This window comes from Bradyrhizobium sp. URHD0069, from assembly GCF_000701345.1.
Taxonomy (GTDB): Bacteria; Pseudomonadota; Alphaproteobacteria; order Rhizobiales; family Xanthobacteraceae; genus Bradyrhizobium.
This window is the reverse complement of the sequence record NZ_JNIJ01000033.1, coordinates 1-82,031: the sequence shown is the minus strand read 5'-3', so window position 1 is coordinate 82,031 and position 82,031 is coordinate 1. Positions and strand designations below refer to the sequence as shown.

The following is an 82,031-nucleotide window of genomic DNA, read 5'->3' as shown; positions in this document are numbered from 1 at the left end:
TTTGCAAAAATATTCCGCTTCCCGTTTTACCCAAATCAAATCTATAAGCCTCGCCGTCTCACCCCATGAGAGGGGCGTATCGCGATCGTCACGGACGCGGGGTGGGATGCGGTGGACGCAGCAGCGTCGGGCGCGCAATGGCAATCGCAGGGCGAGTTGAACCTCGTGAGCGAATTGCGGCGCGCAGACGAACGGCGCTGATGCGTACGGCAAAACCGTGTGGTCCTGGCACCCGTTGCTGGTGTCAAGTCGGCGGAGGTTTTGCGAGCCCAACCGGGTTCGGCAAAACCTTAATCCGCCGACGACGGTGACAAGACGAATTCGTCGCCGGGGAGAGCACGGTATAAGCCGTTAAAACCATTGCGTGCGGGAATGCCGGGTGTTCCGGTGACCTGCGGTGACTACCGTGTGCTTACTACCAATGCACACGGGCTGCGGGTGCACCGTGCACCCGGCATTCCCCACGCCCTCTGTTTTCCTGGGCGAAAGATTTTTGCATCACTCGGGCGCATCGCGCCGCGAGGATGCGAATGCACATCTGGAATTAGAATGACGCCATTGCGAGCGAAGCGAAGCAATCCATGGCGTCACGCAAGGAAAGAATGGAATTGCTTCGTCGCTCCGCTCCTCGCAATGACGGTGAAGTTACTCCGGCGCAGCGCCGACCGGCGGACCGCCGGGCGGCCGGTGCAGGTAGGTGATCGTTACAAAGGCGCCAATCCATGAACCGGCAGCCGCGAAGGCGACATAAACCCAGTTTTCCGTATAGCTGATCACGGCGTAAGACGAGAGCACATACCATATGCTGCTCCACGTCGCCGCGGGCACGCGCCGGCGAGTCACCACCGCCGAGGTGAACATCACATAGACCGCATCGGTCGCGGCAGTCGCAAGCAAAACGCCTCCGGCAGTCAATGCATCGATGGCAGCCATTGCAACTCCTTCCACGGTAAGGCAGAGCTTTGAAGGTTAGGGAAGAGTGAGGGTCATGCAAAGTCCCCGCAAAATTCTGGCCGATATCTGGACTTCCGCCGCAGGCGATCCGTCCGCGCTCGACACCGTCACGCTGACAGGCGAAGAGCCGCAACTGCCGTCGTCGTTTCGCCTCGCCGCCGCGGCGCAGGTCAGCGTTGCCGCGGCCGGACTTGCGGCCGCGCAGATCTGGAAATTGCGCAGCGGGCAATCGCAGGATGTCGCGGTCGACATGCCTCACGCGATCGTCGAATGCCGCAGCGAGCGTTACCTCCGCGTCGACGGCAAGCCGCCGCCGCCGGCCTGGGATGCCATCGCCGGAATCTACCAGACCCGAGATCAGCGCTTCGTGCGGCTGCACACCAATTTCCCGCATCACCGCGATGCCGTCTGCGAGCTCCTGAACTGCAAGCCGGAGCGCGACGATGTCCAGGCCGCGCTGATGCAATGGGACGGCGAAGCATTCGAGACCGCGGCCTATGCCGGCGGCTGCGTGGTGGCGCTGATGCGCTCGCATCACGAATGGTCTGATCTGCCTCACGCCAAGGCGCTGGCTGCGCTGCCGCCGATCTCGATCGAAAAAATCGGCGAGGCCGCCCCAAAACCCTGGCCCGTCGGCGACCGCCCGCTCGCGGGGGTGCGCGTGCTCGATCTGTCGCGCGTGATCGCGGGTCCCGTCGCCGGCCGTACGCTCGCCGTGCACGGCGCGGATGTGCTCTTGATCTCCGGCCCCGATCTGCCGGTCATTCCCTGGCTCACCATCGACAACGGGCGCGGCAAGCTGACAAGTTTTGTTGAGCTCAAGAGCGAGCAGGGACGGGGCGTGCTGCGCGATCTGCTGGCGCAGGCGGATGTTTTCTCGCAAGGCTATCGTCCGAGCGCGCTCGCGAGCCTCGGCTTCTCGCCGCAGGATGCAGCGCGGATCAGCCCCGGCATCGTCTACCTGTCGCTGTCGGCCTATGGCCATGCCGGGCCGTGGGCGGAGCGGCGCGGTTTCGACTCGCTGGTGCAGACCGCGACCGGTTTCAATCATGCCGAAGGCCAGGCCGCCGGTATCGAGGGCCCTAAAGAATTGCCGGCGCAAATGCTCGATCATGCCACCGGCTATTTAATGGCGTTCGGCGCAATGATGGCTAAGGCGCGCCAGTCGCGCGAAGGCGGCAGCTGGCATGTTCGCGTGTCGCTGGCACAGACCGGGCGATGGCTATGGAATCTTGGCCGCGTCGTCGATGGATTTAAGACCGACGATTTGAAGGCCGAATCCGTAAAGCCCTTTGTCGAAGAAGTTCCCTCGGGCTTCGGTCCGCTGCGGTCCGTGCGCCATTCGGCGGTGCTGTCGAGAACGCCTGCCTTCTGGGCGCGCCCGGCAATGCCGCTCGGCAGCCATCCGCCGCAATGGCCGGCGCTGGTTTGACCGATCGCGCTCAATGGAGTTGCAAATCAGCGGCGCGTCCAACTTTTTTTGCCTCCGTCCGGTCTCGGCCTCGCGGCCGCGAGCGAAAGCACGCAGCACCCGCTCGCAGCACGCAGCCGTTGCGCTACAGCGATGCAGGTGGCGGCTGTCCTTCGGCCAAAAACCTAAAGCTGTTCGCGTTTTTAGGTTGTTTGGAACGCCAATTGGGCAATATTAGCGCACGCCGATGAGGTATTCCTTGCCCGGAATCATCGCCGAGTGGCAGCGCCGCATGTTGTTGGAATTTACCAAGCAATTGCAGCTTCTTAGTCGTCGACGGCGGGCCTTTGCCGCGGTACTTGCGGTAGTTGCCGGCGCGGCGCTCTACGAACTTGGGCATATTGGCGGGGCAAAGCAGGGGCATTCCGAGGTGTCGAGCCAATCCCGGAAGGGATTGCCGCGCTATACGCCGACGCCGGCCGAATGGGCCAGCCTGACCATTCAGCCGGTGACCGAGCGCGCCTTCCGTGCCGAGCACGTCACCGAAGGCAAGATCGCGGTCGACGAGGATCGCGCGACGCCGGTGTTTTCGCCCTATGCGGGTCGGGTCACCAAACTGTTGGCCCGGCCGGGCGACAGCGTCGTGCAGGGCCAGCCGCTGTTCGTGATCGAGGCCGCCGATACCGTGCAGGCACAGAACGATTTCATTGCGACCACGACAGCATCGAACAAGGCCAGATCGGCGCTGGATCTGGCGCAGCTCCAGGAAAAGCGCGCCAGGGATCTGTTCGAGGGCAAGGCGGTTCCGCTGAAGGACTATCAGCAGGCCCAGGCAACTCTGATCCAGGCGCAGAACGACCTCCGCTCGTCGCAAACGGCGCTGGAGGCGGCGCGCAACAAACTGCGAATCCTCGGCCTGACCGACGAGGCCATATCGACTTTTCTGGAGAAAGGCCGCATCAATCCGGAAACCACCATCTACTCGCCGATCACCGGTACGGTCGTGCAGCGAAAGATCGGCCCCGGCCAATATGTGAACTCCGGCGCCAGCGATCCGGTATTTGTGATCGGCAATCTCTCCACGGTCTGGCTCACGGCCTTTGTCCGCGAGAGCGATGCCTCGAACGTAGCGGTGGGGCAGGAGATCGCTTTCAACATATTGGCGCTGCCGGGCCGCTCGCTGAGCGCGCGCATCAACTATGTTGCCGCGGCGATCGATCCGGCCACCCGCCGGCTTCTGGTCCGCGCCACGGTGGATAACAAGGACGGTCGCCTGAAGCCTGAAATGTTCGCGAATGTCACGATCTATTCGGCCGGCGATCACCCCGCGATCGGCGTGCCGAAGCAGGCTTTGATCTATGAGAGCGATCAGGTCCGGGTCTGGGTCGCGCATGAGGACAAGACGATCGAACTGCGCCAGATCAAGCCCGGTCTGACCAATGGCGATCTCGTCGAGGTCGAGGGCAATTTGAAGCTGGGCGAGCAGATTGTGACAAGGGGCAGCCTGTTCATCGACCGCGCGGCATCCGGCAGCTAGCGCGGTGGTGACGCAACGCATGGCAATCCATTGAAAGCTCCGATCTGAATGGATCGCCCTGTCGCCATTGCCGTCAGCCGCCGCTATTTGATGCTGGGCCTGTTCGCCATCGTGATGATCGGCGGCGTGATCGCATTCAAGCAGCTCAATATCGAAGCCTATCCCGATCCAACGCCGCCGATAGTCGACATCGTGACGCAAAGTCCGGGATTGTCGTCGGAAGAGATCGAACGCTATATCACCATTCCAATCGAAACCCAGCTCGCCGGCATCAAGAACCTGCGTACCATCCGCACCATTTCGCTGTACGGATTGTCCGACGTCAAATTGCAGTTTTCGTTCGACTACACCTATTACGAAGCAGAGCAGCAGGTGCTGAATCGGCTGTCGCAACTGGCGCCTTTGCCGGGCAACGTGCAGCCGGGGATTTCGCCGCTCAGCCCTATCGGCGAAATCTATCGCTATCGGCTGGCAGGGCCGCCGAATTACAGCGTGCGCGACCTCAAGACGCTGCAGGACTGGGTGTTGCAGCGCCGCTTTCGCGCCGTGCCCGGCGTGATCGACGTCACCGGCTGGGGCGGCAAAACCAAGACCTACGAGCTGCAGGTCGATTTCAACAAGCTGATCGCCTATGGGCTGACGCTGCCGCAGCTGCTGGAGGCCGTCAGAAATTCCAACATCAATGTCGGCGGCAACACGGTGGATATCGGCGCGCAATCAGCCGTGGTGCGCGGAGTCGGCCTGATCCGTTCGCTCGACGATCTTGCCAGCACCATGGTGTCGCAAAGCGGCGGCAATCCCGTGCTGGTCAAGGATGTCGCGACTGTCACGGTCGGCGAAAAACCGCGGCTTGGAATCGCCGGCCTCGATCAGGATGACGACATCGTGCAAGGCATCGTGCTGATGCGGCGCGGCGAGCAAAGCTCGCCAACCATTGCGCGCGTCGAAAAGCTTGTCGCCTCGATCAACAACTCCAGCATCCTGCCGCCGGGGGTGCGGATCGAGCGGATCTATGACCGCAAGGACCTGATCGACATCACCACCGCGACCGTGCTGCACAACATGGTGCTCGGCATATTGCTCATCGTACTGGTGCAATGGCTGTTCCTGGGCGATCTGCGCAGCGCGCTGATCGTCGGCGCCACCATCCCGTTCGCGCTGTTCTTCGCCGTGATCATCCTGGTGTTGCGCGGCGAATCCGCCAATCTGCTCTCGGTCGGCGCGATCGACTTCGGACTGGTCGTGAACGGTACCGTGATCATGGTGGAGGCGATCTTCCGCCGGTTGTCTCAAACCACTCAATTGTCGGAAGCGGAGCAAGGCCATATCTCCTACGACACCACGATGGGCATGAAGAGTCATGCCATCCTTGCAGCTGCCGCCGACGTGTCGCGGTCGATCTTCTTTGCAGCCGCCATCATCATCGCGGCGTTTCTGCCGCTGTTCACGTTAAGCGGTGTCGAAGGCAACATCTTCGGACCGATGGCGCGGACCTATGGCTATGCGCTGGCAGGCGGGTTAATCGCGACATTCACCATTACTCCTGCGTTGAGCGCGATCATCCTGCCTTCACATATGGAGGAAACCGAAACCCCGATCATGGCGTTGCTGCACCGGCTCTATCTTCCGGTGTTGAACTGGGCGGTTGAAAACCGGAAACTGGTGATGGCGGGCGCCGCGGGTCTTGTGGTCATGACCATCATCTTCGGTCGCCTGCTCGGACTGGAGTTCTTGCCGAAACTCGAAGAGGGCAATCTCTGGATCCGTGCGACCTTGCCCCCGACGATCTCGCTGCAGGAAGGCAATGCCTATGTCAACGAGATGCGCAAGACGATCCGCAGCTTTCCTGAAGTGGAATCGGTGGTGTCGCAGCATGGGCGGCCCGACGATGGCACCGACGCCGCCGGCCTGTTCAATGCGGAATTCTTTGCGCCGCTGAAGCCGATCGGCGAATGGCCCGGGCCGCACAACAAGGACGAACTGACGGCGCGAATGTTGGCAAAGCTTCATGATAGGTTTCCCGGCGTTGAATTCAATTTCTCGCAATATCTGCAGGACAATGTTTCGGAAGCCGTATCGGGTGTAAAGGGCGAAAACTCGATCAAGCTTTATGGCAACGATCTGCAGGTGCTCACCGACACCGCCAACAAGATCAAGTCGGTGCTTGCCACGGTACAGGGGGTCACTGATCTGGCGGTATTCACCTCGCTCGGCCAACCCACCATCCAGATCGATATCGACCGGGCGCGCGCGGCCCGTTATGGGCTGACCCCGGGCGATATCAATGCGACGATCAAAGTGGCGATCGGCGGTGACAGTGCCGGCGATCTCTATGAGAGCGGCAGCGACCGGCATTTTCCGATCATCGTGCGCCTTGCGCCCGAGTACCGGAAGAGCGCCGAAGCGATCCAGAACTTACGGATCGGCGCGGCGGGCCCGAATGGGACGGTCATGCAGATCCCATTAAGCGAAGTTGCGTCGATCAACCTGGTCTCGGGCGCCGCCTACATCTACCGGGAGCAGCAGGAGCGCTATCTTCCGATCAAATTCTCGGTGCGCGAGCGCGACCTCGGCAGCGCGATTCAGGAAGCGCAGGACAAGGTCGCGGCCCAGGTTCAGCTTCCGCCGGGATCGCGGGTCGAGTGGGTCGGCGAGTTCGGCAATCTGCAGGACGCCATCAAGCGGCTGTCGATCGTGGTGCCGATCAGCCTGGCGCTGATCGCGGTGCTGTTGTGGTTCAATTTCGGTTCGATGGTCGACACGCTGCTCGCGATGAGCGTGATCCCGATGGCGATCTTCGGCGGCGTGCTCGGGCTTTTGATATCGGGCATTCCATTCAGCGTGTCGGCTGCGATCGGCTTCGTCGCGCTGTTCGGCATCGCTGTCATGGACGGCATCATCATCCTGTCGCAATACAATCAGCTGATCGACGAAGGCTTTGACCGGACGAGGGCGGTGATCCGCACCGGCGAGCTGCAACTGCGCCCGGTGCTGATGACCTGTGTCGTCGCCGGCGTGGGGCTGTTGCCGGCAGCGATGTCGGCGGGGATCGGATCGCAGGTGCAAAAGCCGCTGGCCGTCGTCGTGGTCACCGGCATGATGCTGGCGCCGCTGGTCATTCTGGTAACGCTGCCGGTGCTGATCGCAGTCTTCTCGCGGCGGGCGCGCTGAATGCGGCGCTCAGAACCCGTAGAGCCGTGCCGGATTGTCGACCAGAATCTTTTTCCGGACCGCTGCATCCGGTGCCCATATTGGAAGCTGATTGAAAAGACGGCCGTCGTCGATCTGAAACAGCGGTGTCACCTCGGTCGGCTTTCGTCCCGGCGGCGTCACCGAGTCCGGATGTGGCCAATCGGTGCCCCAGACAATGCGATCGGAATTCGCTGCGATCAGCGCGCTGGCGAGCGGGGCCGCGTCGGGATAGTCGGGCGCAAGTTTCGAGGCCCGATAGGCGCCGGAGATTTTCACATAAGCCTTGCCTGATCGCACCAGCTCCACGAGGTCGGCAAAACCCGCCTGCTCGGTGCCGAGCTCGGCCTGCGCGCCGCCGAAATGGTCGAATACGACAGGCACCGGGGAGGCGCCGACGAGCTCCTTGATCGCGGAGATCATCGGTAGACTGGTGAACATCTGGATCTGCCAGCCGCGCGTTTTGACGCGCTCGACCGCGGCCTGAAAGCGCTGACGCCCGACAGTGGGATCGTTGGTACCGCCGGTTGCAAGATTAAGCCGGATGCCGCGGATGCCCGCCTGATTCAGGCCGTCGAGATCACTGTCCGGCGTCTTCTCATCGATGACGGCGACGCCGCGCGCGGTCGCGCCGCGCGCTTTCATGCCGAACAATGTCGACGAATTATCAGTACCGTAGACGCTGGGGGTGACGATCACCACGCGCTCGATGTGCAACGCCTTGTGCAGGGCCGCCATTTCTTCAGGGGATGCCAGCTCCGGCGTATAGACCCGGCCTGAGAAGAACGGAAATTTCTCGGGGTCGCCGTGGATATGGGTGTGGCAATCGCAGGCGCCGGCGGGAACGTCGAACTTCACCGGCGTCGATGGCTGGGCCGCTTTCGCGAAGGCGGCTCGGTTAGGCATGATCACCCCGGCGGCAATGGAGCAAGCAAAATACTGCGTCGCGTCAGCATTGGTGTTCTCCCTTGTTTCTCGCGCATTCAGTTGCGCGCTTGGGGAGAGAATAGCACGTTATGCGGTCGGCGCAGCGTCGCAGATATTAGGCCGTATCCTATTGCCCCGATGGCGTACGCAGGCCGTGCCAGGCGTCGCGCACCTGATGGTAGTGCACCTCCGGCAGATAGTCGGGCGTATTGAGCGAAAGCGTCTTGACGTCGAGTCTGCCGATGGCGCTGAGCATCGCATAGGAAGCGATCACGCGGTCGCGTTGCGCGCCGATCAGCCGCGCTTTCGCCGAGATCAGATCCTGCTGGGAGTTCAGCACGTCTAGTGTTGTGCGCTGGCCGCCCTGCGCTTCCTTCTGCACGCCCTGCAGCGCGACGGTCGCGGCGCGCACTTCGGATTCCGAGGCCGCCACCGCGATCTTGGCGCCTTCATTTGCCACCCACGCGCCGACCACCGCGGTGCGGGCCTGATTGCGAACCTGATCGAGCACCAGCCGGCTTTGCGCGGCCAGTTCCTTGGCCTGCCGCGTCTGCGACGCCGCGCTGCCGCCGTCATAGATCGGCGCGTTCATCTGCGCGATTACAGAAGCCTGGTCGGTCCTGAAGGTGCTGAGCGTGGGATCGGAATCCCTGCTGTGGCTGGCGCTACCTTGCAGCGTGACACTTGGCAGCAGGCTGCTTTCGGCGACGCGGATGGTGGTCGAGGCGACATCGACGTCGAAGCTTGCGGCAAGGACGGCCGGATGCTCCTTGAAGGCCTGCGCTGTCGCGTCGTCGCGGCTGCGCGGCAGATACCGGTCGACGGTTTCGGCGGGAGTCAACCGGGAGGGCGGGTTGCCGATCACCTGGGTATAGGTTGCCTGGCTGATGGCGAGATTGACCTCGGCGGCGTTCAGATCCGCAAGGCCCCGGTTAAGCCGCGCTTCGGCTTGCGCAGTGTCGGTCGGCGTTACGTCGCCTGCGTTGAGACGCTTTTGGGCGATGCCGAGGGTTTCCCGCAAGAATGCGACGTTGGCGCGTTGCGCCTCGACCAGCGACTGATTGGCCAGCACGTTGGTGTAGGCGGTGACGGCGTCGAGCAGCAGGCCCTGACCGATATTGCGTAGTGCCTCGCGCCCCGACTGCACCTGCAGTTCCGCCACCCGCACGCTGTTGGCGGTCTTGAAGCCGTTGAACAGCGTCTGCGTCACCGTCACCCCGATGGTCCAGGGCTTTAAAGTCGCCGATTGAACCGTGTTGTCCACCAGCAGGTCGCGCACTGCCTGCAATCCGGCGCCCAGACTGGCGACAATCTGCGGCCGGTAACCTGCGAGTGCCTGCGGCACGTTCTCGTCGATGGCGCGCTGCCGCGCCCGTGCGGCATTTAGCTGCGGATTGTTTTGGTAGGCCTTGGCCAAAGCCTCGGGGAGGGCTTCGCCCCGCGCCGCGCTAGCTGCAAAACCGACACAGGTCGCGACACCAAGGCAAATACCCGATCGCAGCACGCGTTTTCCCACGTCGCCTACTTTAGCGGCACTCTTAATCATAAAGATCCTGTTGCAACTCTGGTCGTCGGCCCCCGCCTTCGACACGTTTACCTGTTTAGACGGCGCTCCCGCCACAGGCAAACGGTCGCGCCTGGAAAGGACGCGGAATTGAATTTTTCACCGGAGGTGTTGCGCGAACGACCTACTGCCTGGCCGTTTCCGGCGCTTGCGGTAACATTTGCGTGTCCAAATGCAGTGAGGACGCCGACCGTTACCAACCCGGTTCAGGCAAGTTCCTCCGCAATAGTCTTGCGTACACGCAGTTCACGTAAATTAGCAAATACCGCAAATACCCGGGAGGGAAGTGTAATAACTTCGCCGGCGCAGCCGTTGCGCAGGGGACGACGAGATCACCTGTTCTTATTCACCGGCTTGCGCTTTTCGATGAAGGCTGCCATGCCTTCGGAGCGATCTTCGAGCGCGAAGGTCGAGTGAAACAGATCGCGTTCGACCTCAAGTCCTTCGGACAGCGGCGTCTCGAACGCGCGGTTGATGGCGCTCTTGGCCATCGCGGCGGCGGGGCGCGACATCGAGGCGATTTTTTCCGCCATCGATAGCGCTTCTTCCATCAGCTTGTCCGCCGGCACGACGCGGCTGACGAGGCCCGAGCGCTCCGCTTCGGCGGCATCCATCATCCGCCCCGTGAGACAGAGATCCATCGCCTTCGATTTGCCGACCGCGCGCGTCAGTCGCTGCGTTCCGCCAATGCCGGGAATGGTGCCGAGGGTGATTTCCGGCTGGCCGAACCTCGCGGTCTCCGCGGCGATGATGATGTCGCACATCATGGCGAGTTCACAGCCGCCACCGAGCGCATAGCCGCTGACGGCGGCAATGGTCGGCTTGCGGCACTTGGCGACGCGGTCGCCGCCGATGGTGGTGAAATCGCTGGAGAACATGTCGATGAAGGTTTTCGGCTGCATCTCCTTGATGTCGGCGCCCGCGGCGAAGGCTTTTTCACCGCCCGCCAGCAGGATGCATCCGATACCGTCGTCGGATTCGAGTTCGTCGACCGCGGCGGCGATTTCTCTGAACACGCCGAACGACAGCGCATTGAGCATCTTCGGGCGGTTGAGCGTGATGACGCCGACCGCGCCTTTGCTTTCGACGATGATGTGTTCGAACGTGCTCATGGTCCACCCCGTGCTGATTTCGCGGGCAATGTGCCCGCTGGCGGGATGAGCTTCAAGAGGGATTGCGGCCAGGCTTCATCCCGTCATAGGGATGAGCGTGAGCGACGAAGCAATCCAGTCTGGGCTTGCGGCCTCCGGGTTGCTTCGCTTCGCAATGACGCTACGCCATGAACATGCGCGCGGCGGAAGCCATCGTCAGCAGCGCACCGAAGCCGATGAAGATTTTCCCGATCAGGGAGGCCTGATCCCAGGTGGAACTTTCAGTATTGCTTGCGACCATCGCGAACGCGCTCGGCGCGACGGGCACTGCCGGCGGCTCGACCGAGGCCAGCGCCAGGGTGGGCGCTGGTGGTTGCGTGGCCTGTAGCGCGCGATCGATATCGTTGAGCTGATCGGCGGAGACCACCTCGGTATCAGTGGCCGGTTGCGCCTCAACCGGCTTGTCTGGCGCGTTCGCGTTGTGGAGAATTTCGTTGGCGCGGGCGGACATCGCCTTGGCTGCGTTGCTGGTTGGCGTAGCGGCGGTGGCCAGTTGCGCATGGGCATTGGCCACCCAAAGCGGAATCGCAGATGAATTGTCACCGCCGCTATCAGCGACGTTGGTTACATCGGTCTTCTTGCCGGTATCGGATTTCTCCGCGACCTTTTCGGATTTACGCTGCGCGGATTTTTTCCCGTGCCGCGAGCCGTGTTTGGTGTATTTGTTGAGCGCCATGGGTGCGTCTGTGGCACTCTGCGATGTCGCATACTTCGCCGTATCCTCGTCCGGTGCCGCTTGCGATGGCCCCGCGAAACACACAAAGAGCCCTGTTGCCAGTATCCATGTCGCTAGTATCGATGCCGAGCGCCCGCTGGCTGTGATTTTCATCTGGCGATCTCCCCATTTGCCAGCTCCCGAGACGAAAAGAGACCCTGCGGCGTGTCCGCAGCGGGGCAGAAAAAGGGAATCTTCGCGCTACACCGGGCGAAAGCAGGGCAGCAGCCGGTGCGTGGTTGCAGACATTTCGTTCGCGAATTCTTTTTTGGAATCAAGGCGGCGGGTGTCAGACAGGATCGATCGATGTTATCAGCCTGCCGGCAGCGGAGTCGGGTTTGCGATTCCCCGGCGGGCGGGGCGCGAGGCGAAGGCGCCGATCACGAGTTCGTGATCGAGGCTTGCTGACGTAACAAATTGAAAGATCGATCGAATTGCGGTGTAGGAGCGCGCGTGCGCCAGCATGAAGACGAATGGACCGGCCTGATGCGGTCGGCGATTTCAGGAGACAGTGCGGCGTATCATCGTCTGCTCAAAACCGTCACGCCGGTGTTGAGGGCCGCAGCGCGCCGGGGTCTCGCGCGAGCAGGGCAACCGGTCGATCAATCCGAGGACATCGTGCAGGACATTTTGTTGGCGGTGCATCTGAAGCGGCATACCTGGGACATAAACGCGCCGTTCGCGCCTTGGCTGTTTGCGATCGCCCGCAACAAACTGATCGATGCGTTGCGTCGCCGCGGCCGGCGGGTTTTCGTCAACATCGACGATTTCTCCGAGACGATGGCGAGCGAGCCGGCCGCGGAGACCGCGCCTGCGAGCGAAGTCGCGGCGCAGCTGCAGTCGCTACCGGCGCGGCAGCGCGAGGTGTTGCAGTCGATCGCGGTCGACAGCGCGTCGATCAAGGAGACCGCGGCGAAATTCGCGATGAGCGAGGGGGCGGTGCGCGTGGCGCTGCATCGCGGGCTTGCCGGCCTCATCGCCAAACTGCGGGAACACTGAGAATGGAAACCGATCAGCTCATTCGAACCCTGGCCGCCGATAACGCGCACCAAGCGCGGCCGGTCGGATTGGTGCTGGCACTGGCGTTGCTCGCCGCGGCGCCGGCTTCGGTGGCGATATTTTTCGTCGGGCTCGGCGTGCGGCCGGATGTCATGACCGCGATGCGCAATCCCTTCTTCGATCTGAAGTTTGCGGTGACGCTGGCGCTGGCGATCCCGGCCATCGCCATCAGCCTGCATTTGTCGCGGCCGGAAGCTTCGCTGAATGGCTGGAGATGGCTGTTGTTGATTCCGGCCGGACTTCTGGCCGCCGGGTTGTCAGGGGAGATGATGATGCCGCAGCGGCTACCGATGATGACGCGGCTGATCGGCAACAATTCATGGGTTTGCCTGGTCGCCATTCCGCTGATGTCGCTGCCGCTGTTGGCGGCGGCACTGATCGGCTTGCGTCACGGTGCCCCGACCCGACCCGCGGTCGCCGGCGCGATCGCCGGACTGTTGTCGGCGGGCTTGGCGGCGACGCTCTACGCCGCGCACTGCGCGGATGATTCACCGCTGTTCGTGGCGACCTGGTACACCATCGCCACCGCGCTGGTGGCCGCGATCGGCGCGCTGGCGGGATCGAAGGTGCTGCGGTTCTAACGGCGCAATTCAGTGTCGTCCCGCCGTTGGTGACATGAATGTGACGCCTGGCGTATTGCCTGCTCACGCCGCCGGCGCTGAGGCCTGCTGCATGCGGTGGAAGCGCAGCACCTGCTGCGCGGTCGAGGGGCGCAGCCGTTCGTAGGTGGTCTTGCAGGCCGCAAGATCCGTGGGCTTGATGCCCGAAAGATCGTCGCGCATGCTGATGATCGCCCTCACCGTCGACCACGAGAACCCCGCGACCTTCGCCAGGATCATGACACCCTCGCAACGGGTTTCCACCATCATTTGCTCGGCGATCGACACTGGAACGTTGGCGAGCGCTGCAATCGCGGCATTGGCTTCGTCGAATTTGCTCGCGTCGGCAAACGCCGCGACCTGGGATTCGTCGAGCCGGCCGTCATCGTAGAGTGATTTGACGAGCCCGTGGGCGATTACCGTCTCCTGGGTAATGGCCGAGGCTGAGGAACGCGCGAGCCGCGTCGCCTCTCGTAGTGCGATCGGAACGTCCGCTGCGTGCTGCGGGTTGGCGGCCTCGAGCCGCGCCCGCACCGTCACCGAGGCCTTCGCGAGCAGCCTCAGGTAGAGATGCCGCGGAATCGTCGGATGCAGTCCGATGCAGGTCGCAAGATTGTCGTTGCTTTCGGCACGATCGACCAGCCGGCTAAAGCCGCGTTCGGAGAATTCCGCACCGGGATTGTCGACAGTGCTCTGGATAACCTCGTCGTTGCCACGCAGCACCAGCACGTCGGTGACCGCGCCGCTCAGCACCCTCCGCGTCGAAATCGCCATCAAATGCGCCTGACTCTTGCTGCGTGCCGCTTCAATCAGCGCGTCGTCGTCGAGCCGCTCCGAGCGCGACAGCACCGGAGCGGCGACCTCGATGAGATCGTCGAATGCCAGCGCGCGGACGGTGAGCGGCGGCGCGTTATCGATCGGCGCCAGACGATTGGCGAGCAGCGCCTTGGCCGAGGCCTCGATGTGAAGCATCAGGCATTGGAACACGTCGTCAAACAGTTCGATCTGTTCGCCCGAATAATCCACCGCGCCATTGAGGAAAAGATCGGTCACGCGGCGCAGGGTTTCGACCCGGCGCGCCACTGTCCCGTGCGTAAGCGTGGCCTGCAACTCGTCGAGCAGGCTTTCGGAAGGGGAGGCGACTTTCGAACTCATGACTCTATCCTGGAGCATTCGGATATCTTGACCAGCGACGATTTCTTGGTCCCCGGTAAGTGAAGTGATCGGATCAGGTACTGGCGATGCGGTTACGGCCTCGTGCCTTGGCCGCATAGAGCGCGTTGTCGGCGCGGGCGAAAAATGCATCGTCGGTCTCATCCGGCCTCAGCGTCACCACGCCTGCGGAAATCGTCACCCGCATGTCCGGTGAGAACGCGCTCCAGTCGAGATCGGCGACGATTGCCCGCAGCCGGTCAAGGATGCGTGCGGCAGTATCATGGGGTGTGTCGGGAAGTACCAGCAAGAATTCTTCGCCGCCGTAACGGCCGAACTTGTCGATAGCGCGGATGTTCGCGAACACGGTGATGGCGAACGCCCTGAGCACTTCATCGCCGGTGGGGTGGCCGTAGGCGTCGTTGATGCGCTTGAACCAGTCGAGATCGATCAGCGCGATCGAGCAGGGCGTCTTGCTGCGGTGGGCGCGGGCGATCTCGTCAACCAGCATTCGCATGATGCAGCCACGGTTGAGCGAGCCGGTCAGCTCGTCGAGTTCGGCAAGCTCTTCGATGCGCTTATAGGCCGCCTTGAGTTCGAAGCTGCGGTCATAGAGCATTTTCCGCATTGAACTGCCGTACAGTCCGACAAACGCACATTGTCCAATCGTCAGCACGTAACACAGCGTCGCGGCAAAACGTTCGGCATGGGTGTCAACGGGCATGCCGATCGGCGTGCTGGTAAAGAAAAAAATCGGAGCCAAACCCACTACCGTGAGGGTCCACGCAATGGTTGCCTGCCGGGGAGTCATCCGCAGCGCGCCGAATCCGAAAATCAAGAACACGACGCTGAGAAAAACGTAGCCGATTTCCGGTGCCGCCAGCAGGAAGCCGAGCCGGAGCGCGACATGGCCGCCGACCTGAAAGACCGTGAGATAGTGATCCTCGAACCTGTCGTTGAAATGGGCTTCGGACAGTACGAGAAAAAATCCCGTCAGCCCTACGCCGGACACGAAATAGGCCGTGGGAATGACGATCGAAATCGTGCCGGCGTAACAATAGACCAACAGGATCAGCGTACTCAGCGAGCAACTGACGACCTGCACGGCGAGCATTTGACGGCGCTGGCCGACGCGGCGCTTCAGCACCTCCGACGTCAGCCCATCGGGGCGCGCGGGCGCATGGTCGGCGCTCCGGTCTTCAAGCAATGAAGCTGCGCTGCTCATGTCCCGCCGTCGGTGGAATACCTGAGGCGGAACTCTAGGGAGCAAAGCCTTTAGGTTTGGTATCTTTCACTGCCGAATCTGGTCGATCGAAAGTTTCCGTTGTCCTTGTTTGGCAATGGAAATCAGCTGGATCAGGGTAGGGTGGCGAATCTGCCGGGCGCCAGGCGAACGGACCAAGCGAATGCTGCCGCGATCAAGCCTTGGTAGCGCCCGAGATCTGCGGGGTGGGAAGGGCCGCTGTATTATGATACCCCTTCCGTTTATCCTTTGCCGTACACCCGAGGGTCGGTTGGAAATGACCATTTGTGCGGGACATCACAGATACGGGCGGGCTATTGCGATAATCTGAAGAATCTTGCCTTTGCAATCGAACCACCCGGCAACCCAACCCGACCAACCTTGCGAGACGGCCATTGAGTGCGACACAGGCGGCTTCGGACGACGTCCTGATCGCTCGGATCGCTCAAGGCGACCGCCTCGCCATGCAGGTGCTGTACGGAAGGCACCATGTCAGGGTGTTTCGCTTCGGGTTGCGGCTGGTGCGCAATGAACAGGTCGCGGAAGACCTCATCAGTGAGGTTTTTCTCGATGTGTGGCGCCAGGCCGGCAAGTTCGAAGGCCGATCCGCCGTTTCCACCTGGCTCTTGGCAATTACACGCTTCAAGGCCCTGTCGGCGCTGCGCCGCAGGAAGGACGTTGAACTGGACGACGAGGCCGCCAACGCGATCGAGGATACCTCCGACGATCCCGAAGTGGCGGTGCAGAAGAAGGATACCAGCGGTGCGTTGCGCAAGTGCCTGACCGCACTTTCGCCGGAACATCGGGAGATCGTCGATCTTGTCTACTACCACGAGAAGTCCGTGGCAGAGGTAGCTGAAATCGTCGGCATCCCGGAAAACACTGTGAAGACCCGCTTGTTTTATGCGCGCAAGAAATTGGCCGAACTGCTGAAGGCGGCCGGCTTGGAACGAGGCTGGCCCTGATGGCGATGAGCAAAAAAGTACTGGCGCAAGAGCCCAGCGAAATGGAAATGCTGTTGCCCTGGCATGCGGCCGGCACGCTGAATGCGCGCGATGCCCGCCGGGTCGACGAAGCGCTCGCCCGCGATCCCGAGCTTGCCAGGCAATACGCCGTGATCCGGGAAGAGTACGCCGAAACCATTCATCTCAACGAAAGCCTCGGTGCGCCGTCCTCGCGCGTTATGCAGAAGCTGTTTGCGGCGATCGACGGAGAGCCGGCGCGCAGCCCGTCGGCGTCGCTCAATCTCTCCGCGCGGATCTCGGAATTTTTCGCAAGGCTCTCGCCACGGACGCTGGCCTGGTCGGCGGGCCTGGGCGCGCTGGCGCTATTGTTACAAGCCGGCGTGATCGGTGCGGTGCTGGTGAAGAACCAGGCGTCGTCGTTCCAGACGGCGTCGTTGAGCATGAACGAGCCCGTCACCCGCTCCTTGGGGACGGAAGGTCCGCCACGTGCGCTGGTGCGGTTCGCGCCGGACGCACGCGTCGCCGACATTACGGCGCTGCTCGACAGCTATCAGGCCTCGATCGTCGGCGGCGCCAAGGGTGGCATGTTTCGGCTGCAATTCGGCAACAAGGCGATGACGAGGGATGAGATTGCCGGGCTGATGAGCAAGCTGCAACGCGAGAAGATCATCAGTCTTGCGGTGGCTGCGCAGTAGGAGCGTAGCGCTTCCTCGACCGCATAAGCCCGAGGTCTCATGGTCCACAATGATGCTAGCTGGCGGATGAAGACGCGGCGTGCGGCGCTGGCTTTTGCGGTAGCGGCTTTGTCGTTTGCGGACCTCGATGGCTCAGTAGTTCAGGCGCAAAGCGTCATGCGCTCGCCTAACCTCAACGTTCAGTCGCGAATTCCAGGCATCAATTCGACCGTGACGCCGCGGATCAATCCGAACATCGGCGGGGGGATTACAGCAGTCGGCAGAACGGCACCTAACCCGACGACCGACCTATCCCTCCTGCAGCTACGCCTATCGCGGCAGCGACGGCGAATGCTCGAACAAGCCGGTGTCCTCGGCCGATGGCAGCGGCAACGGCGGATCGTCGGGCAAGAGCAAGAACAAGGACAGCAACTCCCGCCGCAATGTTTCGCAGACAGTCCTCGATTCCCGGACGATCGCCAATGAAATCGTGGCCGAGATCGACGGCTCGCTATCCGGCGCGCAGACCGACGAATTGGCGCGACGCCATGGCCTCATGCGTTTGCAGTCGCAGAATTTTCCGCTTGTCGGCGCCACCATCGGCCTGTTCCGCATTGCCGATCGCCGGACGGTGCAGAAGGTGAGCAATGAGCTTGCCGCGCACCCCAGCGTTCGCTCGGTGCAGCCCAACTTCCGTTATGTGCTGCAGGATCAGAAGGCGGTGTTGAGCGAAGGCGATCCCGCGCAATATGCGCTTCTGAAGCTTCGATTGACCGAGGCGCACACCCTGGCGCACGGCGCCAATGTCACCATCGCCGTGATCGATTCCGGAATAGACGCCAAACATCCGGAACTCATGAACTCAATCGGAGATACTTTCGATGCGCTTGGCAGCAAGGAAGGTCCGCATGTCCACGGCACCGGCGTTGCCGGCGCGATCGTGTCGCACGCGCGGCTGATGGGCAGCGCGCCGGAGGCCAGGATTTTGGCGATCCGTGCGTTCGGCGCGGCGCGGAGTGGTGCGGAAAGCACGTCGTACGTGATCCTGAAGGCGCTCGATTATGCAGCGCTGCATGGCGCGCAGATCGTCAATATGAGCTTCGCCGGTCCCAAGGATGCGTTGATCGAGCGCGGTCTCAGCGCTACCGCCGCCAGGGGCATCGTGCTGGTCGCGGCCAGCGGCAATGCCGGAGCGAAATCGCCGCCGCTGTATCCCGCGGCCAGTCCGAACGTGATTGCGGTCAGCGCCACTGACGTCCAGGGCAGGTTGTTTACGGCGTCGAGCCGCGGCAGCCATATCGCGCTATCCGCTCCCGGCGTCGATATTTTTCTGCCCGCACCGGACGAAAAATATCAGATGGCGTCCGGCACCTCGTTTTCCGCGGCCTATGTCAGCGGCCTTGTGGCGCTGATGCTGGAGCGCAATCCGGCGTTGAAGCCGGGAGAGGTGCGTGCGATCCTGATGAAAACGGCCCGCGATCTCGGCGCACCCGGCCGCGACGATTTGTTCGGCGCGGGAGAGGCGGATGCCTACGCAGCGGTCACGGCGGTCTCCATCGCCCCGGCGTTGCCAGTCGCGGCGGCTCCGCTGCCGCCGGCGGCTGAAAATGTTTCGGGCCGGTAGGATGTTCCTGCCATCAGGGCCTTGGACCAGCCGGCTGCCGCCGCGGCCTCCGGTAAATCGGCCATTGGGGAAGCCAATCGCGCCGCCCCGCAACAGGTTCCCGCCCCAATACGCCTGCCAAAAAACGCAAAAAATCGACTGATGATTTGAACGCGCTGCTCCCTCCCGCGACCAATATCTGTGGGAGCGGTAATCCCTCCCCATCGAGGCTGTATTCGGCGCGAGCGCCCATCCACCCAAGCGCCCATATGGCATGACCCGTCCGGTTGTCCCCCCGGACGGGTCTTTCGTTTCCGGGGAAGCGCCCATCGGCCCATACGCTCCACGAATCGGACTGTCATCGCCCGGCTGATCGGGCGACCCAGTATTCCAGAGCTTCAGCCATTTAACCTCGACGCTGCGGCGTACTGGATCGTCCGCTTTCGATAACGGTTTCCTGTGAGGAGCCGATCGCAGATCCACCATGCTCGCATGCGGCTTGACTGTGGAGTAGATAGGAAAACCGCTAACTCCTGCGGCTGACTTTCGACCGCGGGCCCCTTATGCGGTCGCTCACTGGACAACGCAGAAAGTTTTCCACAGAATATAGCTGTCACGTCCAACTGATTCGTCCCCGTTGCGTCGCGTCCGTTCTTCCTCTTTGCGGGCTGGTTCATGACACATCGAGCAGACGTGGCACGAGGCCGCGGCACGGTCGCACGCTGGTGCGCCCTTGCCGAGCAACGGCTGGAGCATCTCACCGAACTTTTCGAGACCGGCCGCTGGCGCCGCTACCACACCGAAACTGTATTTCTGGAGAAAATCCGGGAGGCCAAGGCGGCGGTGGAAATCTGGCGCGATCTGTTGCTGCGCGCGGCCGCCCACGACAATTCAGCCGTCGATATCCGCGGGCTCGGTCGCACTGCAGCGACATTGCCGCGCGGCCACACCTTGGGCGATCGGGTTCATCGGCTTGAGGTGCAGGCGGCGGAGATCCCGGAGGAGCCGGCATCATCAGATGCCTTGATCGCCGCCGTGGAAAGTGATCACGTGAGCTCGGATGACGCACCTTCAGCGCCTGCGATGGACCACGCTTCGGAGCTGGAGATAACCGCAATAGCGGAACGCTATCCGCTGCTTCGAAATACATTGTAGGGGCAGTCTGCCCACGGCTGTCATCCTGCGAGGCTCGGCAAGAGCTCGGACCCCCAGCGATAACGGCGAAGCCGTTACGCCGGGATGACGGACATCAGCCACTGTCACTATCTACCTTCTCACCGCATTTGTCCCAACCACCACCTGAGTAAAGCGTTGCGCGCCTTCGGCTGCGAGATCCGGCGTCATCGGCCGCGCGTGGTCGAGGCCGACGACGGCGCCGCGCGGCGTTTCCGAGATCATGTTGTTGTTGACCAAGGCGGTGCCCGCGCCAGGCACCACCGACACACCGACGCCGACATAGGCGTTGCGGATCACGTTGCCTGTTATCACGACATCGCGCAGGTATTTTCCCCAGCCGGCGATGATGCCGAACGACGGCGCGTTCTCGATCACATTCCCTGACACCGAGGTGTCGGCCTCGACATAGATGCCGATGCCGGCGTCGTCATCCGGCGCGGTGCCGATCGGCCGCTTCGGCAGCAGGTTGCGAATGATGTTGCCCTGCACGGCCGCGATGCGTCCGCCCTCGTTGAAATTACAAACTGAAACACCCAAAGCCGCGCCGTCGACGGTGTTGTTGGCGATCACCGCGCCCTCGAACGAAAATTCCGAATACAGTGCGACCTCGCGAACGTCGCTGACGCTGTTGCCAGTGATCTGGATGTTGGACGCCGAATTACCGCGCACCGCCGAATAGTCGCAGTTGCGAATCCGATTTCCCCGCACGATCACGTTGCCGGCGCGAAACGCATTGATGGCGTTGCCATATTGTCCGGAGCCGCCGGGACCCGCCTTGATGTCCTCGATGCGATTGTCGAGCACCTGCGTGCCGTCGTCGCCGATCGAGGTGCGCAGGATTTCGATGCCGTTGTCGTTGGTGCCCAAAATGGTATTGCGCGAAACCAGCAAGCCCTGCGCGTCGAACGACACGATCGCCGTGGTGGCGGTGCTGGTGATGATGTTGCCGCTGACGTCGCCGGAGACGCTCTCGAGCCAGATCCCGTTGCCGCCGCTGCCGATGATCTCGCAATCGACGATGCGGACATCGCGTCCGCCGCTGCAATGGATGAGGCCGCGCCGCGTTGGCAGCGGGATGCCGCCGCCGTCGAGCGTGATGCTCGTGAGGCCAATGCTGCCAGCGCCTTCGCCCTGAAGCATCGACGCGCCGCCGTTGAAAACGAGTTTGGTTGCGCCGCGCACGCCAATCAGTTGGGTGCCGTTCTGCAGGCGAAGCATTCCGGTGCGGTAGACGCCGGGCGGCAGCGCCAGCGGGATTTGCGTGCGCGCCGCCTCGTCGATCGCGCGCTGCAGGGCTTTTGTCTGGTCGTCGGGGCTGCCGGGCCGGACGCCATACTGGCTGGCGTCGCGCCCGAGCGTCGATGTCAGCGGCGCAGCCCGCGCCGCGTCAGGCGACATTGCGAGCGCGCCGGCAACGCCGGCTGCGGATGCTCCGATGAGGTGGCGGCGATTGACATCCATGATCACGGCTCCGACGGACGCGCGTGAAAATTGCGTCCGCAACGTTGGAGTAGCGCAAAAATGCGGCCGCGTAGGCCGTGGCGGAAGAGGCGATCAGGTGATTGTTGAGGGTAGGGTTAATCTTACCCTCATCCCGCTTGCAGGGGGATTCCCGTAGAGAGGCACGCGTGCTCTCGGGCCGCCTGCCTGGTCAATCGCACCAACTCGAGCAACATCGCTTCGCCAGCATCGACCAAATCTTCCAGCGTGATGCGGGTTGCGCCCTTGCGTTGCGATGCCCCGCCGCGCGCGAGCGGCGGCACGTGTGCGAACGCGGCGAATGCGGGGCCATCGTCTTTGTCTGTCGCCTCGATTGCGCGCCAGCTCAGGTAATTGCACAGATAGTTGCCGGCATCGCGCGAGGCCCGCGCATCGATGCCGGTGCCGACGGCGGCGCGCAGCAATTTCGCGGTGTGCGGGCCGAACATCATGGCGTCGGCGCCGCCTGATATCGATCCCTTGCGCAGCCTAGTGTGATCGGCGTCGGGCCACAGCGTGGTGACGGCATTGCGGGCGCGGGCCTCGATCCGCAAATATGACGTGCGGGAAGCCAGCCCAAACATCAGCAACGCATCCGGCCTACGCCTCGCTAGCAGCTCCGGCAATTCGCGGTCGACGGCCTTGTAGGTCACCGGAAAGATGTGGCCGATCAGTTCGACATCGCCGAACGCCGGCCGGCGCAGCTGTGTCAGCCGCTTCACCAGCGGCACCGTTGGGTTGAACGGCGCGCCGGGAAACGGACCGAAGCCGGTGACGAGGATGCGGAGTTTGTTTGTCAATTCCTGCATATCTCCGTCGTCATACCCGCGGAAGCGGGTATCCAGTAAACGCCAGGGTGCAGTGATCCCCATTGGCCGCTCTGGAATACTGGATCGTCCGCTTTCGCGGACGATGACGCCGCCATAGGACGAGCGCACCGGACTTGCTCACCGCAACATCTCCGCGATCTGCTCCGCCGCGACCGCCGGCGTGATGCGGCCGTCGGCGACCTCGGCTTCGGTCTTCTTCACGTTGGCGCGGATCGCCGGATCGGCGCGCAGTCGCGCCATCATCCGCTGCTCCAGCATCGACCACATCCACTTCACCTGCTGCTGCCGCCGCCGCGCGGCGAATTCGCCCGAGGCGTTCATCGCGGCGCGATGATCCAGGATCTTCTGCCAGAGCTCGCCGATACCCGTTCCCGTCAATGCCGAATACGTCAGCACCGGCGGATGCCAGTGCTCCGAGCGCGGGGTTAGAATATGCAGCGCGCCGCGATATTCGGAGGCCGCGAGATTGGCGCGCTTGACGTTGTCGCCATCGGCCTTGTTGACCGCGATCATGTCGGCAAGCTCAACGAGGCCCTTCTTGATGCCCTGCAATTCGTCACCGGCGCCGGGCAGCATCAGCGCCAGGAAAAAATCCGTCATGTCGCAGACCGCGGTTTCGGATTGCCCGATGCCGACAGTCTCCACCAGCACGACGTCGAAGCCTGCGGCCTCGCACAGCAGCATCGCCTCGCGGGTTTTCGCCGCGACGCCGCCGAGCGTGCCGGCCGCCGGCGAAGGCCGGATATAGGCGCCATCGGAGGCGGCGAGCCGCGCCATCCGGGTCTTGTCGCCAAGGATCGAGCCGCCGGTGCGCGCGGAGGAGGGGTCGACCGCGAGCACCGCGACCTTGTGGCCGCGTTCGATCAGGAACATCCCGAGCGCGTCGATGGTGGTGGATTTGCCGACCCCGGGCGAGCCGGTGATACCGACGCGGATTGCCTTGCCGGTATCGGGCAATAGCGCCTGCACCAGATCGCGCGCCGCGGCCTGATGATCGCCGCGCCTGCTTTCGATCAGGGTGATCGCACGCGCCAGGGCGGCGCGGCTGCCGGCGCGGAGGTCTTTGGTCAATGATTTGATATCGAAGGAGGCGTTACTTGGCGGGCTCATGGCTTGGTTTACAACGCTGGAGCCTCGCAGGCGAGGGATTCGCGAGGCCTACTCAGCGGGCCGAGGTGGCGGGGGCGGGTGATCCGCGTCTCAACCGCCGCCACAACCAGAGCAGCACCGGCCAAATCAACGCGCCGATGGCCATGGTTGCGAGGATCGCGGAGATCGGCCGCTCGAAGAACGGCAGAATGCTGCCGTCGGATTTGATCAGCGATGTGACGAACGCCTGCTCCACCATGGTGCCCATCACGATCCCGAGCACCATCGCCGCAACCGGATAGCCGTTGGCCTCCATGACATAGCCGATGATCCCGAACGTCGCGACCGTAACGACGCCGAACATGTTGTTGCCGATCGCGAACGAGCCAACCGCGCAGCACAGCATGATCACCGGCATCACCGTCGAACGCGGCGCGCGCAGCACATGGCTCGCCAGGCGGATCATCACGATGCCCAGCGGAATCATCAGGATGTTGGCGATAATGAACATGAGGTAGATCGCGTACATGCTCGACGCTTTCTCGGTGAACAGCGTCGGTCCCGGGTTGAGACCTTTCATGTAGAGCACGCCGATCGCGATTGCCGCGATGGTGTCGCCCGGAATGCCGAACAACAGCGACGGCACCCAGCCCGACGCGACGCTGGCATTGTTGCTGGCGCCGGCCTCGATCAGGCCCTCGACGTGGCCGGTTCCGAACTTCTCAGGCTCCTTTGAGAAGCGCTTGGACATCGCGTAGCTGACCCAGGCCGCCATGTCAGCGCCCGCGCCCGGCAGCACCCCGATGATGATCCCGACGATGTTCCCGCGCGTCATCTGCCAGCGATACTTCCCGGTGAGCCTCCACTGGCCCGCCATGATGCTTCCGAACTTGCGTCGCGGGATCGGCGGCGGTTCCGGGGTGAGCATCGCACGCATCACCTGTGCCACGGCAAACACGCCAACCAGCGCCGGGATCGGCTCGATGCCGCCGAAGAGGTCGGTCAATCCAAATGTGAAACGCGGCACGCCGCCCGGGTTTTCGATGCCGACGCACGAAACAAGCAGGCCGATGAACATCCCGGCGATCGCCTTCACCGGGGAGGAGCGCGCGACCAGCGTGGCGCACATCAAGCCGAGGAACGCCAGCCAGAAATATTCGAAAGTCGAGAACGACAGCGCGATTTCGGCGAGCGGCGGCGCGAGTATCATGAGCGAGAGCGTGCCCGCGATGCCGCCGACGGCGGAGAACCATACGCCGGCGCCGAGCGCGAGTTCGGCCTCGCCCTTGCGTGTCATGGCGTAGGCTTCGTCTGCGTAGGCCGCCGAGGCGGGCGTTCCCGGGATACGCAGCAGCGCGCCGGGGATATCGCCGGAGAAGATCGCCATCGAGGACGCCGCCACGATGGTGGCGATCGCGGCGATTGGCGAGAGATAGAAGGTGACGGGGACGAGCAGGGCAGTCGCCATCGTGGCGGACAGGCCAGGCAGCGATCCGATGACGAGCCCGTAGATCGATGCCGCCAGCATCGCGATGATGACTTCCCACGTCGAAATCAGTGCGAACGCTTCAATCAGAGTGTTAAGCATGGATCACCACGGCATCGGCAGCAGCCCGGCCGGGAGCGGCACGCGCAGCAGCTTGCTGAAAATTAGATGGATGCCGATCGGCGCCAGCACGGCGAGGGGAAGCGAAAGCCTCCACCGCGCGCCAAGCGCGGTTGCCGTCGCGTACACGACTAGCGCGGCCGTGATGATAAAGCCCAATCGCTCGGCCGCCGCAACGTAGAACAGCAGCAGCGCCGGCGGAAGCAGCGCGCGCAATCCATAGAGCTTGCCGGTCGGCGCCTGGGCTCGGCCGGCCTCGATCGGAATGATCTCTTCTTCCTCTTCGAAGGTGTGGCCGATTCCGAACACGATCGCGAGCCCGCAAAGCGCGAGGCCTGTCCCGATCACCAACGGGAATACATTTGGGCCGATTGGCTGGCCGGGCACCGGCGGCAGCAGCCAGCCTCCGTAGGCGGCGGCTAGGCCAAGGCCGACGAGAAACGATCCCGTGACTTGATCGGGAAGACGCATGAACGAGCCCCACGGATCTCCGAGGAAGTGAGTTAGGAGGCAACACTCAGACGGTGCAGCGGACACGATCGCGCCCGCGGCCGAGACGGATCAGGCCTTCGAGAGACCGGCGGCCTTCATCGCCTCGCCCATCTGGGCGTCGCCCTTGTCCATGAAGGTCGCGAATTCGGCCGCATCACCCCACACCGTTCCGAAACCGCGATTACTCATGAAGTCCTTGAACTCCTTGGAGTCGTAAACCTTCTTCAGCGACGCAGTGAGCTTGGCCGCGACATCTGCGGGCAGGCCCTTCGGACCCGCAATGCCGCGCCATGCGCCGGTCGAATAGTCGATGCCCATCGCCTCTTTCAGCGTCGGCACATCCGGGAACGAGGGGTTGCGTGCCGGTGCCATGATGGCGAGGCTGCGCGCCTTGCCGGCCTCGATGATCGCGCGCGCCTCCGGTACGGAGCAGGTCGTCATGTCGAGACCGCCCGCCGCGAGATCCTGCATCGCGGGCGCGGCGCCGTTCGACGGCACCCAGCCGACCTGATTTGCGGGAAGTCCCATCGCTCGCATCCAGCCCACCAGCGCCAGATGCCAGATGCCTCCCTGGCCGGTGCCCGAGGCTTTCATCTTGCCGACCGGCGCGGCCTTGATGGCGTCGGCGAGTTCCTTGACGGTCTTGTAGGGCGATGCGGAGCTGACCTGGATGCCGGGCGGGTCTTCGTTCATCAGGCCGAGCGGCGTGTAGCTCTTTGGTCCCAATTCGGTGAGCCCCTGCCAGTGCATCATCGAGATTTCCACCGTCAGCATGCCGATGGTGTAGCCGTCGGGCTGTGCAGTCGCGATCGCGGAATGACCGACCACGCCAGAGCCGCCGGTACGGTTGACCACGTTGAACGGCTGGCCGAGGTCCTTCTCCAGTAGCGCGGCGACGATGCGCGCGGTCGCGTCGGTGCCGCCGCCAGCGCCCCACGGTACGATCACGGTCACCGGGCGCGCTGGATAGGCTTGCGCCAAAGCTGGCTTGAAACCGAAGCCCGCTACTGCCGCCGCAGCGGCGGATGAAGCCGCGAACGCGCGGCGTGTGATGATGGGCATGAGAGTCCTCCCGTGGCGCCGGTGAAACCCGACGCTCTTGTGCTGGGAGTATTATGCATCTTCACCGTATCGCCGCAAGCGAGAGCGATGGTTCGGCTACTCCGCCGCCTCGCTGTGCCCCAGCCGCGCATTGAGCTTGTGGATCAGCTCTTCGGCGGCGTCCGCAATCACGGTGCCGGGCGGGAAGATCGCTTCGGCGCCGGCCTTGTAGAGCGTGTCGTAGTCCTGCGGCGGTACTACGCCGCCGATGATGATCATGATGTCATCGCGGCCTTGTTTCTTCAGCGCGGCCTTCAGTTCCGGCACCGCGGTCAGATGCGCTGCCGCCAATGACGATACGCCGAGAATATGCACGTCGTTTTCGACCGCCTGCCGCGCCGCCTCGTCGGCGGTGGCGAACAGAGGCCCGATATCAACGTCGAAGCCGACATCGGCAAAGGCCGAGGCGATCACCTTCTGGCCGCGATCGTGGCCGTCCTGGCCGATCTTGGCGACCAGGATTCTCGGGCGGCGCCCTTCCGCATCCTCGAACGCATCGATCAGCGCCTGCACTTTTTCGACCCGGTTGGACATGGTGGACGCCTCCCGCTTGTAGACGCCGGTGATGGATTTGATTTCGGCGCGGTGCCGCCCGAACACTTTCTCCATCGCATCGGAGATCTCGCCGACGGTGGCTTTGGCGCGCGCGGCATCGATCGCCAGCGCCAAAAGGTTGCCGTTACCTTCGCCGGCGCTGCGGGTCAGCGCCGCCAGCGCGTCGTCGACGTCCTTCTGGTTGCGCTCTTTCTTCAATCGCGCCAGCTTGTCGATCTGCAACCGGCGCACGGTGGAATTTTCCACCTTCAGCACGTCAATCGGCGCTTCGTCTGTCGGTTTGTACTTGTTGACGCCGATCACCGCCTGCTTGCCGGCATCGATCCTGGCTTGGGTCTTGGCGGAGGCTTCCTCGATCCGTAGTTTTGGCACGCCCGCCTCGATCGCTTTCGCCATGCCGCCGAGCGCCTCGACCTCCTGGATGTGGCCCCAGGCTTTCGCCGCGAGATCGCGGGTGAGCCGCTCGACATAGTATGAGCCGCCCCAGGGATCGATGATGCGGGTGGTGCCGCTTTCCTGCTGCAGGAACAATTGCGTGTTGCGCGCGATTCTCGCCGAAAAATCGGTCGGAAGCGCCAAGGCCTCGTCGAGCGCATTGGTGTGCAAGGATTGGGTGTGGCCTTGCGTCGCCGCCATCGCCTCGATGGTGGTGCGCATCACGTTGTTATAGACGTCCTGCGCGGTCAGCGACCAGCCCGAGGTCTGGCAATGCGTGCGCAGCGACGGCGAGCGCGGATCCTTCGGGTTGAATTGGGTCAACAGCTTGGCCCACAACAGCCGCGCCGCGCGCATCTTCGCGACTTCCATGAAGAAGTTCATGCCGATCGCCCAGAAGAACGACAGCCGCGGCGCGAAGCGATCGACATCGAGACCGGCCGCGAGCCCGGCGCGGAGATATTCGACGCCGTCGGCCAGCGTATAGGCGAGCTCGAGGTCCTGCGTCGCGCCGGCTTCCTGCATGTGATAGCCGGAAATCGAAATCGAATTATATTTCGGCATCTTTTGCGACGTATAGGCAAAGATGTCCGAGATGATCCGCATCGATGGCGCCGGCGGATAGATGTAGGTGTTGCGAACCATAAACTCTTTCAGAATGTCGTTCTGAATGGTGCCTGAGAGTTTTTCCGGCGGTACGCCCTGTTCCTCGGCAGCCGCCACGAACAGTGCCAGGATCGGCAGCACCGCGCCGTTCATGGTCATCGACACGCTCATCTGGTCGAGCGGAATGCCCGCGAACAGCGTGCGCATGTCGTAGATCGAGTCGATCGCCACGCCGGCCATGCCGACGTCACCGGACACCCGAGGATGATCGGAATCGTAGCCGCGGTGGGTGGCGAGATCGAACGCGACCGAAAGGCCCTTTTGCCCGGCGGCGAGATTGCGGCGGTAGAACGCATTGGAATCTTCCGCCGTGGAGAAGCCGGCATATTGCCTGATGGTCCAGGGCTGATTGACATACATCGTCGGGTAGGGGCCGCGCAGGTAAGGCGCGATACCGGGCCAGGTATCAAGGAAATCGATGCCCTCGAGGTCGGCCTCGCCGTAGGCGGGCTTTACCAGGATGCCCTCGGGCGTGAGCCACGGCTCGGCGCTGCCAGCGGGCTCGGCGCGGGCGGTGTTTTCAAATGCGATATTCGCAAAGTTCGGTATGCGGCTCATTGTACCCATCATAGCACGCGCGACCTCCGATGGTCGCCATCTCAATCGTGGTCCGGATGCTGGTTACTGACGATGCTGTTAAGCTTTTCCGGACCGTAATTCTGCAGCGTCGTCTGGCTCGGCAGATTGGCGATGCCCACCACCCAGCCGAGCCGGGATTCGGTGCCGAACTGCTGCGTCGGCACCACCATGTCGGGGCGGTCAAAGGCGCCGGTCATGATCTCGATCCGCGGACCATCGATGCGGCGAAAGCTGAGCGGCGTTCCGCAATTCGCGCAAAAATCGCGCTCGGCGACAGAGGAGGAGCGGAACGCGGACGGCTTGCCGCGGGTCCAGGTGAAATCGCCGTGGGCGATATCCGCGAAGGACGCGAACGGCGCGCCGCTTGCCTTCTGGCACATCCGGCAGTGACAGATACTGATCCTCTTGGGCGGCGCCGACAGGGCAAAGCGGATGGCGCCGCATTGGCAGCCGCCGGTCAGAACGGGTTTGATCGTCATGATCCCTCCGTCAGCCGATAGACTTCTTGCAAGACCGCTAGCGCATCGCCGCCGGCGAAGATGAAATCGTTAACGCCCGCGGCACGGAACGCAGTTTCCTGTCCGCTCGCGCGTCCTGCCAGATAGATATGCTTTGCACCGGCGGCTTGAAGGGCCTTTGCGGCCGCAGCCGCCCGCTCGGCATAGACTTTGTCGGACGAGCACAGGCATGCCAGCGCCGCGGCCGAGGCCTTGAACGCTGCGGCCAGCGCCGCCGGATCGGTAAATCCCTCGGTATCCACCGCCTCGATCCCGCCGGTCTCGAAGAAACTCTTCGCAAACGTCGCGCGCGCCGTGAAGTCGGCTGCCGTGCCGAGATTGGCGAGAAAAACCTTCGGCCGGACGCCTCTGTCCTTCAGAATTTGATCCGACCGGTCGCGCAGCCGTTCGAACAGCGCCGCAAGCCGCACCGGCGGCAACGGATCAAAGTTGAATTTTGCTTCGCCATAGGGGGCAAGCACGACCGGCGTCGCATTCAGGACCGCTACGGGGGCCTCGTGCAAAGTTGGAAATTCGCTGGCGCCGGTCAGCACCTCCTTGCGCCGGGCGATATTGGTCTCCCGCAGCGCCCGTGTCGCAACGACCTTGCGCTGGATCAGGTTTTGCTCAAGCGAAGCGAACACGCCGCCGGCTTTTTCGATTTGCTGAAACAGCGACCACGTGGCCTCGCAAAGCTGTTGCGTCAACGTCTCGATGCCGCCGGAGCCGGCCGCGGGATCGGACACCTTGGCGAGATTGGATTCCTCCAGCAGCACCAGCTGCGTGTTGCGCGCCACGCGCCGCGCGAACGGGTCTGGCAATCCCAGCGCCAGCGTATGGGGCAACACGGTGATGGCGTTGGCGCCGCCGAGGCCGGCGGAGAAGGTCGCCATGGTCGCGCGCAGCATGTTCACGTAGGGATCGCGCTGGGTCAGCATTCGCCACGCGGTATCGGCCGCAATGAAGATTGGCTGGGGCGCCAGGCCGCAGCTTTGTTCGATACGCGCCCACAGCAATCGCAGCGCGCGGAACTTTGCCATGGTCAGAAATTGATCGGCGTCGGCGCTAAGCCGCGCATAGACCATGCTCCTCGCATCTTCGAGCGCGATACCGGCCTCCTCCAGCGCACGCAGATAGGCGACGCCGGCCGCCAGCACGAACGCCAGCTCCTGCACTTCCGATCCGCCGGCGTCATGGATCACCCGTCCATCGGCAGCCGCGAACGGACCTTTGAATCCGATTGCCGCGAGACCTTTGATCGCGCCGGTAACCGCGGGCACGATCTCTGCCCAGGTATAAGGACTGGATCCCCAAACCGCGCAGGCGCCGATCGGATCGAGGCCGAAACGGATATCGCAGGCCGCAGGCGAGAGCCCTTTGCGTTTCACATATTCGGCAATGTGAGTGGCGGCCGTCCGCGACTGCGGACCGATCTGAAGCTCAACGGCGATGCCGGCATCGATGAAAACGCCGTCGAGGACCTTTTCGATCGCTTCCACCGATGGCTCCAGTCCGAAGCCATAGGCGCCGTTGGCGCCCGCGAACACCAAGGTCAGCCCGCTGGCGCCGTTTTCAAGATCGTGCAGCGCCTGCGCGTTGGCCATCGCGGCATCCGGATGATCGATGCGCTGCATGATCTGCCAGGGCGCGGCAGGGGCGCGGCCCGCAATCGGCGCGGTGCCGCGTGCGCGCTGATAGATAGGGTCGATCTTCAGGTCGTCATTGGTCTTGCCAACCAGCTTTTCGAACGGCGCGCCCTTCAGCACGCCATCGACCAGCTTGCGCCAGTCCTCATAGGTCGCCGGCGCGAAATCGGCCGCCAGCCGCAGCTCGTCAGTTGCAGATGTCATTCGGCAGGTCGCTCCCGGGGCGCCGTTCTCGTATTGACCGGAAATTGCCATGTCCTGACAGCCAAGCCAAACGGTTGTTTTTGAGTTGAGGCAGCTATCTTTCGTCAGGCGGGCGCGGGCGGTAACCGCTCAATTCCGGCGGTTGATAGCTGTGCGAGCGCTGCCGTAACGCTGCGTCCCGCAATGAGACGATCAGGCACAATCTCGGCGAGCGCTACCAATACGAAAGCGCGCTCGAACAGCCGTGGGTGCGGCAGCGTCAGTTCCGGCTTTTCAATCGAAACGTCGTCATAGGCGATCAGATCCAGGTCAAGGGTACGCGGACCCCAGCGCCTTTCGTTGGCGCGATCGCGGCCGAGCTTCTTTTCGATCTTGTGCAGCGTAAACAGCAGCGCATGGGGATCGAGGCTGGTTTCGATTTCGATGCAGGCGTTGATGAAGCGAGCCTGCTGCTCATCGCCCCAGGGCGGCGTAGCGTAGTCGGACGACCGCGCCAGCAGCGCGCCTTGGGTCATGCCGCAGATATTGGCGATCGCTTTTTGAAATGTCGCACGGACGTCGCCGACATTGCCGCCGAGCGCGATCAGAACGTCAGCCACGGGACGGCTGCTGCCGCGCGCGCGTCAGGACCACGCCCACGTCCTCGAAAATCGCCGCGATCGGCGCGTGCGGCTTGTGAACGGTGACCTTGATGGCGCTGACGCGCGGAAACGCTCCCAGAATGGCATCGGCGACGGCGCCGGCCGCGCGTTCCAGCAGTTTATAGTTGGCATCTTTGAACGCCGCCGTCGCGGTCGCGACCACGTTGGAATAGGACACAGTGTCGGCGAGGCGATCGGTGCGCGAAGATTCCGACAGATCGACAAAGAGTTCGAGGTCGATCACGAAGCGCTGCCCGACCTCGGTCTCGTGCTCCATGACGCCGTGACGGGCATGGATGACAACGCCCGTGATGAAGATCGTATCGGTCATCGCCTGTCCCCAATTGCCGCCGCCACGCGCAGCGCCTGTACGGTCTCCGACACATCATGGGTTCGGATGATCCGTGCGCCGGCTTTCGCCGCTATGAGGTGCGCTGCAATCGAACCGCCCAGTCGCTGATGCGGCTCCGATGGCGAAACCGAGCTGATGAACCGCTTGCGCGATGCACCAACCAATAGCGGCAGGCCGAACACGGCAAGCTCATTCAGCCGGGCCAGCGCCCTCATGCTCTGCTCAGGGGTCTTGCCAAAGCCGATGCCGGGATCGAGCACAATATGGCCCTGTGGAATGCCCGCTTTCGCTGCGATCTCGAGTGAACGCGTGAAAAATTCGGCGATATCCTTGATGATGTCGATGGCTGGATCGGCGCGGTCGCGGTTGTGCACGACGATCACAGGCGAATTGCGCGCCGCCAACAGCCCGGCCATGTCGGGATCGCGCTGCAGGCCCCAGACGTCATTGGCCACGGTCGCGCCTGCATCCAGCGCCCAAGCGACGATGGACGATTTCATGCTGTCGATCGAAACGGGAACACCGAGGGAAACGACACCGGCCAATACCGGCTGCAGGCGTTTCAGTTCTTGCTCGGCCGAGACCGGCTGCGAGCCATAGGGCCGGGTGGATTCCGCGCCGATGTCGATGATGTCGGCGCCTTCGGCGATCATTCGGCGGGCCTGCGCCAGCGCGCGCTCCGGCGCGATAAACTGTCCGCCATCGGAAAATGAATCGGGCGTGAGGTTCAGGACGCCCATCACGGCCGGATATGGCTTGGACAAAAGTGCTCGCAGCACCGGATGATCTGCCGGGACGGCCGCAGCGGCGGATCTGGACGTGGTCGCGATCATGTGGTCGCTTTGCGCGGTCCGTGCATGGGAGTCAAGATGCAGGGCGCGCCGAGGCGGGCTGCGGCCGAGCCGCCTCCAACCGGTTTAATAGGTGATCTTGGGCTGAAGCTTGCGGGCCTGCGCGATCAGTTGCTCGACCGACTTTTCCGAAGGCAAAACGCGGACGAGTTTGCGCTTGGTATTCACTTCTTTCATGTTCTGCGCCAGGCGCGCCGGATTGCGCAGCGCGAGCTCGCGAACCGTGGTGACGCCGGCGGCGCGCACCAGTCCTACCTTAGCCTTTCCCATACCGGGAATCCGCATGTAGTCGCAAACATTGGCCCATTCGAGCAGTTGCTGCTCGCTGATGCCGGTTTTCGCCGCAAGCGCTTTGCGACCTTTTACGGTCCGGGCAGCTTCAAGCAGCTTGTCCGTAGTGCGAATGCCAACTGATTTCAGTTTGGAAGCGGAGAAGGCGGTCAGGCCCTCAATATCGGTGATTGGATATGTCATGGTGCTCAATATGAAAAGGTGCTTAAGCGAATTGGCTGAGGCCCGGCGTCCCTGCGATGATCTCGCCCATCTGATCCGCTCCGATTTTGTCGCGGCCAAATTTGAAAAGTTCGCGAGCGACGCTCTGAATCTCCCCCATGCCCAAACCAAGCCCCATCAGCTTGGTGCCGAGTGCCATCAGGCCGCCGCCCATCAATCTTCCGAGACCGCCGCCATTGCTTGAGGCCGCGATCGCAGCTTCCGCGCCGGGGATCTTGTCGATCAATGACTGAACTTTGTCTGGGGGACCCTCGTTGCGAAGAAATCCCAGAATAATGCCGATGGTTTTTTCAGCCACAGCATTATCGATGCCGGCTTTTGATGCCAGCTGCCCAATCAGCTCGTCCATGATTTAGCCCGCCCGCCCTCAGCCGGTTGATTGCCGGATACTTCCTTTGAGAATTTATCTTGATCTTCTGTGACACGAATTACAAGCGATGAGCGCATGGGAAAGGCTTTTTGGTCTTCGATCGCGGGACGAGTGTTGCAGCAATGCAAGAGTGATCGCGAAATTCGCAGCAAATCGTCGCGGCGTTTCGTACTTTCGACGGGGCGAGCGCCAACCTGGTCGATGGCGTATCGATGAACCGGCCCTTCAACGCCCCCCAAAAGCCGTTGACCGGGTTCAATCGGCTTGCAAGATGCAATATGATCCCGGCGGTTGGGTGATCGAAACCCTCGATGCGCGCGAAGAGGCGATGCCATGGCTACCTCCGAAAACAAGATAGCCGATACCGACGAGAAAATCCTCATCGGAAAGGGCGAACAGTCGGCTTGGCTGACGCTCGGGCTTGCAAATCGCCATGGTCTCGTCACTGGCGCTACCGGAACTGGAAAAACCGTTTCGCTGCAGGTGATGGCCGAGGGATTTGCGCGTGCAGGCGTTCCGGTGTTCGCGGCCGATATCAAGGGAGACCTCTCAGGCATCTCTGAAGTCGGTGAGTCCAAGGAATTCATCCTCAAACGGGCCGCCGACATGGGCCTTACCTTCCAGCCCGATCAATTTTCAACCGTGTTTTGGGACGTGTTCGGCGAGCAGGGCCATCCCGTGCGCGCAACCGTCTCGGAAATGGGTCCACTGCTGCTCTCGCGTATGATGGATCTGAACGACGTCCAGGAGGGCGTGCTGAATATCGCGTTCAAGGTGGCCGATGAGCAGGGCTTGCTGCTGTTGGATATGAAGGATCTGCGGTCGATCCTGTCCTTCATTGCGGAACACGCCGCCGAGCTGACCACGCACTACGGAAATGTTTCGAAGCAGACCGTGGGAACCATCCAGCGTCAGCTTCTGGTGTTGGAAAACCAGGGCGGGACGAGTTTTTTTGGCGAACCGGCGCTGGCGCTGAAGGACTTCATGCGCACCGACAGCGATGGCCGGGGCATGGTCAATATTCTGGTTGCCGACAAGCTGATGCAGAGCCCGCGGCTTTATGCAACTTTTCTGCTGTGGATGCTGTCCGAGCTGTTTGAGGAGCTGCCGGAGGTCGGCGATCCGCCGAAGCCGAAGCTCGTATTCTTCTTCGACGAAGCGCATCTGTTGTTCAACGATGCGCCGAAGCCGCTGATGGACAAGATCGAGCAGGTGGTGCGGCTGATCCGCTCGAAAGGCGTCGGAGTATATTTCGTGACGCAAAATCCGATCGACGTACCCGACAAAGTGCTCGCCCAATTGGGCAACCGCGTGCAGCACGCGCTGAGGGCTTTTACCCCGCGTGACCAGAAGGCGGTCGCGGCAGCGGCGCAGACGTTCCGGCCCAATCCGAAACTCAATACCGCCCAGGTCATCACCGAATTGGGCAAGGGCGAAGCGCTGGTGTCGTTTCTGGAAGGCAACGGAACGCCGGCGATGGTCGAGCGTGTGATGATCCGGCCGCCGTCGGCGCGGATCGGGCCGATCACGCCGGAGGAACGCAAAGCGATCATGGACAAGAGCCCGGTGAAGGGCCAATACGACACCACGATCGATTCCGAATCCGCCTATGAGGTGCTGCAGAAGCGGGTGGCCCGAACCGCGGCGCCAGCGGGCGGGTCTGCCAGCGGTGGCGGAATTCTCGGGCAGATCGGCGCGATCGTCGGGACGATTTTTGGCACCAACGTATCGCGGGGAAGGTTGTCGACCGGCCAGATTATCGCGCGAAGCGTCACGCGCACCGTCACCAACAAGGTGGTCGGCGGGGTGGTTGCCGATCTCGGCAAATCGGTGGGCGGCTCGATGGGTAGTTCGGTCGGCCGCGCGCTGGTGCGCGGCGCGCTCGGAGGACTGTTGCGGCGATAGTTTTTTGGGCGCAGTTGCTGCGATGTGATCTTTCTCTGACTTTGCGGAAGGAACGTGTGCTGAGGTATCCGTCGTTGCGAGCGCCGCTCGATATTCTTTTTGTGGTCTGCTGTATCGCGCTGACGGCTGATGTTCTGGTCCCGGAAATTTGGGGGAGTGGGAAGACAAAGGATTATCCGCTCTGGTTCTGGGCCGGACAACAGGTCCTGCAGGGCAGGGACCTCTACCCCAGCGATCCCAACGCCTATTTCGATTTCATCTATCCACCGCCGGCCGCCATCTTGCTCGCGATACCCAGCTATTTCGGCAAGATACCGCTTTATCTATTCCTGTCGCTTGTGAACGCGGTGGCGTGGTGGATGACGGGGCAATTCTCGAACGCTATGACGGGGTCGGGGAAGATACCCGGTCCGTGGCTGTTTGCGCTGCCGGGCTTCGTCACCATCTCCTTTGTCTTCGACATGTTCGATCTAGGGCAGCCCAACCTCGTTCTGCTGACGATGATGTTGTTCGGGTTCTGGCTGCTGCAGCACCAGCGCTCCTGGATGGCGGGAAGCATGTTTGCGCTGGCGACCGCCATCAAGGTTTTCCCGGTGGCCGTATTTCCTTATCTGATTTGGCGAAGGCAGTGGGCGTGTGCCGCAAGCATGGTCGTGTTCCTCGGAATCTTTCTATTCCTGGTTCCGGCGCCTGTGCGCGGCTTCCAGCACAACGTTTCCGAACTGAAAACCTGGTTTCAGGCAATGGTCGGATCGAGCTCGGAGCAGGGCTTTGGACAGCGTGCCGAGCAGAACTGGTCGTGGGTCAATCAATCCATCATCGCCGTGACGCATCGGCTGACGCGCCCGGTCAATTACAACCAGGATAATCCGGCCAAGCAGCCAGAGTACATGAACCTGCTCAATCTCGATTTTAAGTCGGCGAATTGGGTCGTGCTCGCGATCTCGCTGGCAATTGGACTTGGATACGTCGCGGTGATGCCGCCTCCTTCCCGGATAACACCACGGTCGAACGCCGAAGAACTTGGCATCCTGTTCTGTCTGATGACGGTGGCCTCGCCGCTGGCGCGGCAGTATTATTTCATGTGGCTGTTCTTTCCGATCACCGTTCTGATACACCGGGCAGCCTACGATCCGCGGCCGGCGGTGCAGGCCGGCACGTGGGCCACGCTTGCGATCGCGGGACTGCTGATGTGCCTGTCGATTCCTGTTTTTCCGATTGACCTGCAGGCCTACGGCAACAACCTCGCCGCGACCGCTGTGATAACCGGGGGATTGGTCTGGCACATTCTGCACCCGCCCGCGGCTGGTAAAGCGAGCTCTTTGTCGCCAACAGCTGGGGAGTTAAAACCCGATATGCAGAACAACGCCCGCAGTTAGGAAGATAGCGAATGTCCAACACTCCGCAATTGCAGCAGGTCCTCGACCGCATCGATGCCGATTTCGACAACAGCCTCGATCGGCTGTTTGCGCTCCTGCGGATCAAATCGATCTCCGCCGATCCGGCCTTTGCCGGAGATTGCAAAGCGGCCGCCGATCACTTGGCCACCGATATCGCGACGCTCGGTTTCACGACCAACGTCCGGCCGACCGCAGGTCATCCCGCCATCGTCGCCAAAACCAATGGCAAAGGAAACCGCGAGCCGCGACCGCATGTGCTGTTCTACGGTCACTACGACGTGCAGCCGGTCGATCCGCTCAATCTTTGGCATCGTCCGCCATTCGAGCCGGCCATTGCGACGCATGCCGACGGGCGAAAAATCATCGTCGCGCGGGGCGCAGAGGACGATAAAGGTCAATTGATGACCTTTGTCGAAGCCTGCCGGGCTTGGAAATTCGTGACGGGTTCGTTGCCGGTCGACATCACCATCGTCATTGAGGGCGAAGAAGAGATCGGATCGAAAAATTTCGTTCCGTTTCTTGAAAAGAACAAGGACGACCTCAAGGCCGACTTCGTGCTGGTCTGCGACACCGGCATGTGGGACCCCAATACTCCGGCGATTACGACGTCGCTGCGCGGACTGATGTATGATGAGGTGCGGATCAAGGCCGCCAATCGCGATCTGCATTCCGGCATCTTCGGCGGTGGCGCGCAAAATCCGATCCGGGTACTGACCCGGATCCTCGGCAGCCTGCATGATGAGAACGGCCACATCACGATCCCCGGTTTCTATGATGGCGTAAAGGATTTGCCGTCAGACGTTCTGGCGCAATGGAAGACGCTCGATCTCTCGCCGGATTCCTTTCTCAAACCGATCGGGCTTTCGATTCCCGCCGGCGAGAAGGATCGCTTGCTGATCGAGCAAATTTCCTCGCGCCCGACCTGCGACATCAATGGCATCATCGGAGGCTACACCGGTGAGGGCTCGAAGACGGTGATCCCGGCGGAAGCGTCCGCAAAAATTTCGTTCCGCCTGGTAGAGGGGCAGGAGCCCGGGAAAATCCGAAAAGCCTTTCGCGATTACGTCACCGCAAGGCTGCCTGGGGATTGCACGGCCGAATTCACCGACCATTCCAGCGCGCCGGCTATCGCGCTTGACTGGAACATGAAACCGCTCGCCGCCGCAAAACGCGCGCTGACCGACGAGTGGGGCAAGGAAGCGCTTCTGATCGGCTCGGGCGCATCGATCCCGATCGTCGCGGATTTCAAGCGCACCCTCGGCCTCGATACCGTGCTGGTGGGGTTTGGGCTTGACGATGACAACATCCATTCGCCGAACGAGAAGTACGACCTGAAAAGTTTTCACAAGGGCATTCGCTCGTGGGCGCGGATTTTGGCGGCGCTGGCGGACGCGCCGCGGTAAGGCAGTCGCGTAGAAGAGTGGAGCTTCGCTAATCCTACTAAATCCATCAACGTCATTGCGAGCGAAGCGAAGCAATCCAGCTTTCGCGGCAACAAGGAAAGCTGGATTGCTTCGTCGCAAGCGCTCCTCGCAATGACGTCCAGAAATAACTTCGCATTCTCGCGGCGAGATGCGCCCGAGCTTTGCGTCGATTTTCACCCCCAGGAAACAAGAGGGCGCAGGGAAAGCCGGGTGCGCGCTGCACCCGCGGTCTCGTGTGCAAAATGCGTTGAGAAAAACGCACACGAGCATACAGGTTCAGCGGAGGCATTCCGGCTTTCCCTGCGCGATGGGTTACGGCTTATTTCGCGCTCTCCCCGGTGAGCCGAGCTCTTTTGCCACCGTCACTTCGCGGATCATCTCCGCAAAGCTTGGCGCCAGCGTCGGGCGCCAGGACCACACGACTTCGCCGTCCGCTTGAGCCACGCTCGTCAGTCGCAACTTTCGCGTCCACCGCATCCCACCGCACGTTCGTGACGACTCGCGATCCGCCCCTCTCATCGGGTGAGACACGCGAAGCTAAAGCAGTGATTTGCCCGACATGTTAAGCAAAATACTTTTCTCAAACGGGCTGGACGGGGTTTGGGGTGATTTGCCCGGCGGGTTGTTTTGTCGCGCCCGGGTCGTGGGATTTCACTTGCGGGCGAAGCGAAGCAGTTGCCGTAGGATGGGTGGAGCGCAGCGATACCCATCACGCGACGGATGAACAACGGGTCCGGCCCATGTCCCGACGGTGAATTCCGCGGTATCGTCGCGTCCTCCAGTCACCCTGAGACCACGTCGATATGACCACCTATCGTCGCAACTTCATTGCTGGAGGCAGCTTCTTCTTCACCCTCAATCTGGCGGAGCGGCGACTGCGGCTGCTGGTGCAACATATCGATGAGTTGCGAAGCGCGTTTCGCGAGACGCGCCAGCGGCATCCGTTCACGATCGATGCGGTGGTTGTCTTGCCCGATCATCTCCATACTGTCTGGACGTTACCCGAAGGCGATGCGGATTTTGCCACACGCTGGCGGCTGATCAAATCCACATTTTCGCGCAGCCTGCCAACCGGCGAACGGATTTCAGATAGCCGCGCCGCCAAAGGCGAACGCGGCATCTGGCAACGACGCTATTGGGAACACACCATTCGCGACGACCAAGATTTCACGCGTCATGTCGATTACGTCCATATCAACCCGGTCAAGCATGGGCTGGTGCCGCGCGTCAGGGATTGGCCGTATTCGTCGTTCCATCGTATGGTGAAGCTTGGAATCTATCCCGAGGATTGGGCCGGCGATGTCAGAGATTATGGCGGGGACTTTGGCGAACGGCCGTAGGGCGTGAAGCGTGGTGATGGGTTTCGCAAGCGCTCAACCCATCCTACGGGCCGCGCGCCGACCTGTTGGCTCGCAATGACGGTGAGGGCTGCACCCCACTGTCCTCATCCTGAGGAGCCGCACCCCTCGGTGCGGCGTCTCGAAGGATGGCGGGGGACCCGAGCGTTCATGCATCCTTCGAGGCGCTTGCTTCGCAAGCTCCTCAGGATGAGGGTCACGGTGACAGTGCTGAACGCATCCTTCCGCATGGCCCACCTTGCCCGCGCTGTCGTTCCGATCACCCGCACGACTTCTTGTGCCAAACAAAAACGCCGCCCGGAATTGGGCGGCGTTTTAATCGGTAGTGCAGAGGTTGTTGAGCGCTAGCCTACACGAAACTTCAAAAATTTCAATTCTTGTAGCTGGGATCGAGGCGGTCGAGCTTGCGTAGTAGCGGCGGCCAGACCAGCGTGGTCGAGCGCAGTTCCTGCCGATCGGGGTTCGCCAGCAGCTTGGTATTCTTATCCACGACGGTTGGGTCGACCGGATAGGCCACAGGCCCCAACATGCGGGTGCGGACCTGCATGGTACAGGCGCGCTCCAGATGATACATGCGCTCGAAGGCGGAAGCCACGGAGCGACCGACGGTCAGGGTGCCGTGATTGCGCAGCAGCATGTGGTTCTTGTTTCCGAGATCTTTCTGCAGGCGCGGTCGCTCGTCATGGTCGAGCGCGATGCCTTCATAGTCGTGATAGGCGAGGTCATGAGTGACGAGCTGCGCGGTCTGGTTCAGCGGCAGCAGGCCTTCCATGCAGCTCGCGACCGCGGTGCCGTCGGGGGTGTGCAGATGAAGCACGCAGCCGGCATCCTCACGCGCCTCGTGGATCGCTGAGTGGATGGTGAAGCCGGCCGGGTTGATGCTGTAGTCGCTCTTCGTCAACTGGTTGCCGTCGAGATCGACCTTCACCAAGCTGGACGCGGTGATTTCGTCGAACATCAAGCCATAGGGATTGATGAGGAAATGATGCTCCGGTCCCGGCACACGCGCGGAGACGTGGGTATCGACCAGGTCATCCCAGCCGTAATGCGCGATCAGGCGGTAGCAGGCGGCGAGATTGATCCGCTGGCCCCATTCGGCCTCCGTCATGTCAGACGATACTTTCTTCAGGCGAGCTTCCGCTGGCGACATGATGGTTCTCCCGTTGAACGATTGATTTTCGCCTCAAGCCTAGCCGTGCGGCAGGTTTGCAGCAAGGCGCAGGGCCAGCGTGACAGTCATGCTAATGTAACAAGGTAAGCCTTAAGGCGCCGGAATGGACAGCAGGCTGGAGATGCTGCGGCCGCGGATATCGTAGACGCGCGCGAACACCACGTCGTCGCGCTTGATCTCCACCATGACAGGGGCGGTGAGGCCCTTGCAGTAGAATTCGCCGAGCGTCATCGCGAAGTCGGCGGCGTGGCTGTCCCAGCCGATCGTGAAGTCGGGGCCGAGCGCGACCTGCGCCGGACGCTGCGGACCGCATACCGCGACCTTCCATTTGCGTCCGCGGGGCGGAAATTCCTGGCGTTCGACGAGATCGTCGCGCAATCCGTCGGAGGCCTGCTTCAGCGCGAGACCCCAGTAATCCAGCATGAAAAGATCGTTGGCGGCGCGAACCGTGCCCGCGATATGGTTGAAATGCGTGTACTGATAGGGATGCAACCGGATCATTTCGCCGAACGACAACAGCAGGCCGAACGTACAGACGGCGAAAACGGCCGGCTGCCAATTGCGGTGATTTTCCTTGAGCCAGTTCATGCCCCACGCGAAGGCAAAGCCGGCAAGCACCGTCATCGGCGGGATTACAAAAATGAAATGGCGAATGCCATTGTAAAGCGCCGGGCGCTTCACCATCGCAATCACCAGCGGCAGCGTTGCCGCGAGCGTCAGCATCAGCAGGATCGACTTGCGGCGGGCCGATACATCGGCGCGCGACAGCGACATGAACGTGCCGACGACCGCGGCAATCAAAAGGCCGAGCAGCACTTCGGGAAGTTGCAGCGCAAACAGCGTCGGCAGATAGGACCAGGGCATGTCAGGCACCGAGACCAGTGCGCCGTCAAACATTTCCTTCCAGGGCTTCTCGAAGAAATGCGAGAAGTAGGTCAGCGCCTGGAACGGATTGCCCGGTTCCATAATCGACCACGGCCAGATCAGCCCCATTATGAGGTAGCCGAGGACCAGACCGGGCAGCAGCACATAGACAACATGGACAAAGCGTCGAAGTGTTTCACGCGCGCTGTGGGTGTGGATCTCCTCGAGAAGAAACGGCAAAAAGCCGACTACCGCGTAGACCAGCGCCAATCCGCCGAGGATGCGCGAACCAATCGACAGTCCGGCACCAAGACCGATGATCAGGATGGTCCGCGGCGAGGGCGAGGGATATTCCTCGGCCAGACGAACAAGGCCCAGCATCAGGACCACCATCGCGACCGCGAACGGCGCGTCCTTTGGGTTCATGAACATATGCCCATAGAAGGTCGGGCACAGCGCGAGCAGCAGCAACGTTGCCAGCCCGGCGAGCGGGCCGCCGACGCGCCGGCCAAGCCGCCACGTCACCGCAAGGCCGATGACGCCGACGACGGCGCCGAGCAGGCGGCGGGTTTCAAACAATTCGAGCGGGATGACCTTGTGCAGCAGCGCGGCCGCCATGTCGAAGCCGCCGCCATACATGTAGAGATTGGCGAACGACAGCGCGCCGGTGTCCTTGAAGCCCGAACCGTACATTCGCAGCAGGAGGTCGGCATATTCGGCGTGGGTATAGTCGTCCCAGCCCAACCCATAGTCGCGAAACGTAACGCCTGCGATTAATGCGACCGCAGCCAGCACAATGATGGCGAGGTCGTCGCATGTCCGTTCCACCGAGCGCCGTGCAGGCGTATCGATGGCCAAAGTAGTGATGGATGACATGTCTATTGGTAACCCGGTATCCCCTATGGCCCAGCGTTGGCGCTCTTGGGCCTCATTCCCCGGCATCCATATAGCGCAGTTCCCTATCCAAGTAATTGGGAATTGTGGCGCAATTTCCCTGATGCAATGCAGCAATCGGCAGAAGGCAAAAGCCTGACCCGGAACGCATGCCGTACAAGAATTAACCTCTGGATCGTATTCTATTAACTTGAGGTTTTGGCGGGAACCGCCCCCGCAATTGCCCGTTAGCGATGTACCCAATATGACGGTATCGTGGCGTCGGGGGGCTTGCGCGCATTTCCAGTGCGGCCCGGGGGTGAGTTCAATGATGGCTGTGGTGTTGGTCGCCGGCATTGGCCTTGTGCTGGCTGGCCTTCTGTCGATCGGTTACGGCATTCCGATCAAGGAATTCGGTTTCGGCAACACGTTGATCCTCACGGGGGTGGTCGCCACCTGCACCGGGATGATGATGATCGGCCTTTGGACGGTTGGCCGGGAGTTGAGGAATGTTGCGCGGCGGCTTGGCACCGATATGGAAGCAAAACCCGTTGCCGGGAGCATGCTACCGCCGGCAGCCGCTCTGGAAGACGGCGGTTTCTTATTCAGCCGTGATCAGCCGGCTGCGGAAAGCGAAGAGCTTGCAGCGCAATCATCAGCGCGGCCGACCCCGCCATGGTACGGGGAGGCGGCATCGCGCGATCGGGCGCGCCGCGACGTGCCATCCGCGCCAGAGTACGTCGAGGCCGCCCCAGCCCCCAAGCGGCGCAGTCTCTTGTTTTCCTCCACATCGCGGAGAGAGCGCGAACGCGCGCAGGCGCAGAGCACCGATGCCTCCGCGGCCGATCTTTATCCCGCGCCTGGCGGTGTGCCGCCGGCTTTCGAAACAGGCGAGGCGCCGCCCCCCAACTTCGAGCACGCTTGGCCAAAATCGGAACGTGCCAGGGCCGCCGATGCGCCGCTGCCGCGGCGAAGCGGCCGGGCGCCATCGACGTTTTCCGAGGCAAACAGCGGCGCAGAGCGTTCTCCGCCAGCCGCGCCAAACGAGGACCCGCCGCCGGTGACGGTTCTCAAATCAGGCGTCGTCGATGGCATGGCCTATTCGTTGTATTCCGACGGCTCGATCGAAGCCCAAATGCCCGAGGGCATGATGCGGTTCGCTTCCATCGACGAACTGCGCTCGCATCTCGACCAGCGTTCCTGAGCGCACCTGTATTTGGGGCGGATCTGGCTCTTGAAAAAATAAAGCGGCGGTGTTCTTGTCACGTCGACAGCAATCCGCTCATATTCGGCAAGTAGCGCAAGATTCCGATCGCGTATTGGCGCGGCGGGATACTGTCGCGATCCTGCAAGTTCCCGCATGATTACGATCTCTAGAAGGTTCAGCCATGACTGATGCCGCCGGCAAAAGCTTCATCGACCTGACCGCGAACATCGTGTCGGCCTATCTCAGCAACAATCCGACACCGGCTTCCGAAATTCCGGGCCTGATCAGCCAGATCCACGCGGCCTTGCTGCGGGTTTCGACGGGCCGGGTAGAGGCGCCTTCGGAGCCTGCCAAGCCCGCGATTTCCGTAAAGAAATCGATGACCCCCGACTATTTAGTGTGCCTCGAGGACGGCAAGCGCTTCAAATCGCTGAAGCGCCATTTGCGAACGCGTTATAACATGACGCCGGAACAATACCGGGACAAATGGGGCCTTCCGGCCGACTACCCGATGGTCGCGCCGAACTATGCGGTGGCGCGTTCGCAACTCGCCAAGAAAATGGGGCTGGGCCAGCAGCGACGGCGGCGGAAATAGCGCGCTCGCGTATTGTCCAAGACGGTGGCCGCATCCTTGTGAGGAGCGCGACAACGCCGCGCGGGACGAACCACGAGGCAGTGGATGTGCAATCGCGAAGCGATCTAACTGGAAAATGCCAGCTTTGAAAACAGGCGTTCAGGAGGCGGTGGCCAGCGCCTCGCGGGCGTCGCAGCGAATGCGCTCGACCATGGAGCGCAGGCCGTTGGAGCGCTGCGGCGTCAGATGCTCGCGAAATCCGAATTCGTCGAACAGCGCAATGGCGTCGGTTGCAAGAATTTGCTGCGGCGTGCGGCCGGAATGCAGCGTCAGCAGGATTGCAATTAGTCCGCGCACGATATGCGCGTCGCTGTCGCCGAGATATTTCAGCACCGGTTCGCCGCTGCCGCTGCGGTCGATTTGTTTCGACAACCAGACCTGGCTGGCGCAGCCCTGCACCTTATTGGCTGCGGAATGCTCGGACTCCGGCATCGGAGCCAGCGTGCGGCCGAGCTCGATGACGTACCGGTAGCGGTCGTCCCAATCGTCCAGCAGCGCAAAATTATCCCTGATTTCGTCGATCGTCATCGTGTCCCACGCTCAATCCCAAAGCCATATATAGGATTGCGGGAGACGGAAAGCGATATAGCCGACGAACAAGTTCCGGGCTTAGTTTGCCCTCATGGCGTCGGCGGGGCCCGCCACTCGGCCGACAGATCGTCCGGCGTCAGCGTGTCGCGCGCTGCCAATTCCACGGCCGAGGCGTCGGCAGTCTCGACGGGGCCGATAGAGCCGGTGTGGTCGGATGCGCGCTTGTCGATGATGATCTGATACAGCTTGCGCGCGCCTTCCTGGGCGCGCTGGCCGATCATGGTCGCGGCCTGCCCGCCGACTTCACAGGCTGTCGGCTGGCGCTTGCAGAATTGACCCATGTCCGAAACCGCCGCGGTCGCGGCAGACACGGCTTCTGAAGTGCCCAACTGAGGCACCTTGTCCGATTCAGGTGTCTTCTCTCTGGGCAAAAGCACGAGCACCAGCCCGAGCCAGAACGCCATGCGAAGCAGAAAAAACATTTCGCGACCCCGACCGTCTCTTTGATTGTGTTGCGATTGATCTCGCAATCGGTCTGTTGACTAACATTCGTCGATAAATCGCAAGTGTTTGTATTGAGCTTAAATCGGCGAAAATTTGAAAAAATTCCGACTGATTTGATTCGGTGTAAATTTTCAATTGATGCGGCCTTCACGAGGGGTTTTCATGCGCTCGCCGCATCCACCATTTCGAAACCATACGGGCCGCTCTGGAAACCCGACGTTCACCATCTGCATCGAATGAACCCTCTCGCGGTATGCGAAGACGTGGCAAACATAGCCTGTCCGACCGCAGGCCTGCGCGCTTTAGCGTTCGCTTAATGTCGCTCTGACACGGTGGCGCAACGATAAAGGGGGCGTTGCGGTGCGTCATTATGACGACCCAGCCGAAGCGCGAGGGCCGTGAGAGTTTTGAGTATCATTCGCGATTGCCTCGATGCGCTGTTGCATCCGTCAGCACGATATGACGCGCTGACGCGTGCGCGCCATCGCGCCTTCATGGCGCCGCGGCTGCTCGGAAGCCTCGCGGCATTCGCGGCATTCCCGGTCTATCTTGCGATGCGCGGCGCGCCCACGGCGATTGAGGTCGCGGCGTTCGCATGGCTTATCGCTCCCATTCTGCTGTCGTGGTTTCTCTCGCGGACCGGCCGCTACGAGGGCGCGCATGTCCTCTCGTCGCTGGCGCTGGCCGGCCTCGTCATGACGGTAGCCATGACCACCGGCGGCATCGAATCGTTTGCCGCAATCTGGCTTGTCGTCGTCCCGCTTGAGGCGGCGCTTTCCGCCTCGCGCCGCGTGGTCGCATTCGCCTTAGCCCTGGCGCTGGCGTGTACTGCGTTACTGATCGTTTTCGGACTTTTCGACCTGTTGCCGGCGTCCGATGCGAGTACAGCCGCGCGCGGCATATTCATGGCGTGCGGCGTGGCGTCGGCGACGCTTTATGCCGCGGGCCTTGCGTTCGGCGCCGAGTCTCTGGCGCGCACCAGCGTCTCGCTGCTCTACGTCGAGGAGGATCGATATCGGCTGCTGGCGCGAAACATGAGCGACGTGATCTCGCGCCACCGCCGCGACGGCGCGGTGCAATTCATTTCGCCGGCGGCGGAGACGATGTTGGCAACCCAGGTCACGCGGCTGCTTGGGCATGGGCTGTTCGATCGCGTCCACGTCGCCGATCGTCCGGCCTATCTCAGCGCGCTTTCGGACGCCGCGCGCGGCGGTGAAGCGCGCAGTGTTGAATTTCGTCTCCGGCGAGATGCACCGCGCGGCGGCGAGCGCGGTCAGAATCGTCAAGGAGACTTCATCTGGGTCGAGATGCGTTGCCGTCCGCTCGAACAGGCTTCGGACGCGGCGGCTTCGCTGGAGGCCGAAGTCGTCGCCGTGATGCGCGATGTCACCGACCGAAAACGCCAGGAGCAGGCGCTCGATCTGGCGCGCACCGCCGCCGAGCAGGCGGACGCGTCCAAGACCCGCTTCCTTGCTACGATGAGCCACGAACTGCGCACGCCGCTCAACGCCATCATCGGCTTCTCCGAAATGATCGTTCAGGAAGATGCCTTGATGCTGGATGCGGCGCGCCGCAGGGAATATGCCCAGTTGATCAACGATTCCGGCCAGCATCTGCTGTCGGTGGTCAATGGTATCCTTGATATGTCCAAGATGGAGTCCGGCAACTTCGAAATCGCGCCGGAGCCTTTCGCGCCGCGTGCGGCGCTGATTAACTGCTGTAACCTGCTGGCGCTGAAGGCACGCGAGAACGGCATCGACCTCGTGACCCACGCGCCGGAAGATTTGCCGGTCATGAACGGCGATCCGCGCGCGTTTAAGCAGATCGTGCTGAACCTCGTGTCCAACGCCATCAAGTTTACCGAGCGCGGCGGCACGGTGACGGTATCTGCCGCCGCCGAGGGGGCGCGGCTGGTGCTTCGGGTCACCGACAACGGCGTCGGCATCGCGGCCGACGATCTCAAGCGGATCGGCGATCCCTTCTTCCAGGCCGGAAAGACCTATCAGCGGCGGCACGAAGGCACCGGCCTCGGGCTGTCGATCGTGAAAAGTCTGGTAGCCTTGCATTGCGGTGAGATAAGTGTGCACAGCAGGATCGACGAAGGAACAACCGTGATGGTCGCGTTGCCGCTGGCGTTCTCGCCGCCGGTGCAACAGCCACCAAACAATATCGCAACTCTGACGCCGGTCCTGCGATCCGCGAGCCAAGACCAAAATCAAGACCAGAATCAGGACCAGAATCAAGATCAAGCCCATCAGGTGAAGAAGAGTGCCTAGACAAAGAGATGACGACACGCCGCGCCGCCGTCGTGGCGCTGCCGCAGCCGCGATCGAAGCGAACGCCGAACGGGGCTTCGTGATGCGTATTTTGCTGCATAGCCCGAAGGACACGATTGCAGGGGCGCTGGCGTTTGCCGCGGTCGGCGCGATCATCGCCAACGCACTGTTCCTGCAGGCGGGGCGCCATCCGGCGCCGATGTTCGGCTCGCTTGTCGCGATCCCGTCGGCAGCTTTGGCGCCCAGCCCCTTGCCGCGTCCGCGTCCGGTCGAAGCCATTCCGCTTGAGCCCAAGGCTTCAGAATTCAAGGCTTCAGAATTCAAGGCTTCAGAATTCAAGGCTCCCGAACTCAAGACTGCCGAGCCGAAGACTGCCGAGCCGAAGACTGCCGAGAAGACTGCGGATCCGCTGGCCAATCTTCTCAAAGCGACCAGCCCACCTCCTGCGGCGCCTTCCATTATCGCGCGACCGCCCGCGCCAGTCCCGGTTGCCTCGCGCAATGATGCCATGGCCGGCTCGCGCCGCGTAGCGGCGGTGCAGCGCGCGCTGACCGAATATGGCTACGGCCAGTTGAAGCCGACCGGCACCGTCGGCTCAGACACCCAGGCCGCGATCCAGAAGTTCGAGCGCGAGCGCAAGATCCCGGTGACCGGGCAGATGTCCGATCGTCTGGTGCGCGAACTCACCGCGGTGATTGGTCACCCGATTGACTAAATGCTCATACCCGCCAGCGATCGTAGTGCTCGAAATCGACCCTGGGTGTTTTTGCCAAGATTACTCCTCCAGCGTAAATCCAACTCGCAAGGTGACCTGGTAATGGCGAACAGACCCATTTTCGATATGGCCTCTCGTTTGCACGACTTCGAACCATTTCATATCGCGAATGGTCTTTGCTGCGCGGATTAGGGCATTCTGAATGGCACCTTCGATACTCTCTTCAGAAGATCCTACGAGTTCTAGTATCTTGTACACATGGTCCTTCATTTCTGTTGTATCCGGCATGGCGAACCTCCGTAGTATCAGGGGGAGCAATCCAGGCTTCTCTCGGAGTTCGAATCCGATCGCGAGCCAAGTCCATTCTGAACGAGCTCTCAGGCTCTCGAGTTCCGCTAATTCTGCAGGGTACCGGCAAACTGGAGCGGACCGCCGCAATCGAGCCTGCACCCTCAGTTTGGAAGCGGGCCTATGTTGGAATGTCCGCAACTGCAACGCAGGCGGACTTTGGATTCGCGACACTGGCGTCAATCTATCCGCTGGCCTATCGTCGATTGCATGCGTCTAAAGTCCAGCATATGGGTGGCCGCTTATTTGCGCCGTTGCCAAACCGAGGGAATATTCGGCGCCGTGCGCCGGCGCGGCGCCGAAGAGGCCGGTGCGGTGTTCGTCAAGGTGGCGCTGCTCGACGGCAATGCGATGCTGTATGTGCCGGCGCCGCAGACCGTCTATGACGACAGTCGGCCGATCGAGCGCATTTTCATGCCGACCTCGCCGCAGCCAGTGCCCGAACAGTCAGTGGAAGAGCGCCTCGTGAAAGAAGTCCGTTTCGACCCGGATGCCTGGATCGTGGAGACCGAGGACCGGGCAGGGCGGCATTTTCTCGATCTCGCGCAGGCTTAACGTCACGAACTCTGCGAACCGGTGCGCGGTACGATGCGCGCATCAGGCAGTGGCGTGGCCGGGCGAGTCTGGGCGGGTGCTGGGCGCGCGCGATTACGCTCATCGTCGTAGAGTCCCGGCTGATACTTGGCGCGGGTGACCGCCAGTGTCGCGCCGCGCCACGCCGCCAGCATGACCAGGGCGGATCGTTCGCTCAGCTGGTCGTACAGGCGCGACAGCCGATAGACGTAGTTCACGGAACAGCCGAGTTCAGGATTGAGGAACAGCAACACCCGCTGAAAAACCGCGCTCGGCATGTCCAGCGCGCGTGCCGCGCACGCCAGCGGCTCGCCGCCGGGGTCGTTGACGACCTCAGCGGCAACCCGCGAGGGCAATATCAGGGCTTCGCCGAGTTCAAGCGTGAAGTTTTCGGCATCGGCGGCGAACGCAGCCATCTCCAGCGTCTCGATGGCGCGCTTGGCGCGTGCGGCGGGAATCCTCAAGGAGGCCCGCAGCCGTGTGTCCTCGAGATTGTGCAGGATCAAAGCGCGTTCGCCGGCGTTCGCGCGCGAAAATATCTCGTTGATTTCGGCAGCGTCCTTGGGCTGCATCGACAAGTTCGACGCCATCCGCAATTGCGCCCCGCTTAGTGCGTCGGCCGGCGACGTCGCCACCGATGGGGCAGCGGGAGCCTCAGCACCGACCGGCACGCGGGCATCGGGGTTTGAGGCTTTCAGCCGCAGCTTGCTCAAAACTTCGAGCGGCGTGCCCGGATAGCTCGCAAGCCGCGCCCGGACCACGGCGCGGGTCGCGTCGTCAACCTGATCGATCAGACGGGAGGTCAGCTCGACAAACTGTCGCTCTTCCTCGGCGCTGTGCGCGTTGGCCTGAACATAGAGATCGGTCAGCACGCGCAGCAAAGTGGGCCTGATATCGACGCCTTCCCGGCGGGAGAGCGTCATCAACCCGTCGAAGCCCGGAAATAGTGGAGGTGTGGTCATGTCAGGGATACGCGACTGAGTAATCTCGCCCCAATCTACGCGCGGTTGCTTTAACAGCTCGTTAAGGAAAAAAATCCGTGAATTACTGACGGGGCATTTGAACGTTCGTCGTTCGGAGCGGCCGTGTCTGGTGCCTCCATCAAACGGGGCCAGCGAAGGCAAATTAAGATGCCGTTAACCACGTCCTGTTCTTAATGATGCCATGTCGCCGGCCAAATCAGGCTCTGAGCGGCAACCGGAAGAGAGCTGACATGGGCACCATCATTGAATTTCCGGCGTCGCGCCGGCTGGGCTCAACCATGGATGGCGCTCCACGCGAAGACATGGGAACCATCCTGATCCTTCCCGTCATCCGGATCGAACGCGCACCCGAAGAAGCCAGCGGGGGCAGCGGACCGGAAGCGGGGGCAGCCCCGGGCCGTCGCCGCCGCCGGCGCTGATATCAGGGCATCTCGATATGCCGGAGCCGTGTTTTCCGATCCGGACAAGAGCGCAGGTTCGGAGCTCATCGCCCGTCCTGACGCTGCTCTTGATGGGCGTGGCCCTGGGGGGTTGCAGCGGCGGCGATTTCGGCCGCACGCGCCAGGATTTTCGCAACGACGACATGCATCGCTGGATTGGCGCCGAGGCGACATCGAGCATCGGGCTGCGCCCGTCGCAATTCCAGCTCACCGACAACGAACGCCTGCTTCGCGATCTCGCTTACCCGCTGATCGAGCCACCGCGTTCGCGTCCGGCCTGGAAGAGCGTGTTCGGCGACTACCAGCCGCTCCCGTCGCCGTGGCGGCAGGCACCGGTGTTCGACCGCACCGCCTATGGGCGGCAGTTGATCGACGAGCCGCACCGCTCGCATTCATCGCGCTATGCGCAGCTGATCGAAGACGTGCGTGACGACATCACTCGGTTCGAACCGTTCTTCGCCGCCGCCGGGCGCGTGCTCGATCTCGACAAGCAACGTAACGCCAGTCTCGCGCTCGTTTCGGAATTGTCGCCGCGTGAGCGCGCCGACGCGATCGCCCGCATGCAGGAAAATACCCTGATCGTGCAGTGGGTGCAGCAATGCCTGGAGCGCAGGATATCGTCTTATCGCTGGGCGCTGGAGCGGCTGGTGATCCACGCCCCGAATAACATGGCGGCCGACGCCGATCGATTGATCGGCGAGCTTGCGGCGCAGACCGCTAACCCGCCGGTCGCGGCGCAGCCGGTGATCGGCCGTGCGCTGAGCGTGCGCGGCTAGCTCGAAGCGGCACAATCAAACCATCCCGGTCATCCCTCAGGGTATGACTCAAAAAGCCAACAAGATAGGGGACTTGAACCGTCGTTATCTCAGGAGAAGATATCGCGTTTCGATCAGCGCTTGGACCGCGGCCCTTGCGCCTGCTTCGCCGGCGGTTCGGTCTGCAGCTTGCAGCTCGATGCGGCGAGGGCGGCCTGCGCCTGCGGCATCAGGCCGGGTTCCGGCGCCAGTGCTTTCAGCACGATCAAGCCGGTTGCGGTTGGAGAATCGATGATCAGCCGGTCGGCCGCGGTTACGTCCTCGTCTTCCGGCAATTCGGCGTGCTGCGGCTCGGTCATCAGATCGAGTTCGATCACCTTGCGTCCGGCGGACCGGTCGTTGATGGCGTAATAGGCGACTTCGTTGCGCGTATAGAACGACACGGATGTGTAGGCCTGGCTGACAGGCACCGTCAGTTTGAGCGAGCCACCCGACAGATCGTAGCGGCAGATCGCGACCGCGAACGCCGGGTCCATGAACGGCATCGGCGCGGTGTTCGGATCCGCCAGGGGCAGGGGAGTAACGGTGTTGAGCTTGGTCATCGGGGTCAGACGCGAATAGGCGTCCTGGGTCGCGATGCGCGGCAACGCCAACACGCTGACCAGATGCACAATGCCGCCCAGCAGCACGCCGGCAACGATCGTGAACAGCAAGCGAATCATGGGCACCCCACGGTCGCGATCGAAGGCATCGGCGCATCACGCTGCGTCCGCGTCGCCACCCCAACCGGCGTATCGTAAAGCCGAAGCATCAGCGCATAGCGCTCGATGCCCCCGGTGGGCAGCCAGTTTCCGGCGCGCGATCTCGACGCCACCCGTATTTCAAACGCGCCGTCCGCTCCGCGGATGATTTCCTGGCTGGTGAAGCCGTAACGCTGCAGCGAATTCGCAACCAGGTGCCCTTTCTGGTCGTAAAGCGTCAACGTCCAGAACCGCGCGGCGGGCGTGACACCGCTGACCACCACGTCGCACCGCCCATCGAGCGGCCGCTTGCGGTCGTCCGTGGTCGCCGAGAACGCGACGCCGTCGCCTGTGCCGACCGGCAGCTCGCCGCTGCGGGCGATGGAGGCACGCGAATAAGGATCGATATCGGCGGTCCCGGTCTTCGGCCGGGCGGTCCAGGCGCCGATCGTGAGCGTGCCCAGATCGGTGCCGCGCGTTGCCGTCATCCAGGTTGCGCCGAGTCCTACGACGGTGGCGAGCATCAGCGCCAGCAAGGTGATGAAGATCAGCCGCACGGTTAGTTCTTGCGCGGCGCGGGAGCAGCTGGGTCGCCAGGCACTGCCGCGGCAAAGCTATCGGGGAATGCAACTGAGCTGGACGATGCCGGCTTGCCGGGCTTCACCGGGCCACCCGCCGTCTTGGCCGCCTCGTCGAGCAACTTTTCCACGCGCACCAGAATATCGGCGCCGCGTTTAGTTAGGATCGGCGGCGGTCCCGGCTTGATGTCAGGCGGTTTCGACGCAACTGTCGCGGAGGCAGCGGGAGGAGGCAGCTTTGTCCCTGCACCGACGCCGGGGATCTCCTTGATCTCGACGCCTTGGTGGGCCGCGACCATGATGTCGTGCCAGGTCTGCGCCGGCAGCGATCCGCCGGTCATGCGGTTGGTCGGCGAATAATCGTCATTGCCGTACCAGACGGCGCAGGCGAAGTTGCCGGTGTAACCGACGAACCACGCGTCGCGGTAGGCGTTGGTGGTGCCGGTCTTGCCTGCGGTCGGAATGCCGTCGAGCGCCGCGCGCCGCGCGGTACCTTCGCTGACCACGTGACTCATCATTTCCGCCATGTCGGAAGCTACTGATGCCGGAATGGCTTGCAGCGGTTTTTTGCCATCGCGATCGAAGCGCCAGACCAGATCGCCGGCACCGGTGCGAACTTCCAGTACCGCATGAGGGGTTACCGCTTTGCCCTTGTTGGGGAAGGTCGCATACGCCGCGGCATGCTCGAGCACCGTGACTTCGTCGGCGCCGATCGGCAGCGACGGAGTATCCGGCAGCGGCGCTTTGATGCCGAAGCGGCGCGCAACTTCTACGATCTTGGCGCGGCCTCTTTTGGCCGAGTCCCACTGGTTTTTCGGATTATTGCCGATCGCGATCGACAGCTTTACCGGCACCACGTTGATCGAGCGGGTAATCGCCTGCGTCAGTGTCACCGAGCCGGAGTAGGAGTGGCCATAATTTTGCGGACACCAGTTGCCGAGGCAGACCGGGCCGTCGACCACGATCGAGTTCGGCTTGAAGCCGTTCAACAGCGCGGTGGTGTAGACATACGGCTTGAAGGACGAGCCGGGCTGCCGGTAGGCGTCCACGGCACGGTTGAACTGGCTGGCCCCATAGTCGCGTCCGCCGACCATCGCGCGCACGCCGCCGTCGAGATCGGCGACGACGGTAGCGGCCTGCGTCGCGTGATAGTCGCGGCCGAACTGGCGCAGCTGGTTTTCGACGGCCTCTTCCGCGGCGCGCTGCACATTCATATCGATCGCGGTGCGGACCACGAAGACGCGCTCGGTGTAGGATTTCGGAAACGTATCGACCAGCTTGCGCATCTCGTCGAAGGCCCAGTCGAGATAATAGTTCGGTGAATTCTCATCACGGCGATCGACCGCGGTGGCCGGATTGCGCCGCGCGCCGAACACCTGGCCTTCGGTCATGAAGCCGGCGTCGACCAGATTGTCCAGCACGACGTTGGCGCGGGCGCGCGCCGCAGGCAGGTTGATGTGAGGCGCATATCTGGTGGGCGCCTTGAACAGGCCGGCGAGCATCGCGGCTTCCGCAAGATTGACGTCGCGCGCCGATTTGTTGAAATAGAAATGCGCGGCGCCATCGACGCCGAAGGTGCCGCCGCCCATATAGGCGCGATCGAGATAGAGTTTCAGGATTTCATTCTTGGTGAGCCGCGTCTCCAGCCAGATTGCGAGGAAGGCTTCCTTCACCTTGCGCTCGATGGTGCGCTCATTGTTCAGAAACAGGTTTTTTGCGAGCTGCTGGGTAATCGACGAACCGCCCTGCCGCACGCCGCCGGCCTGCGCATTGGTCAACAGCGCGCGGAACGTGCCGGCGACGTCGATGCCGAAATGGTCGTAGAAGCGGCGGTCCTCGGTGGCAAGCGTCGCCTTGATCAGATGGTCCGGAAAATCCTCTAGCGGAATAGAGTCGTTGTGCTTGATGCCGCGGTTGCCGATCGGATTGCCGTAGCGGTCGAGGAACGATACCGCGAGATCGGATTTCTTCAGCCAGTCTTCGTCGGCGGTTTCGCGAAACGCCGGTATCGCCAGCGCCAGCATCAGGATCAGGCCGCCGAGCCCGAGGCTCGCGGCTTCAGACAGCGGTTCAATGAAGACCCAGCGCCTCCACCTGTCCACATAGAAGCGGTCCATAAAGGTCGAGAAACGCCCGTAGAGTTCGCGGGCGCCCTTGGCGGAAGAGAACAGCGTCGAGTCGACGCGCGCGTCGAAATCCAGCAACCAGAGCCGGATTTTCGTCTTCCATTGCGGTGGTACGATCTCGCGCACCGGGACCCTTGGTCAGTTCGCAGCGCTTCAAGCACCCGGCTGGGCACTATTGAGCCGTCTTGCGGGAATGTTGCGGCAAACCCAAGGCGCATTTGCGCGGTTGGGGACTCGGTCAAGTTCTATCCGAGCGCGGGCCATAAACCAATGGTCTGGCTCACGATTTTGATTAAGCAGGGCTAATGCTGCCCGGGGGCTTTTACTCTCTGTCGAGCCGCCCTACTTGCGCAGTGAGCGTTGCAGCCCCTAGAAGAACTCAGGCTTTCGCCGGCCGGAAACGCTGGGACTCATGACCGTCCAACCCAAGCCACCCTCGGCTCAAGAGGGATTCTTTTGGAAAACCAAGACGTTGGAAGAAATGTCCAACGTCGAATGGGAGAGCCTGTGCGACGGCTGCGCCCGTTGCTGCCTTGAAAAGCTTGAGGATGAAGATACCGGCAAGATCTATTTCACGCACGTCTCCTGCAAGCTTCTGGACGCGGGGTTGTGCGCCTGCAAAGACTATACGAACCGATCCGAGCTGGTTCCGGACTGCGTCAGGCTCACGCCGGAAAACGTCCGCACCCTGAACTGGCTGCCGCCGAGCTGCGGCTACAAACTGGTGGCGGAGGGCCGCGATCTCTATTGGTGGCATCCGCTGATTTCGGGCGACCCGAATACGGTTCATGAAGCGGGCGTTTCCGTGCGCGGGCGGGTGCACGGGACGGAGAACGAGATCGCCGACGCCGATCTCGAAGATCACATCGTGCAATGGCCGGCGCTGTTGCCGAAACGGGCGCGGCTCAAAAAGCGGCCACAATCCTGAACGCGCGATTGCGACGGCACCGCTGCGGGATGCACCCATGCGCCTAACCCGCTGCCCCAGCTTGGATTGTCCAAATATATTGCGGCGATGCAGCGATTCCACGCGGCCCCCGCCGCGCATCAATATAAGTCCGCATGAACAAGTTCGAACGGCAGAGCCCTCAACCGGCTGACGGACAAACCTTGCCCGAAGCCATTGCCGGCGACCTTTCGCAAGTGCCGGGTGAGGTCATCGACATCAGCGACGGGCCGCCGATCGCGCCGCCGGCGCCGCTCACCCAAAGCGAAGTCCGCACCATCCTGATGAGCCTGATGCTGACGATGTTCCTGGCCGCCCTCGACCAGACCATCGTCGCGACTGCGCTGCCGACCATCGGCCGGCAATTCCAGGACGTCTCCAACCTGTCGTGGGTGATCACGGCCTATCTTTTGGCTTCGACCGCGGTGGCGCCGGTATTCGGCACGCTCAGTGACATCTACGGCCGCCGCGCCATGATCATCACAGCGCTCAGCCTGTTCGTCGCCGGCTCGATCCTGTGCGCGCTGGCGCCGAACATGCCGGTGCTGATCCTGGCGCGAGGCCTGCAGGGCATCGGCGGCGGCGGCATTCTGCCGATCGTGCAGACCGTGATTTCCGACGTAGTGACGCCCCGCGAGCGCGGTCAGTACCAGGCCTATTTCAGCGGCGTGTGGGTCGCGGCAGGCATCGGCGGGCCGGTCCTTGGTGGCGTGTTTGCCGAGCACCTGCACTGGTCGATGATCTTCTGGATCAACGTGCCGCTCGGGCTCGCATCGCTGGCGCTGCTGCTGCCGAAGATGGGTAAGATCCCGGCATTTCACCGCAGGCGCAAGGTCGACTGGCTCGGCGGCGTGCTGCTGATGGCCTCCGCGGTCGTGTTCATGCTGGTGCTGACATGGGGCGGCAACCGCTATCTCTGGCTCTCGCCGACGATCGTGGCGATGGTCGGCGCGGCGCTGGTGCTGGCGCTCGCCTTTGTGTGGCATGCGCTGCGGACCGATGAACCGTTCCTGCCGTTGCCACTGATGGGCGGACCGGTCGTGCCTTATGCGATGGCTGCGGGCGGCTGCGCGATCGGCGCGATGCTCGGACTGACCGTGCACATGCCGCTCTATTACGACGTGGTCTACCATCTCAGCGCCAGCGAGGCCGGGCTGGCACTGATTCCGCTGGTCGCGGTTTCGGTGCCGGGGGCCGCGATCGCCGGCCGCGCGATGGTGCACATGACGCATTACAAGCGTGTGGCGATTATCGGCACCATTTGCTCCGCGGCGACGGGGTGCGCGCTCGCGATCGCGACCCCGCTGCCGCTGTGGGCGTTGCTCGGGCTGCTGTCGCTATTCGCGCTTGGGCTCGGCACCACGTTTCCGGTGAGCGTGGTCTCGATCCAGAACGCGGTAGCGCGTTCGCAGGTCGGCACCGCCACGGGTGCGATGAACTTTTTCCGCGCGTTGATGGCGTCGTTCACGGTCGCGGCGTTCACCGCGATTCTGCTGATGGCGCTGGGTGCGGACATCTCGCTTGTCGGAGAGCATCGCGGGCCGGTGAATTCGATCCCCGCCGCCGACATGGTCGCGGCATTTCAATATGTGTTCGGCGCCGCCGCGGCGCTCATGGCCTGCGCGGCGCTGTGCATGATCGTGATGGAAGAAAGGCCGCTGGCCGGCCCGGCCACGCCCGTGGAGATGGCAGAGTAGGGCGCCGACCCACTGTCGGCGCTTCAGCCCTCACTAGCCCTGAGCTGCGATTTGATCTAACAGCGGCCGCAGCACGCCATCAAACATTGAGATCCGACAAGGAGCCGGCCATGAGCAAACCCTCCATCGAGCAGACCCGGATGGGCGGCGAAGGCATCGCCTTCTGCATCGCGCGGACCCTGATCGAACGCGATCCCTCGCTGAAGGCACCGATGCGCGCCAACTTGCGCAAGATGTGGGAGCTGTTGGAAGAGCGCGAAGACCACGGCGCCGCCGACATGGTGGACACCATGATCAAGGCGCTCAACGATCCGGCGTTCTTCAAGCCGTGAGTTCGGTTCGTTCTGCTTACATCAGGAGCTTCACGTTCCCGGCCTCGAAACCTCAGTCTCCTTTGAGGTGATGAACTCCAATAGCACTGGAATGCCTTCCTTGGTCTTCGCAATGCCGCGCTGGATGGCCGGGATGATGTCTTCCGGTTTGGTCACCCGTTCGCCATAGCCGCCGAACGCGCGCGCCATGGCGGCGTAGTCGCCGGAGATGTCGGTCGAGCGATATTTTTCGGTAGAGATCGGCATCACCTTCAGTTCGATCGCCATGCTGAAATTATTCAACAGGATCGACATGATCGGGATGCGCTCGCGCACCGCGGTCTCGAAATCCATGCCTGTGAAGCCGATCGCTGCGTCGCCCCAGACGTTGATGCAGAGCTTGTCGGGTTTTGCGAGCTTGGCGCCCATTGCGAGCCCCAGCCCATAACCAAGCTGCGTGGTCTTGCCCCAGCCGATGTAGGACAGCGGCTCGACCGCCTTCCAGAACGGCGAGAGCTGATCGCGCGGGCTGCCGGCATCATGGGTGATGATGGTGTTTTTGATGTCGACGGTGTCCTGCAAATCCCAGAGAACGCGATAGGGGTTCAGCGGCGCGTCATTGTGGGTCAGCTTCGGCATCCATTTGGCCAACCAATCCTTGTGCGACGCGGCGATCTCGGCGGCGACGGCTGAGGCATCGCGATTCGATGTGACGCTCTTGCCGATTTCTTCCAGCAGCGCGTCGAGCACCAGTCCGGCATCGCCGACCAGCCCGATCTTGGCCTCGACATCCTTGTTGAGATGGGCGGGGTCCAGCGTCGCATGGATGATAGTCTTGCCCTTGGGCATGGCGACGCCGAACGATGTCTCCGTAAACGAGCAGCCGATGCCTAGAATCACGTCGGCCTCGGCTAGAAATTTCGGCACCGCGCGCGGCATGGCCAAACCGCCGGAGCCGAGCGAAAGCGGGTGCGTCTCCGGAAACGACGACTTGCCACCGAGGCTTGTGGTGACGGGGATGGCGAGCCGTTCGGCCAGCCGCTTCAGTTGCGGCCAAGCCTGCGCGTAATGCACGCCCTGGCCGGCATAGATCACGGGACGTTTGGCGCCGATCAACAGCGCCGCCGCTTCCTTTATGTGGACGGGGTCGGCGCCGTAGCGGGTGCGCAACACCGGCGTATAATTCAGCGGCTCCGGTACTTCCTCGTTCCACATGTCGGCCGGGATTTCCACGATGACCGGGCCACCGCGGCCGTTCTTCAGCCTGGTGAAAGCACGGCGGAAAATGTTGCCAACTTCGGCGGCGATGTTGATCGGCTCAGACGACTTCGCAAAGGCCTTCATCGCCTGGCTGGAATTGAAGTTCGGGTCGATATTCGCAAGCCGCCGCGCATAGCCCATCGGCAATACCAGCACCGGGACGGATTCACCGTAACACTGCGCCACTCCACCCATGGCGTTTTCCGCGCCGGGACCGTGCTGCATGCAGAAGGCGCCGATGGTGCGTCCCGACGTGACCCGCGAGATCGCGTCCGCCATGTGCAGTCCGATCCGCTCTTGGCGCACCATCACCGGACGGATGTCGGCGTTGGCGGCATGTTCGATGAGGTGATTGACCGGATAGCCGCAGAGAATGTCGATACCCTCGCGCTTCATGATTTCTGCGATGGCGGTGCCGAGTTTCATGGCAATTCCTTCCCAAAACCGGCCGATGTTGGGCTCAGCCTATCGCGGTAGTTGGAACAGGAATCCCTCGATCGGTAAAGCGTGCGTGCCACTTCTTCCGGGAAGCTCTGATATGCATCCTTTGTGTGTTGGTCGCGCGTCCAGGCCGAATCAACGCCGGCTCGCGCGGCAATGAGGTCGCTGGGGGCAAGGAATATCTTGCTGTTGCATCGATCTACGAAGACGAATCGACTTCGCCAGCGATTCGTCGGCGCATTTTTGTTCGGTGGCGCTCAGTCCAGCGGCAGAGCTTATGGTGGCGCGCAGCGTCGCTTGCCGAAAATCTTCAAGCAGCCAAAGCTTTTGGTTCAATCATGCGTTGCATAAAGATCACAGGAGCGCGGGAAACGGTACTTTGTCACGGGCGTGTCATCGTCCAGGATGCGCTTTGCTCTATGGGACACACATTGAAACGTTGCAAGGCATGCCTGCAATACAAATTGGAGAAATATGGGAATGACGTCGTATCGAAACTTCCTCCTTGGCTCAGCGGTGGTTCTTCTCGCCGCTAGTGGAGCGCAGGCAGCCGACCTTCCGGTCAAGGCCAAGGCGGTCGAATATGTGAAGATCTGCTCCCTGTATGGTGCTGGTTTCTGGTATATCCCGGGCACCGACACCTGCATGAAGATCGGCGGTTATCTGCGCGTCGATACCACTTTCAACGGCGGTGCCCACGGCGCGCCAGCCTGGAGCGGTGATATCGGTCAGCAGAATCGCTATGCCGATTACTTTGTTGCCCGTTCCCGTATGGCGCTCACGGTTGATACGCGTACCGCCACCGAATACGGCGTGGTCCGTACCTTCGCTCAGGGCGATTTCCAGTTCACCACCCTGGGTGGCAGCAGCCGCAATCCGAACCTCCTGAACACCAACCTTGGCAATAACACGCAGCTGCTCGACAGCGTCGGCGGCGGCTATGTTGCGGTCGAGTACCTTTTCATCCAGTTCGCCGGCTTCACCTTCGGCAAGTCTTCTTCGGCGTACTCGACGCCTTGGAACGGTTTCCCGGGCAACATCAATTCGAACTTGCTCGGCGGTAACAACACCGACACCGGCGTCAACAACGTCCAGTACACTGCTGACTTCGGCAACGGCGTGTCCGGCAGCATCGGTCTCGACGATCCGACGGTGTGGAATCGCACTTCGTTGTCCAACCTGTCGACTGGCCTCAATGCAGTCGGCACCACCGGCAACGCTTATGGCGGCACGCATGCTCCCGACATCGTCGGCAGAATCCGTGTCGATCAGGCCTGGGGTCTGTTCCAGATCTCCGCTGCGGCGCATCTTGTGAATGCGTCGTACAACACCTTGACGGCCAGTACTGCGGCTCCGACGAATCTGTCCGAAATCAGCGGTCACCCCGAAGACAAGTGGGGTGGTTCGGTGATGGCCGCGCTGCAGATCAAGAATCTGCCGACCGGTCCCGGCGACGACATCAAGGTCGACGTGAGCTACGCAAAGGGCAACACCAAGAACGTGATCGCCACCAGCGGCAGCTCGCCGAATTTTGCGATGTTTGGCGACAGCGGGGTTGGCTACCAGAGCGTTGGCTTTGGTGCGACCACTGACGGCGTCTATCGGCCAGGTGCCGGTGGTACCGATGGTATCAAGCTGACTGAGGCCTATGGCGTCCGCGGCGCGTTCAACCACAACTGGGATCCGTACTGGTCGTCGAGCCTGTTCGGCAGCTATTCTGCCGTTCGCTACAACGGTGCAGTGGGCGATCTGAGCACCGCAAAGGGGGCTTTTTGCGCGACCTACAGCGCCAGCAATCCTGGGCTGAAGTCCGCGGATTTCTCCTGCAATCCGGACTTCAACGTTTCGCAGCTCGGTGTGATCACCCGCTGGACTCCCGTCAAGAACCTGACGTTCTCGGCCGAAGTCCAGTGGTTCCACCTCGACCAGAAGTTTACGGGTACGTCGGTTCTTAGTGTCTCTGCTCCGAAGCCCGCGACCGTTTATGAGTTCAAGGACCAGGATACGGTTTTGCTGCAGGTTCGCGCTCAGCGGAATTTCTGATCTCGAGCGTCTTGGGATCCAGTAATCCAACCTAGCGAGTGGGACGGGAAGTACAGTCAACTTCCCGTCTCACGGTTGCCGTTTCACCACGCCTGCCATCACGGCGAGCAGGAAATCCTCACGTCCGGCAAAGATCGACCTGAGGCTTAACGGATTGTTCAGCCTGTTCCTCAACGCGCCGGCAAGCAATCCAATCTAGATTCCGCACCGGCCATTGGCGCGGTAGACTCCGCGGGAAGTCCCCGACGGGAAATTTGAATGAGGCAGCTGTTTTCGAGATTCCTGAGCGATCAATCCGGAGCCACCGCGATCGAATATTGCATGATCGCCGTCGGCATCAGCATCGTGATCGTCGCCGCCGTCCACGGGATAGGCAGCACCCTGAACATCAAGTTCGGTTCGGTGAGTTCGTCGTTCAAATAGCGAAACGAAGCGTGAATGGGCGCTATCAGCTAGCTTTGCCCATCCCCGTTTAGCGCCCGCATCACCCCGATCCGCGCGAACATCAGCCAGCCTCCGCCGGTCTCCGCGGCGTTGATCAGGTTCTCGACCGCGGTCTGCCAGCGCGCCTGCTGCTGCACGTCTTCCGGCAGTTTCATGATGTAATCGGCGGCATGCTGCAGCGTCATCAGCCTGCCGCCGCCGTGCAAGCGTATCGGCTCATCGAACGGCGTCGACCACGGCATTTCAGATCACGTGTTGCGCCGGTCGGGAGAGGCCAGGCAATTGTCCGGATTCATCGCGCGGCGCCGCGAGGGCCTGCGCACTATCCCGCCTTCTTCGATCGCGCGGGCGCGCGCACCGGCTTCTCGGCCTTCTTCGGCTCTTGCACTTTGGGTGCTTCCTTGGCGGCACGCTTGCCGCTGATCGGCAGAAGCATCTCGCGCTGGCCCTCGATGCGCTTGGGCTGCTTCTTGCCTTTGGTCTTTGCGGGCGGGGCGGACTGCTGCTCGGTGGCGAGGCTGCGCTTCAGCGCGTCCATCAGGTTGATGACGTTACCGCCTGATTTAGGCGCGGCTTTCGCGGTCGTGCGAACGCCGGCCCGCTTCTTGTTGATGAGGTCGATCAGCGCGGATTCGTACTGGTCCTCGAACCTGTCGGGCTCGAACGTTCCGGATTTCTTTTCGACAATATGCTTGGCGAGATCCAGCATGTCCTTGGTGACTTTCACGTCCTGGATGTCGTCGAAATATTCCTTCTCGCTGCGCACCTCATAGGGGTAACGCAGCAGCGTACCCATCAGGCCTTTGCCGAGCGGCTCCAGCGCGATGATGTGCTCGCGGTTGGTCAGGACCACGCGTCCGATTGCGACCTTGTTCATGCTGCGGATGGTTTCGCGGATCACCGCGAAGGCGTCATGGCCCACCTTACCATCGGGCACCAGATAATAAGGGCGGATCAAATAACGGTTGTCGATATCGGTGTGGGGCACGAACTCGTCGATCTCGATGGTGTGCGTCGATTCCAGCGCGATCTCGTCGAGTTCGTCCTTCGACACCTCGATGTAGGTGTCGGTGTCGACTTTGTAGCCCTTCATGATGTCATCGGAGGCGACTTCCTCCCCGGTCTCGGCATCGACCTTGGCATATTTGATGCGATGGCCGGTCTTGCGGTTGATTTGGTTGAAGCTGACCTTTTCGGTATCCGACGTGGCCGGATAGAGCGCGACCGGGCAGGTCACGAGCGAAAGGCGCAAAAAGCCTTTCCAGTTGGCGCGGGGGGCCATTGGGATACTCCGAAAACGCAACCGACGACCCGCAAGGATACCACCGGGGAACCGAGTTTCAAGCGAGCGGGAGCGGATTCTTCCAACGACGTTAACCGTGGCGGGGTTTCCGGAATAGGGAGCAGGCAGGCGCGAGAGGGTAGCTGCCGCACCCTTCGAGTGCCGGGTGTGACATCGCGGAGCGGCAAAAACCCCGGAACATCATCTGGGATCAGGCGTTTCGTCGACTGCGCCGCTGCAAGGACAGACCGGCATTTTGCGCGACAGCAAGGAATCGAGGGCATCATGGCCACCAGACAAGATCAACAGATCGTCGAGACCCCGACCGAAGCACGCCAGGCCGAACCGGGCCCGTCGGTGCTTGCCCTTCTCACAGTCTCGCTCGGGCTGGCGGTGCTGCTTATGGGTGTGGTCTGGTTCGTGTTCTTCCGCACATAGGGGCGGAATGCCAACGCACCGGCGGGGGCGCTTCGGCAGGATGGCATCCAAAACTTGAGATAACTCGGCAACGCATGCCTTGACTGGCAGCCAGCCGGTCGGGCGCGATGCCCGTGTCTTTGGAACGCGCCTTCGCTTGCCAAGAAATCGGTGCATTCCGGACTGCCGACATCCCGCCATCGCCGTCCCTTGGTCGCTTCGGCTTCCGATTCGGCGCGTTAGGCGCTTAAATGCGCGGCCGCTGCGGCGAAAAGGTCAACGCCACCCGGCGGGGCCCGCCCGGGGCGCTCAAAATTCTGCTAAAAGCGGTTGTGACGAAAAAGTAATGATGCCTGTTCATTGCTGTTCATACGGCATTCACGCCATGGTGGCTCATCTAGGTCGCGGCGGTTTGGCCGGGACAGCCGGGACCTATTGCGGAGACCAATTTGCGCCTGCTGGTCGTTGAAGACGATCCGGATCTCAATCGTCAGCTGACAACCGCGCTGAGCGACGCCGGCTATGTGGTCGATCGCGCCTTCGACGGCGAGGAGGGACATTTTCTCGGCGACAGCGAGCCCTACGATGCGGTCGTGCTCGACATCGGGCTGCCGAAGATGGACGGCATCTCGGTGCTGGAGGCATGGCGCCGCAACGGCCGCTCGATGCCGGTGCTCATCCTGACCGCGCGCGACCGCTGGAGCGACAAGGTGCAGGGCTTTGATGCCGGCGCCGACGACTATGTGGCCAAGCCGTTCCACCTGGAGGAAATCCTGGCCCGGATACGCGCGCTGTTGCGCCGCTCCACCGGCCACGCCCAGAGCGAACTGACCTGCGGGCCGGTCTCGCTCGATACCCGCACCGGGCGGGTCACTGTGTCAGGCAATCCGATCAAGATGACCTCGCACGAGTACCGGCTGCTCGCCTATCTCATGCACCATACCGGACGCGTGGTGTCGCGTACCGAACTGGTCGAACATCTCTATGACCAGGATTTCGACCGTGACTCCAATACCATCGAAGTGTTCGTCGGGCGCATCCGCAAGAAGCTGGACGTCGATATCATCCAGACCGTGAGGGGACTTGGCTATCTGCTGACGCCGCCATCGACGGGTAGCTGATCAAGGGGGTTGATCGGGCATCGGTCTTACTCTTTTGTTCGAGCATGAAGTTATCCGGAAACCGGCTTCCATCCGTCGGGTCATGGCCCGCGGACATGCTTTTCGGGACCATGCGCTGATGCGCGGCAGCTCGCTCGCCAACCGCCTGTTCCTGTCTGCGACCGCATGGCTGGTAGTGATCCTGGCCGTCACCGGCATCGTGCTGTCGTCGGTATATCGCAACGCTACCGAGCGCGCCTTCGACCGCCGTCTCAACCTCTATCTCCGCACCTTGATCGCCGAAGTCGCAACGCCCGACGAGCCACCCGACCATCAGTTCCAGTCGCTGGGCGAGCCGCTGTTCGAACTGCCACTGTCAGGCTGGTATTGGCAGATCAGCCGTACCGACTCCGAAAAGCCCGAGCTGCGCGCTTCGCGATCGCTATGGGACAAGAAACTGCCGAAGCTCGAGGAGCGCGGCGCCGACTTGAGCACGGCCGGCATCCGGCTCGGCTATGTCGATGGTCCGGAGGGCCAGAACCTGCGGATGGTGGAACGGCCGGTCGATCTCGGCGCCGACGGCAAGTTTCTGGTCAGCGTGGCCGGCGACGCCACCGAGATTTTCGACGAGACGCGCGCATTCGACTACTACCTCGGCGGCACGTTCACTGCGCTGGGAATCGTGCTGTTGCTGACCACGATTTTCCAGGTCCGCTTCGGCCTCGCGCCGCTGAAGCGTATTTCAGAATCGATCGCCGATATCCGATCCGGCCGGGCCGAACGGCTCGAGGGCGAATTTCCCGTAGAGATCGCGCCACTGGCGCGCGAGACCAACGCCCTGATCGACGCCAACCGCGAAATCGTCGAGCGCTCACGGACCCATGTCGGCAATCTCGCGCACGCCATCAAGACGCCGCTGTCGGTCATCGTCAACGAGGCCTCCGCGCACGTCGCCAATCCGTTCGCCACCAAGGTGCTGGAGCAGGCCGATGTGATGCGCGATCAGGTCGCGCATCACCTCGAGCGCGCGCGCATCGCCGCGCGTCCCACCATCATCGGGACGGTCACCGAGGTGGCACCTGCGATCGAGGCGTTGCGCCGGACCATGGAGAAGATTCATCGTGACCGCGGCATCACGATCGGGATCGAGGCCAACCCGCGAGCGAAATTTCGCGGCGAGCGGCAGGACCTCGACGAGATGTCCGGTAACCTCGTCGACAATGCCTGCAAATGGGCAGCGTCGCACGTGTTCATCGAGGTGCTGGTGGAACCGCCACACGAACCGGGAGGCAGTCCGATGCTGCGGATCATCGTCGACGACGATGGGCGCGGGCTATCGGCGGCTGAGCGCGCGCAGGTCTCGCGCCGCGGCCAGCGGCTTGATGAATCGAAGCCGGGCTCCGGGCTTGGACTGTCCATCGTAGTCGATCTTGCGGCCTTGTATGGCGGCAGCCTTTCGCTCGGCAGCGCGCCGATCGGGGGCTTGCGGGCGGAACTGGTGCTGCCGGGTGTATGAATCGTCGGGTCGGCAACACTCGACATGGACGAGGGATGTGAGCCGCCGTTTGCACTGGGTCCAGGTGGCTGTTCGCCTTTTTCCGAACTCGGCCCCAGATTTCGGACCGCAGCCGGTAGGAAGGCCTCTGAGCGTCTTCCTAAACGACTTCTTAACGCCGGGGCTTTTATGATGATCGGGGGACACCTTTGCCTCCGTGCGACACAAGCGTGCATACCGGACGCATGAGCCAGACATCGATCGAGCGGTTGAGGGATTATCTCGGTCAGCTTCCGCCGCAATCGCAGGCGCTGCTGATGCGGGAGTTCGAGCGCGCCATCGAACGCGGCGAAGACACGACCGTCGCCAATTTTGTGCTTGAACAACTGCGCAAGGTTGTCCGCGGAACCGATGGAGAGGCGCGGCCGCGCACCGACGATCCGGCGCGTTTACTTTTCCGCCCGCTGGAGCCGTTCCTGGTCGAGAGCAATAGCAATTTTCCGCTACGGCCAGGCCAGGTCCGCCGTGCGTCGCTGCTGCCGGTATGGCAATGGCTGGTCCGCGAAGGCGCGCCCGAGCAGGCGCGCGAACTCGAAGACGCGTTGCTCCGCACGCAGGAAATCGGAACGACATCGGGTATCGAACCAGCAATCCGCAAGATGCAACTCGCCGCAGCTGACGCGATCTTCAAGACCGCCGGGCCTGGCGCCGATAAGCAGCGCTCACTGGCGCGCGTCGGCCCACCCGCTGTGATGGAAGATCTGTTGCCGATCGGCTCGGTTTTGCAGGCCCGTGAAGCGCTGGACTCTCTCAACGGGCGGCTCCCCAGCTTGTTGCGGGTGTTCGCGGATTCGCAGATCGCGTCGATAGGCGTCGCGCTCAACGTTCCCTCCCTGCAAACGCCGCAACTGCTGCCATTCGCGCTGTCCCTGATCATGCAGCGGCTAAGCGCGCCCTGGCAAATCATCCGCCTCGCCATCAAGATGGCCGCGTCCGACGACGAAATCCGCGTTGCCGCCACTCCCTACGGCATCGCTGTCACCCTGGCGCTGCACGATCTGTCCTTCCTGGCCGCTAGCCTGCGCGCGGATATCCGGCGGGGCCATTTCGATAGCGTCGCCGAGCAACTCAAGGTTCTTCATGACGGCGTGCGCGGCTTGCGGACCGAACTCGATCTCCGCAACGATTCCACTTGGGGCAGACAACTAACATCGATCAGGGCCGATATTTCCAACGCCCTGCAATCGGAAATCGCCAGCGTGCCGGGCCGCGTCCGGCGCCTGCTGCGTCAGCGACCCGACAAGGAAATCCCCTCGGGCGCCAGGCTCGACCCCAGCGAGGTCGACGAAGCGGCGGCATTGATCGATTTCGTCGCGGTGTGCCGCACCTATGCCAGCGAGCTTGCGATCAACGAGGTCACGCTGCGCACTTATTCGGACCTGCAGCATTACGTCGAGCAGGCCACCGAGGCGCTGGTGCAATCGCTGCGCTCCGGCGGCAGCAAGTCTCGCGCCTACCGGCAGATGCAGGTTGCAGCGGCGATACGATTTTGCGAGGTCCTGTTCGGCCACGACTATGCGTCGTTGATGAGCAGGGCGGCTGAAAATGCCGTGACCGGTGAACTCAAACCATCGCGCGCTGGGTCAAAATAGCACGGTTGGTTGCAATTTGCAGTTGACGTAATCTGGATTGCAACGTACACGTTTAGCCATGAACCCAATCATCAATTTTGTCGAACTTGAGAACCGCGTGATCTCGGCGACATATCGGAACTTGATGATCAAAGCGAAGGTCGTGCTGGTCAACAAGGCCAGTGGGGAGCAGTTAGCCGATCCGGTCGCCGCGATTGCGTCTCCGGTCCCCAACGGCTCGCTGAGGATCAGGCTGCCCGATTCCATCAAGCCGGGGGTCTACTTTCTGAAAGCGCTAAACGCGCACGGCGAGCATGCAGCGCAAAGCGTCGAGTTCTACGTCGACTAACGCCCGACTTTCCCGCGATTTTGCGGTCTGGTTGCCGTATCGGCGGATTGACATTTGTTATTTGCCCGGCTTGCCGCCCGTGGTGTAAAGCGACGCATCGGTGCTTCCCGCGTTAGCGCCGTTCAGTCGGAACCTGCTTGATGATGTTGTGGTTCGTGTTCGCGCTGATGACGGCCGCGGCGGTCTTCGCCGTGCTGTGGCCGTTGAGCCGTCACGGCCGGCTGCAAAAGGATGGCAGCGAAGCGGCCGTCTACAAGGATCAACTCACCGAGATCGATCGCGATGTGGCCGCGGGGCTGATCGCTTCTTCCGAAGCGGCGGCCGCGCGCGTCGAAATCAGCCGTCGTCTGTTGGCTGCGGCGGACAATCAGCGCGATCGGCCGTTCGTATCAAGCATCAGCTTGCGTCGTTCGGCGGCCGTCATAGCTCTGGTTGGGCTACCGATCGCAGCGATCGCACTTTACCTCCCGCTCGGCTCGCCGTGGCTCGGCGATTTTCCGCTGGCACAGCGCGCCCGCGCCCCCGAAGTTACCCAGCCGCTTGACAGTCTGGTGGCGCAGGTCGAACAGCACCTAGAGAAAAATCCAACCGACGGCCGTGGCTGGAACGTGCTTGCGCCGGTGCTGGCGAGATTGGGCCGCTATGATGAGGCGGTTCGGGCTTATCGTAGTTCGATCACCTATAATGGCGACAGTGCCGAGCGCCGGGCCGATCTCGGCGAAGCGCTTGCCGCAGCAGCGAGCGGCGTTATCACCGCCGAGGCCAAGGCTGAGTTCGAACGCGCCCTCGCATTGAATGCGGACCAAGTCAAGGCAAGCTACTTTCTCGGCGTCGCCGCCGAGCAGGATGGCCGCGCCGCCGAGGCCGCGTCGATCTGGCGTGCGATGCTCGCGAAAGCGCCGACCGATGCGCCGTGGCGTCCACTGGTCCAGGCCGCATTGGCGCGGGTCGACGGTTCTGCTCCGGCCCTGTCAGATGATATCGTGGCCGCGGCAAAAGACATGAACGACACCGACCGCGGCGCGATGATCCGTGGCATGGTCGAGCGTCTCGCCAGTCGATTGAAGCAAAACGGCGATGATGTCGAGGGATGGCTGCGGCTGGTGCGTGCCTATATAGTGATGGGCGATCGCGACAAGGCGAAGAGCGCGCTCACCGACGCCCGTCAGGCCGTCGCCTACGACGCGGAGCGACTGCGGCAACTCAATGAGGGCCTGAAAAATCTCGGACTTAATGGCTAGGCATGATTAGAGGTTACGCATGACGCGCAAGCAACGGCGTTTGACGATCATCGGCGGCTCGCTCGGCGTGCTCGCGGTTGCAGCGGCGCTGGTGCTAAACGCCATGCGCGATTCGATCGTGTTTTTCTCGACGCCGTCGATGGTGGCCGAGAAGCATGTCCAACCGGGCAAGCGGTTCCGGCTCGGCGGCCTGGTGCAGCCGGGCTCGCTGGTGCGTGGCGACAACCTTGCGGTCACGTTCAGCGTTGCCGACGGCAGCGCCACCTTGCCCGTGGCCTACAAGGGAATCCTTCCGGATCTGTTTCGCGAAGGGCAGGGCGTAGTCGCCGAAGGCGCCCTCGATCCATCCGGCGTATTCAAGGCCGATACCGTGCTCGCCAAACACGACGAGACCTACATGCCCAGGGAGGTCGCGGACGCGCTGAAGAAGCAGGGGCACTGGAAGGACGATTACGGCGCGAAGCCGGATTATAACGCGGGCGCTGAAGGAGGGTCGCGTGCCGCGCAAACCGTGGCGCCGGCAAAGCAAGGATCATTGCAGTGATCGCGGAGTCCGGACATTACGCGCTGGTGCTCGCGCTAGCCTTGGCGCTGATCCAGTCCACTCTGCCGATTCTTGGCGCCCGTTGGCGGGATTTCGCGCTGATGAATGTCGCGCGCTCCGCTGCGCTCGCACAATTGCTGTTCGTGGCGGCGTCGTTTGCGGCGCTCGTCACATTGCACGCCACGTCGGATTTTTCCGTCGTCAACGTGTTCGAGAATTCGCATTCGTTGAAGCCAATGATTTACAAGATCACGGGCGTGTGGGGCAATCATGAGGGCTCGATGCTGCTGTGGGTGTTTATTCTGGCACTGTTCGGCGGCCTGGTTGCGGCGTTCGGCAACAATCTCCCGCTGTCGCTGCGCGCCCATGTGCTGGCGGTGCAGGCCTGGATCGCCAGCGCATTCTATCTGTTCATCCTGATCACCTCGAACCCGTTCCTGCGTATCGCCAATCCGCCGATCGAGGGCCGCGACCTCAATCCGGTGCTGCAGGACATCGGCCTCGCGGTGCATCCGCCGATGCTTTATCTCGGCTATGTCGGGTTCTCGATTTCGTTTTCCTTCGCCGTCGCAGCCTTGATCGAAGGCCGGATCGACGCGGCATGGGCACGTTGGGTGCGGCCCTGGACATTGGTGGCGTGGATATTCCTCACGCTCGGCATCGCGATGGGCTCGTACTGGGCCTATTACGAACTCGGCTGGGGCGGCTGGTGGTTCTGGGATCCGGTCGAGAACGCCTCGCTGATGCCGTGGCTCGCGGGCACCGCGCTGTTGCATTCCGCGGTCGTGATGGAAAAGCGCAATGCGCTCAAAATCTGGACCATCCTGCTTTCGATCCTGACTTTCTCGTTGTCGCTGCTCGGCACCTTCCTGGTCCGCTCCGGGGTGCTGACGTCGGTGCATGCGTTTGCGACCGATCCGACGCGCGGCGTGTTCATCCTGCTGATCCTCTGCGTCTTCATCGGGGGCAGCCTGACATTGTACGCCTGGCGTGCTTCCGCGCTGAAGCAGGGCGGCCTATTCGCGCCGATCTCGCGCGAAGGCGCCCTGGTGCTCAACAATCTCTTTCTCACCACTGCCTGCGCGACGGTTTTCATCGGAACGCTCTATCCGCTGGCGCTGGAAGTCCTGACTGGCGACAAGATTTCGGTAGGCGCGCCGTTCTTCAATCTCACCTTTGCACCGCTGTTCGTCCCCCTGCTGATCGCGTTGCCGTTTGGTCCCTTGCTGGCGTGGAAGCGCGGCGATCTGCTCGGCGCGGCGCAGCGCCTGAGCGCCGCCGGCATCGCGGCGTTGATCGCCATCGCGGTATTGTGGGCATGGACGCGCGGTGGCAGCGCCTTCGCGCCGCTCGCCATTGGGCTCGCTGTTTTTGTCGTCGCGGGGGCGTTGAGCGACCTTGCCGAGCGTACCGGCGTGTTCCGCATGCCGTTTGGAACGGCGATGCGGCGTTCGCGCGGATTGCCGCGCTCGACCTGGGGCACCGCGTTCGCGCACGCCGGCGTCGGCATCGCCTTGATCGGAATCGTATGCGAGACCACGTGGAACAGCGAATATATCGGATCTATGAAGCCCAATGATACTACAGAGATCGCCGGCTACGAATTGAAGCTCGCGGGCGTGACGCAACGGCAGGGACCGAATTTTCGAGAAACGGTTGCGCAGTTCGCCGTCAGCCTCGATGGCAAACCGCTCAGCACGATGATGCCGTCGAAGCGCAATTTCACCACGCGGGCATCATCGACCACTGAAGCCGCGTTGCTGACGCGCGGCGCAAGCCAGCTTTATATCTCGCTTGGCGAGGCCGCCGCCGACGGTGCGATCGCGGTGCGCATCTATCATAAGCCGCTGGTATTGCTGATCTGGTTCGGCCCCGTGCTGATGGCGTTCGGCGGCATGCTGTCGCTGTCGGACCGGCGGCTGCGTGTCGGCGCGCCGAAGCCGGCGAAGGCGATGCGCGGATTGCAGGCTGCGGAGTAGGGTCCTTCGCTCATCCCGAGGAGCCCGCGCGAGCGCCTCTCGAAGGATGAGGATGTCCGTTACGTCATCCTTCGAGACGCATCCTTCGGATGCTTCTCGAAGATGAGGGAAAGAGGCGAAGTGCGGAAGCTGATCGTGATTTCATTCGTCTTGTTGATGGCGGCTTTTGCCGCATCGAGCGCATACGCCGTGCAGCCAGACGAGATCATGTCCGATCCGGCAAAGGAATCGCGGGCGCGGGATTTGTCGCGCGAACTGCGCTGCATGGTGTGCCAAAACCAGTCGATCGACGATTCCGACGCGCCTTTGGCGCGCGATTTGCGGCTCTTGGTGCGTGAGCGGATCGCAGCCGGCGACAGCGATGCCCAAGTGATCGACTTTCTGGTGGCGCGCTATGGCGAATTCGTGCTGCTGAAGCCACGGCTTGAGCCTCACACGCTGTTGCTGTGGCTGCTGCCACCGCTGGCGCTGGTTGGCGGCGGGATTGCGCTCTGGGTGCATGGGCGGCGGCGCTCCAGATTGGCGGCGGCGAAGGATCAATCCACGTTCAAATTGACTGCTGAAGAAGAAGCGCGGCTGGAGCGGCTGATCGCGGCGGAACCCTCGCCAGACAAGCCGGGTTAGGCGCGCGACAAACCGTTGTCACTCTGCGATAAACTGCCGCACGGACACACCCCCTTCATTACAAAAGTTTAATTCCGCCGCCAGCGCGCGGTAAGGCGGAAATACCCATGTTCATGCCCAGGCGGTGCTGGCCCGGCACTATCGATTTCAGTCCTTGGAGATTTCTGCATGACCGAACGTCCCACCGATCTTTCGTCGCTTCCGTCTTACCGGCAGCCCCGCCGTTCGCTGTTCTCCGCGCGCAAGCTGGCGTTGATGGCCTCGGTCGTTGCCGGCCTCGGCGTCGCCGTTTACGGCTTCGGACCGTCGCCCAAACCCGTGGATATTTTCAGCAGCCCCGCGCAGGCGCAGGTCAACAACGAAGTACGCAAGGTTGAGAGGCCGGCCGGCTTCGCCGACGTTGTCGAGCGCGTGAAGCCGTCGGTGATTTCGGTGAAGGTCAACATCAACGAGAAGGTCGCCAAGGACGATAGCTCCAACGATGACTCGCCGTTCCAGCCGGGTTCGCCGATGGAGCGCTTCTTCCGCCGCTTCGGCGGACCTGATGGCATGCCTCCCGGCCTGCGCGGCGGACCCCGCGGCCGCGGCGTCGTGACCGGTCAAGGTTCCGGTTTCTTCATCTCTCCCGATGGCTATGCCGTCACCAACAACCACGTGGTTGACGGCGCCGACAAAGTCGAAGTCACGACCGACGATGGCAAGACCCATACCGCGAAGGTGATCGGCACCGACGCGCGCACCGACCTGGCATTGATCAAGGTCGAGGGCAGTTCGAACTTCCCGTTCGCCAAGCTTTCGGACGGCAAGCCCCGGATCGGCGATTGGGTGCTCGCGGTCGGTAATCCCTTCGGCCTCGGCGGCACCGTCACGGCAGGCATCGTTTCGGCCAGCGGCCGCGATATCGGTAATGGTCCGTACGACGACTTCATCCAGATCGACGCGCCCGTGAACAAGGGCAACTCCGGTGGCCCGGCCTTCAATACCGACGGCGAAGTGATGGGTGTCAACACCGCGATCTACTCGCCGTCCGGCGGCAGTGTCGGCATCGCGTTCTCGATCCCGGCGACGACGGTCAAGACTGTGATCGCCCAACTCAAGGACAAAGGCAGCGTCAGTCGCGGCTGGATCGGCGTCCAGATTCAGCCAGTTACGCCTGATATCGCCGACAGCCTCGGCCTGAAGAAGGCGGAAGGCGCGCTGGTTGCGGAACCGCAGCCCAACGGTCCGGCGGCCAAGGCCGGGATCGAATCCGGCGACGTGATCACGGCGGTGAATGGCGAAACGGTCAAGGATGCCCGCGAACTCGCCCGCACCATCGGCGCCCTCCCGCCCGGTAATTCGGTGAAGCTCAACGTGCTTCAGAAGGGCCAGGACAAGGTGGTCAACCTGACGCTCGGCCAGTTGCCAAATACCCTGGAAGCCAAGGCCGACAGCGACAAAGACGGCGACCGGGGTAGCGCAGTCCCGCGCGGAACCGACGTGCCGAAGCTCGGCCTGACATTGGCGCCCGCCAATAGCGTTGCCGGCGCCGGCAAGGACGGCGTCGTGGTTACCGAGGTCGATCCGAAGAGTGCGGCGGCGGAGCGTGGCTTCAAGGAAGGCGACGTGATTCTCGAGGTCGCCGGAAAGAACGTCACCAATGCCGGAGATGTGCGCGAAGCGATCAATGCCGCGCGCACTGACAACAAGAGCAGCGTTCTGATGCGCGTCAAGAGCGGTGGGTCCTCGCGCTTCGTCGCGGTGCCCGTGGCAAAGGGTTGATCGCTCGCATAAGCGTTCCAGAGCATGATCCGGAAAACCGGTTTCCGGGAGGATCATGCTCAAAACGAGAGATGAGATCATGATCCGACTAAATTCAATCGGATCATGATCGAGCAGATGGAAGGTGTCGCCGGCATAGTCGCCCCCCGCCGACGGCTCTTTCCGGGGGGCGGGTAGAAAACTCGCTCCCTTAGTTGCCTTCCGGTGGAATTACGCCCCCCTCCGTCGGAAGGTTAAAAGGGCGGTGAAGTCCCCCAGCTTCACCGCCCGCTTTTTTCGCTTAAGCGAGCGGTATCGGGCCGCCTTGCATGAGGATGCCGACCGCGCCATGGTGATAGAGAGCACGCCCACTTGACCGCAATTGACCCCAAAATGCGCCTCTTGATTATCGAAGACGACCGCGAGTCCGCCGACTATTTGGTGAAGGCGTTTCGCGAAGTCGGTTACGTCGCCGATCTCGCCAGCGATGGCGATGAAGGCCTGGCGCTTGCCGAAAGCGGCGACTATGACGTTCTGGTGGTCGACCGGATGCTGCCGAAACGCGACGGCCTGGCGCTGATCGGCGCCTTGCGTGAGAAGGGCGATCACACCCCGGTGCTGATCCTCTCGGCGCTCGGACAGGTCGACGACCGCATCAAGGGATTGCGGGCCGGCGGCGACGATTACCTGCCAAAGCCTTATTCATTCGCCGAACTGCTGGCGCGGGTCGAAGTGTTGTCGCGCCGCCACGGTGGCCCGGCTGAGGAAACTACCTATCGCGTCGGCGATCTGGAGCTCGATCGGCTTTCGCATCGGGTAGCGCGCGGCAAGGACGAATTGACGCTGCAACCGCGTGAGTTCCGGCTGCTGGAATATCTGATGAAGCACGCGGGGCAGGTGGTGACGCGGACCATGCTCCTGGAAAACGTCTGGGACTATCATTTCGATCCGCAGACCAATGTGATCGACGTGCATATTTCGCGGTTGCGCTCCAAGATCGACAAAGGCTTCGAGCGCCCATTGCTTCATACCATTCGCGGCGCGGGATACATGATCCGTGACGGCATGCGCTGAAACCCTATAGAAATAGGGGGGTGATGATTTTAACCTCCCGATCGCTTACCGATTTATTACCGTTTTTTTGGCCGCCTGTGCGCTGGCGCGGCTTGCCCGGTGTCCTGTAGCCCTGCGCGCCCGGCGCGCTGTACGGCCTTCCTGCGGCCTTGTCCCCGTCGTGGTGATGACGCGATGACGTGATGCCGTCCTCGCAGCAAACCGAAGGGGTAATCCGAACTTGTCCGGAACGGTCTGCAGGACTGCGTTAGCTTGCCTTGGCCGTCGGTCACATGTCCGTATTTCCGGCGGTACTGAATGGGCGGCCTCCAGCCTACACGGCCCCCAGCCCCCCGGCTTGGGGGTCGCTCACGTGCCGTGAACGCCTGCCGCCGTCGTGACGCTGCCGCGCTCGACGTGGAAGTGGTTCCGGCCCGGAACCATTTCCCGCTGTCGGTCGCCTGTCCGCGCCGTGATGCTGGCGTGGCCGTCGTCCGAGCAAGTCCGAAAATGGACTTGCCCGCCGTCGTCATCGTAGATGGCTGGCACCGTGTCGCGGTGATGACACGATGCGACGGGCTGTCCGCTCCCGGTGGTCGCGTCGGTCCCTATCTAATCCTGTCACGATGATCGCGATCGTGCATCCTTCCACTCCAGTTGATCTCGCGTCGTCGCCGCGCTCTCTTCTTCTTTGCCGAAGCGAACAAACACGTACTTCTCGTTGAAGCGCGTGATGACGCCTTCCTCGGCCTTGGCGTTGCTGTGAACGCGATAGATCACCTTGCGTCCGATGTCGGATTGCTTCGGCTCGATCATGATCACGCTCCAATGCACAGTGGGCAGCGGCAGGCAGCCCGAACCTCGGAAAATGGCAGTCGAGACCTTGGACTGGTAGTCGTCGAGCGTCGCCGGTGACCCGGTTTAGCTTTGTCAGCCTATGCGCAGGCAGTGACGGCCTGCACTCGGTTTTCGGGTCCCTCTGGGAGCATAGATAACCGGGGGGACCGCGCGACGGCCCGGTGCGAGGATATTTGCAGTTGCGAATTCCCGGCTTTATTTTGTCCGACACGGTACACAAATGGCGGTGCGCCATGTGGCGCATGTCGAGTGCTCAAGCGCTGATCTTCATCGCGGCGGTCGCCATCGCGGTCGCGCTGCTGCTGGCGTGAGTGTCGGCTCGAAAAGTAAGCCGCGGCGTACTTTTGCTTATCCATGGGTTGCAGTTGCCAATCGAGACGCGCAGCCATCTGTCGCCGCGACGGTGCCGTCACTGCCGACGATGCCGTGGCAGGACGATGGGCGGTAGATCGGTTTCGGGTTGCAACCGCTAATATAGAAAAACGACGAGCACGTCCTTTTCGCGCTGCCCGCGCACAACTGCCGGTAAGCAAATTTCTCGATACGAGAAGTTTGGGTCTCACTTGCCCTGCTGCTTGATCGCCCAGAGCCGATAAGCTTCGGCCTCGTATGGATCATCAGCGGTTGGCGGCGGTACCAGCTTCGCGCCCTCGCTGCGGAAATGATCGAGACCACGGCCCAGCTTTTTCCCGGCGCTGGTGTGTCGATCGTTGGCCCAGTCGGGAATTGTCGGAACGAAACCCTCCAGCATCGACCGAAGCCCGACGGCAGCAGCGAAGTGATCGCCCTCACGGCTCTTGGCGGCGCGACACATGAGCCGGATCGCATTGCCGATCGCCATCCGCGATGCGCCGATCTTCTCCGGGTCATACCATCGCATCGCCTGTGCGACGGCGGTGGCGACGAACGGCACGATGGCCGGGTCGGCCTGAGTGTCGATATCTTCGTGAGAGATGATCTCCAGCCGCTTGCACACCATGCTGTGGAAGGCTTTCGAGGTGTGGATCAACTCGACGGCGAATTGCATCGCTTCGCGCTCCATGCCGCGCCTGATCGCCTTCTGCATCGCTGAGACACAGGCCATCGCGGGAAGGCCTTTGCGGGTATCGGGGATCACTGGCTTGCTCCGTCTAGCGAGACGGGGCCGACAACGATGGTGTTGCCCGCTACCTTTGCCGCGACGAGCGCGCGGGCCTGTTCAAGCGAATAGGCGTGGATGATGAACAGCGGCTTGGGGACGTTCTGGCCGGGGACCTGCTGAAAGACCGTGAAGGGCTTGGGGTTTCGCACTGGCTTGCTCCTGTGGCTGGTTGGTGTTCGTCCGTTCAGCCACCGAAGTTGCCCGCAGTAAAACATTGTTTTCATTCGGAAATTCAATGTCCAACATTGTTTCGGGCCTGATCGCCGCCGCCGCCAGTAGCGCGGTTGAAGCCGGTGCCGGGGGTGCTGTGTCGCCTTCGTTGTGCCCAGCGCGCCATCCACCGCCATCTGTAGCGGCTTGGCTCTCAACGGCGAACATTGGGGATAGGGCCGTTCCCGATGCTTTAGTTAGCTGTCGCCATTCACTACTATAGGTAGGGGAAAGTCGGGCAGCTCGGGGGGCAAATGGAGAAGATCAGAAAAGTTGAGAAATCCCTTGAGCGTTCGTACCGGCCTGTTGTGATATGGATCGATGACTTAGCGGAGATCATCGACACTCTGAAGCGTCATCCTCGCGAGATAGACATACGCACCGCCGACCATCGATATGAAGGCCTTGACGACCTGAAAGAGCACGTCGGCGGGCAAACCCAATTCGACTTGACAATATCAAGCTCCAGTGGCTCCGGACCTTCCGTCAGCCTCGAACTCAAGCGGATGGCTGTAAGACTGTGGGTGTTTGACCCTCGGGGCGGGCCGGAAGCAGCACAGATATTTCACGAAATCAACGAAGTCATTACTCGCTGCCAGAGACGCTTTGCGGCGCTGTACAGCTTGTTGTTGATGTTTGCCATTGTTCCTTTTTTCCTCCTGACCCAATTCTTCCTTGTGCAGCAGAGCGAACTGTCGGCCGCGCGCGCAGCTAGCGTTGTTGGAAGCGTGGTTTCGCTCTGGTTCCTCTGGGCATGTTACGTGATCGTGCGCTGCAAGGCCGTCATCAAGCTTCAACGTCGCTCTGAGATACGCCCGTTTATAGAACGCAACAAAGACCAGCTTATGCTCCTGCTTATTGGGGCAATCGTTGGCGGCTTGATCACCTTCGCTGGTGTTGTGGCGAAAGAGCACTTCTATCCATCCGCTACACAACAGCGGTGAGGACTTTGGGGTAATCTCACTGCGCGGAACATCGGCGCGGCGGCTACCCCCAACAGTCCGAGAACAGCGCCGAAGCGCTCGCGCGATATGACGCGCGACGGCGCGGTGACGCTGGCGAGAACTGAAGCTGCGAGTTACGGACGCGCTTGTGATGCCGCCCACCGCTCGCGTAGATGCTTCAGCACACGATCAACGTCGCCGATGAACTTGACCATGATCGGTACCAATCGCGGCGAGTGCTGACGGATGTGGCACACCTGCGTAGGTCCGAAATCGTGGGACAGGCGATTGCGGATCGTGATCGCGCTCGACGGCTGCTTGAGATGCCACTGTGGCTCGAACAAGGCATCGAGTTCGGCCTCCAAAATACTCAGCTTCATGTCGTGCGCGGCGGATTTGGTTTCCGCTAGTTTGACGCCAACGCGATGATGAAAGGCATCCACCGCTCGTTGGTCACCGTTGATGCCGACAATCGCCTTCGCCAGCTTCTCCGCCCCGAAATAGTACGCAACGAATTGCGCAGCCGAGTTGGCCGGAAGTGCCGTTACCTCGAACTTGTCGAGGCGCGCGGTATGTCCTCCAACCTTCGATAGTAGGACCCCTTCAATGCCGGGTCCGGCTCGAACGACCAATCAAGCGCCATCGGGAAACCTCATGCTTGAAAGGGCCTAGTGTAGGTGCGTCAAGGTTAGTTGCGCGGCACATAGCCAATCTTCGTCTTCGGTCGCTTCTCAATCTCCGTCAGAATTTGGTCGCTGGCCTTTTTCTGGTCCGCCAGTTGCCTGAACTCCGGCGTCGTGGTGTCGAGCTTTGCCATGTGAGCGGCAAGCCGCGCAGACACCGCGCGATGTTGCGCAATCTCGTTGTCTTGGGCGCGCTGTTCGGACCTGAGTTGCTCGCGGCCCTCTGCCGTATAGAGCGGGCTGAAGCCGACCTTTACAGGTTCGCGAGCCAGTGCGCGGCGATGCCAAAAAATCAAAATCAGAAACATGATGGGCCATGCGGCCACAGCTATAACGTTGCCCCACAATCCAACTGGGAAAAAAGTTACGATGATCGATATCACCGCTGGCACCAGCGCGGCGAACGCCTTCTGAGGCGTGTCTATTCCAACTGTAGCCAATGTCGCACGGAGAGCAGCGCGGCGGCTCTCGGATAGGATTGCCATGAGGGTCTCTCTCGTTTTGCAAATCAGGTGCCCGCACACTGGCACAATGCAGGGTAGTGATGGGAAGACAGGGGGGCTTCTCCCCGGCTATTCACAGCATGCTGCTGGGGGAAGCGCCTCCCGCTGGGCGCGGTTGATCCGCCCGGCCACTGTCCTATCCTTCGGCCATGGTCTTGCAGCGTCGGCGTCCCTCCGGCTTTATCGTACCGTGCTTACCGTCGAAGGTGGCCCGGCCACCGTCCGGCCCGCTCTGGGTTCATGAGATCAAGCACGACGGCTATCGGCTGACGGTGCGCCGGGATGGCTCGCGGGTCCGCTGCTTCACACGCAACGGCCATGACTGGGCCGACCGCTTCCCGGCGATCGTTGACGCTGCCCTCCGCATCAAGGCGCAATCATTCCTGATCGACGGATCTTTAGAAGCGCTTCACGCAATAGAACGAACGTGGTTGCGCCGCCAACGCGGTCGCCTGCTCGAAAGGCAAATAGCGGTCATCGTAGCGCGGGCACGCTAGGGCAGCGCCCGAAGCAATGATCGCTCGATTGATGTCGGTGCCGTTGGCTGTGGTGCAATAGCCGACCTCGCGGCCATAGGTCTTTTCGCCGGTCATGTGACAGGTCAGTTGCCCGGTGACGAGCGTGGCCATCACGCGCCGGGCATTCTCGCCGCGCGCTGTCCCGAGTTCGGCGGCATCGACGCCCTTGAGGCGTACTGACGTGCCCGCGACGACGACGGTGTCGCCGTCGATAACGCGGGCGGGGCCGCTGATGGTCGGCGCAGCAGTCGTGGATGCAGCAGTCGTGAGCGCTGGATACCAATTAGCGCGGCCCACGTCGAAAAACACCGCGCCTAAAGCGGCTGCCGTGAGGGTGAGGAGGCTTCCGGTCACGTACGGCGACCGTTCGCTCCCGGTGCGCTGTCCGAGGACGCTGCGCAGGCGCAGGAAGATGAATACCGCCAGCGCCAGGAAGATGATGGTGTAAAAGTCCACGTCGTGTTCGCCTTCTGGTTCCAGCGGCCAAGGCGAACAGGCGACGGACACCAAACCAATCGACCCCAGTCTGTGGCCGGGTAAATGCGATAGTCATACTAGATTTGAGTTAATTGTTCTTGTCTTCTGCGCCATTCATTTGTTCATCGTCGCCACGGCTGGAGGCGGGCGAGGCACCTGCGCCAGCGGATGCCTCGCTCTGCCGCACCGTCGAGTGCAGCATGACCCGACGACGCGGTTCTGATAGTGGTGGGGCGCGAGGCGGGATCACCGAGAACCTTCCTCGCGCCCCGTGCATGCCGGAGAGATGCAGGCAGCAAGCCCCCCGGCTGAACGATCTGTTATCGCCGCCCTCCGATGATGTCGTAGGCATGCTCCGGGCTGGTGCCCGACCTGTTGGTGTGCGGAGCCGTCACCAAGCGCACTTGCAGGATCGCCTGCGGTGCGCAGTCGCTGCGATGCTCACTCGGCAGCTTGTCGGCCTGTGCTTGCCACACCAGACGCGCTTCATCGTACTCGACCGCCAACAGATCGCCCATCACGACGGCGGCACGGGTCTCGCGCTCGGTGGCTGACAATGCGGCGGCGTCATCGGCTTCCTCTGACACCAAGGTATCCAAGCTGGCGAGCAGTGCATCCTTGTGAACGAACGCAAACCATGCGAGCACATCAGGCACTTCGGTGACCGCAAATGATGGCACTTGGGCATTGACGATCGACCCTTGCAGCCGCTGCATGGGCCAGACCACTGATCGGTCGTGTTCAAGCACATCACTCACCACGGGCGTCCCCCGCGTCGCTAGAGCCTCAACTTCCTGTCTGATCTTGGCGCGAACGTGTGCGCTTGGGTACGGCGCGGACCTGATGCGGTTGAAGTCTGCCTTCAGCTCC

Annotated in this window: 78 protein-coding genes and 1 pseudogene; 39 read left to right on the top strand and 40 right to left on the bottom strand. The window is 62.2% G+C overall.

Translation table 11 applies throughout. From position 1 onward, the window contains the following. Positions 1 to 645: 645 nt before the first annotated feature. A complete protein-coding gene (locus tag N554_RS0120480) occupies positions 646 to 933 on the bottom strand; it encodes a hypothetical protein (protein ID WP_029585181.1) in 288 nt (95 codons plus the stop codon). A gap of 55 nt (positions 934 to 988) precedes the next feature. Between N554_RS0120480 and N554_RS0120475 the strand changes: the two genes are divergently transcribed. From N554_RS0120475 to N554_RS0120465, 3 genes are all read left to right on the top strand, one after another. Then, entirely contained in the window at positions 989 to 2,386 is a 1,398-nt protein-coding gene (locus N554_RS0120475) for a CoA transferase (protein WP_029585180.1), read from the top strand. A 271-nt stretch (positions 2,387 to 2,657) separates the two neighbouring features. Further along, positions 2,658 to 3,902 (top strand): efflux RND transporter periplasmic adaptor subunit, encoded by a 1,245-nt coding sequence (locus tag N554_RS0120470; protein WP_029585179.1) that lies wholly within the window; start codon positions 2,658 to 2,660, stop codon positions 3,900 to 3,902. Positions 3,903 to 3,950: 48 nt separating this feature from the next. Further along, entirely contained in the window at positions 3,951 to 7,073 is a 3,123-nt protein-coding gene (locus N554_RS0120465; protein WP_029585178.1) for an efflux RND transporter permease subunit, read from the top strand. Positions 7,074 to 7,082: 9 nt separating this feature from the next. Here the strand turns inward: N554_RS0120465 and N554_RS0120460 are convergent. From N554_RS0120460 to N554_RS0120445, 4 genes and pseudogenes are all read right to left on the bottom strand, one after another. Then, positions 7,083 to 8,047: pseudogene (locus tag N554_RS0120460) on the bottom strand (amidohydrolase family protein). Positions 8,048 to 8,145: 98 nt separating this feature from the next. Further along, entirely contained in the window at positions 8,146 to 9,564 is a 1,419-nt protein-coding gene (locus N554_RS0120455; protein ID WP_029585176.1) for a TolC family outer membrane protein, read from the bottom strand. 350 nt (positions 9,565 to 9,914) lie between these two features. Continuing rightward, complete coding sequence (locus tag N554_RS0120450) at positions 9,915 to 10,694, bottom strand: enoyl-CoA hydratase (protein WP_029585175.1); 780 nt, start codon at positions 10,692 to 10,694, stop codon at positions 9,915 to 9,917. A 160-nt stretch (positions 10,695 to 10,854) separates the two neighbouring features. Continuing rightward, positions 10,855 to 11,562, bottom strand: coding sequence for a hypothetical protein (locus N554_RS0120445; protein WP_029585174.1), 708 nt, complete (start codon positions 11,560 to 11,562; stop codon positions 10,855 to 10,857). A 339-nt stretch (positions 11,563 to 11,901) separates the two neighbouring features. Between N554_RS0120445 and N554_RS0120435 the strand changes: the two genes are divergently transcribed. Continuing rightward, positions 11,902 to 12,447, top strand: coding sequence for a sigma-70 family RNA polymerase sigma factor (locus N554_RS0120435; protein WP_029585173.1), 546 nt, complete (start codon positions 11,902 to 11,904; stop codon positions 12,445 to 12,447). Between the two features lie 2 nt (positions 12,448 to 12,449). After that, complete coding sequence (locus N554_RS0120430) at positions 12,450 to 13,088, top strand: NrsF family protein (RefSeq protein WP_029585172.1); 639 nt, start codon at positions 12,450 to 12,452, stop codon at positions 13,086 to 13,088. A gap of 63 nt (positions 13,089 to 13,151) precedes the next feature. Here N554_RS0120430 and N554_RS0120425 read toward each other — a convergent pair whose 3' ends face one another. Both N554_RS0120425 and N554_RS0120420 read right to left on the bottom strand, forming a co-directional pair. Next, a complete protein-coding gene (locus N554_RS0120425) occupies positions 13,152 to 14,261 on the bottom strand; it encodes a DUF2336 domain-containing protein (protein ID WP_029585171.1) in 1,110 nt (369 codons plus the stop codon). Positions 14,262 to 14,334: 73 nt separating this feature from the next. Then, on the bottom strand, positions 14,335 to 15,483 hold the full coding sequence (locus tag N554_RS0120420) for a sensor domain-containing diguanylate cyclase (protein ID WP_029585170.1): 1,149 nt from the start codon (positions 15,481 to 15,483) through the stop codon (positions 14,335 to 14,337). Between the two features lie 413 nt (positions 15,484 to 15,896). Between N554_RS0120420 and N554_RS0120415 the strand changes: the two genes are divergently transcribed. From N554_RS0120415 to N554_RS0120400, 4 genes are all read left to right on the top strand, one after another. After that, positions 15,897 to 16,466, top strand: a complete 570-nt coding sequence (locus tag N554_RS0120415; RefSeq protein WP_029585169.1) for a sigma-70 family RNA polymerase sigma factor — start codon at positions 15,897 to 15,899, stop codon at positions 16,464 to 16,466. Beyond that, complete coding sequence (locus N554_RS0120410; RefSeq protein WP_029585168.1) at positions 16,463 to 17,161, top strand: hypothetical protein; 699 nt, start codon at positions 16,463 to 16,465, stop codon at positions 17,159 to 17,161. The genes N554_RS0120415 and N554_RS0120410 overlap by 4 nt, the downstream gene beginning before the upstream one ends. Before the next feature lie 346 nt (positions 17,162 to 17,507). Then, positions 17,508 to 18,764 (top strand): S8 family serine peptidase, encoded by a 1,257-nt coding sequence (locus tag N554_RS36180; RefSeq protein WP_371259507.1) that lies wholly within the window; start codon positions 17,508 to 17,510, stop codon positions 18,762 to 18,764. A 654-nt stretch (positions 18,765 to 19,418) separates the two neighbouring features. Continuing rightward, positions 19,419 to 19,898, top strand: coding sequence for a TIGR03809 family protein (locus tag N554_RS0120400; protein ID WP_029585167.1), 480 nt, complete (start codon positions 19,419 to 19,421; stop codon positions 19,896 to 19,898). 111 nt (positions 19,899 to 20,009) lie between these two features. Here the strand turns inward: N554_RS0120400 and N554_RS0120395 are convergent, their stop codons facing one another. From N554_RS0120395 to N554_RS0120330, 14 genes are all read right to left on the bottom strand, one after another. Beyond that, a complete protein-coding gene (locus N554_RS0120395; RefSeq protein WP_029585166.1) occupies positions 20,010 to 21,380 on the bottom strand; it encodes a TIGR03808 family TAT-translocated repetitive protein in 1,371 nt (456 codons plus the stop codon). 128 nt (positions 21,381 to 21,508) lie between these two features. Then, the gene (locus N554_RS0120390) at positions 21,509 to 22,198 is read right to left on the bottom strand and encodes a pyroglutamyl-peptidase I (protein ID WP_051677603.1); all 690 of its coding nucleotides are present in this window, start codon (positions 22,196 to 22,198) and stop codon (positions 21,509 to 21,511) included. 147 nt (positions 22,199 to 22,345) lie between these two features. Next, complete coding sequence (meaB, locus tag N554_RS0120385; RefSeq protein ID WP_029585164.1) at positions 22,346 to 23,338, bottom strand: methylmalonyl Co-A mutase-associated GTPase MeaB; 993 nt, start codon at positions 23,336 to 23,338, stop codon at positions 22,346 to 22,348. A gap of 52 nt (positions 23,339 to 23,390) precedes the next feature. After that, the gene (locus N554_RS0120380) at positions 23,391 to 24,905 is read right to left on the bottom strand and encodes a tripartite tricarboxylate transporter permease (protein ID WP_029585163.1); all 1,515 of its coding nucleotides are present in this window, start codon (positions 24,903 to 24,905) and stop codon (positions 23,391 to 23,393) included. A gap of 3 nt (positions 24,906 to 24,908) precedes the next feature. Beyond that, entirely contained in the window at positions 24,909 to 25,394 is a 486-nt protein-coding gene (locus N554_RS0120375; RefSeq protein WP_029585162.1) for a tripartite tricarboxylate transporter TctB family protein, read from the bottom strand. Positions 25,395 to 25,484: 90 nt separating this feature from the next. Further along, positions 25,485 to 26,477, bottom strand: a complete 993-nt coding sequence (locus N554_RS0120370) for a tripartite tricarboxylate transporter substrate binding protein (RefSeq protein WP_029585161.1) — start codon at positions 26,475 to 26,477, stop codon at positions 25,485 to 25,487. A gap of 96 nt (positions 26,478 to 26,573) precedes the next feature. Further along, positions 26,574 to 28,730, bottom strand: a complete 2,157-nt coding sequence (scpA, locus tag N554_RS0120365; protein ID WP_029585160.1) for a methylmalonyl-CoA mutase — start codon at positions 28,728 to 28,730, stop codon at positions 26,574 to 26,576. Positions 28,731 to 28,771: 41 nt separating this feature from the next. Continuing rightward, the gene (locus N554_RS0120360) at positions 28,772 to 29,230 is read right to left on the bottom strand and encodes a GFA family protein (protein ID WP_029585159.1); all 459 of its coding nucleotides are present in this window, start codon (positions 29,228 to 29,230) and stop codon (positions 28,772 to 28,774) included. Next, entirely contained in the window at positions 29,227 to 31,098 is a 1,872-nt protein-coding gene (locus N554_RS0120355; RefSeq protein ID WP_029585158.1) for a methylmalonyl-CoA mutase subunit beta, read from the bottom strand. The genes N554_RS0120360 and N554_RS0120355 overlap by 4 nt, the downstream gene beginning before the upstream one ends. 104 nt (positions 31,099 to 31,202) lie before the next feature. After that, positions 31,203 to 31,697 carry a 2-amino-4-hydroxy-6-hydroxymethyldihydropteridine diphosphokinase gene (gene folK, locus N554_RS0120350; protein WP_029585157.1) on the bottom strand — a complete coding sequence of 165 codons (495 nt, stop codon included), beginning with the start codon at positions 31,695 to 31,697 and terminating at the stop codon, positions 31,203 to 31,205. Beyond that, positions 31,690 to 32,070, bottom strand: coding sequence for a dihydroneopterin aldolase (gene folB, locus N554_RS0120345; RefSeq protein ID WP_029585156.1), 381 nt, complete (start codon positions 32,068 to 32,070; stop codon positions 31,690 to 31,692). The genes folK and folB overlap by 8 nt, the downstream gene beginning before the upstream one ends. Then, the gene (folP, locus tag N554_RS0120340) at positions 32,067 to 32,924 is read right to left on the bottom strand and encodes a dihydropteroate synthase (protein WP_029585155.1); all 858 of its coding nucleotides are present in this window, start codon (positions 32,922 to 32,924) and stop codon (positions 32,067 to 32,069) included. Before folP ends, folB begins: the two co-directional genes overlap by 4 nt. Positions 32,925 to 33,008: 84 nt before the next feature. Continuing rightward, complete coding sequence (locus tag N554_RS0120335; RefSeq protein ID WP_029585154.1) at positions 33,009 to 33,416, bottom strand: DUF4332 domain-containing protein; 408 nt, start codon at positions 33,414 to 33,416, stop codon at positions 33,009 to 33,011. 22 nt (positions 33,417 to 33,438) lie between these two features. Further along, positions 33,439 to 33,804 carry a hypothetical protein gene (locus N554_RS0120330; protein ID WP_029585153.1) on the bottom strand — a complete coding sequence of 122 codons (366 nt, stop codon included), beginning with the start codon at positions 33,802 to 33,804 and terminating at the stop codon, positions 33,439 to 33,441. 354 nt (positions 33,805 to 34,158) lie between these two features. On the opposite strand from N554_RS0120330, the gene N554_RS0120325 reads away from it, so the two are divergent. From N554_RS0120325 to N554_RS0120310, 4 genes are all read left to right on the top strand, one after another. Next, positions 34,159 to 35,730 carry a helicase HerA-like C-terminal domain-containing protein gene (locus N554_RS0120325; RefSeq protein WP_029585152.1) on the top strand — a complete coding sequence of 524 codons (1,572 nt, stop codon included), beginning with the start codon at positions 34,159 to 34,161 and terminating at the stop codon, positions 35,728 to 35,730. Between the two features lie 56 nt (positions 35,731 to 35,786). Next, positions 35,787 to 37,109 carry a glycosyltransferase family 87 protein gene (locus N554_RS0120320; protein WP_245283658.1) on the top strand — a complete coding sequence of 441 codons (1,323 nt, stop codon included), beginning with the start codon at positions 35,787 to 35,789 and terminating at the stop codon, positions 37,107 to 37,109. Between the two features lie 11 nt (positions 37,110 to 37,120). Then, the gene (locus N554_RS0120315) at positions 37,121 to 38,533 is read left to right on the top strand and encodes a M20/M25/M40 family metallo-hydrolase (RefSeq protein WP_029585150.1); all 1,413 of its coding nucleotides are present in this window, start codon (positions 37,121 to 37,123) and stop codon (positions 38,531 to 38,533) included. 824 nt (positions 38,534 to 39,357) lie between these two features. After that, on the top strand, positions 39,358 to 39,894 hold the full coding sequence (locus N554_RS0120310) for an REP-associated tyrosine transposase (RefSeq protein ID WP_029585149.1): 537 nt from the start codon (positions 39,358 to 39,360) through the stop codon (positions 39,892 to 39,894). 388 nt (positions 39,895 to 40,282) lie between these two features. Here N554_RS0120310 and N554_RS0120305 read toward each other — a convergent pair whose 3' ends face one another. After that, positions 40,283 to 41,062: a class II aldolase/adducin family protein gene (locus N554_RS0120305; protein WP_029585148.1), complete on the bottom strand. Its 780-nt coding sequence runs from the start codon at positions 41,060 to 41,062 to the stop codon at positions 40,283 to 40,285. Positions 41,063 to 41,173: 111 nt separating this feature from the next. Continuing rightward, positions 41,174 to 42,823, bottom strand: a complete 1,650-nt coding sequence (locus tag N554_RS0120300; protein WP_029585147.1) for a glycosyltransferase family 39 protein — start codon at positions 42,821 to 42,823, stop codon at positions 41,174 to 41,176. Positions 42,824 to 43,151: 328 nt separating this feature from the next. Between N554_RS0120300 and N554_RS0120295 the strand changes: the two genes are divergently transcribed. Further along, positions 43,152 to 44,024, top strand: a complete 873-nt coding sequence (locus tag N554_RS0120295; RefSeq protein WP_051677601.1) for a hypothetical protein — start codon at positions 43,152 to 43,154, stop codon at positions 44,022 to 44,024. 184 nt (positions 44,025 to 44,208) lie between these two features. Further along, entirely contained in the window at positions 44,209 to 44,622 is a 414-nt protein-coding gene (locus N554_RS0120290; protein WP_029585145.1) for a Ros/MucR family transcriptional regulator, read from the top strand. A gap of 138 nt (positions 44,623 to 44,760) precedes the next feature. On the opposite strand, the gene N554_RS0120285 is transcribed toward N554_RS0120290, so the two are convergent. Then, the gene (locus tag N554_RS0120285) at positions 44,761 to 45,189 is read right to left on the bottom strand and encodes a SufE family protein (RefSeq protein WP_029585144.1); all 429 of its coding nucleotides are present in this window, start codon (positions 45,187 to 45,189) and stop codon (positions 44,761 to 44,763) included. A gap of 92 nt (positions 45,190 to 45,281) precedes the next feature. Continuing rightward, positions 45,282 to 45,674 (bottom strand): DUF5330 domain-containing protein, encoded by a 393-nt coding sequence (locus N554_RS0120280; RefSeq protein ID WP_029585143.1) that lies wholly within the window; start codon positions 45,672 to 45,674, stop codon positions 45,282 to 45,284. Positions 45,675 to 46,094: 420 nt separating this feature from the next. On the opposite strand from N554_RS0120280, the gene N554_RS0120275 reads away from it, so the two are divergent. Further along, complete coding sequence (locus tag N554_RS0120275) at positions 46,095 to 47,972, top strand: PAS domain-containing sensor histidine kinase (RefSeq protein WP_029585142.1); 1,878 nt, start codon at positions 46,095 to 46,097, stop codon at positions 47,970 to 47,972. After that, positions 47,965 to 48,687: a peptidoglycan-binding domain-containing protein gene (locus N554_RS0120270; RefSeq protein WP_029585141.1), complete on the top strand. Its 723-nt coding sequence runs from the start codon at positions 47,965 to 47,967 to the stop codon at positions 48,685 to 48,687. The genes N554_RS0120275 and N554_RS0120270 overlap by 8 nt, the downstream gene beginning before the upstream one ends. 60 nt (positions 48,688 to 48,747) lie before the next feature. Here the strand turns inward: N554_RS0120270 and N554_RS0120265 are convergent, their stop codons facing one another. Beyond that, entirely contained in the window at positions 48,748 to 48,975 is a 228-nt protein-coding gene (locus tag N554_RS0120265) for a dodecin (protein ID WP_029585140.1), read from the bottom strand. Positions 48,976 to 49,245: 270 nt separating this feature from the next. On the opposite strand from N554_RS0120265, the gene N554_RS0120260 reads away from it, so the two are divergent. Further along, positions 49,246 to 49,590, top strand: a complete 345-nt coding sequence (locus N554_RS0120260; RefSeq protein WP_029585139.1) for a DUF1491 family protein — start codon at positions 49,246 to 49,248, stop codon at positions 49,588 to 49,590. Between the two features lie 2 nt (positions 49,591 to 49,592). Here the strand turns inward: N554_RS0120260 and N554_RS0120255 are convergent, their stop codons facing one another. Next, positions 49,593 to 50,570 carry a DUF2336 domain-containing protein gene (locus tag N554_RS0120255; protein WP_029585138.1) on the bottom strand — a complete coding sequence of 326 codons (978 nt, stop codon included), beginning with the start codon at positions 50,568 to 50,570 and terminating at the stop codon, positions 49,593 to 49,595. Between the two features lie 251 nt (positions 50,571 to 50,821). Between N554_RS0120255 and N554_RS0120250 the strand changes: the two genes are divergently transcribed. Both N554_RS0120250 and N554_RS0120245 read left to right on the top strand, forming a co-directional pair. Continuing rightward, positions 50,822 to 51,010 carry a hypothetical protein gene (locus N554_RS0120250; protein ID WP_029585137.1) on the top strand — a complete coding sequence of 63 codons (189 nt, stop codon included), beginning with the start codon at positions 50,822 to 50,824 and terminating at the stop codon, positions 51,008 to 51,010. A gap of 92 nt (positions 51,011 to 51,102) precedes the next feature. Continuing rightward, entirely contained in the window at positions 51,103 to 51,807 is a 705-nt protein-coding gene (locus tag N554_RS0120245; RefSeq protein WP_197033650.1) for a hypothetical protein, read from the top strand. A 113-nt stretch (positions 51,808 to 51,920) separates the two neighbouring features. On the opposite strand, the gene N554_RS0120240 is transcribed toward N554_RS0120245, so the two are convergent. The 3 genes from N554_RS0120240 to N554_RS0120230 are packed head-to-tail and all read right to left on the bottom strand — an operon-like array spanning position 51,921 to position 55,356. Further along, positions 51,921 to 52,508: a DUF1254 domain-containing protein gene (locus tag N554_RS0120240; RefSeq protein WP_029585135.1), complete on the bottom strand. Its 588-nt coding sequence runs from the start codon at positions 52,506 to 52,508 to the stop codon at positions 51,921 to 51,923. After that, positions 52,505 to 53,083 carry a DUF1214 domain-containing protein gene (locus N554_RS0120235; protein WP_029585134.1) on the bottom strand — a complete coding sequence of 193 codons (579 nt, stop codon included), beginning with the start codon at positions 53,081 to 53,083 and terminating at the stop codon, positions 52,505 to 52,507. Before N554_RS0120235 ends, N554_RS0120240 begins: the two co-directional genes overlap by 4 nt. 2 nt (positions 53,084 to 53,085) lie before the next feature. Next, a complete protein-coding gene (locus tag N554_RS0120230) occupies positions 53,086 to 55,356 on the bottom strand; it encodes a transglycosylase domain-containing protein (protein WP_029585133.1) in 2,271 nt (756 codons plus the stop codon). 286 nt (positions 55,357 to 55,642) lie between these two features. Between N554_RS0120230 and N554_RS0120225 the strand changes: the two genes are divergently transcribed. The 3 genes from N554_RS0120225 (at position 55,643) to N554_RS0120215 (ending at position 58,205) form a co-directional block, all read left to right on the top strand. Next, entirely contained in the window at positions 55,643 to 56,158 is a 516-nt protein-coding gene (locus N554_RS0120225; protein ID WP_029585132.1) for a YcgN family cysteine cluster protein, read from the top strand. A 134-nt stretch (positions 56,159 to 56,292) separates the two neighbouring features. Beyond that, positions 56,293 to 57,873 carry an MDR family MFS transporter gene (locus tag N554_RS0120220; RefSeq protein WP_029585131.1) on the top strand — a complete coding sequence of 527 codons (1,581 nt, stop codon included), beginning with the start codon at positions 56,293 to 56,295 and terminating at the stop codon, positions 57,871 to 57,873. Positions 57,874 to 57,983: 110 nt separating this feature from the next. Next, positions 57,984 to 58,205, top strand: a complete 222-nt coding sequence (locus N554_RS0120215; protein WP_029585130.1) for a hypothetical protein — start codon at positions 57,984 to 57,986, stop codon at positions 58,203 to 58,205. Positions 58,206 to 58,235: 30 nt separating this feature from the next. Here N554_RS0120215 and N554_RS0120210 read toward each other — a convergent pair whose 3' ends face one another. Then, complete coding sequence (locus N554_RS0120210; RefSeq protein WP_029585129.1) at positions 58,236 to 59,870, bottom strand: thiamine pyrophosphate-requiring protein; 1,635 nt, start codon at positions 59,868 to 59,870, stop codon at positions 58,236 to 58,238. A gap of 495 nt (positions 59,871 to 60,365) precedes the next feature. On the opposite strand from N554_RS0120210, the gene N554_RS0120205 reads away from it, so the two are divergent. Both N554_RS0120205 and N554_RS38535 read left to right on the top strand, forming a co-directional pair. Beyond that, positions 60,366 to 61,928 (top strand): porin, encoded by a 1,563-nt coding sequence (locus tag N554_RS0120205; RefSeq protein WP_029585128.1) that lies wholly within the window; start codon positions 60,366 to 60,368, stop codon positions 61,926 to 61,928. A gap of 258 nt (positions 61,929 to 62,186) precedes the next feature. Beyond that, complete coding sequence (locus N554_RS38535) at positions 62,187 to 62,351, top strand: Flp family type IVb pilin (RefSeq protein ID WP_081851337.1); 165 nt, start codon at positions 62,187 to 62,189, stop codon at positions 62,349 to 62,351. A gap of 29 nt (positions 62,352 to 62,380) precedes the next feature. Here the strand turns inward: N554_RS38535 and N554_RS0120195 are convergent, their stop codons facing one another. Both N554_RS0120195 and N554_RS0120190 read right to left on the bottom strand, forming a co-directional pair. Next, a complete protein-coding gene (locus tag N554_RS0120195; protein WP_029585127.1) occupies positions 62,381 to 62,614 on the bottom strand; it encodes a hypothetical protein in 234 nt (77 codons plus the stop codon). A gap of 80 nt (positions 62,615 to 62,694) precedes the next feature. After that, entirely contained in the window at positions 62,695 to 63,654 is a 960-nt protein-coding gene (locus tag N554_RS0120190; protein WP_029585126.1) for a non-homologous end joining protein Ku, read from the bottom strand. Between the two features lie 285 nt (positions 63,655 to 63,939). Between N554_RS0120190 and N554_RS41070 the strand changes: the two genes are divergently transcribed. The 11 genes from N554_RS41070 to N554_RS0120130 all read left to right on the top strand — a co-directional run bounded on the left by N554_RS41070 (position 63,940) and on the right by N554_RS0120130 (position 75,848). After that, on the top strand, positions 63,940 to 64,092 hold the full coding sequence (locus N554_RS41070; protein WP_197033648.1) for a hypothetical protein: 153 nt from the start codon (positions 63,940 to 63,942) through the stop codon (positions 64,090 to 64,092). Between the two features lie 428 nt (positions 64,093 to 64,520). After that, a complete protein-coding gene (locus tag N554_RS0120175; protein WP_029585125.1) occupies positions 64,521 to 65,192 on the top strand; it encodes a response regulator transcription factor in 672 nt (223 codons plus the stop codon). A gap of 118 nt (positions 65,193 to 65,310) precedes the next feature. Next, complete coding sequence (locus N554_RS0120170) at positions 65,311 to 66,687, top strand: sensor histidine kinase (RefSeq protein WP_029585124.1); 1,377 nt, start codon at positions 65,311 to 65,313, stop codon at positions 66,685 to 66,687. Between the two features lie 224 nt (positions 66,688 to 66,911). Further along, positions 66,912 to 68,318 (top strand): hypothetical protein, encoded by a 1,407-nt coding sequence (locus tag N554_RS0120165; RefSeq protein WP_029585123.1) that lies wholly within the window; start codon positions 66,912 to 66,914, stop codon positions 68,316 to 68,318. Between the two features lie 58 nt (positions 68,319 to 68,376). Continuing rightward, a complete protein-coding gene (locus N554_RS0120160) occupies positions 68,377 to 68,646 on the top strand; it encodes a hypothetical protein (RefSeq protein WP_029585122.1) in 270 nt (89 codons plus the stop codon). Positions 68,647 to 68,786: 140 nt separating this feature from the next. Continuing rightward, positions 68,787 to 69,887 (top strand): c-type cytochrome biogenesis protein CcmI, encoded by a 1,101-nt coding sequence (gene ccmI, locus N554_RS0120155; RefSeq protein ID WP_029585121.1) that lies wholly within the window; start codon positions 68,787 to 68,789, stop codon positions 69,885 to 69,887. A 19-nt stretch (positions 69,888 to 69,906) separates the two neighbouring features. Then, positions 69,907 to 70,431 (top strand): cytochrome c maturation protein CcmE, encoded by a 525-nt coding sequence (gene ccmE, locus N554_RS0120150; RefSeq protein ID WP_029585120.1) that lies wholly within the window; start codon positions 69,907 to 69,909, stop codon positions 70,429 to 70,431. Beyond that, entirely contained in the window at positions 70,428 to 72,410 is a 1,983-nt protein-coding gene (locus tag N554_RS0120145; protein WP_029585119.1) for a heme lyase CcmF/NrfE family subunit, read from the top strand. The genes ccmE and N554_RS0120145 overlap by 4 nt, the downstream gene beginning before the upstream one ends. 156 nt (positions 72,411 to 72,566) lie before the next feature. Continuing rightward, positions 72,567 to 73,034: a cytochrome c-type biogenesis protein gene (locus tag N554_RS0120140; RefSeq protein WP_156042013.1), complete on the top strand. Its 468-nt coding sequence runs from the start codon at positions 72,567 to 72,569 to the stop codon at positions 73,032 to 73,034. A gap of 168 nt (positions 73,035 to 73,202) precedes the next feature. After that, positions 73,203 to 74,795 (top strand): Do family serine endopeptidase, encoded by a 1,593-nt coding sequence (locus N554_RS0120135; RefSeq protein ID WP_029585117.1) that lies wholly within the window; start codon positions 73,203 to 73,205, stop codon positions 74,793 to 74,795. Between the two features lie 372 nt (positions 74,796 to 75,167). Continuing rightward, a complete protein-coding gene (locus N554_RS0120130) occupies positions 75,168 to 75,848 on the top strand; it encodes a response regulator transcription factor (RefSeq protein ID WP_029585116.1) in 681 nt (226 codons plus the stop codon). A 600-nt stretch (positions 75,849 to 76,448) separates the two neighbouring features. Here N554_RS0120130 and N554_RS0120125 read toward each other — a convergent pair. Further along, entirely contained in the window at positions 76,449 to 76,643 is a 195-nt protein-coding gene (locus N554_RS0120125) for a hypothetical protein (RefSeq protein WP_156042012.1), read from the bottom strand. Positions 76,644 to 76,864: 221 nt separating this feature from the next. On the opposite strand from N554_RS0120125, the gene N554_RS42730 reads away from it, so the two are divergent. After that, positions 76,865 to 76,996, top strand: coding sequence for a hypothetical protein (locus N554_RS42730; protein WP_256378747.1), 132 nt, complete (start codon positions 76,865 to 76,867; stop codon positions 76,994 to 76,996). Positions 76,997 to 77,244: 248 nt separating this feature from the next. Here N554_RS42730 and N554_RS0120115 read toward each other — a convergent pair whose 3' ends face one another. Beyond that, a complete protein-coding gene (locus N554_RS0120115) occupies positions 77,245 to 77,802 on the bottom strand; it encodes a hypothetical protein (protein ID WP_036053735.1) in 558 nt (185 codons plus the stop codon). After that, complete coding sequence (locus tag N554_RS36175; RefSeq protein WP_156042011.1) at positions 77,799 to 77,975, bottom strand: hypothetical protein; 177 nt, start codon at positions 77,973 to 77,975, stop codon at positions 77,799 to 77,801. Before N554_RS36175 ends, N554_RS0120115 begins: the two co-directional genes overlap by 4 nt. 315 nt (positions 77,976 to 78,290) lie before the next feature. On the opposite strand from N554_RS36175, the gene N554_RS0120105 reads away from it, so the two are divergent. Then, a complete protein-coding gene (locus N554_RS0120105) occupies positions 78,291 to 78,980 on the top strand; it encodes a hypothetical protein (protein ID WP_029585113.1) in 690 nt (229 codons plus the stop codon). A 134-nt stretch (positions 78,981 to 79,114) separates the two neighbouring features. Here the strand turns inward: N554_RS0120105 and N554_RS0120100 are convergent, their stop codons facing one another. Next, positions 79,115 to 79,612, bottom strand: coding sequence for a hypothetical protein (locus N554_RS0120100; RefSeq protein WP_029585112.1), 498 nt, complete (start codon positions 79,610 to 79,612; stop codon positions 79,115 to 79,117). A gap of 56 nt (positions 79,613 to 79,668) precedes the next feature. Further along, the gene (locus N554_RS0120095) at positions 79,669 to 80,148 is read right to left on the bottom strand and encodes a hypothetical protein (RefSeq protein ID WP_156042010.1); all 480 of its coding nucleotides are present in this window, start codon (positions 80,146 to 80,148) and stop codon (positions 79,669 to 79,671) included. A 167-nt stretch (positions 80,149 to 80,315) separates the two neighbouring features. Between N554_RS0120095 and N554_RS38530 the strand changes: the two genes are divergently transcribed. Continuing rightward, positions 80,316 to 80,663 carry an ATP-dependent DNA ligase gene (locus tag N554_RS38530; RefSeq protein ID WP_081851336.1) on the top strand — a complete coding sequence of 116 codons (348 nt, stop codon included), beginning with the start codon at positions 80,316 to 80,318 and terminating at the stop codon, positions 80,661 to 80,663. Here N554_RS38530 and N554_RS41065 read toward each other — a convergent pair. Together N554_RS41065 and N554_RS36160 are read right to left on the bottom strand one after the other, a co-directional pair. Beyond that, positions 80,565 to 81,140 carry a thermonuclease family protein gene (locus N554_RS41065; protein ID WP_197033646.1) on the bottom strand — a complete coding sequence of 192 codons (576 nt, stop codon included), beginning with the start codon at positions 81,138 to 81,140 and terminating at the stop codon, positions 80,565 to 80,567. The two genes, N554_RS38530 and N554_RS41065, sit on opposite strands and share 99 nt — an antisense overlap. 341 nt (positions 81,141 to 81,481) lie before the next feature. After that, on the bottom strand, positions 81,482 to 82,031 hold a 550-nt coding region (locus N554_RS36160; RefSeq protein ID WP_036053725.1), incomplete at its 5' end, for a hypothetical protein.

Excerpts from the sequence above, each read along its gene's own strand:
- N554_RS0120190 (WP_029585126.1), bottom strand. The coding sequence starts at position 63,654 with ATGGCCCCCCGCGCCAACTGGAAAGGCTTTTTGCGCCTTTCGCTCGTG.
- N554_RS0120395 (WP_029585166.1), bottom strand. The coding sequence starts at position 21,380 with ATGGATGTCAATCGCCGCCACCTCATCGGAGCATCCGCAGCCGGCGTT.
- N554_RS38530 (WP_081851336.1), top strand. The coding sequence starts at position 80,316 with ATGGTCTTGCAGCGTCGGCGTCCCTCCGGCTTTATCGTACCGTGCTTA.
- folB (WP_029585156.1), bottom strand. The coding sequence starts at position 32,070 with ATGACCGATACGATCTTCATCACGGGCGTTGTCATCCATGCCCGTCAC.
- N554_RS0120135 (WP_029585117.1), top strand. The coding sequence starts at position 73,203 with ATGACCGAACGTCCCACCGATCTTTCGTCGCTTCCGTCTTACCGGCAG.
- N554_RS0120220 (WP_029585131.1), top strand. The coding sequence starts at position 56,293 with ATGAACAAGTTCGAACGGCAGAGCCCTCAACCGGCTGACGGACAAACC.
- N554_RS0120400 (WP_029585167.1), top strand. The coding sequence starts at position 19,419 with ATGACACATCGAGCAGACGTGGCACGAGGCCGCGGCACGGTCGCACGC.
- N554_RS0120225 (WP_029585132.1), top strand. The coding sequence starts at position 55,643 with ATGACCGTCCAACCCAAGCCACCCTCGGCTCAAGAGGGATTCTTTTGG.
- N554_RS0120360 (WP_029585159.1), bottom strand. The coding sequence starts at position 29,230 with ATGACGATCAAACCCGTTCTGACCGGCGGCTGCCAATGCGGCGCCATC.
- ccmI (WP_029585121.1), top strand. The coding sequence starts at position 68,787 with ATGATGTTGTGGTTCGTGTTCGCGCTGATGACGGCCGCGGCGGTCTTC.
- N554_RS0120325 (WP_029585152.1), top strand. The coding sequence starts at position 34,159 with ATGGCTACCTCCGAAAACAAGATAGCCGATACCGACGAGAAAATCCTC.
- N554_RS0120300 (WP_029585147.1), bottom strand. The coding sequence starts at position 42,823 with ATGTCATCCATCACTACTTTGGCCATCGATACGCCTGCACGGCGCTCG.
- N554_RS0120095 (WP_156042010.1), bottom strand. The coding sequence starts at position 80,148 with ATGGCAATCCTATCCGAGAGCCGCCGCGCTGCTCTCCGTGCGACATTG.
- N554_RS0120165 (WP_029585123.1), top strand. The coding sequence starts at position 66,912 with ATGAGCCAGACATCGATCGAGCGGTTGAGGGATTATCTCGGTCAGCTT.
- N554_RS0120455 (WP_029585176.1), bottom strand. The coding sequence starts at position 9,564 with ATGATTAAGAGTGCCGCTAAAGTAGGCGACGTGGGAAAACGCGTGCTG.
- N554_RS0120445 (WP_029585174.1), bottom strand. The coding sequence starts at position 11,562 with ATGAAAATCACAGCCAGCGGGCGCTCGGCATCGATACTAGCGACATGG.
- N554_RS0120280 (WP_029585143.1), bottom strand. The coding sequence starts at position 45,674 with ATGTTTTTTCTGCTTCGCATGGCGTTCTGGCTCGGGCTGGTGCTCGTG.
- N554_RS0120310 (WP_029585149.1), top strand. The coding sequence starts at position 39,358 with ATGACCACCTATCGTCGCAACTTCATTGCTGGAGGCAGCTTCTTCTTC.
- meaB (WP_029585164.1), bottom strand. The coding sequence starts at position 23,338 with ATGAGCCCGCCAAGTAACGCCTCCTTCGATATCAAATCATTGACCAAA.
- N554_RS0120205 (WP_029585128.1), top strand. The coding sequence starts at position 60,366 with ATGACGTCGTATCGAAACTTCCTCCTTGGCTCAGCGGTGGTTCTTCTC.
- N554_RS0120210 (WP_029585129.1), bottom strand. The coding sequence starts at position 59,870 with ATGAAACTCGGCACCGCCATCGCAGAAATCATGAAGCGCGAGGGTATC.
- N554_RS0120195 (WP_029585127.1), bottom strand. The coding sequence starts at position 62,614 with ATGCCGTGGTCGACGCCGTTCGATGAGCCGATACGCTTGCACGGCGGC.
- N554_RS0120260 (WP_029585139.1), top strand. The coding sequence starts at position 49,246 with ATGCGTCTAAAGTCCAGCATATGGGTGGCCGCTTATTTGCGCCGTTGC.
- N554_RS0120370 (WP_029585161.1), bottom strand. The coding sequence starts at position 26,477 with ATGCCCATCATCACACGCCGCGCGTTCGCGGCTTCATCCGCCGCTGCG.
- N554_RS0120265 (WP_029585140.1), bottom strand. The coding sequence starts at position 48,975 with ATGCCGGATACAACAGAAATGAAGGACCATGTGTACAAGATACTAGAA.
- folP (WP_029585155.1), bottom strand. The coding sequence starts at position 32,924 with ATGATCGCGACCACGTCCAGATCCGCCGCTGCGGCCGTCCCGGCAGAT.
- N554_RS0120245 (WP_197033650.1), top strand. The coding sequence starts at position 51,103 with ATGGGCGTGGCCCTGGGGGGTTGCAGCGGCGGCGATTTCGGCCGCACG.
- N554_RS38535 (WP_081851337.1), top strand. The coding sequence starts at position 62,187 with ATGAGGCAGCTGTTTTCGAGATTCCTGAGCGATCAATCCGGAGCCACC.
- N554_RS0120215 (WP_029585130.1), top strand. The coding sequence starts at position 57,984 with ATGAGCAAACCCTCCATCGAGCAGACCCGGATGGGCGGCGAAGGCATC.
- N554_RS0120330 (WP_029585153.1), bottom strand. The coding sequence starts at position 33,804 with ATGGACGAGCTGATTGGGCAGCTGGCATCAAAAGCCGGCATCGATAAT.
- N554_RS0120305 (WP_029585148.1), bottom strand. The coding sequence starts at position 41,062 with ATGTCGCCAGCGGAAGCTCGCCTGAAGAAAGTATCGTCTGACATGACG.
- N554_RS0120475 (WP_029585180.1), top strand. The coding sequence starts at position 989 with ATGCAAAGTCCCCGCAAAATTCTGGCCGATATCTGGACTTCCGCCGCA.
- N554_RS0120315 (WP_029585150.1), top strand. The coding sequence starts at position 37,121 with ATGTCCAACACTCCGCAATTGCAGCAGGTCCTCGACCGCATCGATGCC.
- N554_RS0120450 (WP_029585175.1), bottom strand. The coding sequence starts at position 10,694 with ATGAGCACGTTCGAACACATCATCGTCGAAAGCAAAGGCGCGGTCGGC.
- N554_RS0120295 (WP_051677601.1), top strand. The coding sequence starts at position 43,152 with ATGGCTGTGGTGTTGGTCGCCGGCATTGGCCTTGTGCTGGCTGGCCTT.
- N554_RS0120170 (WP_029585124.1), top strand. The coding sequence starts at position 65,311 with ATGCGCGGCAGCTCGCTCGCCAACCGCCTGTTCCTGTCTGCGACCGCA.
- N554_RS0120105 (WP_029585113.1), top strand. The coding sequence starts at position 78,291 with ATGGAGAAGATCAGAAAAGTTGAGAAATCCCTTGAGCGTTCGTACCGG.
- N554_RS0120250 (WP_029585137.1), top strand. The coding sequence starts at position 50,822 with ATGGGCACCATCATTGAATTTCCGGCGTCGCGCCGGCTGGGCTCAACC.
- N554_RS0120140 (WP_156042013.1), top strand. The coding sequence starts at position 72,567 with ATGGCGGCTTTTGCCGCATCGAGCGCATACGCCGTGCAGCCAGACGAG.
- N554_RS0120160 (WP_029585122.1), top strand. The coding sequence starts at position 68,377 with ATGAACCCAATCATCAATTTTGTCGAACTTGAGAACCGCGTGATCTCG.
- scpA (WP_029585160.1), bottom strand. The coding sequence starts at position 28,730 with ATGAGCCGCATACCGAACTTTGCGAATATCGCATTTGAAAACACCGCC.
- N554_RS0120430 (WP_029585172.1), top strand. The coding sequence starts at position 12,450 with ATGGAAACCGATCAGCTCATTCGAACCCTGGCCGCCGATAACGCGCAC.
- N554_RS0120255 (WP_029585138.1), bottom strand. The coding sequence starts at position 50,570 with ATGACCACACCTCCACTATTTCCGGGCTTCGACGGGTTGATGACGCTC.
- N554_RS0120420 (WP_029585170.1), bottom strand. The coding sequence starts at position 15,483 with ATGAGCAGCGCAGCTTCATTGCTTGAAGACCGGAGCGCCGACCATGCG.
- N554_RS41070 (WP_197033648.1), top strand. The coding sequence starts at position 63,940 with ATGGCCACCAGACAAGATCAACAGATCGTCGAGACCCCGACCGAAGCA.
- N554_RS0120240 (WP_029585135.1), bottom strand. The coding sequence starts at position 52,508 with ATGATTCGCTTGCTGTTCACGATCGTTGCCGGCGTGCTGCTGGGCGGC.
- N554_RS0120425 (WP_029585171.1), bottom strand. The coding sequence starts at position 14,261 with ATGAGTTCGAAAGTCGCCTCCCCTTCCGAAAGCCTGCTCGACGAGTTG.
- N554_RS0120380 (WP_029585163.1), bottom strand. The coding sequence starts at position 24,905 with ATGCTTAACACTCTGATTGAAGCGTTCGCACTGATTTCGACGTGGGAA.
- N554_RS0120130 (WP_029585116.1), top strand. The coding sequence starts at position 75,168 with ATGCGCCTCTTGATTATCGAAGACGACCGCGAGTCCGCCGACTATTTG.
- N554_RS0120480 (WP_029585181.1), bottom strand. The coding sequence starts at position 933 with ATGGCTGCCATCGATGCATTGACTGCCGGAGGCGTTTTGCTTGCGACT.
- ccmE (WP_029585120.1), top strand. The coding sequence starts at position 69,907 with ATGACGCGCAAGCAACGGCGTTTGACGATCATCGGCGGCTCGCTCGGC.
- N554_RS0120290 (WP_029585145.1), top strand. The coding sequence starts at position 44,209 with ATGACTGATGCCGCCGGCAAAAGCTTCATCGACCTGACCGCGAACATC.
- N554_RS0120125 (WP_156042012.1), bottom strand. The coding sequence starts at position 76,643 with ATGATCGAGCCGAAGCAATCCGACATCGGACGCAAGGTGATCTATCGC.
- N554_RS0120470 (WP_029585179.1), top strand. The coding sequence starts at position 2,658 with ATGTTGTTGGAATTTACCAAGCAATTGCAGCTTCTTAGTCGTCGACGG.
- N554_RS0120465 (WP_029585178.1), top strand. The coding sequence starts at position 3,951 with ATGGATCGCCCTGTCGCCATTGCCGTCAGCCGCCGCTATTTGATGCTG.
- N554_RS0120355 (WP_029585158.1), bottom strand. The coding sequence starts at position 31,098 with ATGACATCTGCAACTGACGAGCTGCGGCTGGCGGCCGATTTCGCGCCG.
- N554_RS0120335 (WP_029585154.1), bottom strand. The coding sequence starts at position 33,416 with ATGACATATCCAATCACCGATATTGAGGGCCTGACCGCCTTCTCCGCT.
- N554_RS0120375 (WP_029585162.1), bottom strand. The coding sequence starts at position 25,394 with ATGCGTCTTCCCGATCAAGTCACGGGATCGTTTCTCGTCGGCCTTGGC.
- N554_RS0120285 (WP_029585144.1), bottom strand. The coding sequence starts at position 45,189 with ATGACGATCGACGAAATCAGGGATAATTTTGCGCTGCTGGACGATTGG.